We start from the raw sequence: 87358 nt of genomic DNA on the forward strand, positions 1-87358 counted from the left end.
TCTTCGCCTGGCACCACCGGAGCGCCGGCGGCCATCGGGGCTGCCATCTTGCCGCGATGCAGCGGCACGGGCGCGCCTTCCTCGGAAATGTTGATGGGCTCGCCAAGCGTCACCCCGGCCGCCTTGGCATAAATCTCGGCCTTGCGGCGGGCGTCCGCGATCGCCTTCTCGCGGGCCTCGTCGAGGTGTTTCGACGACTGCGTCACGGTGAAGTTGATGTTGCCGATATCGTTGGCGCCGGCGCCGACCATAACATCGATCACGCTGGCCACCTTGGTCACGTCGCGGATCTTGACCGTGACGCGGTTGCTGGCGCGGAAGCTGACGATGCCTGGTGTGCGCTCCGCTGGCTTCGATGACGTGGCGAATTGCGGCTGCAGCATCAGCCGCGAGGTCTGGTAGTCCTTCTCCTCGATGCCGGCGCCCTTGAGCGCCAGCAGCACCTTGCCCATTGCCGCGTTGTTGGTGTCGGAGGCCTCGCGCGCGGTCTTGGCGTCCGAGGTCACGCCGGCATCGATCTGCGCCTGATCGGGTGCCACCGATACGTTTGCTTCGCCGGTCACGGAGATCGCTGGCGGCGGCACTGGCTGCGCCAGCGCGGGCGCCGTCAGCAACGCGGCGGCAACGGCAAGGCCGAACGGGCGTTTCATGCCGATCACCTCAGCGGCACGTATACGTTGATCACCAGCTTGTCTTCCGCCGTCTTCAGGGGATCGGTGATGTATTCCTCGATGAAAGTGTCCTTTGCTTCCAATTTCTTGTCGTCGAGGTGGTTGGTGATCGCCTCATAGGTGTTGTCCATGTTGTCGTAGGAGCCGCGATGGACGAACTTCAGCGCCTTACCCTCAGGCGACTTGCCCATGCTCATGTCCTTGGTCAGGTTCTTGACGTCCTGATCGACGGGGATTTGCGCCAGGAACGTGAAGCCGGTGTCGTCGGTCGAGGTGTAGACGATCATCGAATTGCCTGCCGCCTTGATGCCCTGCTTGTCGATCAGGGCGGTCAGCGCCTTGAACGCATCGATCAGGGTGTCGAATGCCGCATCCCAATTGGCGGTGCCCTTCATGACCAGCACCTTTTTGGCCTCCAGCGTGAACTCCTCGCCGAAGGGGTCGGCGGTCTGGACATTGGGAGCGGGGGGAGGCGGCGCGGGCGGCGGAGCTTTTTCGGCCGTGGGGGCGTCCGCCGGGGACTTGGTTTCGGCGGGCGGCGGGACCGGAGCGGGACTTGGTGCCGCTGACGGGCTCGCTGCGGGAGAGGGGGGCGCCGGCTGTTGCGCCATCACGGTGTTGCCCAGTGCGAACACAACCATGAGGAGCGCGACCACGGCCGCACGGAAAGTGCTGATACGGTCCATTTGAGGTATTCTCCATCCCACCCTGGCGGCCGCGGTATGTCCCGTTCCACGCCCGCCAGGACCGCCGCTGTTTCTAACACGCGAGGCTCGCTTTCGTCCCATGACAGATGCGTCATAGGCCCCTGCTGCCGCGTCGCACTGCCGGTCCGATCATGCTCTAGGCAATCGGCCATCATTCGCCATATAAGGCAGGCATAAATTGGGAAATTCCATGAGCGCACTGGCCAACCACACGTTTGCCAAGATGAACGGCATCGGCAACGAGATTGTCGTGGTGGACCTGCGCGACTCCAAGGCTGCCGTCACGCCGGAAGACGCGCGCGCCGTGGCCTCGCCCGCGGGCGTTCCTTATGACCAATTGATGGTATTGCAGCCGCCGCGGCTCTCGGGCACCGAGGCCTTCATCCGCATTTACAACAATGACGGCTCTGAAGCTGGCGCCTGCGGCAACGGCATGCGCTGTGTGGTGCGCCGCCTGTTCGAGCAGACCGGCCAGACCTCGGTGACCTTCGAGACCCGCGCGGGTCTACTGAATTGCTGGCAGGGCCCGGCGCCCGATCTCTACACGGTCGACATGGGCGCACCCAAGTTCGGCTGGCAGGATATTCCGCTGGCGGAGGAGTTTCGCGATACCCGCTATATCGAATTGCAGGTCGGGCCGATCGATGCGCCGGTCCTGCATTCCCCGTCCGTGGTCTCGATGGGCAATCCGCACGCGATCTTCTGGGTCGAGGACGTCAACGCCTACGATCTCGAGCGCTTTGGGCCGCTCCTGGAAAATCACCCGATCTTCCCCGAGCGCGCCAACATCACGCTCGCCCATATCGTCGATCGCGACCACATCACGATCCGCACCTGGGAGCGGGGCGTCGGATTGACCAAGGCGTGCGGCTCGGCGGCCTGCGCGACCGCGGTCGCTGCCGCCCGGTTGAAGCGCGCCAATCGCCGCGTCGAGATCACGCTGCCCGGCGGCAAGCTTATGATCGAGTGGCGCGAGCGCGACGATCACGTGCTGATGACCGGCACCGCCGACTTCGAATATGAGGGCCGCTTCGATCCCGCGCTGTTTGCCAGCGTCGCCTAGGATGAGCGTCGACGTCATCACGTTCGGCTGCCGCCTCAACGCGTTCGAATCAGAAGTGATCGCGCGCGAAGCGGAGCGCGCCGGGCTTTCCGATACCGTCGTCATCAATAGCTGCGCCGTCACCAATGAGGCGGTGGCGCAGGCGCGGCAATCGATCCGGCGGCTCAAGCGCGAGCGGCCGGACCTGCGCATCGTCGTCACCGGCTGCGCGGCGCAGACCGAGCCAAATATGTTTGCTGAAATGGCCGAGGTCGATCGCGTCGTCGGCAACGACGACAAGATGCGCGGCGACGCCTGGCGGCAGGCACGTGCTGCGTTCGATTCGGGCTTTGGCATCGGGACGAGCGAGAAGATAGCGGTCGCCGACATCATGGCGGTGAAGGAGATGGCGCCGCATCTGCTCGACGGCTTCAAGACAGGCCTGCCGCGGGTTTTCGTGCAGGTGCAGAACGGCTGTGACCATCGCTGCACTTTCTGCATTATTCCTTACGGCCGCGGCAATTCGCGCTCGGTGCCGATGGGGGCCGTCGTCGATCAGGTGCGCGCGCTGGTGGAACGCGGGCATGCCGAGATCGTGCTGACCGGCGTAGATCTGACGAGCTATGGCGCCGATCTGCCGGGCGCGCCAAAGCTGGGGCAATTGACCCGGCAGATCTTGCGGCATGTGCCGGAATTGAAGCGCCTGCGGATTTCCTCGATCGATTCCATCGAGGCTGACCGCGATCTACTCGACGTCATCGCCAGTGACGAACGGCTGATGCCGCATCTGCACCTGTCGCTGCAGTCCGGCGACGACCTAATCTTGAAGCGGATGAAGCGGCGGCATTCGCGGCAGGATGCGATCGAATTCTGCGCCCAAGTACGGCGGCTGCGGCCCGACGTCACCTTTGGCGCCGATATCATCGCCGGGTTTCCGACCGAGACGGAAGAAATGTTCGCGCGTTCGCAGGATTTGGTTGACGAGTGCGATCTCACCTTCCTGCACGTGTTTCCCTATTCGAAGCGCCCCGGCACGCCGGCCGCGCGAATGCCGCAGGTGGCGGGCGAAGCGATCAAGGCCCGCGCGAAGCGGCTGCGTGTGGTAGGTGAGGCCGCTTTGCAGCGGCGGCTGATATCGGAGGTCGGCTCAACACGTCAGGTGTTAATCGAGAGCGCGACGCAAGGACGCACCGAACATTTCTTGCCAGTCGCGATATCAGGCGAAGTGCCGGGCGCGGTGATGGCGCTGGCCATCAAGGGCCATGATGGCGCACGGCTGACGGTGTGAGCCACAAACTCCGCCATCGTCGCCCGGCTTGACCGGGCGATCCAGTACGCCGCGGCCTTTCGGCTAGTTACAGACGTCTCTGGGATACTGGATCATCCGCTTTCGCGGATGATGACAGTGGTCTTGGATGTAGGTCTCGGCCACGAACCCTACTCCCCATTCCACCCGCACTTCCTCAGCCGCTCCCGCATGTGCGCGGGTGCCGGTGCTACCACGCGCACCGGCTCCTTGTTCTTTGAGATCGGCACCACGATCTCGCGGGAATGCAGGTGCAGGATCGGTTCGCCGAAGCGCGGGCCGTTGCCGTAGATATTGTCGCCGACGATCGGCCAGCCCATCGCCGACATATGCACGCGCAGTTGGTGGGTGCGGCCCGTGACCGGTTCCAGCGCCAGCCAGGTAAGGCCGTCGCCACGGCCGCATACTTTCCAGGTGGTGACGGCTTTCTGGCCCTCCGGGTCCGGTTTCTGCCACCAGCCGCGCTCGACATTGAGCCGCCCCAGCGGCATGTCGATGGTGCCTTCGTCTTCGGCAGGTCCGCCCTCGACCACAGCCCAATAGGTCTTTCCGACCTTGCCGTGCTTGAACAACAGGCCGAGCGAGGCGGTCGCCTTGCGATGGCGTCCCAGCACGAGACAGCCAGAGGTGTCCTTGTCGAGCCGGTGGGCAAGCACCGGCGGCCGCGGCAGGCCGAACCGCAGGGCGTCGAAGGAGGCTTCCAGATTTGGCCCACCCTTGGGGCCGCGATGCACTGGCAACCCGGCCGGTTTGTCGATCACCAGCATCAGCCCGTCGCGGTGAAGCACGCGGGCCAGAATTTCATCCGCCGTTAATCCCGGAACATCAAAGGCTGTTCCGGGAACAGGGATGGGGCTGTTGTGACTTCCGCTCATGGCGCGAAACCGCTAACACGTCCCCGACATGAGCGATACTACTCCCGGAACTCCAAAGCAGAGCTGGTGGCGGCGGCTTTCAGGCGGCCTGAAGCGCACATCCAGCGCGCTCGGCACGGCCGTTGCCGATCTCGTCATCAAGCGCAAGCTCGACCGAGCCATGCTCGACGATATCGAGGATGTGCTGCTGCGCGCCGATCTCGGCACGACGGTCGCTGTCAGGATCGCTGATGCGGTCGGCGCCGGCCGTTACGACAAGGCGATCTCGGCCGACGAGGTGAAGACGGTGGTTGCCAGCGAAGTCGAGAAGGTGCTGGCGCCGGTGGCGCAGCCGCTGGAGATCGATGCAGCGCAAAAGCCGTTCGTCATTCTCGTGGTCGGCGTCAACGGCTCCGGCAAGACCACCACGATCGGTAAGCTCGCCGCGAAATTCAGCGCCGAAGGGCGCAAGGTGATGCTGGCGGCCGGCGACACGTTCCGTGCCGCCGCGATCGAGCAGCTCAAGGTGTGGGGCGAGCGCACCAAATCGCCGGTCGTTGCGGGCGCGCAGGGCTCGGATTCGGCGAGCCTTGCCTTCAAGGCGCTGAGCGCGGCGAAGGAGCAGAAGCTCGACGTGCTGCTGGTCGATACCGCCGGCCGCCTGCAGAACAAGGCCGAGCTGATGAACGAACTGGAGAAAATCGTTCGCGTCATCAAGAAGGTCGATGCGTCGGCGCCGCACGCGGTGCTGCTCGTGCTCGATGCGACGGTGGGACAAAATGCGCTGTCGCAGGTCGAGGCGTTTCATCGTACCGCGGGCGTCACGGGCCTCGTAATGACGAAGCTCGACGGCACGGCGCGCGGCGGCATCCTGGTGGCGCTGGCGGAGAAGTTCAAACTGCCGGTGCACTTCATTGGCGTCGGCGAAGGCGTCGATGATCTCGCGCCGTTCACCGCCCGGGATTTCGCCAAGGCGATCGCAGGAATCGAAAGTTGAGCATGGACAAGAACCAGCCGCATCCGCTGTTCAAGCTCGCGACCGAGCTCGGCCCGCTCATCGTGTTCTTCGTCGCCAACGCCAAGTTCAACCTGTTTGTCGCGACCGGCGCCTTCATGGTGGCGATCGTCGCTGCGATGGTCGCCTCCTACATGGTAGTGCGGCATGTACCCATGATGGCGATCGTCACCGCCGTGATCGTGCTGGTGTTCGGCACGCTGACGCTGGTGCTGCACGATGAGACCTTCATCAAGGTCAAGCCCACCATCGTCTACGGCCTGTTCGCCGTGATCCTCGGCGGTGGCCTCCTGTTCGGTCGCTCCTTCATCGCGATCCTGTTCGATCAGATGTTCAACCTGACGCCGAAGGGCTGGCGCATCCTGACCACGCGCTGGACGCTGTTCTTTCTGGGAATGGCGCTCCTGAACGAGATCATCTGGCGCACGCAGTCGACCGACTTCTGGGTCGCCTTCAAGGCGTTCGGCGCGATCCCGATCACGATGGTTTTTGCGATCGCCCAGATGCCGCTGATCAAGCGCTATCATCTGGAGCCCGCCACGCTCGAAGCCAGCGAGGCGGAAGCAGGCGATGTGAGCAAGGGGTAATGTTTTCTCCCTCTCCCGCTTGCGGGGGAGGGCCGGGTGGGGGTGTCTCCACACGGCGAACTCGTCGAATGGATAGATTTCCCCCACCCGCCGCGCTCTGACGAGCGCGTCGACCTAAGAGCGAGCTTCGCTCGTCTCGACCCCGCAAGCGGGAGAGGTCAGCAAGGCCGGCCTCAGCTCTTCTGCTTTGCGATGATCTTGTCCTTGATCTTGTCGTACGTCGCCTGCGGGACGATGTTCTTCTGCACCAGCTCGTCCTTGCCCTTGTACGGGCGGCCCTTGATGATCTTTTCCGAATAGGCTTTGCCGACGCCGGGCAGCGCATCGAGCTGCTCGGCGGTCGCCGAGTTGATGTCCAGCAGCTCCACCTTCGGCGCAGGCGCCATCTTCGACTCCGAGGGAGCCATCTTGCTTTCGGATTTGGCCGCGGGCTGCGCGGTCTGGGCCATCGACGGTGTCGCCGACAGCAGCCCCAGGGTCAGCGCGGTAGCGAGAAGAGAAGCGAGCGTGAAATGACGCATTGGGTGTCCCTCCAAGGACGGTTCAAGTAGCCTTGCAAAGCTAGCTGCGGATTCGTGGCGGCGCCATGGCTGTAAAATGAACGACAGATAAAAGCAGAAGAATATTTGATTATTGCTTTGTCATTCCGGACGCGCGCCGCGCGCGTCCCGGAATGACAAGTAGAGTTCAATTCCCCGCGCGTAACGCCTTCTCGATCTCGACCTTGAGTACGCTGTCCAGATTGGCCGGCGTCACCGGCCCGACCAGCTTGTAACGGATGGTGCCGTCGCGGCCGACCACGAAGGTTTCGGGCACGCCGTAGACGCCCCATTCGATCGAGGCGCGGCCGTTGCTGTCGGCGCCGACGGCCGTAAACGGATTGCCGTAGCGGCCGAGGAAGCGACGGGCGTTGTCGGGCGAATCCTTGTAGTTGATGCCGATGATTTGCAGCCGCGTGTCCTTGGCCAGCGCGGTCAACAGCGGCGCCTCGTCGTGGCACGGCACGCACCAGGACGCCCAGACGTTGACGACGGAAACCTTGCCCTTGAACACGGACGGGTCGAGCCCGGGCACGGGCGCGCCATTGTGGACCAGACCCTCCAGCGCCGGCAGCGTGGTTTGCGGCGCCGGGCGGCCGATCAGGGCCGACGGAATCTTAGAGGGATCGCCGCCGTAGAGCCGCAGCAGGAACAGCGCGGCGATGGCGAGAAAACCGAATAGCGGCAGCGCCACCAGCCAGCGCCGGCTGCGTGGCTGCCCATCCGGTGTTGCGGGCGCGCTCATCAGATGTCCGTCGCCTGACGGCCGGAGCGCCGGGTCACGCCGGAGGCCTCGAGCTCCCTCAGCCGCTCCTTCTGATGGCGATAATCGATGGCGATCCAGACGATGAGAATCAGCACGATCGCCGCCACCAGCGAGTAGGACGTCACGATATAGGAGGCGTAAGGTCCGAGCGACATCGTCACGCCGCCTGCTGGCTGGCTTGCATCATCTGCAAGCTGCGCACCCGCCGGCGCAGAATCTCGTTGCGCATCGCCGCGATATGCAGCGTCACGAACAACAGCGAGAAGCCGACCGCCATTACGAGCAATGGAATCAGAAACGCCTTGTCGAGCGATGGTCCGCCCATGCGCAACACTGACGCCGGCTGGTGCAGCGTATTCCACCAATCGACGGAGAATTTGATGATCGGCAGATTGAGCGCGCCGACCAGCGTCAGCACCGCGGCGGCGCGAGCGGCCCGTGACGGGTCTTCCACCGCGCGCCACAGCGCCATCAGGCCGAGATACATCAGGAACAGAATCAGCACCGAGGTCAGCCGCGCATCCCATTCCCAATAGGTGCCCCACATCGGCCGGCCCCACAACGAACCGGTGACCAGCGCAAGAAACGTGAAGGCTGCGCCGATCGGCGCAGCGGCCTTGGCCGCGACATCGGCGAGCGGATGTCGCCACACCAGCGTGCCCAGCGCGGCCATGCTCATCACCCCCCAGACGAACATCGCAAGCCACGCATTCGGCACGTGCACGAACATGATCTTGACGGTCGCGCCCTGCTGATAGTCATCGGGCGCCATAGCCGCCTGATACAAACCGATCAGCAGCAGGATCGCGGTCGCGCCCGCCAGCCACGGCAGCACGCGCGCCGTGAGGGTGAGAAATTTCGAGGGATTGGCGAGGTCGATCAGCGTCATGGCATCCTGATAGTCGTCAGCGGCGGGGCAGGCAATGCGACTTGTTTTGTTTCGTATTGCCTCCGCGAGAGTTGATCGGGGTCAAATCAGTGTCAGTCCAGGCCGTGCCGCAGGCTGGCAGCCGCGGCGAACGGCCCCACGACCAAGCTGACCAGCGAAAGCGCGCACAGGATCGAAAACGGTGTTCCAAACGACAAAGGGCCGGAGATCGCGGCCTGCGAGGCCGCAACCCCGAAGATCAGCACCGGGATCGACAGCGGCAGCACCAGCACTGCGAGCAGGAGCCCGCCGCGGTGCAGTGTCACCGCGAGCGCCGCGCCGATCATCCCCGTAAACGTCAGCGCCGGTGTTCCCACCAGCAGTGTCAGCGCCACGGCTGATGTTGCGGAGGCGTCGAGATTGAGCAGAAGCCCGAGCGCGGGCGTTGCCACGATCAGCGGCACGCCGGCGGCCAGCCAGTGCGCCAAAGCTTTCGCCGCGCAGGCGAGTTCCAACGGCGTCTGCCCCATCGCAATCAGGTCGAGCGAGCCGTCCTCGTGGTCGGCGGTGAACAGCCGGTCCAGCGTGAGCAGGCTGGCGAGAAGTGCGCCGAGCCACAGGATCGCAGGTCCCAGCCGCGCCAGCAGCGGCAGGTCGGGACCAATGGCGAACGGCATCAGTACTGTCACTGTGAGGAAAAACAGCACGCCGATCAGCGCCCCGCCGCCGACGCGCAGCGCGATCTTGATGTCCCGACGAATCAGCGCGGCGAGGGCGGTCATACGGGACACTCTTCCGAACGGTAGTTTGAAGCGCACATACGTTCGCGCGCAGACGGTGCGCTCCCTCCCCCCTTGCGGGGGAGGGCAGGGGAGAGGGGTGGCCCAGGAAAAAGTGTTTGAGGGAGGCGCTTGTCGCTAGAGGCCCAACCGAGAGAGCACGTCGTGTGGCACCCCTCTCCCTGACCCTCCCCCGCAAGGGGGGAGGGAACGGAGAAAGTCATGGCGTGGCGCAACCCAACTCGCTCGAAGACGGACTCGACCATCACTTCCCACCCCCCATCCGCAGTTCCCTCGCTTCAATCCCGAGCGGGGTGTGGGTGGCCGCCACGATGATCCCACCTCCGGCGAGGTGCTCACGCATGACGCCGACGAACAGGTCCTGTCCCGCGGTATCGAGCGCCGAGGTCGGCTCGTCCAGTAGCCAGACCGATCGGCGCACGACGAGCAGGCGCGCGATCGAAAGCCGCCGCCGCTGGCCGGCCGAGAGAAAGGCTGCCGGCAGGTGTATGGCGTGGCCAAGCCCCACAGCGCTGAGGGATTCGCTGACATCACCGGCCTTGCCGCCGAGAAAATCCCGCCAAAAGGAGAGGTTTTCGCGGACGCTCAGGGCGGGCTTCAGCGCATCGCGATGGCCAAGATAGTGGGCTTGTTCAGGTAAGGTCAGCTCGGCCTCACCACCTTCCAACTCGATCGAGCCGCCCGCCGGTGCGAGGAGGCCCGCGAGCAGGCGCAACAGCGAAGTCTTGCCCGAGCCGTTCGGGCCGACTACCGCCAGCACCTCGCCGGAGGAGGCTTCGAAATCGAGGCCGGAGAATACGCCGCGGCCGCCCCTGATACAGCTGATTTGGCGTCCCGAGAGCCGCATTTTATGTTGTCACAGCCCTCTGAAATTGATGGGTACCGCGTCAGAATTTGTGGGTACCGCATTGCTGCAGCACGCTTGTCGGTGTGGCGGCGCTTCTAGAAAGATTCTATAAGCCCGGAACTTGATGCAGCACACAATCGGCGGCTGCAAGCCATCAGGCCAAGCCTCACGCTGAAGGTGTTCAAATACCCTAATCGGGTATAACTAGAATTTGGGATTCCTGACAATGACCTCGCTCGACAGCTTCAAATGCCGCAAGACCCTTAAGGTCGGCAGCAAGACCTACGTGTATTACAGCCTGCCCGCCGCCGAGAAGAACGGTCTGAAAGGGATTTCCAAGCTGCCCTATTCGATGAAGGTGCTCCTGGAAAACCTGCTGCGCAACGAGGACGGCCGCACGGTCAAGAAGGAGGACATCGTCGCCGTTTCGAAGTGGCTTCGGAAGCGCAAGCTCGAGCATGAGATCGCATTCCGCCCGGCGCGCGTCTTGATGCAGGATTTTACCGGCGTGCCGGCGGTGGTCGATCTCGCCGCGATGCGCAACGCGATGCAGGCGCTCGGCGGCGATGCCGAGAAGATCAACCCGCTGGTGCCGGTCGATCTCGTCATCGACCACTCCGTCATCGTCAACTTCTTCGGTGACAACAAGGCGTTCGGCAAGAACGTCGTCGAGGAATACAAGCAGAACCAGGAACGCTACGAATTCCTGAAGTGGGGCCAGAAGGCATTCTCGAACTTCTCCGTGGTGCCGCCCGGCACCGGCATCTGCCACCAGGTCAATCTCGAATATCTCGCGCAGACGGTGTGGACCAAGAAAGAGAAGATGACGGTCGGCAAGAAGACCGGCACGTTCGAGGTCGCCTATCCGGATTCGCTCGTCGGCACCGATTCCCATACCACCATGGTCAACGGCCTCGCCGTGCTCGGCTGGGGCGTCGGCGGCATCGAGGCGGAAGCCTGCATGCTCGGCCAGCCGCTGTCGATGCTGCTGCCGGAAGTGGTCGGCTTCAAGCTGAAGGGCCAGCTCAAGGAAGGCGTCACTGCGACCGACCTCGTGCTGACCGTGACGCAGATGCTGCGCAAGCAGGGCGTGGTCGGCAAGTTCGTCGAATTCTTCGGCCCCGGCCTCGATAATCTCTCGGTTGCGGACAAGGCGACCATCGGCAACATGGCGCCGGAATATGGCGCGACCTGCGGCTTCTTCCCGGTCGATGCCGCGACCATCGATTACCTCAAGACCTCGGGCCGCAAATCTGATCGTGTCGCGCTGGTCGCGGCCTACGCCAAGGCGCAGGGTCTGTTCCGCACGGCGAAATCGGCCGACCCCGTATTCACGGAAACGCTGACGCTCGATCTCAAGGACGTCGTGCCGTCGATGGCGGGCCCGAAGCGTCCCGAAGGCCGCATCGCGCTGCCTGCGGTTGCCCCCGGCTTCGCGACCGCGCTGGCCAGCGAGTACAAGAAGCCCGATGCCGCCGCGAACCGCTATCCGGTCGAGGGCCGCGATTTCGATCTCGGCCATGGCGACGTCGTGATCGCCGCGATCACCTCCTGCACCAACACTTCGAACCCGAGCGTCCTGATCGGCGCTGGCCTTCTCGCGCGGAACGCTGCAGCCAAGGGCCTGACCGCCAAGCCGTGGGTGAAGACCTCGCTCGCGCCCGGAAGTCAGGTGGTCGCCGAATATCTCGCCAATTCCGGTCTGCAGAAGGATCTCGACAAGGTCGGCTTCAACCTCGTTGGCTTCGGCTGCACCACCTGCATCGGCAATTCGGGCCCGCTGCCGGAGGAGATTTCGAAATCGATCAACGACAACGGCATCGTTGCCGCGGCCGTGCTGTCCGGCAACCGCAACTTCGAAGGGCGCGTCTCGCCTGATGTGCAGGCGAACTATCTGGCTTCTCCGCCGCTGGTTGTCGCCTACGCGCTGGCCGGCACCGTGACCAAGGATCTCGCGGTCGAGCCGATCGGCACCGGCAAGGACGGCAAGCCGGTCTACCTGAAGGACATCTGGCCGACCACCAAGGAGATCAATGCCTTCATGAAGAAATACGTCACCGCGACGATCTTCAAGAAGCGCTATGCCGACGTGTTCAAGGGCGACACCAACTGGCGCAAGATCAAGACGGTCGGAAGCGAGACCTATCGCTGGAACATGAGTTCGACCTATGTGCAGAACCCGCCTTATTTCGAGGGCATGAAGAAGCAGCCCGATCCGATCAGCGACGTCGTCGATGCACGGATTCTGGCGCTGTTCGGCGACAAGATCACCACCGACCACATCTCGCCGGCCGGCTCGATCAAGCTGACTTCTCCGGCCGGAAAATTCCTCAGCGAGCACCAGGTGCGTCCCGCCGACTTCAACCAGTACGGCACGCGGCGCGGCAATCATGAGATCATGATGCGTGGCACCTTCGCCAACATCCGCATCAAGAACTTCATGCTGAAGGGCGCCGATGGCAACATTCCGGAAGGCGGCCTCACCAAGCACTGGCCCGACGGCGAAGAGATGTCGATCTACGATGCCGCGATGAAGTACCAGGCCGAGGGCGTGCCGCTCGTCGTGTTTGCGGGCGCCGAATACGGCAACGGCTCGTCGCGCGACTGGGCTGCGAAGGGCACCCGCCTGCTCGGCGTTCGCGCCGTGATCTGCCAGAGCTTCGAGCGTATCCACCGCTCCAACCTGGTCGGCATGGGTGTATTGCCACTCACCTTCGAGGACGGCACATCGTGGACGTCACTGGGTCTAAAGGGCGACGAGAAGGTGACGATCCGGGGCTTGCAGGGCGATCTGAAGCCGCGTCAAACCCTGACGGCCGAGATCGTCTCGAACGACGGCTCGCTGCAGCGCGTGCCATTGCTGTGCCGCATCGACACCCTCGATGAACTCGACTACTACCGCAACGGCGGCATCCTGCATTATGTGCTGCGCAAACTGGCGGCCTAACGCGGATTTGTGATCAGTGCCTCACTTCGAAGTGAGTGGCGAGCAAGGAGAAGGCGGCCTATGAAAAGGCCGCTTTCGCGTGTCTGGGGCACGCTTGTGAGGAAATCAAACATGCCCCGTACAAGTACGGATGGACTCTACCACCGGTACACACGATGACAGCGATGATGGCCTACAATTGCATATCGCGATGGTCCGGTGCGCTTGGAGTCTGCGCGATCATCGCCATCATCCGCCCCGCTCATGCTGATCCCCGCGCTGTGGTTGAACTGTTCACTTCTCAGGGATGTTCGTCGTGTCCGCCGGCCGACAAGCTCGTTGGTGAACTCGCCAAGGATCCGTCAGTGATCGCGCTGAGCATGCCGGTCGACTACTGGGACTATCTTGGCTGGAAGGATACGCTGGCGGACTCGCGTTTCAGCGCGCGCCAGAAAGCCTATTCGCATGTGCGCGGCGACCGCAACCTCTATACGCCGCAGATGATCGTCAATGGCTCGGCGCAGGTGATCGGCAGCGATCGCGCCGCCGTCGAAGGCGCGATCAAGAGCACGAGCAAGACTGATGGCGTGATGTCGCTGCCGGTGACGATGACGTTGTCGGGCAAGCTTCTCAACGTCTCGGTGGACGCGAGCAAGGTGTCGACGACGACCCGCCGCGGCGAGGTGTGGCTCTGCTCGGTTTCGCGGGCGGTGCCGATTTCGATCGGGCGTGGCGAGAACCGCGGCCGCGAAATCACCTACTACAATGTGGTGCGCAATCTCGTGAAGGTCGGCGACTGGAACGGCAGCTCCGGAAGCTGGACCATTCCGCTCGACAGTATTTCGCGCGAGGGCGTCGACGCCGCAGTTGTCTATGTTCAGGACGGCAGTCGCGAGAAGCCGGGCCCGATGCTCGGCGCCGCCTATACCGAGCTGCGCTAGCTCTTCCCGAAATTTATCTGAACGGACGTCGGTTACGGCATGCGGGGCTTGGCCGCACTGAATGCCGCCCTCGTCCAAGTGGCCCACAAACGAAAAAGGACCAACTTTCGTTGGCCCAGTATCGGGATTAACTCCCTCTGCGAACAGGCCCGATCCCGACGGCCCCGGGGGGCTGGGGGCTGAGGAATCCGGAACCGAAAGGACCGGGCCAACGCAGGGTTTTCTTTTCGCAATCCAGCGGGGCGGGCGGTTGGCCAAAGTGGGGCAGCAATAAGATTCCGCTAACGATCCCGTGAATCGATATTTTGGGATCTGAGGGGCATCCGCGCCGGTTTCCTTCGTATTTACACCCCCTTGCAGCGTCCTGCGGTTAGCGCGATCATGTAAGTTGGATGACAGGAGGCGCTCCATGAATCTGATATCGGAGGACACCGATCCGAGCGAAAGCCGCGCAGTGGCGGCGCGCGCCACTGCAGTTCCACCGCCGAATCGGGTCACCTTCAATCGTCTCGAACTCAACCGCATCCTCAATCTGTATGGACGCATGGTCGCCGACGGCGAATGGCGCGACTACGCCATCGACTTCATGAAGGAGCGTGCGGTGTTTTCGGTGTTCCGCCGCGCTTCTGAAGTTCCGATCTACCGCATCGAGAAGGATCCGCGGCTTGCGCGCAAGCAAGGCATGTACAGCGTGATCTCGGCAACCGGACTGATCCTGCGCCGCGGCCACGAGCTTGAACGCGTGCTGCTGGTGATCGACCGCAAGCTGGCGGTGGTTTAATCGGCCCGGCTACTGGGAGCCGGGGCTATCCTACTTTGCATGGGGTTGTTTTCTCGATTTTGAGTCTGGGCCCCCGGTGTACCGCCAAAGGGGCGGCGCTACGCTTTATCCAGACTACGAAGCGGGGACCGTCGTGCTGCCTTCGCCGAGCGCACGCTGCATCATGACCGTGTCCAGCCAGCGGCCGAATTTGAGCCCGACATTCTGGAAGGTCCCGATCATCTGGAAGCCGCATTTGGTATGAACGCCGATCGAGCCGGCATTGGCGGAATCGCCGATGACGGCGATCATCTGCCGGAAGCCCCGCGCCTCGCACTCGGCGATCAGCCGCTGCATCAGTTGCAGGCCAATGCCGCGCCGGTGAGTGGCGGGCTGCAGGTAGACCGAGTTCTCCACCGTGAAACGGTAGGCTGGCCGCGGGCGGTAGGGACCGGCATAGGCATAGCCGATCACCCGGCCTTCGATGGCGGCGACGAAATAGGGAAAACCGCCATCCGACAGCGCCCTGAACCGCCGCGTCATCTCGGCGAGATCGGGCGGAATCAGCTCGAACGTCGCGGTGCCATAGCGCACCGCATGCTCATAGATATCGGTGATGGCGGGAAGGTCGGCCTCGTTAGCGGGCCGGATTTCAGGCGTCGACATCGGGGTAGAATATTTTTGCTGCGCGCAAAAGAAAAGCCCCGGCGCAAGGCCGGGGCTTCAACTCTTGAACCTGGTCGGCGCGCTATTCGCGCTGGCCGAGGAGCTGCAGGAGCAGCGTGAACAGGTTGATGAAGTTCAGATAGAGCGACAGCGCACCGGTGATGGCCGCCTTCTCCGCTATCTCGCCACCCTCGGAGGCGTAGCCGTAGATGTAGTCGTTCTTCAGCCGCTGGGTATCCCAGGCGGTGAGGCCCGCGAACACCAGCACGCCGACCACCGAGACGATGAACTGCAGCATCGAACTCGCCAGGAACAGGTTGACCAGGCTCGCGATGATGACGCCGATCAGACCCATGAACAGGAACGACCCCATGCCGCTCATGTCACGCTTGGTGGTGTAGCCGTAGAGGCTCAGCGCGCCGAAGGTCGCCGCGGTGATGAAAAACACCCGGACGATCGAGGTGTGCGTGTACACCAGGAAGATCGACGACAGCGAAATGCCCATCAGCGCCGAGAACACCCAGAAAAGCATCTGGGCGGTCGCAGGCCGCAGCCGGTTGATGCCGAAAGAGATCGCGAACACCATGACCAGCGGCGCGAGGATGAACAGCCACTTCAGCGGGCTGACATACATCGCGTAGCCGAACGGCGTCAGGAAGGCGTTGCCGAACCTGGCGGCGGCGCCAGCCTGGTCGGTCGTCACCGCGGCCATATAGACGCCGAGCGCCGCAAAGCCGGTGATGGCCAAGCCGATGCTCATGTAGTTGTAGATGCGCAGCATGTAGGCGCGCAGACCGGCATCGACGGCCGCAGCGTCAACGCGTCCGGCGGCCCGGCCGAAAGGAGATACGTAGTTACGGTCTAGGTCCGACATGGTCGAATTCCCGTTGGTTGCCCGGCGGAGCGCAAGGGGTTTGCGGCGCCGGTTAGATTTCTTAGCTCAGATGTCCCGATCTGCGACGTAGTCTTACGTCATGAACCCGGCCAACTGATCTTGGCTGGTATGTGGGAAACTAACACATTCGCCGCAAGCTTCCACGCGCGGCTGAATGTCGCTTCTGGCAGCTATTTCCGCGGTAAAAGCGGTGTTAACCCCGTCTTCCGCCGCTACAAATTGTCACAAATTCCGCAACACGCTCGCCGGCTTCTGGTTTAGCGCCAGCAACGTGCCGGCGAGCCCGAGCCCGACCGTGACAATCAGGGCGGCGGCGACCACGCCCGCCGCGCTGCCGGCCTGCCAGATGAAACTGAGCGTCATCAGCCGGGTGACGATCAGCCACGCCGCGATCGAGCCCGCGATCACACCGAACACGGCGGTAGCGAGGCCGATCAACAGGTATTCCAGCGCGTAGGCGCCGAGCAATCGCGCCCGGGTTGCGCCCAGCGTCTTCAGGATCACCGCGTCATAGACCCGATGGCGATGGCCCGCCGCCAGCGCGCCGCCGAGCACCAGCATCGCCGAGATCAGGGTGACCGCGCTGGCGCCGCGGATGGCGAGCACGAGGTTGGTGACGACGGTGCCGACGGTTTCCAGCGCCTCGCGGACCCGGACGCTGGTCACCATCGGAAAGGCGTCGGCCACTTGCTTGATGATTCGGGCATCGCCGGCCGGATCCGGGTGGGCCTCGGACAAGGTCGCGACATGGCTGTGCGGGGCACCCTTGAAGGCGTTGGGCGAGAACACCAGCACGAAGTTGATGCCGAGCCCCTGCCAGTCGACGTTACGCAGATTGCTGATCCGGGCGGGGATATCGCGGCCGAGCACATTGACGACGATTTCGTCACCGATCTTGAGTTTCAGCCCGTCGGCGATCTTCTTCTCCAGCGAAACCAGCGGCGGGCCCTTATAGTCCGCGCTCCACCATTCGCCCTCGACCACCTTCGAGCCCTTTGGAACTTCGTTGGTGTAGGTCAGGCCGCGGTCGCTCTGCAGCACCCATTCGGAATCCTGCGCCGGTTTGAGCTCGTCGGCCTTGACGCCGCGCGCCGCGACGATGCGCCCGCGCAGCATCGGCACGTCGTCCACGGTCGATTGCGGCGCCACTTTCTTCAGGAATTCGCCGAACCGGTCGGCGTCTGCGGTTGGAATGTCGATAAAGTAGAACGAAGGCGCGCGCTCCGGCAGCGCAGCCAGGAACTGCCGGCGCAGATTGCCGTCGATCTGGGTAATGGTGACGAGCACCGCCAGCCCAAGCCCGAGCGACATCACGACCGAGGGCGTCAGAGCGCCTGGCCGGTAGATATTGGCGATCGCCAGGCGCAGCATGGTGATGCGGCTGCGTGGCATGCGGCGGGCCAGCGCCATCAGGCCGGCGGCGACGCCGCGCAGTAGCGCGAATACCGCGACCGAAGAAACGACGAACACGGCGGCGACCCGCTTGTCGTAGGCAAGCCCGATGGCGACGGCAACCAAGAGTGCGATCACGATCGCCATCAGCGCGAGGTAGCTCCACCGCGGGCGGTGCCACTCGCGGGCAACTTCCTCGCGAAACAGCGCCGCGACCGGCACGTCATGCACCCGGCCGAGCGGCCATAGTCCAAAGGCGAGCGCAGTGAGCAGGCCATAGACGAAGGATAGCGCCAGCTCGTCCAAATGCAGGGCAGGGATCACCGGCAGCGGCAGCAGCTTGCCGAACACGCCGACAATGAGGAACGGCAGAGCCGCGCCGGCGGCAAGCCCGATCACCGAACCGACGGCGGCAAGCAGGATCACCTGCGTCAGGTAGATCGTGAAAACCTCGCGGCCCGTGGCGCCCAGCGCCTTGAACGAGGCGATGACGTCGCGGCGGTGATCGATATGGCTCTTGATGGCGTTGGCGACACCGACGCCGCCGACCAGAAGGGCGGCGAGGCCGACCAGCGTCAGGAACTGGGTGAATCGATTGATCGTGCGCTCGAGTTGCGGAGAGGCATTGCTGCTGCTGCGAATCCACCAGCCGGCCTCCGGCAGCGCGCTCCGCGCGCTGTCGATCAATTGGGTGGCGGCGCGGTCGTCGGCCGCATTGGCGGGCAGCTTCACGCGGTACATCCAGCGCACCAGGCTGCCGGGCTGCAGCAAACCGGTGGCGCGCAGGCTGGCTTCGCTGACCAGGACACGCGGGCCGAGGCCGACATTGCCGGCGAGCTTGTCCGGCTCGGCGCCGACCACGCTGCGGATCTGAAACGTGGCATTGCCGATTGTAATGCGATCGCCGAGCTGGAGATCGAGCCGCGCCAGCAGCGTCGAATCAACCGCCGCGCCAAACGCGCCATCGCGCTCGGTGAGCAGATCCGCCATCGGCACCGGGGGATCGAGCGTGACCTGTCCGAGCATCGGATAGTTGCCGTCCACCGCCTTGAGCTCGACCAGCGCCAGCTTGCCGTCAGCGCCGCGGGCCATGACGCGCAAGGCGGCTGCGACCGAGACCTGGCCGCGCGAGCGCAGGAAGGCGAGTTCCTCCGGCTTGGCCTCGCGCTGGATGAGCGAGAACGCGACGTCACCGCCGAGCAACGTGCGGCCCTCACGCGTCAAACCTTCGCTAAGGCTTGCGGCGACCGAGCCGACGCCGGCAATTGCCATCACGCCGAGCGCAATGCAGGCAATGAAGACGTAAAAGCCGCGGAGGCCGCCGCGCAATTCGCGCAGCGCATAGCGGAGAGCAAGCGACGACGCGCGGCTGCGGTAAACGGGTTCGGAAACGGTGGTCATGAATGTCCGTCGATGCGGCCCGAGCGCAGCCGCACCACGCGGTCACAGCGCTGTGCGAGCGAACTGTCATGCGTCACCAGCACCAGCGTCATGCCGCGCTCGGCGTGCTTGGTGAACAAGAGATCGACGATCTGCTTGCCGGTGGTCTCGTCGAGATTGCCGGTCGGCTCGTCCGCGACGAGGATGGCGGGATCAGGCGCCAGCGCGCGGGCGAGCGCCACGCGCTGCTGCTCACCGCCGGACAATTGTGTCGGGTAATGATGCAGGCGCTCGCCAAGCCCGACGGATGCCAGCTCCTTCGCCGCGCGCTCCGCCGCGTCGGGATTGCCGGCAAGCTCGAGCGGCACCGCGACGTTTTCCAGCGCCGTCATGGTCGGGATCAGGTGAAACGATTGGAACACGATGCCGACCTGGCGGCCGCGAAAGCGCGCCAGCGCGTCCTCGTCGAGGGCATTGAACGGCGTGCCGTCCACCACCACCTCTCCGCTGTCAGGACGTTCCAACCCCGCCATCACCATCAGCAAGGTCGATTTGCCGGAGCCCGATGGCCCGATCAGGCCGATCGCCTCGCCCGATGCCACGCGAAGGCTGATATCTTTCAGGATATGAACGCGGGCGGCGCCGGTGCCGAGCGAGAGGTTGACGTTGGAGATGGAAATGGTGTCCGGCCCGAGGCCGGTCAGGGAAGAGGGTTCGATGCGACTGTCCATGGCTCGGTCATATGGCACTTCCGCCGCTCGGGTCGAGGGCCTGAAGCGGATGTTTGCGCACATACGCGTGTTGATTATGGCTTTGATGACGCTCGTGCCGGCTTTGGCCCAGGCTCAGACCCAAAGCCCAACCAACGTGCCGGCCAAACCGGTGAAAATGGTCGTCCTTGGCGATTCCTTGAGCGCCGGTTTCGGTCTTTCAGCCCAGGCCGCGTTCCCCGCCCGCCTGCAAAAAGCGTTAGCCGACAAGGGGATAAAGGTTGACATGATCAATGCCGGGGTGTCCGGCGATACCACCTCGGGCGGACGCGACCGGCTGGACTGGTCGGTCCCCGATGGAACCGAGGCGGTGATTGTCGAACTCGGCGCCAACGACGCTCTGCGCGGAATCGATCCCGCTGTCACCCGCGCCGCGTTGACCGATATTCTGACGCGGCTAAAGGCGCGGAATATCGCAGTTCTCCTATGCGGCATGCTGGCGCCGCCGAACTACGGCAGCGAATACGCCGCGCGCTTCAACGCGATCTATCCGGAGCTTTCAAAATCCTTCGGCGTGCCGCTCTATCCGTTCTTTTTGGAGGGGGTCGCCGCCGAGGCCAAGCTTAACCAGGCGGACGGAATTCATCCGACCCCTGAGGGCGTCGATCTTATCGTGAAGAACATTCTGCCCACGGTGGAGGCATTTATTGGCACGATCTCGGGGCAACGGAGTTAAAAAAGTGGCGGCGGATAAGGTTTTCCGATGTTTTCCCCGAAGGTTTCCAATCCGTAAACGCCCCATGCTTCGCAGAGTCACATAAGTCGAGTAGAAATGACTATCGGTGATTCGTCACCGGGCGCTGTTACAGGACATGGTCCTTTTTAAGATCATGCCCAAGCATCGGGAGTCATGCGATGCCGCGTTTGTTTGCTGGACTAGAAATCCCGGCCGATATCGGCCAGAGCCTTTCTAGTTTGCGTGGCGGCCTTCCTGGCGCGCGCTGGATCGATCCAGAAAATTACCACGTCACCTTGCGCTTCATCGGCGACATCGATGGCGCCTCGGCGAATGAAATCGCCTCGATGCTGTTTCGGGTCAATCGCAAGCCGTTCGAAGTCAAGGTGCAGGGCCTGCAGAGTTTTGGCGGCAAAAAACCGCGCGCGGTGGTCGCTTCCGTCGAGCCAAGCCGGCCGCTCATCGAACTGCAGGCCGAACTCGAACGGCTGATGCAGCGGCTCGGGCTTGATCCGGAGGGGCGAAAATTCATCCCTCATGTGACGCTGGCGCGGCTGCACGACGCTTCAAGCCAGGACGTTGCCGATTATCTATCGGTGCGGGGCTATTTTCCGAGCCGCACGTTCTGGGCTTCGCGGTTCGTCCTGTTCTCCTCCCGCGCCTCCACCGGCGGCGGGCCTTACGTGGTCGAGGATTCCTACGCGCTGAGCGCGTGAGGGCAAGGGCCGGATGGGTCACGTATCAGTGGTGTACTGAATACCTCGTCTGCGCGTCTCCAGGTCGAGCCACTTGCATACCCCCAACACCAATTCACGGGTTGCAATTTTCGTGCGCTTAAGGCCGAAAGAGGGCCATGCTGTCGACCGACCCTACCTCGTTCCGCGCACAGTATCAGGCGCTGGTTTCCTCCGGAGCGATCGAAGCTGATCCCGCGCAAGCGGACGCCGCCGAGGCGTTTGCCGCGCTTGAGGAGCGGCTGTCGAGCTACAAGCCCGCGCGCAAGCTCAGCCTGCTCGGCCGACTGTTCGGCGACAAAAGCGAGGCGCCGCCGCGCGGTCTTTACGTTTATGGCGAGGTCGGCCGCGGCAAGACCATGCTGATGGATCTGTTCTTTCAGCACTCACCGGTCCAGCACAAGCGCCGCGCCCATTTCCACGAGTTCATGGCCGAGGCGCATGAGAAGATCTACGCCTATCGCCAGAACATCGCGCGCGGTGAAATCCCGGACGGCGACGTGATCGAACTGACTGCGAACGCCATCTTCGACGAGGCGTGGCTGCTGTGCTTCGACGAATTTCACGTCACCGACATTGCCGACGCCATGATCCTCGGTCGGCTTTTCTCAAAGCTGTTCGAACTCGGCACCGTGGTTGTGGCGACCTCGAACGTTGCGCCCGAAGACCTTTACAAGGGCGGTCTCAACCGCGCGCTGTTCCTGCCCTTCATCAGCCAGATCGAAAGTCGCATGGACGTGCTGCGGCTCGACGCACGCACCGATTTCCGGCTGGAAAAACTCACCGGCGTGAAGATGTGGCTGGTGCCGCCGGATGATGAAGCCGGCGCGGCGCTCGACGGCGCCTGGCGCAAGATGACCGGCAACGCGCCCTGCAAGCCGCGCGATATCTCGATCAAGGGCCGCATTCTGCGCGTGCCCTGTTCGGCGCACGGGGTGGCGCGGTTTTCCTTTGCCGATATCTGCGAAAAACCGCTCGCGGCCTCGGACTATCTGCGGCTGGCGCATGATTATCACACCATCCTGATCGACCGCATTCCGGTGATGGGCTATCCCGAGCGCAACGCCGCCAAGCGGTTCATTTCGCTGATCGACACCCTCTACGACAATGCCGTGAAGCTGATGGCGTCGGCCGAAGCCGATCCGGTGTCGCTGTACCTGGCGACCGATGGTGTCGAGGCCATGGAGTTCAAGCGGACCGCATCGCGCCTGATCGAGATGAGTTCCGAGTCTTACCTGGCCCTGCCACATGGCCGGAAGGATTCCGCGGCCAGCGGGTCGAGCACGGGGCTGGTGGAGACGTAGTCCCGTCGCGGGCTCTCAGCCTGTCATTGCGAGCGCAGCGAAGCAATCCATGCTTCAGCTCCGCTTCATCGCAATGACGGTGGGGGAGGAGTCCTGGCATACCTGACCGAATTCGAGGCAGGGCCTTAGAATAGGGCGCGCCCCGGCTTGAACCGGTCAATCGAAAGCGATAACCAGCCATCCGGCTGATTAACCCACCCTCTCACTCTTCGTCTCAGAAGGACAAATTTCCCATGGCGCGCGACAAGATTGCTTTGATTGGCTCCGGTCAGATCGGCGGAACGCTGGCTCACCTCATCGGCCTGAAGGAGCTCGGCGACGTCGTGATGTTCGATATTGCGGAGGGCGTGCCGCAGGGTAAGGCGCTCGATATCGCGCAGTCCTCCCCTGTCGACGGTTTCGACGCCAATCTCACCGGCGCCAATTCCTATGAGGCGCTCGACGGCGCCAAGGTCTGCATCGTCACCGCCGGTGTGCCGCGCAAGCCCGGCATGAGCCGCGACGACCTTCTGAGCATCAATCTAAAAGTGATGGAGCAGGTCGGCGCCGGCATCAAGAAGTATGCCCCGGATTCCTTCGTCATCTGCATCACTAACCCGCTGGATGCGATGGTTTGGGCGCTGCAGAAGGCTTCGGGCCTGCCGCACAAGAAGGTGGTCGGCATGGCCGGCGTGCTCGACTCCGCGCGCTTCCGCTACTTCCTGGCCGATGAGTTCAACGTCTCGGTCGAAGACGTTACCGCCTTCGTGCTCGGCGGCCACGGCGACACCATGGTGCCCTTGGTGCGCTACTCCACGGTTGCCGGCATTCCGCTCCCCGACCTCGTCAAGATGGGCTGGACCTCGCAAGCCCGCATCGACGAGATCGTCGACCGCACCCGCAACGGCGGCGCCGAGATCGTCAACCTGCTGAAGACCGGCTCGGCCTTCTACGCGCCGGCCGCCTCCGCCATCGCGATGGCCGAGAGCTACCTGAAGGACAAGAAGCGCGTGCTGCCCTGCGCTGCCTATCTCAATGGCGAATATAGCGTGAAGGACATGTATGTCGGCGTTCCCGTCGTGATCGGGTCCAAGGGGGTCGAGCGCGTCGTCGAGATCGAGCTGGCCGGCAAGGATCGCGAAGCCTTCGACAAGTCGGTCGGTGCAGTCCAGGGCTTGGTCGACGCCTGCAAGAAGATCGCGCCCGATCTGCTCGGTCGTTGATTTTGCTCAGCTTTCGCCCCTTCGTGGGGCGAAAACGTTTTCAGGGTTGCAGTTCTATTGGTATATGGTATGCCAACTACCAATGCCGGTGAAGCTGTAGAATTCGCCGCTACGGGTTTTGGGGAGCGTCCAGATGAATATCCATGAATACCAGGCCAAGGCTCTGCTGCATGAATTCGGCGTGCCGATTTCGCGCGGCGTGCCTGTGTTGAAGGCCTCGGATTCTGAGGCGGCCGCCAAGCAACTCCCCGGCCCGATCTGGGTGGTGAAGAGCCAGATCCACGCCGGCGGCCGCGGCAAGGGCAAGTTCAAGGAAGCTTCCGCCGGCGAGAAGGGCGGTGTCCGCATCGCCAAGTCCGTCGCCGAGGTCAGCGAATTCGCCAAGCAGATGCTCGGTGCAACGTTGGTCACTGTGCAGACCGGCGCGCAAGGTAAGCAGGTCAATCGGCTCTACATCGAGGAAGGCTCCGACATCGACAAGGAGTTCTACCTCTCGATCCTGGTCAACCGCGAAACCAGCCAAGTCTCGTTCGTTGTCTCGACCGAAGGCGGCGTCAATATCGAAGAGGTTGCGCACAACACGCCCGAGAAGATCGTCACCTTCTCGGTCGATCCGGCCACCGGCATCATGGCTCATCACGGCCGCACCGTCGCCAAGGCGCTGAATCTCTCCGGCGATCTCGCCAAGCAGGCGGAAAAGCTGGTGGTGCAGCTTTACAACGCCTTCACCGCCAAGGACATGGCGATGCTGGAGATCAACCCGCTCGTTGTCACCAAGCAGGGCCAGCTCCGCGTGCTCGATGCCAAGGTGTCGTTCGACGACAACGCGCTGTTCCGCCACCCCGAAGTCGCCGCGCTGCGCGACGAGACCGAAGAAGACGCCAAGGAAATCGAGGCGTCGAAATACGATCTCAACTACGTCGCGCTCGACGGCACCATCGGCTGCATGGTCAACGGCGCCGGCCTTGCCATGGCGACGATGGACATCATCAAGCTCTACGGCATGGAGCCCGCCAACTTCCTCGACGTCGGCGGCGGCGCCAGCAAGGAGAAGGTCGCAGCGGCGTTCAAGATCATCACCGCCGACCCCAATGTGAAGGGTATCCTGGTCAACATCTTCGGCGGCATCATGAAGTGCGATATCATCGCCGACGGCGTGGTCGCGGCAGTGAAGGAGGTCGGCCTCAAGGTGCCGCTGGTGGTTCGGCTCGAAGGCACCAATGTCGATGCCGGCAAGAAGATCATCCGCGAAAGCGGCCTCAACGTGGTGCCGGCCGACAATCTCGACGACGCCGCACAGAAGATCGTGAAAGCCGTCAAGGGAGGCTAGCAATGCCCGACCATCTCGACGCACCGACGCCGCTGGAAGAACACCGCAAGCTCGCGGTTTTCGCGGGTGAGTGGGCCGGCGAGGAAATGGTCTATCCGTCGCGCTGGAACGCGGGCGGTCCCGCAACCTCCCAGGTGGTCGCGCGCATGGATCTCAACGGCTTCTATCTGATCCAGGACAGTCGCCAGATGCGCGACGGCAAGGAAACTTTCGCGGCCCACGGCGTGTTCACCTACGACCGCGACGACCGGACCTACAAATTGTTCTGGCACGACTCGCTCGGCTACTACCCGCCGTCGCCGGCGTCCGGCGCCTGGGTCGGCAACAAGCTCACCCTGGTGCGCGGCTCGCTGCGCGGCAACGCGCGCCACGTCTACGAAGTCGTCGACGACGACCACTACACCATGAAGATCCAGTTCTCGCCTGACGCCGAAGGATGGGCCGACGTGCTCACCGGCGTCTACCGGCGGATTCACTAACCCCATCGTTCCCGGTCACCCACGAAAGCGTGCTCAATCATGTCCGTTCTGATCGACAACAATACCAAAGTCATCTGCCAGGGTTTCACCGGTAAGAACGGCACATTCCATTCGGAAGCTGCAATCGCTTACGGCACCAAGATGGTCGGCGGCACCTCGCCGGGTAAGGGCGGCTCGATGCATCTCGGTCTGCCGGTGTTCGACACGGTCCGCGAGGCGCGCGAGAAGACCGGCGCGGATGCTTCCGTGATCTACGTGCCGCCGCCGGGCGCGGCGGACGCGATCTGCGAAGCGATTGATGCCGAGATTCCGCTGATCGTCTGCATCACCGAGGGTATTCCGGTGCTCGACATGGTACGCGTGAAGCGTTCGCTGTCAGGCTCCAAGTCGCGGCTGATCGGGCCGAACTGCCCGGGCGTGATGACCGCGGGCGAATGCAAGATCGGCATCATGCCTGCCAACATCTTCAAGCCGGGCAGCGTCGGGATCGTTTCGCGCTCGGGCACGTTGACCTATGAGGCGGTGTTCCAGACCACGCAGGAAGGTCTCGGCCAGACCACCGCGGTCGGCATCGGCGGCGACCCGGTGAAGGGCACCGAATTTATCGACGTGCTCGAGATGTTCCTCAGGGATGAGAAGACGACCTCGATCATCATGATCGGTGAAATCGGCGGCACGGCCGAGGAGGATGCCGCCCAGTTCATTAAGGATGAGGCCAAGCGTGGCCGCAAAAAGCCGATGGTCGGCTTCATCGCCGGCGTCACCGCCCCTCCCGGCCGCCGCATGGGCCATGCCGGTGCGATCATTTCCGGCGGCAAAGGTGATGCCGGGTCAAAGACGGCGGCCATGGAAGCTGCCGGAATTACTGTCTCGCCGTCCCCGGCAAGGCTCGGGCACACCCTTGCCAAAAAATTGAAATCCTGATTCAGTCCTTAGTTCTTTTAGGCGGGAATATCCGTCCTAAATAGGGTAAAGCATCTTTACCGAGCTGGTTCGGGCCTCCCGGACCGGCTAAAGCGCCGTTTCCACGCGCAAAGCGACAATTACCAGGACTCCGACATGTCTCGCCAGGACGCGAACGCAGCTTTTGCCCTCTCCTCCTTTTTGCAGGGCACCAACGCCACCTATATCGACGAGCTCTACGCCCGCTACGACCAGGACCCCGGCTCGGTCGACGGCGAATGGCAGGAATTCTTCAAGAGCCTGAAAGACACCCCGGCCGACGTCCGGAAAAACGCCGAAGGCCCCTCCTGGGGTCGTAACAACTGGCCGCTCACGCCGCAGGATGATCTGACCTCGGCGTTGGACGGCAACTGGGCGCAGGTCGAGAAGGCGGTCGGCGCCAAGCTCGCCGCCAAGGCCCAGGTCAAGGGTGCCGAACTGTCGCCCGCCGACGTCAACCAGGCAACGCGCGATTCCGTCCGCGCTTTGATGCTGATCCGCGCCTACCGCATGCGCGGTCATTTCCACGCCAAGCTTGATCCGCTCGGCATCGAGGCGCCGCGCGATCGCGAGGAGCTCGATCCGCGCACCTACGGCTTCACCGAGGCCGACTTCGATCGCAAGATCTTCCTCGACCACGTGCTCGGCCTCGAATACGGCACGTTGCGCGAGATCGTCGCGATCTGCGAGCGCACCTATTGCCAGACGCTCGGCGTCGAGTTCATGCATATCTCCAACGCGGCGCAGAAGGCCTGGATTCAGGAGCGCATCGAGGGTCCGGACAAGGAGATCAGTTTTACGCCGGAAGGGCGCCGCGCGATTCTCAACAAGCTGATCGAGGCCGAAGGCTTCGAGAAGTTCTGTGATCTCAAATTTACCGGCACCAAGCGTTTCGGCCTCGACGGCGGCGAATCGCTGATCCCGGCGCTCGAGCAGATCATCAAGCGCGGCGGCAATCTCGGCGTGAAGGAAATCGTGCTCGGCATGCCGCATCGCGGCCGCCTGAACGTGCTGACCCAGGTGATGGGCAAGTCGCACCGCGCGCTGTTCCACGAGTTCAAGGGCGGCTCCGCCAACCCCGAGGACGTCGAAGGCTCCGGCGACGTCAAGTATCACCTGGGCGCGTCCTCCGACCGCGAGTTCGACGGCAACAAGATCCATTTGTCGCTGACAGCCAATCCGTCGCATCTGGAAATCGTCGATCCGGTTGTGCTCGGCAAGGTGCGCGCCAAGCAGGACCAGCACGGTGATCCGCCCGACATGCGCATCTCCGTCCTGCCGTTGCTGTTGCACGGCGACGCCGCGTTCGCCGGCCAGGGCGTAGTGGCGGAATGCTTCAGCCTGTCGGACCTGAAGGGTTACCGCACTGGCGGTTCGCTGCACTTCATCGTCAATAACCAGATCGGCTTCACGACCTATCCGCGCTACTCGCGCTCCTCGCCGTATCCGTCTGACGTCGCGAAGATGATCGATGCGCCGATCTTCCACGTGAACGGCGACGATCCGGAAGCGGTGGTGTTCGCGGCCAAGGTCGCAATCGAGTTCCGGCAGAAATTCCACAAGCCTGTTGTGATCGACATGTTCTGCTATCGCAGGCACGGCCACAACGAGGGCGACGAGCCGGCGTTCACCCAGCCGGTGATGTACAAGCGCATCGCCTCGCATCCCTCGACGCTTGAGCTCTACGCCAAGCGCCTTGTCGCCGAGGGCGTGCTGACCGAGGGTGAGGTCGAGAAGGCCAAGGCCGACTGGCGGGCGCGGCTCGATGCCGAACTCGAGGCGGGCTCCGGCTACAAGCCCAACAAGGCCGACTGGCTCGACGGCAAATGGGCCGGCTTCAAGGTCGCCGACCAGGAAGAGGATGCACGACGCGGCGTCACCGGCGTCGATGTCAGTGTCCTTAAGGACATCGGACGCAAGATCACGAAGGTGCCGGATGGCTTCCGGGTTCACCGCACCATCCAGCGTTTCCTGGAGAACCGCGCCAAGGCGATCGATAATGGCGTCGGCATCGACTGGGCGACCGGCGAGGCGCTGGCGTTCTGCACACTGCTGCAGGAAGGTCATCACGTCCGCCTGTCCGGACAGGATTCCGAGCGCGGCACCTTCTCGCAGCGCCATTCGGTGCTGATCGACCAGGAAGACGAGAGCCGCTATACGCCCTTCAACCATCTCGGCCACGATCAGGGCCATTACGAGGTGATCAATTCGCTATTGTCGGAAGAGGCAGTGCTCGGCTTCGAGTACGGCTATTCGCTGGCCGAACCCAACGCGCTGGCGATGTGGGAAGCGCAGTTCGGCGATTTCGCCAACGGCGCACAAGTCGTGTTCGACCAGTTCATCTCGTCGGGCGAACGCAAATGGTTGCGCATGTCGGGCCTCGTCTGCCTGTTGCCGCACGGCTATGAAGGGCAGGGACCGGAACACTCCTCGGCGCGCCTGGAGCGTTACTTGCAGATGTGTGCCGAGGACAACATGCAGGTTGTCTATCCGACCACGCCGGCAAATTACTTTCACGTGCTGCGCCGGCAGCTCCATCGCGAGATCCGCAAGCCGCTGATCATGATGACGCCGAAGTCGCTGTTGCGCCACAAGCGCGCGGTGTCGCGCCTCGATGAGCTCGGCAAGGATACGACGTTCCACCGCATCCTGTACGATGACGCGCAGATGCTGTCCGACGAGAAAATCAAGCTCGCGCCAGACGCCAAGATTCGCCGTGTCATCCTGTGCTCCGGCAAGGTCTATTATGATCTCTACGAGGAGCGCGAGAAGCGCGGCATCGACGACGTCTATATCCTGCGCATCGAGCAGCTCTATCCGGTGCCGCTCAAAGCGCTGGTGCAGGAGCTGGGTCGTTTCAAGAACGCCGAAGTGGTCTGGTGCCAGGAAGAGCCGCGCAACATGGGTGCATGGCACTTCATCGAGCCCTATCTCGAATGGGTGCTGAACCAGATCCATGCGCCGAACCGCCGTCCGCGTTACGCGGGCCGCGCGGCGTCGGCGGCAACCGCCACCGGTTTGATGTCGAAGCATCAGGCGCAGCTCAAAGCGATGCTGGATGAGGCGCTGAACTGATTGTCACTCGGCATGCCCTGCCTTGTGCGCAAGTGCGCACTGGAGCGGGGCATCCAGTACGCCGCGCGCCGATTTTAACGCGATCGTTCCGGAGTACTGGACCGTCTGCCGGTCGCGCAGTCGCGTACAAGGCGGGCGATGACGGCCAAAGCACTTGAGGAAAACATACCATGACTGAAATTCGTGTTCCGACGCTCGGCGAGTCCGTGACGGAAGCCACCATCGGCCGCTGGTTCAAGAAAACCGGTGACGCAGTAGCAGTGGACGAACCGTTGGTGGAGCTCGAGACCGACAAGGTCACCATCGAAGTGCCGGCGCCGTCGGCCGGCGTGCTCGGCGAAATCTCGGCCAAGGATGGCGAGACGGTCGCCGTCGGCGCGCTGCTCGGCCAGATCAATGACGGCGCTGCCGCGGCTGCCAAGCCGGCCGCTGCCGCTCCCGCCAAGGCCGCCGCTGCTCCGGCTGCTGCGCCCGCCGCCGCGCCTGCTGCCCCGAAGGCTGTCGCGGCGGATGCGCCGCTGGCGCCGTCGGTTCGCAAGCTCTCCGCCGAAAGCGGCATCGATGCCTCCACCGTTCCCGGCTCCGGCAAGGATGGCCGCATCACCAAGGGCGACATGCTGGCCGCGATCGAGAAGGCGGCGTCTGCGCCGACCCCGGTCAATCAGCCGGCCGCCTCCGTGCAGGTGCGCGCGCCGTCGCCAGCTGATGACGCTGCGCGCGAGGAGCGCGTGAAAATGACGCGGCTGCGCCAGACTATCGCGCGGCGGCTCAAGGACGTGCAGAACACGGCCGCGATGCTGACGACCTTCAACGAGGTCGACATGACCAACGTCATGGCGCTGCGTTCGCAATACAAGGACGTGTTCGAGAAGAAGCACGGCACCAAGCTCGGCTTCATGGGCTTCTTCACCAAGGCCTGCGTGCAGGCGCTAAAGGACATTCCCGCCGTCAACGCCGAGATCGACGGCTCTGACCTGATCTACAAGAACTACTACCACATCGGCATTGCCGTGGGCACCGACAAGGGCCTGGTCGTGCCCGTGGTGCGCGACTGCGACCACAAGTCGATCTCCGACATCGAAAAGTCGATCGCCGATTTCGGCCGCCGCGCCCGCGACGGTCATCTCAAGATCGACGAGATGCAGGGCGGCACCTTCACCATCACCAATGGAGGCATCTACGGCTCGTTGATGTCGACGCCGATCCTGAACGCGCCGCAATCCGGTATCCTCGGCATGCACAAGATCCAGGAGCGGCCGATGGTGGTCGGCGGCAAGATCGAGGTGCGCCCGATGATGTATCTGGCACTGTCCTATGATCACCGCGTGATCGACGGCAAGGAAGCGGTGACCTTCCTGGTCCGCGTCAAGGAGAGCCTGGAAGACCCGGCGCGGCTGGTGCTGGATCTCTGAGGGAGGCGACAATGGAGGAGCCGTCGCTTTCGCATGCGCTGATTTCTATGGTGCCATTCCTGCTGGTCACCTTCATTTTCTTTCTCGTTGCGATCCCGATCAGTCGCAGGAAGGGTAAGGGCACCGGCTTTGCTATGTGGTGCCTAATCCCGTTCGCTACTCCGTTCATAATGTTCTACTTGGCGAGTCTAACCGACAAGTCTGTGCTGGACCGATTGGCGGCACTCGAGGGAAAGACCGGGTAGCGGTGAAGGAAAAAGCTGATCCGGCCTCAAGATCGAAATCGGGATATCTCTATCGGCGCGAGGACTCACTTTGGGAGCTGATGTGACGGACAAGGTTGTTGTGATCACCGGCGGCAGCCGCGGCATCGGCCGCGCCACCGCACTCGCCGCCGCCGCACGCGGCTATCGTGTCGTGGTCGGCTACGCCAGCAACAAGGCGGCGGCCGACGAGGTTGTCTCGCTGATCGAAGGCAAGAACGGCAAGGCGATCGCGGTGAAATGCGACATAGCCCATGAGAGCGACATCCTGGCGCTGTTCAAGGCAGCCGACGAGTTCGGCACGCTCGGAGCGCTCGTCAACAATGCCGGCATTGTCGGCAAGAGTAGCGTGCGTGTCGACGAGATGTCGGCCGAGCGGATCCAGCAGGTGATGGCGGTCAACGTCACCGGCAGCATTTTATGCGCGCGCGAGGCGGTGAAGCGCATGTCGACGAAGCACGGCGGCAAAGGCGGCGTCATCGTCAATCTCTCTTCGGTGGCCGCGCGGCTCGGCGCGCCCAATACCTATGTCGACTATGCCGCCTCCAAGGGCGCGATCGATTCCTTCACGGTCGGTCTTGGCTATGAAGTCGCCGGGGAAGGCATCCGCGTCGCCGGCATCCGGCCCGGACTGATCGACACCGAAATCCACGCGGCCGGCGGCGAGCCGGATCGAGCGCATCGGCTCGCGCATATGGTGCCGATGAAGCGGGTCGGCACCGCGGAAGAAATCGCGAGCGCCATCGTCTGGCTGATCTCGGACGAGGCCTCCTACGTCACCAGCGCCATCCTCGATGTCTCGGGTGGGCGGTAATTCCTGACACCTTATCTCAGTTACAGGACTGCATCATGGCTACCTACGATCTCGTCGTCATCGGCACCGGCCCGGGCGGATATGTCTGCGCGGTGCGCGCGGCGCAACTCGGCATGAAGGTCGCCGTGGTCGAGAAGAATCCGACGCTGGGCGGCACCTGTCTCAATGTCGGCTGCATGCCGTCGAAGGCGCTGCTGCATGCGTCCGAAATGTTCGAGGAGGCCGCGCACTCCTTTGCCAAGATGGGCGTCAGCATTTCCGCGCCGAAACTCGATCTGCCGGCGATGATGAATTTCAAGCAGCAGGGCATCGACGGCAACGTCAAGGGCGTCGACTTCCTGATGAAGAAGAACAAGATCGACGTGCTGAAGGGGACCGGCAAGATCCTTGGTGCTGGCAAGGTAGAAGTCAGCGGTGACGGCAAGGTCCAGACGGTTGACACCAAGAACATCGTTATTGCGACCGGCTCGGATATCGCGCGGCTGAAAGGCATCGAGATTGATGAGAAGCGCATCGTGTCGTCGACCGGCGCGCTTTCGTTGGAAAAAGTGCCGGAAAGAATGCTGATCATCGGCGCCGGCGTGATCGGCCTCGAACTCGGCTCGGTGTGGCGCCGGCTGGGGGCAGAGGTCATGGTTGTCGAATTCCTCGACCGCATCCTGCCGGGTATGGATGGCGAAGTGGCGAAACAATTCCAGCGCATGCTTGAGAAGCAGGGCTTTGCGTTCAAGCTGGGCGCCAAGGTCACCAGCGTCGATACGTCGGGCAAGGCGTTGAAGGTTAGCGTCGAGCCCGCGGCAGGCGGAACGGCGCAGACGCTGGAAGCCGATGTGGTTCTGGTTTGCGTCGGCCGCGTGCCTTATACCGAAGGGCTCGGCCTCAAGGAGGCCGGCATCGCACTCGACAGTCGCGGGCGCGTGCAGATCGATTCGCATTTCTCGACCACTGTGAAGGGCGTCTACGCGATCGGCGACGTGGTGGCCGGACCGATGCTGGCGCACAAGGCCGAAGACGAAGGTGTCGCCTGCGCCGAGATCATTGCGGGCCAGGCCGGCCACGTGAATTACGATGTTATCCCGGGCGTCGTATATACCACGCCGGAAGTGTCATCGGTCGGCAAGACCGAGGAAGAACTGAAGCAGGCCGGCGTTGCCTATACGTCTGGCAAATTCCCGTTCACCGCCAACGGCCGCTCCAAGGTCAACCAGACCACTGATGGTTTCGTGAAAATTCTCGCAGACGCGAAGACCGACCGCGTGCTCGGCGTGCACATCATCGGCCGCGAAGCCGGCGAAATGATCCATGAAGCCTGCGTTCTGATGGAGTTTGGCGGCTCGGCCGAAGATCTGGCGCGCACGTGTCATGCCCACCCAACCCGCTCGGAGGCCATCAAGGAAGCCGCACTTGCGGCCGGTAAACGCGCCATCCATATGTGACCGGAATCCGGCACATGCTTTGAACGAAGAAATGGAGCGGAGCGACCAATCAGTGGACGTCATTCCGCTCTAGAGATTACGACCGATGGTGCGCCGCCTACTTCGTCCGTTCTGGGTCCTGCTGGCGGTCATCTTCCTGATCGAAGCCTGGCTGTGGGATCATCTCGAGCCGATCGTCGAGCGCATCGTCGCGGCGATCCCGCTTCGCGCCTTCAAGCAATGGCTGTCCGAGCGCATCGATGCGCTATCGCCGGCGATGACGCTGATCGTGTTTGCGGTACCGGTGATCCTGCTGTTTCCGCTTAAGCTGGTTGGCCTCTGGCTATTGGCGAACGAATATTGGGGCAGCGCCGCCATCGTCATCGTGCTAGGCAAATTCCTCGGCGTCGGCGTCACCGCTTTCATCTTCGACGTGACGCGCGCGAAGCTTCTGCAGATGGCATGGTTCAAGGGGGGCTATGAGTTCATCATGGCGATGCGCGCCAAGGCGGCAGAGCTGGTCAAGCCGATCAAGCAGCGCATCCGTGAGATCCTGCGCGGCGACGGCGACGGCTGGTCATCGCGCATGCTGCGGACGATCGCACGCTTCCGCAAGAGCGTGCACGAAGCGCGGTAGAGTGCCTTACCTCTCCCGCTTGCGGGGGAGGTCGTATCGCATCGAAGATGCGATACGGGTGGGGGCTCTCTCCACACGAAGAGTGTGGCTCGCGGCGACACCCCCACCCCAGCCCTCCCCCGCAAGCGGGAGAGGGAGTTCCAGTGCTTCGCGGGGCATGACAGTAAAAAATTATTCGACGAAACGGCCGCTCAATGCAAATGCAGCACGTGCAGCAGATGCGGCCAGAACAAGCCGAATCCAGTCATCGCGAGTCCCCCCAGCATCAGCAGTCCCGACGCCCAGGCAAGCCAAATCATGCTGGTGATGATGGTTGCCGATGCCAGCACGATCGCGATCTGGAACATTGCAGATGCGTATTCGTAGTGATGGTATTTGTCGGTCGCCACATCGCGCGCCGCTTCTGCTTCCTTGGCGCGTTTGGCGAGCTGCTCTGTTCCTTCGCCGGTTTCCGGCTCGGAACGGTAGCGCGCGGCAGTCTTTTCCCAGGTCTCGATCTGCTTGGTCAACGCAGCCTTGGCGGCATCATCGGTGGTGACGCCGAGCGTGAGCTTGCCCTGTTCGGCCGCAGTCTGGATCTGGGTACGGCGGATGCTTTTCGCCTGGAAGAACGACCAGAGGTTCGCAGCCTCGACGTTCTTGCTGATCGATTCGGTCTGCGCGCCCTTGCCGAGCATCTCCGACAGGGCGAGGAACAGCGCAATCACGGCAATCAACAATGCGATGTTCTTGTTCGAGCCGGAAGCGTGTTCAGCGTGCTCCGCATGCTCCATGCTCTCATGTGCGCCCATGATTCCCCTCCTGGCAATGGCTGGCGCACGATTGCCGGAAGCGCAATGCGAGCGCAAGAGGCTAGCTAAGGAAGCCATCGATGTGACGGGAGTATGTCGGCGGCAAGCGCCGTTCAGCCGCGCGGATGCGCGCTGCGATAGACTTCCAAGAGCCGCTCGCTGTCGATGCCAGTATAAACTTGTGTCGTCGAGAGCGAGGCGTGGCCGAGCAGCTCCTGGATCGCGCGCAGATCGCCGCCGCGGCTGAGCAGATGGGTGGCGAAAGAATGCCGCAGCGCGTGCGGGGTGGCGCTGTCGGGCAGGCCGAGCGCGCCGCGCAGCCGCTCCATGGCGAGCTGGATGATTCGCGGGGAAAGCGGCCCGCCGCGCGCGCCGACGAAGATCGGGCCGGCCGGCGGCAGCGAGTGTGGGCACATCTCGACGTAATCGGCGATGAGGGCGAGAACGTTTTGCAGCACCGGCACCATGCGGGTTTTGTTGCCCTTACCGGTGACGATAAGGACGTCGCCCTCGCCGGGTCTCGGCACATCGCGCCGTTTCAGGCCCAGCGCCTCGGAGATGCGCAGTCCCGAACCATAAAGCAGCGCCATCACGGCGGCGTCGCGCGCCAGGATCCAGGGCTCGCGTTCCTCGCCGGCGCGCTCGTCGGCATCGGCAAAACGCTTGGCAGCCGCCATCTGGATCGGCTTCGGCAGGCTCTTTGCCACCTTGGGCGCGCGGATCGCGGAGAGCGCGCCGACCTTGCCCTTGCCTTCACGTTCGAGATATCGGCCGAATGATCTGAGGCCCGCCAGTGCCCGCATCAGCGAGCGCCCGGCGATGTCATCGGCGCGGCGCATCGCCATGAAGGCCCTGACATCGGTGGCTTCCAGCGCCGCAAACCGCCTCAAGGTGACCTTCTCGCCCCAATGTTCGGCGAGGAAAGTGAGGCACTGGCGAAGATCGCGGGCATAGGCCTCGAGCGTCTTCGGCGAGAGCCGCCGCTCGGCGCGCAGCTGCATAAGCCAGCGCGCCATCTCCTGCGCGAGGCCGTCATCGGCGCAGTCGAGCTCGATCATTAGCGGAACTTGTTTGCCCATAGCCTCTGTCTTGCCCGGTCTTGGACGCGGTGATCCCGTCGAGTATATCGCACCTCTTTCGTTTACCGTTCGCTAACTTGCGCGGCTGGCGCTAGCCTTGCCCTGGACACCTCGAGCCTGATTCCCCTGATGGACCACTCCACCCGCCAAACCAGCTCATCGGCCTCGACGCGCGTCGTCGATGTGCTGGTGCCGGTTGCGCTCAATCAGACCTATTCCTACCGCGTGTCGCGCGACATGGAATTGAAGCCGGGCGATGTCGTCTGCGTGCCGCTTGGTCCGCGCGAGGTGGTGGCGGTGGTTTGGGCGGAAAACGCCAATCCCGATCCGCGGCTGCACAACCGCCTGAAGGATGTCGGCGAAAAGCTCGACGTGCCGCCGCTGAAGCAGGAACTGCGCAGCCTCGTCGACTGGGTCGCCAACTACACGCTGTCCGCGCGCGGCATGGTGCTGCGCATGACCTTGCGCATGGGCGAAAATCTCGGGCCCGAGCGGATGCGCCTCGGCGTGCGGCTGGTAGGCGAGCCGCCGCGGCGCCTGACGCCTGCGCGGCGACGATTGATAGAGGTGCTGTCGGATGGCCTCTTGCACGGCAAGTCGGAAGCCGCGCGCGAGGCCGGCGTCAGCTCAGGCGTGGTCGACGGGCTGGTCGATGAGGGGACGCTCGCCATCGAGGCGATGCCGCCGCCGCTCGCGCCGCCGGCCCCCGATCCCGCCTTCGCGCAGCCGGAATTTTCCAGCCAGCAACGCGCGGCAGTCGACGCGATGCGCGCGCTCGCCGCTAATGGCACCTTCCACGTCGCGCTGCTCGACGGTGTAACCGGCTCAGGCAAGACCGAAGTCTATTTCGAGGCGATTGCCGAAGTTATTCGACGCGGCAAGCAGTCGCTGATCCTGATGCCGGAGATCGCGCTGACCGGACAATTCCTCGACCGCTTCGCTCAGCGTTTCGGCGTGCGCCCGCTCGAATGGCATTCCGAATTGACACCGCGCACGCGGCAACGCAATTGGGCCGCGATATCGGCCGGCGAAGCGCCGGTCGTGGTCGGCGCGCGCTCGGCGCTGTTCTTGCCCTACGCGGACCTGGGACTGATCATCGTCGACGAAGAGCATGACCAGGCCTACAAGCAGGATGATGGTGCGCATTACCATGCCCGCGACATGGCGGTCGTCCGCGCGCATATCGCGAAAATTCCGATCGTGCTGGCGTCGGCGACGCCCTCTGTCGAGTCCGAGGTCAACGCGCGCAAGGGGCGCTATCAGCGCGTGGCGCTGCCGTCGCGCTTCGGCGGCCAGCATATGCCGCATATCGAGGCCATCGATCTGCGGCGTGCGCCGCCGCCGCGCGGCCGCTTCATCTCGCCGCCGCTTGCCGAGCAGGTGCAATTCGCGATCGAGAAGCGTGAACAGGCGCTGCTATTTCTCAACCGCCGCGGTTATGCGCCGCTCACCTTGTGTCGAGCCTGCGGACATCGCTTCGCCTGCACGATCTGCGACGCCTGGCTAGTCGATCATCGCTTTCGCCAGCGGCTGGTCTGCCACCATTGCGGCTTCTCGATGCCGCGCCCCAACATCTGCCCGCATTGCCAGGCCGAGGAATCACTGGTGGCCGTCGGTCCGGGCGTCGAGCGCCTGCAGGAAGAGGCGGCCTCGCTGTTTCCGAGCGCGCGCACCATGGTGCTGTCGAGCGATTTGATCACCTCGATCGAAACCATGCGCAGCGAGCTCAACGAAATCGCCGAAGGCCGCGTCGATATCATCATCGGCACCCAACTGGTGGCGAAGGGGCATAACTTTCCGCGGCTCAATCTGGTCGGCGTGGTCGATGCCGATCTCGGTCTTGGCAATGGCGATCCGCGCGCCGCGGAGCGGACCTTCCAATTGCTCAATCAGGTGATCGGCCGCGCGGGGCGCGAGCAGGGCCGCGGTGTCGGCTTTCTGCAAACCCACCAACCCGAACATCCCGTGATGAAGGCGCTGGTCGCGAATGACCGCGAGGCATTTTACGCCAGCGAGATCGAGTCCCGCGAGCGCACCGGCTATCCGCCATTCGGCAGGCTCGCCAGCCTGATCATTTCCGCTGGCGACCGGCCGAGCGCGGAAGGTTTTGCACGCCGCCTCACCGCCGTGGCCCCTCTCGACGAGCGTATCCAGGTGCTGGGTCCCGCCGAGGCGCCGCTCGCCGTCATCAAGGGCCGCTACCGGTTCCGGATCCTGGTCAAGTCGCTGCGCAACGTCGACCTGTCGGAATATTTGCGCGAATGGCTCGCGGCCGGGCCGAAGCCCAAAGGCAATCTCAAGCTCGAAGTCGACGTCGATCCGCAGAGCTTTTTGTGAGCGCGGGCCCCTATCAATCGGGGAACCGTCCCTCAGCCATTCGACCACAAATTGGTCGTGTATCCCTTCTCGACAAAGGCATCGATTTTCGCCGCTTGATCCGCATCGCCGCCGGTCTGGGCCGCAAATACCTTTCCGAATGAGATACGCTTGGCTTCCGGCCAGTGTTCCGGCTGCCAAAGCCGCGAGCGGAGCACCGCTCGCGCGCAGTGGAAATAGCATCGCTCGATATGGATCCGGATGGCGAGCAGTGCCGGGCGGCCCGGCGTGCCAAGCGTGGCTAGCAGTTCGGCATCGTCGAAGATCTCGGCCCGGCCGGACAGCCGTAGCGTCTCGCCGGTTCGGGGGCGCAGGAAGATCATGCCCACACGGCCGGTCTCGAGGATGTTCTGCAGGCCGAACGCGAGATTATTGCCTGCCCTTTCGGGAAGCAGCACCGTTCTTTCGTCCTCGATACGGACAAAGCCGGGCTCGTCGCCCTTGGGGGACACCTCGATAGGTCCGTCGCGACCGGCCGTGGCCATCAGCCCAAATGGACACGTCTTCAGGAAGTCGATCGCCTGCTCGTCGAGGAAGGGAAGTATCTTGGCCTTGGTGGTCTCGCGGGGCTCGGGAAGGACGGCTCGCAGTTCTTCGACGGTTTTGATCTGGCTCATGATTGTGATCTCGTCAGTGAGGAGTTCCCGCGGAACCTAACACGCTCCTCCTGCCACCGTCGTGGCCAGAACGACACCAAAATAAGGCTGCGACGAAAACAAAAAGCCTGCCGTCATTGCGACGGCAGGCCCTTGTGGCCACGAAAGGTCCGCGGCCGTTTACGCAACGCAACGCTTACTCGATCTGATGGACCGGAAAACAGCGCGCGAGGTGCGCGCTGTTAGGAAACAACTTCCGCGGTGACGTGGCCGACGCCGGCGCCGGTCAAGCCGATGGCACGGGCTGCACCCTTGGAGAGGTCGAGCACGCGACCGCGGATGAAGGGACCACGGTCGTTGATGGTGACGATGACGCTCTGGCCACGATGGGTGACGCGGAGCTTGGTGCCGAACGGCAGCGAGCGATGGGCCGCGGTCATGGCGTTCTGGTTAAAGCGCTGGCCAGAGGCGGTCTTGCTGCCGGACTCGTTGCCGTAGAAGGAGGCCTTGCCCGAGAAGCTGCGCCCGCCCGTGGGGGCGATCGCGGCATTGGCATCCAGCCAATTGCTGCTCTTGGCCTTGTGGGCGTGGCTGGCGTGGTGGGAATGGTGGCGGTGATGCCTGGATTTCGCGGAGGCCTCAGAAACGGTGCCACCGACCAGGAGAGTTGCGGCGACCAAAGCGAACGCCGTGCGCGACCGGGTTAGAGTTCCCGGCACAACCTTTTTGATATGCAACATTAAACTAGTCCCTCAGACAGTATTGCCACATACGTGACAAATGGAACCCCCCGTCCCAGCTCAGGGGTGCCGTTTGGTCAGGCAATGAGGCATGAATTGGGCAGTAAATCCTGATTGTCGGCGGCTGACATATCTTGATACCGCGATCAACTAATCAGACGATGTTCCGTAATCTTTGAAGTTAACCAAGCTTTAACCAATTCAATACTGTCTATTACTTGCGAATACAGTCATTCTCAGGAATGGATAGATTTAGGCAAGTAATAGGCAAATGGAGCGCGTCGGGCGGTTTCGTTCCGAACGTCATCGGTCATAGCGGCCATGCAAAAGCGGGTGGAACAAAATCAGTTGATCGAGGACGGCGCAGACCGGCCGGCCGGCGAAGCCAAAATTCGGGCGCACTGATCGCCGATGAAACAGCGTCCTACGGTCCTGAACATGACGTGCGACAAGGCATCGCCCGATCGCGCGGTCATGTTGCACCTGCGCGTTCGCTATGTTAGCAAAGCCGCGATTTTAACGATCCCGGCATCTCTCGTGCCGGTCGAAAATCGAAGTCCCGCTTGAATTCCAAGGGCTTGGATCGCTAGGCGCCGCTACCCGTGGCGACGGTTTTTCCCTTGCGAGTTTGACAGCAATAAAGAGCGACTCTGTGGCTGCTGAAGATCCGTCCGTTTCGGGAGTGTCCGGCCGTTATGCTACGGCCTTATTCGAACTGGCCCGCGAGGAGAAATCCATCGACGCGGTAAAGGCCGATCTCGATAAATTCGAGGCCATGCTGAACGAAAGCGCTGATCTCAAGCGCCTCGTCCGCAGCCCGGTCTTCTCGGCAGATGCCCAGGCCAAGGCGCTCAACGCCGTGCTCGACAAGGCCGGAATTACCGGCACCTCGGCCAAATTCCTCAAGGTCCTGACCGCTAATCGCCGACTGTTCGCAGTCGCCGATGTGATCCGCGCCTTCCGCGCGCTGGTGGCGAAGTTTAAGGGCGAGGTGACCGCCGATGTCACCGTCGCCGAACAGCTCAGTGACAAGAATCTCGACGCGCTGAAGACCGCACTGACGTCGGTGACGGGCAAGGACGTCGCGCTCAACGTGAAAGTCGATCCCTCCATCATTGGCGGTCTTGTGGTCAAGCTCGGCAGCCGCATGGTGGATAGTTCGCTTCGCACCAAACTCAATTCGATCAAGCACGCGATGAAAGAGGCAGGCTGATGGACATCCGCGCCGCGGAAATTTCCGCGATCCTCAAGGACCAGATCAAGAATTTTGGCCAGGAGGCCGAGGTCACCGAAGTCGGGCAGGTGCTGTCCGTCGGCGACGGTATCGCCCGCGTTTACGGTCTGGACAATGTCCAGGCCGGTGAAATGGTCGAGTTCGAGAACGGCACCCGCGGCATGGCGCTGAACCTCGAAACCGACAACGTCGGTATCGTGATCTTCGGCGCCGACCGTGAAATTAAGGAAGGCCAGACCGTCAAGCGTACCCGGGCCATCGTGGACACCCCGGTCGGCAAGGGCCTGCTTGGCCGCGTCGTCGACGCGCTGGGTAACCCGATCGACGGCAAGGGTCCGATCCAGGGCGCTGAGCGCCGCCGCGTTGACGTCAAGGCACCCGGCATCATTCCGCGCAAGTCGGTGCATGAGCCGATGGCGACCGGCCTGAAGGCGATCGACGCGCTGATCCCGATCGGTCGCGGCCAGCGCGAATTGATCATCGGCGACCGCCAGACCGGCAAGACCGCGATCGCGCTCGACACTATTCTGAATCAGAAGCCGCTCAACGCGCAGAACGACGAGAAGATCAAGCTGTACTGCGTCTATGTCGCGGTCGGCCAGAAGCGCTCCACCGTCGCGCAGTTCGTCAAGGTGCTCGAAGAGCAGGGCGCGCTGGAATATTCGATCGTCGTCGCCGCCACCGCTTCGGATCCGGCGCCGATGCAGTACATCGCTCCCTTCACCGGCTGCACCATGGGCGAGTACTTCCGCGATAACGGCATGCATGCCGTGATCATCTATGACGACCTTTCCAAGCAGGCCGTCGCCTACCGCCAGATGTCGCTCCTGCTGCGCCGCCCGCCGGGCCGCGAAGCCTATCCGGGCGACGTGTTCTACCTGCACTCCCGCCTGCTCGAGCGCGCTGCGAAGCTCAACGACAGCCAGGGCGCGGGCTCGTTGACGGCGCTGCCGGTCATCGAAACCCAGGCCAACGACGTGTCGGCCTACATTCCGACCAACGTGATTTCGATTACCGACGGCCAGATCTTCCTGGAAACCGACCTGTTCTTCCAGGGCATCCGTCCCGCGGTGAACGTCGGTCTGTCGGTGTCGCGCGTGGGTTCGTCGGCGCAGACCAAGGCGATGAAGAAGGTCGCCGGCAAGATCAAGGGCGAGCTGGCGCAGTACCGCGAAATGGCGGCCTTCGCGCAGTTCGGCTCCGACCTCGACGCCTCGACCCAGCGCCTGCTCAACCGCGGCTCGCGTCTCACCGAGCTCCTGAAGCAGCCGCAGTTCTCGCCGCTGAAGATGGAAGAGCAGGTTTGCGTGATCTGGGCCGGCACCAACGGCTATCTCGATGCGCTGCCGCTCAATAAGGTGCGCGCGTTCGAGGACGGTCTCCTGTCGCTGCTGCGCGGCAAGAACGCCGACATTCTCAACGGCATCCGCGAGAGCCGCGATCTCTCCGACGATCTTGCGGCCAAGCTGAAGACCGCGGTCGAAGGTTACGCCAAGACGTTTTCTTGATGATTGCCGCCAAGGCCCGGCATTGGCCGGGCCCGGCGAAACAGTGGCTTGCGGTCGGGCCTGAGGGGCGGATCGCCGGGGTGAACTAAGAATGGCTTCACTTAAAGACATGCGGGTCCGCATCGCCTCGACCAAGGCGACGCAGAAGATTACCAAGGCGATGCAGATGGTCGCGGCTTCCAAGCTGCGCCGCGCGCAGACCGCCGCCGAAGCGGCGCGGCCCTACGCCGAGAAGATGGATGCGGTGATCTCCAATATTGCCGCCGCCACGGCGGGTTCGCCCGGCGCGCCGGCGCTGCTCGCCGGCACCGGCAGGGATCAGGTGCATCTGCTGCTGGTCTGCACTGGCGAACGCGGCCTGTGCGGCGCGTTCAATTCGGCGATCGTGCGGCTCGCTCGCGAGCGCGCGCTGTCGCTGATGAACCAGGGCAAGGAAGTCAAAATTTTCTGTGTCGGCCGCAAAGGCTACGACCAGCTCCGCCGTACCTTCGAGAAGCAGATCGTCGAGCATGTCGATCTGCGCGGCGTGCGCCAGCTCGGCTTTGTCAATGCTGAAGACATTGCCAAGAAGGTGCTGGTCCGCTTCGAGGCCGGCGAGTTCGACGTCTGCACGCTGTTCTATTCGCGCTTCAAGTCCGTCGTCACGCAGATCCCGACCGCCCAGCAGGTCATTCCGCTGGTGGTCGAAGAGCCGGCCGCCAATGCCGGTCCGTCGACCGCTTACGAATACGAGCCGGAAGAAGACGAGATTCTGACGCGGCTGCTGCCGCGCAATCTAGCGGTGCAGATCTTCCGCGCGCTCCTGGAAAACAACGCCTCTTTCTACGGCGCGCAGATGAGCGCGATGGACAACGCCACCCGCAACGCCGGCGAAATGATCCGCAAGCAAACCCTGGTCTACAACCGAACCCGTCAAGCCCAGATCACCAAGGAGTTGATCGAGATCATCTCCGGCGCCGAGGCGGTCTAGCGCACCAACCAACCGACGGTTGTTCAAGTACAGAATTTCGAAGGAGAGCAATTCATGGCCACAGCAGCTAATCAGATCGGTCGCGTCACCCAAGTCATGGGCGCCGTTGTCGACGTGCAGTTCGAAGGTCATCTGCCGGCCATTCTCAATTCGCTGGAGACCAAGAACGGCAACAACCGTCTGGTGCTTGAAGTTGCGCAGCACCTCGGTGAGTCCACCGTGCGCACGATTGCGATGGACGCTACCGAAGGTCTGGTTCGCGGCCAGGAAGTGACCGACACCGGCCAGCCTATTGCAATTCCGGTGGGAGACGGCACGCTCGGCCGCATCATGAACGTGATCGGCGAGCCAATCGACGAAGCTGGTCCGATCAAGGCCGAAGGCAAGCGCGCGATCCACCAGGAAGCGCCGACCTACACCGACCAGTCGACCGAGGCCGAAATTCTCGTCACCGGCATCAAGGTCGTCGACCTGCTCGCGCCCTACGCCAAGGGCGGCAAGATCGGCCTGTTCGGCGGCGCCGGCGTCGGCAAGACCGTGCTGATTCAGGAGCTGATCAACAACGTCGCCAAAGCCCACGGCGGTTACTCGGTGTTCGCCGGCGTCGGCGAGCGCACCCGTGAAGGCAACGACCTCTATCACGAGTTCATCGAGTCCAAGGTCAACGCCGATCCGCACAATCCCGATCCGAGCGTGAAGTCGAAGTGCGCGCTGGTGTTCGGCCAGATGAACGAACCGCCGGGCGCCCGCGCTCGCGTCGGCCTGACCGGTCTGACCGTCGCCGAGCACTTCCGCGACCAGGGCCAGGACGTGCTGTTCTTCGTCGACAACATCTTCCGCTTCACGCAGGCCGGCTCCGAAGTGTCGGCGCTGCTCGGCCGTATTCCTTCGGCGGTGGGTTATCAGCCGACGCTCGCCACCGATATGGGCGCGCTGCAGGAGCGCATCACCACCACGCAGAAAGGTTCGATCACCTCGGTGCAGGCGATCTACGTGCCGGCCGACGACTTGACCGACCCGGCGCCCGCCACCTCGTTCGCCCACTTGGACGCGACCACGGTGCTGAGCCGCGCGATCTCGGAAAAGGGCATCTATCCGGCGGTGGACCCGCTCGATTCGACCTCGCGCATGCTCTCCCCGCTCGTCGTCGGTGAAGAGCACTATCAGACCGCGCGCATGGTCCAGCAGGTGCTGCAGCGCTACAAGTCGCTGCAGGATATCATCGCCATTCTCGGCATGGACGAATTGTCGGAAGAGGACAAGCTGACGGTGGCTCGCGCCCGCAAGGTCGAGCGCTTCCTGTCGCAGCCGTTCCACGTCGCCGAAGTCTTCACCGGCTCGCCGGGCAAGTTCGTCGACCTCGCCGACACCATCAAGGGTTTCCGCGATCTCTGCGAAGGCAAGTACGATCACCTGCCCGAAGCAGCCTTCTACATGGTCGGCACCATCGAAGAAGCCGTCGAGAAGGGCAAGAGGCTGGCTGCTGAAGCGGCGTAAGGCGAATGGCGAACAAGGGAGTAGCTAATAGTGCTGCTCCCGTCCTTCCCCACTCGCTATTCGCTACTCGCTATTCGCAAGGTTAAAAATGGCTACTTTCCACTTCGATCTCGTCTCGCCCGAGAAGCTCGCCTTCTCCGGCGAAGTCGATCAGGTTGATGTTCCCGGTCTGGAAGGCGATTTCGGCGTACTGGCTGGCCATGCGCCGGTCGTGGCTGCGGTCCGTCCGGGCATCCTGACCATCTTCGCCGGCGGCACCCGTGAAAAGGTGATCGTGCTCGGTGGCCTAGCCGAGATGTCGGGGACCGGCCTCACCGTGCTCGCCGACGTCGCCACCTCGATCGCCGATGTCGATCGCGCGCAGTTCGCCGAGACCATCGCCGAGATGGAAGCCAAGCTCGCCGAGAAGGAAGGGTCCGAGCTCGATCACGCCATCGAGCGGCTGGATCACTTCAAGAGCATCCAGATCGAGCTCAACGCCACGGCTATGCATTAAGCCCCGGGGCACCGCTCCGGGGCCGAAGCGAAGGCCTCTCCTGCATCAGCGCTCGTCACACCGTGACGGGCGCTTGATTTTTGGGCGCTGTCCGAGGAGCCGGCCCGAACTTGGATTGAAGGCAGCAACGGAGCAGGGCGCAGTCAACGATGAGCTCGCCGATTGCGCCAGGCCCGACAGTAATCGTCAGATGATTACCATCTCCCCGTTCTCGGTCGGACCGAATTACGCTGCATCCAAGCGTTCGGTAGTTGCTAACGCCGCTGAACCGAGCGCTCGCTGTGATCAGCGTTCACTTCCGACGGCGGACCGACCGCGACGATAAAGTTCTGAGGCGTCCCGGAACGCTCAACGGTCAAGCGCACCTGTTCGCCGATCCGGGCGAGGCCAATCCGGTTACGCAGTTGCGCGGCGGAATGGATTGGACGGTCATCCGCCCTGAGCACGATGTCACCTTTGCGCAGGCCGGCCATTTCTGCAGGCGAGCCGGGACTTACTTCAGCAATCCGGGCTCCCTCGCTGCGTCCGCCATCGGTGGAAGGATTGAGTTCGCGCAAGGAGATGCCGATCCGGCCGCGCTCGACGCGCCCCTTCTCGACGATTTGCTCCATCACGCGCCTGGCCATGTTGACGGGAATGGCAAAGCCGATGCCGACATTGCCGCCGGCTGGGGAAATGATCGCTGAATTGATGCCGATCAGTTCTCCCCTGAGATTGACCAGTGCGCCGCCCGAATTGCCGGGGTTGATGGCCGCATCGGTCTGGATGAAGTCCTCATAACCCTGCTTTCCAAGCCCGGTCCGGCCAAGCGCGCTGACGAGACCGGAGGTTACTGTCTGACCAAGCCCGAAGGGATTGCCGATGGCGAGGACGAAATCGCCGACCTCAAGGGCGTCGCTGTCGCCAAACGCGATCGCCTTCAGTCCGCTCGGCGATTGTATCCGCAGCACCGCAATGTCGGTAGCGGGATCGCGCCCGATGACCTTGGCCGAAAACGGTCGACCCTCCTTGGTCTTGATCTGAACCGAAGCGACCTGCTCGACAACGTGATTGTTGGTCAGAACATAGCCATTCTGCGCATCGACGATCACGCCGGAGCCGGTGGCGTTGATCTCCTTCTCCAGCTGCTTCGGGACATCGAAAAATTCGCGAAACAGCGGATCGCGATAGAGCGGGTTCTCCTGGCGGATCTTGCCGTGGACGGCGATGTTGACCACCGCCGGCGTAACCTCGCGAACCAGCGGCGCCAGCGTCGGCACCGCGCCGCCGGTTCGCAAGTTCGGAATTTGTCCGGCGGCTGGCGTAACAGCGATCGCGGCGCCAACTAGGCTCGCTAGTACAGTCGCAAAAAACCGGTTCACGTTGGTTCTCGTGTGCGGATGACGAACAGGCCGGATCAGGGACTAGCTTGCGGGGATGTACTCTGCTGCAAGACGAACCATGAGGCAGCCCACAAAGCAGATGCGTGATTCATCCATGCGATGGCCAGAATGGCTGGTGTCAGCATGACGGCTGCCCCCGTATTGCGGCCTTCCAGCGCGGTGAGCCGCTGATCTCGGCGGGCTGCCCGAGCTCCTCCTCGCCGTCAAGTTGACGCAACGCTCCAAGTATGTCGGCGAGCCGGACGGGATGATCCATGCCCGGGATGTCACGCAGATCGGGACAGGATTCGATCGCGAACATGTCGGAAGCCCACGAAGACAAGATCACGCGCTTCTCCGCGTCGGAAAGCTGAAAGTCGTTCAAAACGTCATCGGGGGAATCGTAGTGTGCGGCAGGATGGAATAATGCAAAGTCGGTGGTGCTCAGATCGGCCGTGCTCATTGACAGGGTCTCCTTACTCTCCTTTCCTTGAGACGCTGGTGGTGAGTGGCGGCGACGCGCTGCGCCGCCGCCACTAGCATTATTGGTTGCTGATCGGGATGCGCTTGACAGCCGAGCGCGCCTGTTCGGATCTCGGCAGCGTGATCGTCAAGACGCCGTCATGGAATTTGGCTTCGGCCTTGTCTTCCTCGACGCCGTCGAGCGGGATCTGCCGCTCGAACGAACCATAATAACGCTCGGTGAAGTACCTGCCGCCATTATCGGTGCGTTCGGACTTCTTCTCGCCGCGCAGCGTCAGAACGCCGTTGGCGATCTCGAGCTGAACGTCTTTTTCCGTCAGCCCGGGCAGTTCAGCCGTCACCTTCAGCTCCTTGTCGGTCTCGTTGAGCTCGATGCGTGGCCATCCGAAGCGACCTTCCATCAGCGGGCTGCCAAAACGGGCAGGCATCCCAAAGCCGCGGAAGACGTCGTCGAACAGCCGGTTCATTTCCCGGTGCAAAGTGAAGAACGGATCGAAGCCCTCGCGCGAAGACGTGAGCTCTTGGTTTCTCGACCACGGGATCAGATCACGAATAGCCATTTGTGTTCCTCCTTAGAGAGATTTCTGCTGTTGCCTGCATAGGCCCGCGCGCGGCGGGATATCCGCGCGCCGAGCCTGCACTTCCGAAGGCGCCTTAAGCCGCCTTCTGCTCGATCTGGTGGGAAGTGCTGGCGTTGCCAATCGGGATGCGCCGCGGCTTCATCGCATCAGGAACTTCGCGAACCAGATCGACGATCAAGAGACCGTCCTTGAACGAGGCCTGCTTGACCTGCACATAATCGGCGAGATTGAAAACCCTCCGGAACGGCCGGGCCGCGATGCCGTGATACAGATATTCGCGTTGCTCGGCGTCGGGCTTCTTGCCCTCGATAATCAGCGTGTCCCGCTCTGCAGTTACGGCGATATCGTCCATGCCGAAGCCGGCGACGGCCAGCGAAATCCGGTAAGCGTCTTCGCCGCAGCGTTCGACATTGTAAGGCGGGTAGTTGTCGTCGGCCGGATGCCGCAAGCTGCTGTCGAGCAGGTCGGCCAAATGATCGAAGCCGATCGTGGAGCGCCACAAAGGCGAGAAGTCAAAGGTCCTCATAGCCAAGTCCTCCTAGGAGCAAGATGGATACGAAGGAGCGTCGGACACCGTCCGGCGCCCTCTCAACTCGCCGGACCCAAGCTGGCATCCGGCACCGCTGTCAGCGGCAAAAATCGAATTAGAAAAAAACCCAGAAGTTTCAAGAGGCGGCATTCAAAATTTTTCGGCGCCGCCGCGCCGCTGCAGGGTTAATCCAGCGTAAACGGGCGGGCGGGACGCTGAAGGTGCGCCAGATCGGGCGCCGTTTTGCGGGTGCTTTGCTGCTCGGGGCGAACCTTAGGCCTCCGCGGCTCGATCGGTCTGGGAGGGCCCACGGCCAGCATCATGAAGAGGGCCCGATAACCCTGGTAGCGGGCGGCCGGGCGCGTACGCTCCCGCCCACGCATGAGCAGCGCGCCATCCTGGTCGCGCACTTGCCACTCATAATTCCGGCGGCGCTTGATCACGATCACGTCCTTCATGGCGAGCAATACATCATGCGGTGCCACTTACATCAGTGCGAGCTGCCGATCGAACGGCGTGCCGGATTGTTCTATGCCGCCGAGGAAATCGGCGGCTGGATTGTTGGCGCCCGAAAGGTGAGCGGGAAAGTGGAAGCAGCTAGTTTCTCCAGCGCTGATTGCTCTTCGGACAAGCGTGTTTCGATGTACTGACGCTCTAGCTCTGTCAGCCTGGTCTTCAGAAGTCGGCGATAACGGTCGATGTTGTTGCGATGCGTTCGCAAGCGGGCGAGTTTCTCATCGATCATCTTCGTCATCCTTTTGACGGTCGCTGTATGGGTCCTTTGAGTTGGGAAGTGGTTCAGCCCTCCGGCGAAAAAATATTCAGCGGCAGATCGCTGTCAAGCGCACGGAGCGGGTGCCGCCAGCCCTAGCGGGCGAACTCCGCAAAAGCCCGCGCCACCATCCGGTATACGTCGCGCCGGAAGGGCACCACGAAGTCGGCGACGCGATCGAGCCGCTCCCAGCGCCAGGAATCGAATTCGGCCGGCTGGCCGTTGCGGGGCGTCAGCGGGTCGATTTCGTCATCCCGGCCGGTGAAGCGAAGCGCGAACCATTTCTGCCGCTGGCCACGGAATTGCGCGAGGCGATGCGTGGCCGGTCCGTCATAGGGCGGAAAGTCATATTTTATCCAATCGGTTTCGCCGAGATATTCGGCGCTTACCGCCCCGGTCTCCTCCCAGAGCTCGCGCATCACGGCATCGCGCGGATTCTCGTCGGCGTCGATGCCGCCCTGCGGCATTTGCCACTCCAGCCCAGGGAGAATGATTTCAGGTCCGTCATCGCGGAAGCGCCGGCCGATCAACACCTCGCCGGAGCCGTTGAACAGCGCGATACCCACATTGGGTCGATAAGATTTGTCGGACATCGTTCGGTCGTCGTCAGTTCAGGGCGCGTTCGCGCGAACTATGGTGCGCAATGGCGTACCTAAGAATCTTTCGTGCGCCGTATGCTCCGGAATAGCGGAACATTGCGTGAAAGATGCGCCATGTTAACTGCCCGCGAGGCTGGCGAATTCCTTGACCACGCGTTCATAGACGGGCCGCTTGAACGGCACGATCAGGTTGGGGAGGTTCTTCATCGGCTCCCAGCGCCAGCTCACGAATTCGGCCTTGTGGCCGCCGCCGCCGGGGCTGGCGACATTGATCTCAGCGTCTTTGCCGGTGAAGCGCACGGCGTACCATTTCTGCCGTTGCCCGCGATAGCGGCCCTTCCAGGCGCGGCCAGCGACGGTGCGCGGAATGTCGTAGATCAGCCAATCCGTTATCTCGCCGAGCTTCTCGACCGAGCGGACGCTGGTCTCCTCGTAAAGCTCGCGCTTGGCCGCCTCCCAGGTGTCCTCGCCGGGATCGACACCGCCCTGCGGCATCTGCCAGACGTGGGTTTCATCGACATGCTCGATTCCGCCGGCCCGGCGGCCAATGAAGACCAGCCCGGCCGCGTTGATCAGCATCATGCCGACACAGGTCCGGTAAGGCAGGTCCTCGTACCGCGCCATGTCCGTCAGGGTTCCTTTACTTGCATCAAGTTCATCGGCAATCGGCTGGTCCGGCGCAGTCGGGAAAAGCCCGGATCGCTGCCATCAGCTTGATCTCTAGCCTGATCTTGATTTCAGCATCGCCGTTGTCAATGGCACAAGCATGATGCCGCGGCTATCCAGGGTCTTGGTCCAGGCGGCAAGCCGCTCGATCGAGATTGGCAGCGCCGAGGCGACGCCCACCGCCAGCCCGCGCTCCTTGGCGAGCGTCTCCAGCTTGACCAGCATCCGGTCGATTTCGGCCGAGGTCGGCACGGCATCGATGGTGAAATCGGCCTTGGCGAAGGGCATGGACTGGGCTGCCGTCAGTGACGGCGCGGTGCTGCGCGGCGAGGAGCCATCATCGAGATAGCCTAGCCCGCGCTTGGCCGCCTCGCGGATGATTGGCTGCATCACGCTATCGGTCGCGGTGAAGCGCGCGCCCATGAAATTGGCAATGCCGGCATAGCCCTGAAATCGGCTAAGGTGCCAGTACAGCCGGTCGAGGTTCTGTTCAGGCGTCAGCGTCGTGAGCAGGGTCTGCGGGCCGGGATCATTGTCGGGATAGTCGAACGGCTCCATCGGAACCTGCAGCAGGATCTCGTGGCGCTGCGCGCGCGCCCGCTCGGCCAGCTTGGCCGGATCTGCCCCATACGGCGTGAAGGCCAGGGTCACGGCCGGCGGCAGCTTCATGATGGCATCGGCTGTCTTGTCGGCCCCAACCCCGAGGCCGCCGACGACGATAGCAATCGCCGGCATCTTCGCGGCCCTGATTCGGTCGGCATCGGCCGCATAGACCGTGAACGGCTTTAGGCCGTCGGCAACCACCGGGATCATGCCGTAGCGCGATTTTTCCAGAAGGCGCGGATCGATGCCGGTCATGGCCGCTGCCGGGGCCGGCTCGCCGCTCGCCTTTTCGCCGGCATCGCTGCCGATCACGACGTCCTGCCGCTTGCCGCTGGAGCCGTCGATGATGGTAACGGTCTTGCTATCGCCGACGGGGGCCTGGTGGGAGCCGGGCTTCGCAGCCTGTTCGGTGGGGCCGGAGGCCGCCGCGGGCTGCTTTTCGTCGGATGGTATGCGCAGGGCGACTCGGGCGATCGGTTCGCCGCCGAGTGGATTATCGGTAAAGAGCGCGACAGTCAGGAAGGCGACCAGGACGAGGCCAAGCAGCACGGCCAGCGCCTGCATCGCGGTGAACGGCAGCCGAAGCCGCCGCTTCCGGCGCTCCGTCTTCTGTCCGAGCGGCGTGCTCAGTTCGTCAGCCGTTTCCGTCATGAACCTTCCCGAATCACCCGGCCCGACGATACCACGACGGCCCGGATTCGAGCGCCTGCGCCGCTCCGTGAAAGCCGCGTTGCGAGACGTCAGGCCCGAGCCGGCCATGAAAAAGGGCGGCTCGGGGGCCGCCCTTGTTCACGGATATCTGGATCGCGGGATCAGTTCGCGGCTTTGCTCGCAGGCTTCTCGACCGCGGCCTTGTCACCGGTCGTCGGGCCGCTCGCGGTCGACTTGATGCCGTGCAGCAGGTCGGCTGCGGTCTTCAGCGCCTTGTCGTCCTTGGCATCCGGCGGCACGTAGGACTGCGAGCCGGTCTTCTCATCGCCATCGTTTTTCAGGTGGCCGCGGAGCGACGCTTCGCCCTTGGTGTCGGTACGCGCCTTCAGCTCTTCTGGCACATCCTGCAGCACCTCGATGTCGGGCACGATGCCCTTGGCCTGAATCGATTTGCCCGAGGGGGTGTAGTAGCGCGCAGTGGTGAGGCGCAGCGCGCCGTTGCCGCTGCCGAGCGGGATGATGGTCTGTACCGAGCCCTTGCCGAACGAGCGCGTGCCGACCAGCGTGGCGCGCTTGTGGTCCTGCAGCGCGCCGGCGACAATTTCGGAGGCCGACGCCGAGCCGCCATTGATCAGCACGATGATCGGCCTGCCCTTGGTCAAGTCGCCTGCATGCGCTGCGCGGCGCTGGGTTTCCTCGGCATTGCGGCCGCGGGTCGAGACGATCTCGCCGCGCTCGAGGAAGGTATCGGAAACAGTGACCGCTTCCTCCAGCAAGCCGCCGGGATTGTTGCGCAAGTCGATGATGTAGCCCTTCAGCTTGTCGCCGATCTGGTTCGAGAGATTGCCGATCTCGCGCTTCAGGCCTTCGGTGGTCTGCTCGTTGAACGTGGTGACGCGGATATAGGCGATGTCGTCTTGCTCGACGCGGGCGCGGACCGAGCGGACACGAATGTTGTCGCGCACCAGCGTGACTTCAATCGGATTGTCCTGGCCCTTGCGGATGATCTTGAGGCGGATCTTGGTGTTGACAGGCCCGCGCATCTTCTCGACCGCCTGGTTGAGGGTGAGACCCTGCACGGCTTCGTCGTCGAGATTGGTGATGATGTCGTTGGCCATGATGCCGGCCTTCGAAGCCGGGGTATCATCGATCGGTGAGACGACCTTGATCAGACCGTCTTCCATCGTGACCTCGATGCCGAGGCCGCCGAACTCACCGCGGGTCTGCACCTGCATGTCGCGGAAGCTCTTGGCGTCCATGTAGCTGGAGTGCGGATCGAGACCGGTCAGCATGCCCGAGATCGCTGACTCGACCAGCTTGGAGTCGTCGGGTTTCTCGACATAGTCGCTGCGCACGCGCTCGAACACGTCGCCGAACAGATTGAGCTGGCGGTAGGTGTCTGATGTCGCGGCACGCGCCACTGATCCTATCAGCACCGAGCGCGGCTGCGTCACGAAGAGCGTCAAAGCCGCACCGGTGGCGGCGCTGAGAAGAATTACAGAAGTCTTGCGCATCATCCGCGAACCTTTTCGCCTTCACTTGTTGCCCACCATGGGCCTGAATCGATTGGAGTGCCGTCCTTACGGAACTCGACATAGAGCACCGGCTGGCTCGCGGTCGTCGCGAGAATGGATGCAACCTGGGACGTTGTCCCCATAGTCGCGACCGGCTCTCCCGTAAGTACAAACTGGCCGATGTTTACCGAAATGCGCTCCATCCCGGCGATCAGGACATGATACCCGCCCCCGGCATTGAGGATCAAGAGTTGTCCGTAGCTGCGGAAGGGTCCGGCGTAAACAACCCAGCCGTCACACGGTGTTGTGACCTGCGCCCCGGGCCGGGTTGCCAAAGAAATGCCTTTTTCCACGCCCCCGGCGCCGTCGGAACCGCCAAAATCGCGAATCTTGCGGCCATTGACCGGAAAGGCGAACAGCCCCTTGGCGGATGCGAAGGCGATCGCGGGGCTCAGCCGGGCAGGGTCCTTGAGCGCCCCGAGATTGGGCTTGCCGCCTGGGGCCGCTGGTGCGCCCTGCAAACTGGCGGTCGCGGCCGCCTTGGCAGCGCTCTTCAAATCCTGCTCCATTTTCGCGATCAGGCCCTGCAGGCTGTCGACCTGCCGGGACAGGTTGACGGCGCGTGCGCCCTCGGCTTCCATGTCCTTTTCGATCGCGCTCTGCTTGCGCTGCCGCTCGTCCACCAGCGCGGCGAGCCTGATCTGATCGTCCTTCAGCCTGTCGCGGTCGCGCGCCAGTATGTCGCGCTCGGTGGCAATGGTCTTGCGCAGGTTCACAAGTTCAGTGAGGTCGGCCGTGAGTTTTTCCGCGCGGCCCCGCAGCTCGGGGACGACCGATCCAAGCAGCATGGCAGTGCGCAGCGATTGCAGCGCGTCCTCAGGCCGGACCAGCAATGCCGGAGGCGTGCGCCGCCCGGCGCGTTGCAGGGCCGCGAGCACCTCGACGATTTCGGAACGGCGTGAATCGAGCGAAGCGCGGACCTGCTGCTCGCGGGCGTCGAGCGGGCGCAGCCGCCCCTCGGTCTCGCCGATGCGCGTTTCGATGCTGCGCACCTGGGTGGCGATGTCGATCAGTTGCTGATTGAGCTTGGAGCGGTCCTGTCCGATCGCTGCGATGTCGGCCTTCAGCTTCTGTTGCAGCTCGGCCGCCTTGCGCTGCTCCTCGCGCGCGGCCTCCAGCTCCTGCTCGCGCTGCTTGATCGCATCGGGCGAAACGGCGGTCGCCTGCTGTGCTGACGGCACAGATTGCGCCAGCGCCCCCGGCGAAGGCGATGTCACGGCAAGGCTCGCGGACAACAGTACCAGCGGAAGCGAGATGGCCGACGTCAGCGGCAAACCGCGGTCTGCGGTGCCTCGGCGTGAACGAATGTCCGATGTCGAATGCATCCAGCCTATTTAACGGTCTCTGTATTCACCTCACCGTGCCTAGGCGCGATGGTAGGGATGGCCGGCCAGAATTGTCGCGGCCCGGTATATCTGTTCAAGAAGCATGACGCGAACCATTTGATGCGGCCAGGTCGCCGAGCCGAACGCAATGCGTAATTTAGCCTTGCGCTGCAAATCGGGCGAAAGTCCGTCCGCGCCGCCGATGGCGAAAATTGTATTGGCGATTCCCTCGTCCCGCCACTGGCCGAGTTGCCGGGCGAAGGTTGCGCTGTCGATGCTCTTGCCATGCTCGTCGAGCGCCACCAGCACGGATTTCTCCGGTATCGCTGCCGCAATCGCCGCAGCTTCCTCCGAGATCCGCGTCGCGGCATCACGCGCGCGGCTCTCAGGAATTTCATGGATCGCGAGGCCGCGAAAGCCGAGCTTGCGGCCGATGTCCTCGAAGCGCTCGCGATAGCGCTCGGCCAGTTCCTGCTCCGGGCCCTGCTTCAGCCGGCCGATCGAGACCACGACGAGGCGCATGAATATTTTTTCCGGCGTGCACTTTCCGGCACGCGCGCTTTACGCACGAGCGAACAGACTACATGCGCCTCAGCCGATTCGCACCGGCCGGGAGTTCAGATCGCTGCCGCCGCCGGATTCTGCGCCCACAACCTTTCCAGGTTGTAGAATTCGCGCACCTCGGGCCTGAATACGTGCAGGATCACATCGCCGGAATCGATCAGCACCCAGTCGCAATTGGGCAAGCCTTCGACATGGAGGTTCTTGATGCCGGTTTCCTTCAGGGCTTTCGTGACGTTCTCCGCGATCGCGCCGACGTGCCGGTTTGCCCGGCCGGTGGTGACGATCATGTAGTCGGAGAATGCCGATTTGCCACGAAGATCGATGGTGACCGTTTCTTCCGCCTTCATATCGTCGAGGCGGGAGAGGATCATATTCAGCGTCTTGTCGGCGTCGGGTTGCGCCTTCAAGGCCGCAGCTTGTGTCGATGTTTTACGCGTGTTCTTGGCAGACTTGCTGGGAACCTTGGGTAAAACAGACTTGGACAATACAGATGTGGCCAGGGACCATTCCTTTCACTGTATCGCGAACGCCGAATCCCGGCGTCGCGGACCATATTAGGCATGTGGGGTTAATGGTTTCAATATTCCAGTGGGCCCCGCCTGCCGGTTCGAACAAACCTGTCACTTCCTTGCCTTCCAACTTCCGTCGGCGTTCCTCAGTCCGGTAGACGACAGGTTCAACTTCATGCCGCTGAGGAAAGTCCAGGCGGGCGCCTGCTGATCGGCCAGCCGGGCCGCCTGATTCTCGGGCACGCGGTAGCGCGCCAGCGCTTGGGCGGCGGGAGCAGCGAGGGCCCGGAAACTCTGTGGCGGACGGTCGATCACGGCGATCGGCACTGCGGAAGCGATGCGCCGCCAGTCCTTCCAGCGATGGAACTGCGCGAGGTTGTCGGCGCCCATGATCCATACGAAACGCACGCCGGAAACGCGGCGCCGCAAATGAATAATCGTATCGACAGTGTATCTGGTGCCAATGACAGCTTCGAGACAGCTGATATCGATGCGTGGATCGCCGGCGAGATCCCGCGCCGCCTGCGCGCGTTCGGCGAGGCCGTGCAGGGCGCCGGTATCCTTGAGCGGATTGCCCGGCGTCAGCAGCCACCAGACGCGATCGAGCTTGAGGCGCTTGAGCGCAAACAGGCTGATGGCGCGATGCGCGGCATGCGGCGGATTGAACGAGCCGCCGAGCAGGCCGATGCGCATGCCGTCGGTGTGGAAGGGAATCGTCTGCGCGGCCGATTGCAATATCATCGGCCGGGTCACCGCATGCGCAGGCAGGCGTTCACGGTCGCGTCTGCCCGGTGCCGTGAACGCGGTATTTGAAGCTCGTCAGTTGCTCGGCGCCGACCGGGCCGCGGGCGTGGAACTTGCCGGTAGCAATGCCGATTTCCGCGCCGAAGCCGAACTCGCCGCCGTCGGCGAACTGCGTCGATGCGTTGTGCAGCACGATCGCCGAATCCACTTCACTAAGGAATTTCTCGGCTGCCTTGGCGTCCTCCGCCACGATCGCATCGGTGTGACGCGAGCCATGGCTCTGGATGTGCGCGATCGCGGCGTCCACGCCGTCGACGACCCGCGCGGCGATGACAGCATCGAGATATTCGGTATCCCAATCCTCGTCGGTTGCCGGCTTCACGCGCGCGTCGACCTTCTGTACGGCGTCGTCGCCGCGTACCTCGCAGCCGGATTCAATCAGCATCTCGACTAGCGGCTTCAGATTGGTCGCAGCGCCTGCTCGATCGACCAGCAGCGTCTCGGCCGCCCCGCAGACGCCGGTGCGGCGCATCTTCGCGTTCAGCACAATCGACTTGGCCATGTCGAGCTTGGCGCTGGCGTCGACATAGACATGGTTGATGCCTTCGAGATGCGCAAATACCGGCACGCGTGCTTCGGCCTCAACGCGTGCGACGAGGCTCTTGCCACCGCGCGGCACGATCACATCGATGCCGCCGTTCAGGCCCGAGAGCATCAACCCGACGGCCGCGCGGTCGCGCGTCGGCACCAGCGTGATCGCGGCCTCGGGAAGGCCCGCCTCGCGCAGGCCCTGCACCAGGCAGTCATGGATCGCGCGGCAGGAGCGGAAGCTGTCGGAGCCGCCGCGCAGGATCACGGCATTGCCGGATTTCAAGCACAGCACACCGGCATCAGCAGCGACATTGGGGCGGCTCTCGAAGATCACGCCGATCACGCCGAGCGGTACGCGCACGCGCTCGATGGTCATGCCATTCGGCCGCTGCCAGCTTCCGGTAACCGTGCCGACCGGATCGGGAATGCCGCGAACGGTGGCGACGCCGTCAGCCATGGAATCGATCCGCCCTTGCGCCAGCGTCAGGCGGTCGATGAAGGCCGAGGTCGCGCCGCCCGCGCGCACCTCCGCGACGTCCTCGGCATTGGCAGCGAGAATCTTTGCCGCGTTGGCGCGGATCGCCCGCTCGATCGCCTCCAGCGCCCGGTTCTTCTGCTCCGGCGGCGCCAGCGCCAGCACCCGCGCGGCGGCGCGCGCTTGAGCGGCGAGGTCGGTCATCAGAGCGGGCAGATCAGCGTTGCCGTCGATTGCCTTAAGAGGGGCGGTCATCGGAAGTCCCGGAGCTTGAGTTAAGGCCATGGCCTAGCACGAAAATCCCGCTCTTGCGAGGTCCGGCGCCGGCATGGCTGGCTGGCGGTATTGGCAAACGGTAGCTCGGCCAATGGCCTAGCTGCGCACCCTACTTGACCGGGACCGTCCCGGCTGGCCCTACCACCAGATCGTCGCGATGAATCATCTCGGCCCGGCCGCTGATACCCAAAATCGCCATCACATCCGGCGAGGAGCGGCCCTTGATCTTCTCGGCGTCCTCGGCGTCGTAGGCGACAAGGCCACGGCCGATCTCGTGGGTGTCGGGGCCACGCACAACGACTGCGTCGCCGCGCGCGAACTGGCCGTCGATCCTGATAACACCGGCCGGCAGCAGGCTCTTGCCGGCGCGCAGCGCCGCGACCGCGCCGGCATCGATGGTCAGTGTGCCCTTCGGCTCCAGCGAACCTGCGATCCAGCGCTTTCGCGCGGTGACGGGGTTGGCCGGCGTCAGAAACCAGGTGCAGCGCCCGCCATCGGCGATCGCCTGCAGCGGATGCTCGATCTTGCCGGAGGCGATTAGCATATGCGTGCCCGACGTCGTCGCGATCTTCGCCGCCTCGATCTTGGTGAACATGCCGCCGCGCGACAATTCGGATTCGGCCGCGCCCGCCATGCCTTCGATCTCTGAGGTAACGGACTCGACAATCGGAATCAGCTTCGCGTCGGGATTGGCGCCGGGCGGTGCGTCATAGAGGCCGTCGATATCGGACAGCAAAATCAAGAGATCGGCGCTTGTCATCGTGGCAACGCGCGCCGCGAGCCGGTCATTGTCGCCATAGCGGATTTCGTTGGTGGCAACCGTGTCGTTCTCGTTGATGACGGGTACCGCGCGCCACTCCAGGAGCTTAGCGATGGTCGAGCGGGCGTTGAGGTAGCGGCGGCGCTCCTCGGTATCCTGCAGCGTCACCAGGATCTGTCCGGAGCCGATGCCGTGCGCCCCCAGCACCTCCGACCAGATTCGCGCCAGCGCAATCTGTCCGACGGCGGCCGCGCCCTGACTCTCCTCGAGCTTGAGCGGTCCGCGCGGCAATTTTAGCCGGCTGCGCCCGAGCGCGATCGATCCTGACGAGACCACCAGAACGTCGCGACCCTCGCCGTGGAGCTTGGCGATATCGGCCGCCAGCGCTGCGAGCCATGCCGAACGCACCTCGCCCGCATTGGAATCGATCAGCAGTGAGGAGCCGACCTTGACGACGATGCGGCGGAAGTTTTTGAGCGTGGGGCGTTTCATGGTGCAGTCGAATGATGCGGATGAAGGCAAGCAATACGCGCCGGTTCCTGGATTTGGAAGGGGCGCGGCAGGGATAGCTTTAAGTTTGCATCAGCCCTGCGGCGGCGGCACCGGGGCCCACGGGTCCTGACCGCACTTTGCCTTCTGCGAAACCGGGGCTTCGCCGATCACCTCGACCAGCGCCTTGAGTGCTTCCTGCACCCCTTCGCCAGTGACGCCGGAGAGCAGAAGCGGCGTCTTCTTCGCAGCGCGCTTCAGCCGCTCTTTCTGCTTCTTCAATTCATCCGGCGCGACTGCATCGATCTTGTTCAGCGCGACGATCTCGACCTTGTCGGCGAGATGCCCTTCATAGGCTTCGAGCTCGGTGCGCACCGTCTTGTAGGCCTTGCCGGCATGTTCGCAGGTCGCATCGATCAGGTGCAGCAGCACGCGGCAGCGCTCGACATGTCCAAGAAAGCGGTCGCCGAGGCCGGCGCCTTCATGCGCGCCCTCTATCAGTCCGGGAATGTCGGCGAGCACGAATTCGCGGCCCTGCGCGCTTACGACGCCGAGCTGCGGATGCAGCGTGGTGAAGGGGTAATCCGCGATCTTCGGCTTGGCCGCGCTGACGACGGAGAGGAAGGTCGACTTGCCGGCATTGGGCAGACCGACGAGACCGGCGTCCGCGATCAGCTTCAGCCGCAGCCAGATCCAGCGTTCCTCGCCTTCCTGCCCGGGATTGGCGTTGCGTGGTGCGCGGTTGGTGGAGGATTTGAAATGCGCATTGCCGAAGCCGCCATTGCCACCCTCGGCGAGCACGAATTTTTCCCCGAGCTCGGTGAAGTCATGGATCAGCGTCTCGCGATCCTCATCGAAGATCTGCGTACCGACAGGCACTTTGAGCACAATCGATTTGCCGTTGGCGCCATGGCGGTCCTTGCCCATGCCATTGCCGCCCTTCTGCGCCTTGAAATGCTGCTGATAGCGATAGTCGATAAGCGTGTTCAGCCCATCCACCACCTCGACGATGACGTCGCCGCCGCGGCCGCCATTGCCGCCGGAAGGTCCACCGAACTCGATGAACTTCTCCCGGCGGAACGCCACGCAGCCGTTGCCGCCGTCGCCGGAGCGGATATAGACCTTTGCCTCGTCAAGGAATTTCATGATCGCCACTAGGTAGGGCAGTGGGCGCCTGACGGCAACCCTCAAGCGGTACCACACTGGCGAAAAGCCTTAATTTTCGGCCGTTTTTGCGTTTCCGGGCCAGACGCGGACGGTCGCTATGATGACGGCCGCCGCCGCACCAGAAATTTCTGTGTTCCTTCCAACACCAGTTCCTTTCGCTGGTTGAACACGGTCGAGCGCAGCGTCACCACGCCGGTCGTGCGGCCGGGGACGAGTTCGATCACTTCGAGCGCCGGGTAGATGGTATCGCCGGCATAGACCGGCTTTAAGAACCGGCTCGACTGTTCGAGGAAGCCGACCAGCGATTCCTCGACGAGATAGGGAAACAGCCCGGCGCCCGGCGCGGTGTGGACCAGGGTCTGAAAGCCGTGCGCGAGCAGGTCGGGCATGCCGCGGGCGTGGCAATATTCGACGTCATAGTGGATCGGATGGGTGTCGCCGCTCGCGGTCTGGAAGGCGGCAAACACCGCGGAGGTCTGGGTTCGGCTCGGGATCACGAAGCGTTCGCCAAGCACGAAGTCTTCGAACCAGCGCTGTTCGCTCACCATGCGATGCGTTGTCGGGTCGAAGTCGGCCATATCGAGCTTCCTGACGTTTCCTCAAGAGATACCGGTATCGCGGCGCCGCGGCTGCGGCAATCGATACGCCTCAATCGGCACTTACGGGCTTGTCCCAGCCATCCACGCCGTTACAAGAGCTGCGCAAAGATACGATGGCCGGAACATGCTGGCCATGACGAAGAGCAAGAAGCAGGAAACGTCATGAGCCTGTTCGGCAAAATCTCCAGCTATGACGAGCGTTCCGCGCGCCTGGCCGGCATCGGCTTGATGCTGCTGTCGATCTTCATGTTCTCATTCGGCGATGCGCTCGGAAAATTCATGGTGGCGACCTATTCGGTCGGGCAGTTGCTCTGGCTGCGCGCCTGCGCGGCGCTGCTGGTGTTGTTGCCGGTGATCTGGAAGCAGCGCTCGGAGTTTAAGCGCTTCGAACGCCCTTGGCTGCAGCTGCTTCGGGTGACGCTCTCGACGCTCGAGGTCGCGGCCTTCTTCCTCGCCACGGTCTATCTGCCGCTCGCTGATGTCATCACCTATTATCTGGCCTCGCCGATCTTCGTCACCGCGCTCTCCGGCATCGTGCTCGGCGAGCGGGTCGGCTGGCGGCGCTGGACCGCGATCCTGATCGGGTTTTGCGGCGTGCTGATTGCGCTCCGCCCATCCACGCAGACCGTGAGCTGGCCCGCGATGATCGCGCTGGGCGGCAGCCTGTCATTTGCGTTCCTGATGCTGATCACGCGGTCGCTGCGGGACACGCCGGACATCGTGCTGACGACCTCGCAGTTCGGCGGCACGTTCCTGCTCGGCGCGCTGATGTCGCCGATTGGCTGGGTGACGCCGACGTTTGGCAGCCTGGGTCTGTTCGCGGTGGCAGGAATTACGTCGGTCGTCGCGCTGCTGTGCATCAACCGGTCGCTGAAATTGGCGCCGGCCAGTGTCGTGGTGCCCTATCAATATTCGATGATCGTGTGGGCGGTGATCTTCGGCTTCGTCGTATTCGGCGACGTGCCGTCGATCTCGACCCTGATCGGCGCCGCCATCATCATCGGCGCGGGGTTCTATATCTTCCTGCGCGAGCAGAAGCTAGGGCGCGAGGAGCCGGTGGTCAATCCGCCGGCGTGATTGGCGCTCTTGCCGTCGTTGCGAGGAGCGAAAGCGACGAAGCAGTCCATCTATCCGTTATGCCGCGACATGGATTGCTTCGCTTTGCTCGCAATGACGAAGACTACCGCTCTCTCCTCGTCGACGCCCCCCAGTTCTTCAGCGACCACCACACGCTGCGCGTCAGGCGGAAGCGATCGACCGGGGTTGAGGAGCCCAGCGCCTCGAAGCGGTGCAGCTCGACGCCGCACCACTGGAAGCCGCATTTCTCCAGGATATTGCGCGAGGCCGGATTGGCGACGCGGGCGCCTGAAATCAGATGCTCGCCATCGAATTCCTCGAAAAAGAAATCGATCACCGCGCGCGCGGCTTCGGTGCCGAAACCCTGGCCCCAATGGGCGACGCCGAGCCAGTAGCCGAGTTCCGGCGCGTCCGGCTCGCTGCGATCGATGCCGACCATGCCGATCGGCGAAAAATTGTGTTCGATCAGAAACGCCGTCTCGCTGGTGTCGGCGGCCTTTGCGCGCACGAACTCGACCGCATGGTCCTGCAGGTAGGGATGCGGCAGGCGGCGGGTGTTTTCCGCAATGCGGCGATCATTGGCGAGATGCGCAATCGCTTTTACGTCCGCGAGCGTCGGCCGGCGCAACGTCAGCCGTTCGGTCTCGAGGACGCAGCTACTCGTCCCACGCAAGCTCGGGGTTTGGATCGGGATGTCCTGCAACATGTCGGCTCCTGATTGCGAAAATGCGCAAAATGAAAAAGGGGAGGCCGGTTTCCCGCCTCCCCTGGAGCCCATTTCGACTCCGCCGGTTCAACAGGATCCGGCGGACTCGATTGTGTCCACCGTCTATTCGGCCGCCTCCGTCATCGGAACTACCGATACGAAAGTGCGACCATTGGCTTTTGCACGAAACTCGACATGACCTTCGACCTTGGCAAAGAGAGTATGGTCGGTGCCCATGCCGACATTAAGGCCGGGATGCCAGGTGGTGCCGCGCTGACGCGCGATAATGTTGCCGGGAATCACGTGTTCGCCGCCAAAGGCCTTGATGCCAAGGCGCTTGCCTTTCGAATCGCGCCCGTTTCGCGATGAACCGCCTGCTTTTTTGTGAGCCATAGCTCGTCTCCGACTTCGCAGATATCTCTAGATCAATTCCTTGACGGAATCATTTCACTTTTTGTCGTGCCTCAAATCTTGATCGAGGCTTATCACTTCTCGTCGCCTTCGGCGGCGGATGCGGCGACCTTTTCCTTCTTCGGCCGCGGGCCGATCGAAGGCTGCTTGTTATCGGTCAGGATCTCGGTGACGCGAAGCACCGTGATCTCGTCGCGATAGCCGCGCTTGCGGCGCGAATTCTTGCGGCGACGCTTCTTGAAAGCGATCACCTTGGGGCCGCGCTTGTGGTCCAGCACCTCGGCTGCAACGGAAGCACCTGCCACCGTCGGCGTGCCCAGCACCGGCGTGTCACCGCCGACCACCAGAACCTCGCCAAGCTGCACGATCGTGCCGACTTCGCCGGCGATCTTGCCTATCTCGAGCACATCATCCGGGACGACGCGGTACTGCCGGCCGCCGGTCTTGATGACTGCGAACATCGTTTTTTTCCTTCGTGTTCAATCCCGGCCTCGGACATCTGCCCATGAGGGCTATCCGGGTCGGCTTTTTGGTCAGTCGTTATGGGTACGATTTTCGCGCGGCCGGGGAGCGACCCCTTGAGAATTCGCGCAAAAACAAGCGGCGCGAGAGCTCCCCGCGCCGGATGCGGGGACTTATAGCGGCAGAAAGCCGCGAGTCAAGGCGAAACGGCCGGAAAAGCCGCCAAAAATGAGCAATTTGGGCCGAAAAGAGCGAATGATGGGGTGGCCAATAGCGAGAGGGCACCTCTATTCGCCACGCCCATTCGCAATTCGCTACTCCCCATTCGCCTTCCTTGAAACCAATGGGTTCCCCGCCCGTTGTCGCCAAACGATCCGGCAGGGCTGGCAACCATGGCAGAAGACATCGTTACGTCCACGGGCATCGCCCACCACGGGGCTACGCGCCTGCCATCGGTCGAGGTCGATAGCTTCAACGTCGAATTGAAGGACGAGGAGGGCTTCCTCGGAGATCGCGCCAGCAAGAAGGCGTTCCGCAAAATCCTGGACGACCTGCGCAAGCCGCTGAAGAAAAACGGCGACGATCCGCTGGGCAAGAAGGCGAGCGGCGACATTGCCAAGAGCGAGCTGGACGAGGCGTTGTTCGGCGACGACATCGCCGCCGCCGCGCTGGTGCACAGCGCGATCGAGGAATTCGCGCAGGAACTGGCCTATGTGACGCGGCGCTTGCTCAAGTCCAAGGCGTGGGCGGATACAGAGCGCATCGTGGTGGGCGGTGGTTTCAGGCAGAGCCGGGTCGGCGAGCTTGCTATCGCACGCACCGATATCCTCATCAAGGCGGAAGAGTTCGAGGTCGATCTGGTGCCGATCCGCTTTCATCCCGATGATGCGGGCCTGATCGGCACGCTGCATCTGGCGCCGTCATGGATCTTCGAGGCCCACGACAGCATCCTTGCGGTCGATATTGGTGGCACCAATATCCGCTGCGGCGTCGTAGAATCGCGATGGAAGAAGGCGCCCGACCTTTCCAAGGCCGCGGTCTGGAGGTCCGAGCTGTGGCGGCACGCCGACGATGAGCCGACGCGCGAAGGCGCGGTGAAGCGGCTGGTCAGGATGCTGAAGGATTTGATCGGCGAGGCCGAAACCGAAGGACTGAAGCTTGCTCCCTTCATCGGCATCGCCTGTCCCGGCGTGATCGATGCGGATGGCTCGATCGAAAAGGGCGCGCAGAACCTGCCCGGTAATTGGGAGAGCTCCAAGTTCAATCTGCCGGCAAGCCTGGTGGAAGCGATCCCGCAGATCGGCGACCACGACACCGCCGTGTTGATGCATAATGACGGCGTGGTACAGGGTCTTTCCGAGGTTCCCTTCATGCAGGATGTCGACCGCTGGGGCGTCCTGACCATCGGCACCGGCCTCGGCAATGCCCGCTTCACCAACCGCCGCAAGGACGATGGCAAGGACGAGAAAAAGGCGAAGAGGGCCAAGGCTTAGCGCTCGGATTAACGTTTGGCGCGGGTAGTAAGGTTGACTGGTTAGGTTAAAACCCAGTTCGCGTTGCCGTTTCGCGCCGCCTTGCTACCGTCGCCCGTGTCGCTCCGCTGACCGGCGAAGCCGCACTTCCCGGCCAGAATTTCAAAGCAGCGGCACGGGACCGTCAGTTTTTTGTCGCGTCTGACGGTCCCACCCATTTTCCTCCGATAGCTGTCCGGTCCGCCATTCGGGGCGAATTTCTCGCACCTTGCGCCTTGTCTGCCCCGGCTTCCTCGCCTAGAACACGCCCCGACCGCAGGGCCGATTCCGGCCTGTCTTGGCGCCTGGAGAGGTGGCAGAGTGGTTGAATGCACCGCACTCGAAATGCGGCATAGGTGCAAGCCTATCGGGGGTTCGAATCCCTCCCTCTCCGCCAGCTTCTCGAAAACATCCGATAGACTAGCCTCTTGTTTTGCTCATTGCGCCGCGTGTTCCACGAGCTTGAAGCGCTTACTGACCGGGGTCGAGGTTCATTCGACGATTTGAGCCGACGACACGGCGTTTGTGGTCGCCTTGCTGACTCGAAATGAGCCTTGCGGAATCGCCGGTCAGGAACACGACGTCCATATCGTGTCTGGACAACTGATCGCGTGCGAAGCCGACGAAGCGCAAGGCTGGCGCAATCGATCATCAATTGTCAGCGCAAAATGAGTCGGTGAATGTGAAGTAGCTCACCAGAAGTTGCCAACGCCAGGTCTATTCTGCAGGGGCGGTGGTGTCGGTGGTTCGAGTGAGGAGTTCGAATGTCCACCAGGAAGCCACTACCTGGCAGGAAGCCACTGCCTGGCTTCGAAGACCGGGCGCCGAGAGATCGCTATTGCGATCTGATTCTGACCGGGGGCGTCACGAGTTCGATTGCCTATCCGGCAGCCATATTCACGCTGGCCTCCGTCTATCGTTTCAACAGCATCGGCGGAGCGTCGTCAGGTGCCGGCGCAGCAGCGTTGGCCGCCGCCGCCGAATACCGGCGTCGGCACGGTTCGTCGGACGGTTTCCGGATCATGCTGGAGCGCACCGCGGCCGTCGCCGACGAATTGGAAGGCGGCAAGACTCGACTCGAATGGCTTTTCCAGCCCGAGAAGGAGAACAGGCATCTGTTCGATGCGCTGTTACCCGGCTTCGCCAGGCCAGACCGCAAACTGGCTACATTGGCAGTCGGGGTGGTGTGCGCCTATACGAGGTCGTGGATCGTCCTCATCTGGATCGCCCTCGCGATCATCTGGTTCATCGCGCTCGCGGACGCCGTGCAAGGCGACATTGACTGGTTGTTCGCCTTCCTGATCGGCATCAGCGCGACGATGCTCTCCCTTATTTTGATTGCGGTTGCGGTGTTCGCGTTGGTTGTACGCGACCTCCGCCGCATGGTGCGGCACGACTATGGCTTGTGTAGCGGCTCGGGGCAGTCGCCACATCCGCCGCTAACAGACTGGCTGCACGGTCTGATCCAGGTGATTGCCGGCCGCGAGACGGATGACGACCCGTTGACCTTCGCGGACTTGGCGAACGCGCCGGGCTCGCCGCAGGAAACGCTGAACGACCCCTGCCCGGGGGCCAGTTCGATCAACCTGCAAATGTTCACAGCCAACGTGACTCACGGGCGGCCATACGTCTTTCCGCTGAAAGAGGACGGCGGAGCGGACGACCCCCTGCTCTACTTCCGCGCGAGCGAGATGCGCAAACTGTTTCCCAAGAAAGTCGTCGAATACATGATGGCAGACCCCGTTACGGGGGAAGAGAACTTGTACAGGGGGGCGGCCAAGCCGGCGCGGGTCGAAGTCGCTCCAGGCGGCCTGCTTCGTCGTGCGGTTCGCTGGTTCGTGTCGCTCGTTCGGCCGCCGCTCGCGGAGAGCGCGGAGGAGCCATTGTATCTGCTGCCGAGGGAGCACCTCCCGATCCTGGTGGCCGCCCGCATGAGCATCAGCTTTCCAGTTCTATTCCAGGCGGTGCCGCTTTGGAGTCTCGACGAACGGGGCGAGCAATCCGTGTTCAGACGCTGCCTCTTTTGCGACGGCGGCATCTGTTCGACCTTCCCGATTCATCTCTTCGACAGCCCTATCCCTTCCTGGCCCACCTTCGGCATCGCACTGCATGAGCTTCCCAGACGCGCGAAAACGAAGGAAGGCGCAGCAGGCGCCTGGTTCGCTCCGTTGGAAGATGAGGAACGAAGATCCGGTGCTGTGTGGCTGCCGGAAGACCATCTCCAAGGCGGGCAGGATCAATGGAACGAGTTCGAGACTGAGCGCAAGGTGTTCGAAAGGTTGGCCGGCTTCTTCAGCGCGATTGTCTCGACGGCGACGAACTGGAACGACGCGACGCTGGCCCGCCTGCCGGGGGTACGCGAACGGGTCGCGCGGGTGGGGCTGCCTCCTGGCATCGGTGGCCTGAACATCCGGATGACCGGCGACCAGATCAGGGATTTGGCCGAGCTGGGGCGCGCGGCGGCGCTCAAGCTGCTCAAGCGGTATGCTCTCCCGGCGGCGCGGCCTTGTGGCGAGCCGTCCGACGGCTGGAACGAGCATCGATGGGTGCGGCTCAATGTGCTGCGGGACAGCCTTTCGCGGAGCCTTGCCGGGCTGACCTGGGCGGCGTCGCAAGGACAGCATGGCAAGCCGCTTCGCGATTTGATCCGCCAGGCAATCGACGAACCGGTGCTGAAGAGCGAAAATAATGAACCGGCGCTGAAGAAGGAAGATGAGAAGAAGGAAGATGATGAGCCGGTGCGGAAGCACAACAATTTGCAACTGCTTGCGGCCCAAGCGGCCGCATTGGAGGGAGCGCTAGATGCGCTGATGCAGGCGGAGCGCGCGTTGAACATGCTCACAGTCGGGCAGCCTTATAGGCCCTCGCCAAGGCCGGTCATGCGGGTGCGCCCGCCACTCTAGCGAACTCAATTGCAAGGTCAGGGAATGAGGGGAACCGCCATGCCGATTGATGTACAGAGCAAATCGAAGAGCCTCTTGGGCGTCAGCGACCTCACCCTAGCTGCAACCATCAGGCCCGGGCTGATCCCAGCACTGGACTCGCGCAGCTACGAAAGCCGGCTGCGGCTGCTGTTGAAGACGCTGAATGCCCTGCGCGTTTCATCGCTGGAGGCGGAGCCGACCCCACTGATCGCTGATGCGGTCGACCGGATACGGGCGATCCACTCCTTTCGCCTTGCGATTGTCGGAGAGGAGCCACCAAAGCGGCTGCTGCTTGCGGTCGCATTCGACGGCGGGTGGGAGCCCTACATGCGCCGCATTTGGCGCGATCTCGGGCCGCTTCTGGACGTGATCTTCTGCAACTGCGAAGGCTATCTGGACTCCTACAATCACAGCTTCCCCGCCTACGCGAACTGGGTCCGCTCGGCGCAGGTCGAGACCGGGTTCTTCTACAACGCCAGTTCGCTGACCGTGAACGATCTGCACTATCTTCGGAGCAAGGTCGCGACCGACCTCAATCAACCGAACAATGAGCAACAGCACATCGGTGCGGCCCCGCGAAAGGAAGCTGACCGGGAAGAAATTTTCAAGCAGGCGCTACCGGCCCTGACCGCGCTCTATCGGCTGACCGACATGTATCCGCCGCCTCCGGGTGCGAACGACGACGACTTCCTGCTGCGCGCCGCAAGGCATTTGTTGGGCAATCGCGCCGAGTGTCTCATCAGCACAGATCCGGATAAAGGGCGCAACCCGACTGAGCGAGCAGCGCTGCGTTGGTTCTCCAAACCCAAGGCGCGCCCTGTCCAAAACCCCGCGAGAGTGGAATGGGACCCCTGCAAGAATCCCCTGAGGATCCAAGGCGGCATTGTCAAACCTTACGAGGATGCCACGCATGCATGCCTCCTGCTGGTCAAGCTCAAGGATTCCGCGGCAGCGCGCGACATGCTCGAATACCTTGAGCCGAAAATAAAGGACACCAGCACCGCCGCAGCCCGCAAGGCGGCGACAGCGACGCCGTTCGTTAACCTCGGATTCACCGCCCAGGGACTCACGCGCGCGGGGATGCAGAAGGGCACCTTCGACCTGCTGCCATACGAGTTTCGCGAGGGTATGGCAGCGCGGGCCAGCATTCTCGGCGATGTGCGCGACAACCATCCTGGCAACTGGTCCCTCCCGGAGCGCAACTGGCCGGAGCCGCCACAGGGCGAGCCCGAGCGCGTGGAGTTGTCGTCGGTCCATGCGATCATCCAGTACACGTGCAAGGGTCCGTCGGACGAATGGCAGGAGTTCACCCGCGACAGCCATCCTTTGTGGGGCGCGGTCAGTCAATTCGACCGCAAGCTTTCCGGCAAAGGCGTGCAGATCCTTTCGGTCCAGTGCATGCGGCGCCTGGCCGGCTCGGGAAGCGGGCCTTCGCGGGACCACTTTGGCTTTGTGGACGGCATCAGCCAGCCCACCCTCGAAGCGGCTTCGCAAGCGTCATTCTACTCAGACGAAGCCGTGCCTGGGGATCTGCTGCTCGGTTACAGGAACTCACTCGGCGATCCGCCGCTCAACGGCGAGCTGTGGGATGACAGCACCTTTCTGGTGGTGCGCAAGCTCAAGCAGGAGGTGGGGGTCCTGCGTGACGTGCTGAAAAAGAGCGAATTAAAGCCGGAGGACGCGATAGCGAAGTTCATGGGTCGCGGGGTCGACGGAAAAGCTTTGATTCAAGGCGAGGTCGAGGGCAACGACTTCAGCTATGCGAGTGATCCCAATGGAAAGGCATGCCCGTTCCAAGCCCATATTCGACGCGCCAATCCTCGCGACCTTCGGGACGATGACAAGCGTTCCGTACCCCGCATCGTGCGACGCGGCATGTCCTATGGCCCACGATTCGAAGAGAAATCGGACGCCGAGCGCGGGCTGTTCTTCATGGCGTACAACGCCTCGATCGCGGAGCAGTTCGAGGTCATCCAGGGGTGGCTGAGCGGCAGCAACAGCAGCAATCCCGACAGCTACTCGGCTCTGCGCGATCCGTTTCTCGGCGTGCCGCAGGACGGCGATCCGCACCGCTTCGTTTTTTACGATGACAGTGGCAAGGAGAAGGTGGTGGAGCTGCCGCCGGACAAGCCGATCGTCAAGCTGGAATGGGGTCTCTACGCCTTCGTACCTTCGATCAAGGCGATCGCCGAACTCAAGGAGATCGCAGACGTGGCAGCAAAGACCGAGAAGGGCACGGACGACCATCATCGCAAGAAGAAGGAGGACCAGCGCGCCTTGCGGCTCGCCATGCAGGCGCGCAAAGGCGAGGAGATCATCACCAAACTCCAGCTCGTCGAACAGCACAAGGGGTTCGATTCGGCCGCGGAGCAATGGAAGATTGCGCTCGAGGACATAAGCGCACGCATGTCGGGCGCCAGCCAGGCGGTGTGGGCGGCAATACGGGAGTTGCACGGCGGGGTGCTGCGGACACCATATGGGGTGTTGGTGTGCAGCAAAAAGTTAGTGAACGACGTCTTCCGTAACAAGAGATCGTACTACACGGTGACGGGGTATGCTGAGCGCATGCGCGCGTCCTTCGGCGAGATCTATCTCGGTAAGGACGATGATGAACTGCCCACCTCGAAGTACCGCGCCGAGGCTTGCCCGGCCAACAAAGCGATCATGAAAGTCACCGTTCGGGACGCCTTCGAAAGCGCCCTTAAACATACCCAGGATACCCTGGAGCGCATCGTCCCGCCCAACACCGAGGTAAAATTGGAGGTGAAGGATATCGTCGACGACATTCTGGCGCATATCAGCAACGAATGGTTTGGCGTGCCCGACGGCAAGTATGTGGCCTTTGGCGGCTGGCATTGGCGACGCGATTTTCCGACCTGCCCAGGCCACTTCCACTCGCCGTCACGATATATGTTCCAGCCCAACCCTGGCCCTCAGGCGACCTTGGTGGGCCAGCAGCACGGCAAGGAATTGTTCAATGCAGTCCGCCAGCTCCTCGACGCGCAACGCAATTTCTTGTTCGAGATGATGTATGGCGGGAGAGGGATACTCGGAAAAGCGTTGTTCGACGCGTTCTCCAAGGATCAGGCGCAGCTGACGAGCACGCTGATCGGCGTGATGATGGGATTTCTTCCCACTGTCGACGGCAATATCCGTGGAGCGCTCTACGAGTGGGTCAACGACCGCTCGCTTTGGGACTATCAGCTCGACTATCTGACCGATAAGACCGAAGACCCGTTGAAGAAAGCCTGTCGGGTCCTGAGGTGGCCGTTGGAACGAACCCTCCTGTTGCGACCGGTTCCGGAGCTTGTGTGGCGCACCGCGCTTGAGCGGCATTCTCTGGGGCAAGTCGAAGTCCGTCCAGGGGACAGGATAGTCGTGAGCATCGTCTCAGCCACACACGAATGCCTGATCAAAGACCATCGCGGCCGCTACCTGATCTTTGGCGGCAAGCGCAGCAAAAAAGACCACCCCACCCACGCCTGCCCGGGCTACAAGATGGCCATCGGCGTTATGCTCGGCATGTTGGCCGGATTGCTGGAATTCACGCAGCTGCGGCCGACCATGTCGCCACTGCAACTGGCCGTGAGCCTACGTAAGGGCGACCGGCGCAGGGAGGGACCGCGCGATTGCCGCCCCAATACCTCCCGTTTTCTCCGCCAAACTTCTACGCTCGCACGCATGGGCAAAAAGATATAAAGTTCGTGTCACTCAACTTTTCGACGAGCCGGCTGAAAAGACCGGTGACGCCCTGCCTGCTCTTACTGCCGAGGTGATGAGTTCGGAACTGCCGTCCCAAAAGGAAGCCCTTTACGTGGCACGGTGAGCGACATGACTAATCGAAGACAGGAAGAAGCAAGATCACAGCGCAGATATCTTGCAATCCTCTTTTCGGATTTGTCAGATTCTGCCCGCCTCGCTGCCAGTATGGAAGCCGAAGAATTTTCGGATTTGCTGAGTCACCTCTGGCGCGCCTACGAAGACATCATCCCAAGGCATGGCGGAACAATTGTTCAGATCCGGGGAGATGGCTTGCTGGCAAGCTTCGGCTATCCGGAAACACATGAGGACGATGGACGTCGAGCGACCGAGGCAGCACTTGATCTTCACGAATTCGTTCGAAGAATTCCGCTTGACCTCTCGCCCCGCGCTTTGCCGCCTCTGCACCTGCATACAGGAATTCACTCAGGCCTGGTACTTCTTGCCGGCGGCGATGATCTTCACGGAAGACTTGATCTGCTAGGCAACACCGTAAATGTTGCAGCGCGCCTTTCCGATGTTGCGCAAAGCGACGAGATCTTAGTCAGCGAAGAAACGCTAGGCGCTGAAAGCCATTTCTACGAGACTACGCCCAGGCGATCCCTTAGCCTCCAAGGGATAATCCAGCCGATCGCGGTCTACGGAATCCTCGGTCGCACTGGCGTCGGCACACGATTCCAAGCCAGATCGATGCGGGGGCTAACATCCTTTATAGGCCGCCAAACCGAACTACAGGCTTTGAAGGGGAGCCTCTACGACATAATAAAAGGGAAGCCGCAGTATGTTGCGATCGTCGCACCTGCGGGTATGGGAAAGACCCGGCTCGTCGAGGAATTTCTCCGCGGTCCGGCAAATTCCGATTGCCAGATACTGCGAGGCTACTGCGAAAGTTATCTAAGCGCCGAGCCCTTGCAGCCATTTCTCCAGATTCTCCGGTCGTTGTTGGGCCTGGACCATGCAATGACGACTGCGCGCGCCGCTGAGGTACTTGAGAAAGCGCTCGCAGAGATCGATCCAGATCTTCTCAAGTATCGGCTTGAGTTCCTGCGCGCTCTTTCGCTGGATTCCGTGAACAGTCAATTGGAATCGCGCAACGTCGCTCCGGAAAACACAATTGCCGCAATATGCAAGCTTTTCGATGTCTTGGTCGCCTCGAAACCCGTGGTGCTGTTCATCGACGATTGGCAGTGGGCAGATATCGCGTCGCGTCAGGTGCTCGAAGCAATAAGACGCGGTGATAATCGAACATTGTTCGTGCTCGTCGCAAGCCGCGAACTTGGGGATGGCAATGTGGCAGTCGCTGGCGCGACCATCTTGACTCTTGCGCCTTTCAGCGCCGACGAAGCAGAGGAAATCATTCGTCAATTGCTTCCTGGAAGCAATCCTTTCACCGTTACAAGGATCAGGGAGCTCTCGGGTGGCAATCCGTTATTTATCGAGGAGCTATGCCACTCCGTCGCTCACGACAGTCCGGATCACCACCGCATTGGCCGCATTCACAGCGGCGAGGCATGGTTGGACAAGCTGATAGAATCCCGTGTCGAACGATTGAAGCCCGAGCAGATTGATCTGGTTCGCACGGCAGCCGTTATTGGCAATGTCATTCCCACTTGGCTGCTCGAAAAGCTCACTGGCTGTGGCGAAAGTCATCCACTTGTCGCGACGCTCGCTGCACAAGATCTCATTTTTCCTGGCGAGCAACCGGGAACCCTTCGATTCAAGCACGGCATTGCGCGGGACGTGATCTACGACTCAGTCGGTCTGCGTCAGCGCAATGCGTTGCACAAAAGGATTGCTGACACGCTGAGAGAATACGGACCGTCGGGTATGCAAGAAGAAGCCTGGGAGCTGCTTGCTTATCACTACGGCGCATGCGGGCAGGTGGTCGAGGCCGCTCAGTACGCCGAGGCCGCGGGAGATAAAGCCGCCGCAGCCTCAGCTTTAGACCGTGCCCAAATCCAATACGCCGCTGCTCTTACCGCTCTGGATCCGGATGCATCCCAGGAAAACTACGAACGCTGGATTTCTATAGTGCAACGCTTGGCTTTAGCGTGCGTGTTTGACCCGTCGAGGGACCAACTTGAGTTTCTGCGACGTGCGGTTGTCCTTGCGACGGCTCATAATGATCAGCGCGCGCTTGCGCGGGCCGAGTATTGGGTGGGATATGTCAACTACGCGCTAGGGGAACTGGCTCGTGCCACACGCCATCTTGAAGCCGCGCTCGCACACGCCTCGGTCGTCGGCGACGAGCCACTTGCTGTGCAAATTCGAGCAGTACTGGGGCAGGCCTGCGCGGCAGCCGGGGAGTACGACAAGTCCCTCGTGTTGCTTGACGAGGCAATCTCGATAAAGCGCCAGTTCCGCAAAAGCGGCCGGCTCCCCGTTGCACTCGCTTTTTCGTTGGCTTGCAAAGCATCGGTGCTTGGTGACCGCGGGCTGTTCGAACAGGCGCATGCGTGTTTCGAGGAAGCCCTGGCCGCAGTTCAAAACTCAGGCCATGAGGTTGAGGGTTCGATTTTATGTTTGGAAAGCGCCGTCAACTTGTGGCAGGGCCGCTGGGAGGACGCGCGAGCATCTGCGATTAAGGGCCAATATGTCGCGGAGCGGGTGAAGAGCCTCTATTTGTATGCGCAGAGCCTTTCATTGTGCGGATATGCGAGTTGGATGACGCAACGATCCCAAAAATCATTGCAGGCGATCGTAGATGCCACGTCATGGCTGGAGAACCGCAATCGAGGACTGTTTGTCTCACTGAATCATGGTTGGTTGGCAGATTGTTTGGTTGAAAACGAACGATGGCAGCAGGCGAGGCGCCACGCGGCGCGTGCGCTGTTGCGTAGTCGGCGGCATGACCCGTTGGGCGAAGCCATGGCTTACCGCGCGATGGCTCGCGCCTCGGCTGCTGGACATGGCCGGGCTTCGCCGGAAAAATATCTCGCTCTGGCGATGAAGAACGCTCTTGCCAGAGGAGCGCGCCATGAGATTGCGGTCACGCAGCTCTGCGACGCCGAGATACGCGTTGCTCGCGGAGAACACGAGCACATAGCCGAACTGCTGGACCAGGCAGAGAGCCTGTTTGAGGCAATGGGGATGTCCTGGCACATCGAAGCAGCCCGTAATTTGCGTCGACGATCAAAGTGAGCGGCAACTTCATGTGCTGGATGACATGCCTTCAACGCGAACGATGGCTCGCACTCTTTTCGAAATTGATTGATCAGAATCAAACTCCGGATTTCACATCTGGTTCGATGTGGTGGTATCGGCGATCGGGATAGATGCTCTTGACCGAGGTCAAATCGGCGCTCTCTCAATGGCAGCCAATGAACTTCGCCAGATCACAGCGCTGCGCGCTTGGGTGTAGCGTCCACTGTCGTCGGCCGCGGTATGATTAATTCGCCATCTCACAGACCCGCCTGCCTTCATCCCGCCCCGTTATTTCTGCGACCTTGCCGTCGACGATGTGGATGCGGCGGTCGGCGCGCGCGGCCAGGGCGGGATCGTGGGTCACCACGATGACGGTCTGGCCATTGTCGGCGATGTCGCGAAGGATCGAAAACACCTGCTCCGTCGATTTTGTATCGAGCGCGCCCGTCGGCTCGTCGGCGACGATGATCTCCGGGCGGTTGGCGAGCGCGCGGGCGATGGCGACGCGCTGGCGCTGGCCGCCGGAGAGCTGGTTGGGGCGCTTGTTGGCGTGCTCGGCTAGCCCAAGCGAACCGAGTAGGGCAAGGCCGCGTTCGTGCATCTCGGCCTCGCCCATCTTGCCGGCGGCGCGCATCGGCAGCAGCACATTGTCGAGCGAGGTGAATTCCGGCAGCAGGAAATGAAACTGGAACACGAAGCCGCATTTGGTCAGGCGGACATCGGCCCGTTCCGATTCCGACAGTTTCGAGGTCGGTTGCCCGCAGATCATGACTTCGCCTTCGCTGGGCGCATCGAGCAGGCCGAGGAGGTAGAGCAGGGACGACTTGCCCGATCCGGACGGTCCGGTGATAGCGACGAATTCGCCCCTGTTCACCGCAAGGTCGATGCCGTTGACGAGCGTGTGCGCTACATCGCCCTCGATCCGGCGAACCAGCTCCACCGCTTGCAAAGCGACTTCGGTCATGATGCTCCCCTGATGATTTCGACGGGATGCACGCAAGTTGCCTTGCGCGCCGGGAAATAGGCCGCGCCTGCGCAGCAGAGAAGGGATATGCCGCCGACGACCACATAGTGCATTGCCGAGTAGTAGATCGACAGCGGAACAGTGGTGCCCGTCAGCGGATTGAAGATCGTGATCATCGACCAGCCGTAGCAGAGCAGGTAGCCGAGGACCCACCCGAACAGGATGCCGACCAGGCCGATGATGGCGGCTTCGATGATGAAAATCCGTCGCACCGCATACTCGCGCATCCCCAGCGACTTCATGATGGCGATGTCCTGGCGCTTCTCGTGCGTGATCGTCGAGATGATGTTGTAGGTGGCAAAGGACGATGTCAGCAGCATCGCACCCATCACCGTGAGCACGATGAAATCGCGCACGGTAAAGGATGACAGCAGGTCGGCATTGGCTTCCTGCCAGGACACCGACTTGTAGCCGGTCTGTGCTTCGACCTGGGCGGCGACCTTCTGCGCCAACATGGGATCGTTCAACCGCAGCCGGAGCTGATTGACGACTCCGTTTTGTCCCATCATGACCTGCGCCGGCCCCATTAACGAATAGATATGGCTCTCATCGACGCGCTTCAGGCCGGAGCGATACAGCCCTGACACCGTAGAGTTCAATTGAATGCCCTGGCCGCCGATCAAGAGCACGGTGTCGCCGGATTTTACGCCGATTTTTTCGGCCAAAGCCTCGCCCATGATGATGCCGTTCGGCGCACGTGAAAGGTCATCGATCTTTCCCTCACGCATTTGCGAGGCGAGTTTCGAGACCTGAACCTCGCGGCGGGGGTCGATGCCGGTCAAGGTGATGCCAATGCGCGCGCCGCCGTGATTGACGATCGCGGTAGTCTTCGCCGAGGGAGCGACGTCTCCTGGTATCCAGGAGCGCAGCGAACTCATCACGGTCTCAGGATATTTGATGCCGGGGCGCTTGCCGACATTGGCGATGTCGGACATCTGGACCGCGCCATATTCCTGCTCGGCCGGCTGCGTCGGCACCGAGCGCCGCTCATCCTCGATCGTAATATGCGGCATGGTGTCGACGAGCTGCCGCAGGAAGTCGAGCTGAGAGCCCTGCATCAGGCCCGCCATCATGATGGTGAAACCGACGCCCATGGCCACGCCCGCCATGCCGACGAGGGTCTGCCGCACCCGGGTGCTGACATGCGTCCATGCGATGTTGAACAGGAGCTTCACGGGCGGCTACCGGCTGTTGCTGATGAGGTTGCGGCGCGCGTCGTTGACGACGGAATCGATGTGGGCGGTCATCGCCGCCGAAATCACCGCGTCATCCGGGTCTGAACGAACTGGGCTGGCCGATGCGACCATGGTGGCCTCAGGCGTTGCGATAGGCTGATCGACCGGTTCGCTCGCGGGCGCCGGCTCCGCTGCCCGGGTCACGCTGCTGTCGATGCGAATTCTCGCGCCGTCCGCGAGATCAATTCGCGCGGGCGAAAGCACTGACGTGCCCTTGGAAACCTCGCCGATGATCTCGACGTTGCGATTGCCGCGGATACCGACTTTTACCGGCACACGCCTGATCCGGCCGTCGTCGATCGTCTGAACCGCATCGCCTGTGATAGCCTCGGCCGGCACGACGACCGCCGCCTGCTTTTCGCGGAAGATGATGTTAGCTTCGACCGACATGCCGATGCGCAGCGGCGTATCCTGCGGCAGCCGCAGATAGACGCGGAAAGTCTTGCGGGTCGGGTCGCCCTTAGGCGTAATCTGGGAGACGTTGGCGCGCAGCGCCTTGCCGGGAAAGGCCTCGCTGCGCAGAAAGGCCTTCTGTCCGGCGGCGATGCGGTTGATCTCCTCCTCGTTGATTTCGGCAACGACCTGCATCGGGGCAGGCGGTCCCACCCAGAACAGGACGTCGGTGGGACCGGCGATCTCGCCGACTTCACCGTCGCGCCGCAGCACCATGCCGTCGAGCGGCGCTCGCAGCACCAGCGAGTCGAGCCGCACCTTCTGCGCTGCGATCCGCGATTTTGCATCTTCGAGCTTGGTCCAGCGCTGCTCGTATTCGGTGCGTGCGGCGTCGTTCTTGTCGCGATCCTTTTCGGCGCGCGCCAGATCACGTTCGAGCTGGCCGCGATTGATTTCCATCTGCTCGAGCGCGCTGCGCTCCTCGGCGTCGTCCTGGCGGCCGAGGATCTGGCCGGCCTTGACCACCTGTCCCTCGCATCGGCACAGCTCGACCAGCCGGCGGCGCTGCAACGGTACTACCTTAGCCCAGCGCTCGGGCTCGACGGTGCCCGTTCCGTAAACGGCTTCGGAAACCGGCGCGAGGCTCGCGATGCTGGTGGTCACCAGCGGTGGATGAATGAAGCGGGAATAAGCGTAATAGCCGGCGCCTGCGGCCGCGATGGCCAGAATGCCGGTTGCGACGAAATGCTTCAGTTTCATGGCGTGCCCCGTTGCTCAGAAGCCAAACCGCTTGCGCAAGCCTGATGGAACCTGGTCCATCAGATCGCGCACGTCGTCTCTTTTCGCGCTCTTCGCCGGCGGCGCCGACGCGACCTTGGGAGAAGCAGGCAATACCGTGACGTTGGACGGCGCCTGTTGCGCCACCACGGGCGCTGACGTTGCGGCGGGCGCCGGCTGCACGACGGCAGGGGCAGGCGGGGGCGCGGCCGGCGCGGGTTGATCCGACTCGCTGTCCGCAGCCCTTTCAATATTCGATGCCTTGATTGCGCCGGAGATCCGAGCGGCACGCCAGGCCCTTGCAGCGACGACGGCATGGCCGATCTCATCGCTCGTCATCTTCTTCATCAGCAGCGACATCAGTTGCCGCGCGCCGTCGCGATACTCCTCAACCTTGCTCGCCGACGCGACGATGTGGGCCCAGCTATAGGCCTTCACATTGTCCTTCGTTGTGCCGCGCCCAGTGGCGTAAAGGCCGGCAACGATCAGCATCGCGTGCGGATGTCCCTGATTAGCGGCGCTCAGGAACCAGCGAAATGCCTCTCCGTCGCTGCGCGGCCGGCCGACGCCTGCAGAATGGAGAGCACCGAGATAGAACTGGGCATCATCATCGCCGGCTTGCGCTGACTGCTCGTAGCGATTGGCCATTTCCCGATCGGAGGTCGGACTGGCAAGCGCGGTGCGGAAGTCGATCAACACAGCGAGGCAGGCAAGCACGACAGCGGCTTGCTTCATGGCCTGCCGAATCGCGTAACGAAATTCCGGCCGCAAAGATCGGTTTGAGATCGGGTTGATCGATCGGTAATTTGGGATGCGCCGCATGGTCCACGCTTTCAGCTTTGTTTGTTCATGCCGGAAAGGCGTCGAGCGGCGGGTGCGGGAAGTCTCTCCACAGCGCCTCTCGCGAACAGGACCTTAGCCCAGCCCGGCGCCGAAAAATGTGCGACCCATCACATTCCGGCTCGCTGCGGCTGAACCCATCAAGACAATGTGTCGACGCTGCGCTGATTACGATTTGAGACCGCTCGGATCGTCGACATTGGCAAGGTCGCCAAGATCTATATCTTCCCAAGCCATCGCTTGTCCGAACTCCTGATCGATATGGAATGCCTCGCGCTGGTCATTCGCAGGGCCTCGCGCAACTGCGGATCGGCCACGTTGCCGCCGATGCAGGCAGCCATGAAGGTGACGAGGTCGCGCGGGTGGAGAACATCTGTCCGGTGCCCGGAAAAGCGAAATAGCTCTGCTGGTTTCCGGGAGGGCCGATCGGCGTGCCCTGATCGGAGTAACCCTGGACGGTTTTCCGCAGTAGCTCGGGCGGCATGATCGCGCGGTTGTCCCGCCCGCGTTCGGGGATCAGCGTCGAATGCATGCCGAGCGGCGTCAGGATACGGCTTTCGACAAGTTGTCCGATCGGAACTCTATAGCGACGCTCGAGGGCGAGCTGGGAGCAGGGTGTAGCCTGCATGAGTATAGATAAAATTCGCCCGAGCCTTGCGCCCGGGCGAATTCTCTCCATGGCGAGATCAGTAGCGGTAGCAGACGTTGACCATGCCGTAGGGGGTCCATTTCCAGCAGCTGTTGTACACGAAGAGATGGCGATGGTGGTGATGATGGCCGTGCCAGAAATGACCATGGCCATGTCCGTGATGACCGTGGTGTCCATGATGGCCATGGTGACCATGTCCGTGATGGCCGTGTCCGTGGCCGCGACCGCCTGCGAAAGCCTGGCTTGGGATCATCAGAGATGTCGCGGCCAGCGCCAGAGCGCCGATCGCGGCCGGAATGATCTTCTTGATGCTAGTCATCGAATATCTCCTGGGTGTGCAGCGCGGGGATCGCCCTGCCTTGCCGCAACCCTAGAGGCGCCCCTTGCGATACGATGTGATCAATGTCACCCAGGCGATGTGAACCGATTCTCATGCGCGGTCCGATAGTTTGTTGAATGGCCACGCTTGAGCGCACGATATTGAGGCGATCACCATGCCCATCGGCGAACTCTTCATCCTCGGCTTCTTCGGCAAGATCATCCCGGATTGGTTGAAGGCGTTCGCGGCGAGCTATGGTCTCGGCGGCGTGATTCTGTTCGACTATTCCTGCCGGACGCAGGCCTACGACAACAACATCGAATCGCCGGAACAGGTACAGCGCCTTTGCGCGGAGATATCAGCGCTGCCTTCCGCGCCGATGGTATTCATCGACCAGGAAGGCGGGCTGGTGCGGCGGCTGAAAGACAGCCGCGGCTTTGCGCCCTTGCCGAGCGCAAAGGAATTCAATCTTCTTGCGCCTGATCAGAAGCGCTCGATCCTCGCCGCGAGTTTTGCCGAGATGCGGCAACTCGGCATCCACTATGATTTCGCGCCTGTCATCGATGTCGACTACAATCCCGACAATCCGAACATCGGCAAGATCAAGCGCTCCTACTCGGCCGATATCGCCGAAGTGGAAGCCAATGCGGTGCTCGCAAGCGAGGTGGCGCGGGCGCAACGCATCGGCCTTTGCCTGAAACATTTCCCCGGCATCGGTGGCGCGGTTGTGGATTCGCATCAGGAATTCATGGATATTTCCGGTGTGCTACCGCCTGAGCAGGAAGAACTCTTCTACTCACTCGCACCAAAGATGTTCGGCAATGCGGCACTCGTCAGCCATGCCATTGTCAGGCAATGGGACGAACGTCCGATGACGTTGTCTGCGGTGGGGCTAAGCCGTTTGCGCAGCCGCCTTCCGGATACGCTCCTGATCACCGACGACATGCAGATGCGGGGCTTGCAGAAGGCGCTCGGCACGCGCGAGGCCAGCCTGCAATCGCTGCAAGCGGGCATGGACATGCTTTGCATCGGCAACAACCTGTTCGATCAGGAACAGGAGATGGCCGGAACGGCTGAATACATCCTGGAAAACCTGCGCGACGGAATCCTGTCCGGTTCGGCAATCGAGCAATCCATCGCGCGGGTAGGGGAGCGGAAGGCGCTCCTTGCGGCCTGACGTCTACTGCTGCTGAGACTTCTCGTGCGCGGCGACGCCGATCGGGTCGCCGTCGGGGCAAAAGAGAACGCGGGCTGGTTGAGACATATTAACAAACCAAATGGTGCTACCGTGAAAGTACGGTAGTAACTCGCTACTGAATTTACCTTTGGATCGTGCAATTCGCTCAGAAAGAGTCAGCTCCGAGCCCCGATTTACCGGGATTTATGGCCCATTTTGACAACAAGCAGACCAGCCTCTCCGTATTCTTACCGGTGGGGAAATTAACCATGAAAGAGCGGGGGCCAGATAAAATAGTTATATGTCAAAAAACGACCAAAGCGCCGCTGATTCGCACTTCACGAAGTGGATGGAAAGCATCACGCCTCTGGAAGAGAATCCTGAGATCGTCCAGCTGTCCGCTGCGCGCTCGCGTGCCGCGGAAGAGGCGGGCGCCGCAATTGCCCGGCAGTTGAACGGCCCGCTGACGGCGCTCCTGCTCTACATGAACGAGATCAAGCAGCACAGCCACCAGTTTTCGCAGGCGCCCGGCAACCGGCTCTACCTGCAACAGGTGGTCGAGAACGCGCTTCAGCAAACCGAACGGATTTGCGCTTTGGTGAAGCAGATGTCGGACGGCTATCCGGCATCGGGCTCGGACGTTTGCAAGCAAGCAGGAGAAGGCCATGTCAGCCGCATTGCGGACGGCGCCCGCAGGTCGGGCCTGACGCTCACCCCCGAATCCGGACGGAAGCCGCTCACCAAACGCGAGCGCGAGGTGTTGAGCCTGATCAGCGAGGGTTGCTCGAACAAGCAGGGCGCGTTGCGGATGAATATCAGCCCGAGGACATTCGAGAGCCACCGCGCCGAGGCTATGCGCAAGCTCGGCGCCCGAAATACCGCGGATCTGGTGCGCAAGGCGCTGCTGCAGCCTGCCTGATTTTTCTGAAGCAATCGCCTGCGAAGCATGGCCGGGCGCGCAGCCTCAAATCGTCGATGTGCCTGATACAGAAAGGGCGGACGAATCCGCTGGATCGTTCGTCCCGCGCTTCAGCAGAAATCTTCCGCGAAGGAACGAGCGCGCGATGCGGGCCGCATCGAAAGCGCCGGCCTGGGCTGTTCCGGAATGATCGTGATGGTCCAGGCGGTCGGGATGCTCGATTTGTTTTCGACGATCGATCGAACATGGCCGGTGACCACTGATCCGGCGGAACGCACGGTTGCGGTCCTGCCGTTGAACTGGGCGATACGGAAACGCCGCACTTCCTTCTGATCGCTCGTTTCAAACGTGAACATGAGGGCACTCCCTTGGTCCACGCAATTATCCGTCAGTCAACGTTATCCGGAAGTGAAAATCTCAAACCGTAGAAGTACGGCTAAGTCGCATCTGCAGCGCGAATCGAAGCGCCCGCTGAGCGGAGTCCTCGGGAGGTTTGCCGAGATGTCCGTAGTGACGAGGGCGAGCGGACGCGCCCGATCTGGACGATGACCGGCGCAGTGTCAGCCGGCTGCGTCCGGAAACACCGCTTCCATCTTGGTCCTCAGGGTCGCGGCGTTGAACGGCTTGACGATGTAATTGTTGACGCCGGCTTTCTTCGCGGCGATTACGTTTTCAGTCTTGGATTCCGCCGTGATCATGATGAAAGGCGTCTTGGAGAATTCCGGGCTCGCCCGGACTTCCTTGAGCAGATCGTAGCCGGTCATCGGCTCCATGTTCCAGTCTGAGATCACGAGGCCGTATCGCTTGGTTTGCATCTTGGCGAGCGCGGCCGATCCGTCACTGGCCTCGTCGACATTCTCGAAACCGAGCTGCTTGAGAAGATTGCGGATGATGCGGATCATGGTGCTGTAGTCATCGACCACCAGGATCGGCATCGACAGATCAAAAGCCATGTTCGTACTCCGCGCAAACAGCAAGCCGCCGAACACAGGTGAATGCGCGTGGTACGCGAAAGAGCCTCGATTGCTTCTTCTCGAGCCTGCACCCGTCAGCATCGTGACAACTATCAGGGCTCGTTGAACAGCGCGTTAACTCGATGCAATCCGAAACGTCATTTGGCCGTAGTATTACGGTGAGCGTTGGGGGTGTGGCGCAATCCTGGCGCGCAACGATCATGCGACGTGTACCACAGATTCGGACCCACGATCGCTGTCGGGTCGGAGGCGATCAGGCGGCCGCGGAGTGGATGCGCGGATGCAGCAGCCGCGTGTACTGCGCCTTGACCGTCGCGTAGCACTCGCAGGACGTCTTGATCAGGCCGTCCACGTTGGTGATTTCGATATGTCCGCGGCTGTAGTGGATGAAGTTCGCCTGCTGTAGCGTGTTGGCCACCAGCGAAACGCTGTTGCGGCGAGCGCCGATCATCTGGGCCATCGCTTCCTGGGTCAGGACGATCTTGTCGCTGCCGGAAAGGTCGCGCGTATGCAGCAGGCAGCGCGCCAGCCGTGACTCCACCGTGTGCGAGGCATTGCAGCCGGCCGTCTGCTGGATCTGCGCATAGACGGCGAGGCCGTGCCGCACCAGTGCAGTACGCAACGTCGCACTCTGGTCGGCGGCACTGCGAAGCTGTTCGAGATCGATCGTCGAGGCGGCGCCGGGCACCAGCACCTCGGCGGTATTCAGCGCAACGGCGTCGCCGAGCGCGGCGAATGCACCAAAGATGCTGTCGCGGCCGATCATCGCGATCTGGACATGCTCGCCGCGCGCGAGCTTGACGACCAGCGAGATCACACCCTTGTGCGGGAGATACGCACGTTTGAGCGTTTCGTCGACCTCGACCAGCACCATGTCCTGGTTGAGATCGGCAGCGCGCAGATGCGGACGAACCAGTTCGAAGTCGTCCGCGGTCAGCGAGGACAAGAATCCATTGGGAGAACGAGGGGCTGAATCCAAGGCAGCCTCCTGCCTTACAGGCCAAACCGGTCTCTGGCGCCTAACGCGCACGATCCGAGATGCAGGATGACCCTTGCATACTTTATTGGCAAGAAAAATTGGCAAAATGGACGCACACGATCAACGCGGCATCGGAGCTTTGCGGGACTAGACCCCGCTTGGCGCCGCAGGCCGGACCCTTGTCCCAGGACGCCGGGCAGGCAGCTCTTGGCCGGGCAATTCGGGCTTCGCTCGCGCCGGCGGAGTTTGAACCGCGCGGAACCCGGGCCATATGGGCCTATCCCGTATAGCCCATATAGATAAAGAGAGTGCGTCCGACGCCGCGGCGCGGCGTTCTCATCGTCGATGACGTTCCCATGGTCTGGGCGGCTTCGAATTGATCAGGACATGCCACGAGCGCGCACCGACGATCCCAGTGGTCGCGATGTCGGGATAGCCTTTGCCAATCTCGACGCCGGTGCCGGACTTCCTGCACGTGGCCCTCGAGCCACCGCGATCGCCCGCATGCTCGGAGAGCTTCGATCTGAGCCCTCGTCTCGTCCGTTCAGACGGACTGCAGCTTATCCATTCGTTAAGCAAGCCGCGATACCGTTACCGTACCAGTACGGGTCTCACCCCGTTCCATCGAATGTGAGCCTGCGCGTTGAGGCCTTGTTAAATTCTGGCGGGTATCGATGCGAAGGTCAAAGAATTGACCTCAAACCCAGAAGGAAATAGACATGTCAGGCATTGTCCTCTCCGCGTCGGTTCGCCAGAACCTCCTCTCCCTCCAGTCGACCGCTGATCTTCTCGCGACTACGCAGTCCCGCCTCTCGACCGGCAAGAAGGTCAACACGGCTCTCGACAATCCCACCAACTATTTCACCGCCGCCTCGCTCGACAGCCGCGCCAGCGACATCAACAACCTTCTCGACAGCATCGGCAACGGCGTGCAGGTCCTGCAGGCCGCCAATACCGGCATCACCTCGCTGCAGAAGCTCGTCGACTCCGCCAAGTCTGTCGCTAATCAGGCGTTGCAGACGACGGTCGGTTACTCGACCAAGTCGTCGTTCACGTCCGTCGTGATCGACGGCGCAACGGCCGACAATCTCGTCGCCGATCAGGCGCCGACCAACGCCGCATTCACCGGTACTGTCGCTCCGCAGCGCGCTGCGTATACCAGCACTGCGGCGACTGCAGGCGCCCAGCTCTATTCGGGCGCGGCCACCAACGCGAGTGGTTCGACGCTGCTGTCGGCCCTGACCGACAACGCCGGCGCCGGCGGCGCCGCCAACGCGATCCAGGCTAACGACTCGCTGACTGTCAACGGGAAGACGATCACGTTCCAGGCGGGCGCGAATGGCCTCGTCAATACAGGCACCAACGCCTATACGCTGGGTATCGGCACCACGCTGAGCGATTTGGTCGCGGCGATCGACACCCTGTCGGGCAACGCGACCCCAGCCAACGCATCGACGGTAGCGGGCGGCATCATCACTCTGAGGTCCGGTACGGCCGCCGACCTCGTCGTGACCGGCTCCGCAAACGTGCTCGACAAGCTCGGCATCGACGGCGCCGGTGCCAGCACCGCCACTCGTGGCGGTGGCGCCGTGACGGCCGGTGCCCTGGCCGGCACCACCAAGCTGAGCGCCGGCGACGGCACGGCTGCTTCGCTTGCGAACGGCTTCTCGGTGGGTGACACCATCACCGTCAACGGCAAGACGCTGACCTTCGTGGCCGCGAACACGATCGGCAACGATCCGAACCAAATCAAGATTGACAGCGACGTCACCGGCTTGCTGGCGAAGATCGACGGTCTGACCGGCTCGTCAACGGCGTCGACCATCTCGGGCGGCAGGATCACGCTGAACACCGGCGCGCTGAGCGATCTGTCGCTGACCAGCAGCAACGCTGCAGCTCTCAGCTCGCTCGGTCTGGCAGGCGGCGTGACCCAGGCCCGCACGACTGTCCCGGGTGTGCTGGAAGGCAAGACCCTGAAGATCGGTGCGACTGGCGGCGGCGTTGCCACCGATATCGTGTTCGGCTCGGCTCCCGGCCGCGTCTCCTCGCTCAACGAGCTGAACGAGGCCCTCGCCGCCAACAACCTGCAGGCCACTTTCGTGTCTGGCAAGCTGACGATCACCACGACGAACGAAGCGGCTTCGGCCACGATCGGTGCGATCACCGGTTCCGCGGTCGGCGCCAGCCAGGCGTTCGCTGCCGGCACCACGGCTCCGGCTCCGGTTGTTGACGCAGATGCTAAGCTGACCCGTGATAACCTGGTCACCCAGTACAACAACATCATCAATCAGATCACCACCACCTCGCAGGACGCGTCCTTCAACGGCGTCAACCTGCTCGGCGGCGATACTCTGAAGCTGACCTTCAACGAAACCGGCAAGTCGACGCTGAGCATTCAGGGCGTCAACTTCAACCCGGCCGGCCTCGGCCTCGATGTCCTGAGCACGGGCGCCTTCAAGGACAACGCTGCGATCAATGAGATCGTGACGGCGCTTAACGGCGCGTCGTCCACGCTGCGCTCGCAGGCTTCGGCCTTCGGTTCGAACCTGTCGATCGTGCAGATCCGTCAGGATTTCAACAAGAACCTGATCAACGTGCTGCAGACCGGCTCGTCGAACCTGACGCTGGCCGACACTAACGAGGAAGCGGCGAACAGCCAGGCGCTGTCGACCCGCCAGTCGATCGCGGTGTCCGCGCTGGCGCTGGCCAACCAGTCGCAGCAGAGCGTGCTGCAGCTGCTCCGCTAATAAGCAGCCAGATACAAGATCAAAACGGCGGGGGTCTCCCCGCCGTTTTTATGTGAATTCGTTGACCAAGCTCGTTGTTGCCGGAACGCGCCAAAAGGCGCTCAGGTAAATACGGAAGCTGATGAAACGCGAAGACGAACTGCCCGCGGCCTGGTCGCGTCGACCTGCGCTGCGCGCCCTTCCATAACAGCACCATTTGGTATCGACGGCCGTTTGCCGTCGCGAGTCTCACGTTGGCTGCAAACGTCAACGCTGCGGCTCATCGCGACATCACCTTATCCGTATTAGCACGGACGGTGAAATTAACGCGGCCGTGAAACTGGAATCTTACCATGATCGGCGACTGATACCTGAATTTGTAAAAGGCTACTCATATGGATGACCTGTTGCGGGAGTTCCTGACGGAGACCAATGAGAGCCTGGATACGGTCGACAATCAGTTGGTGCGGTTCGAGCAGGACCCGAGCGACGCGAAGATCCTGGATAACATCTTCCGCTTGGTCCACACCATCAAGGGCACCTGCGGCTTTCTCGGCCTGCCGCGGCTGGAGGCGCTCGCCCATGCCGGCGAGACCTTGATGGGCAAGTTCCGCGACGGCATGCCGGTCAAGGCCGAGGCCGTCACGCTGATCCTGTCCTCGATCGACCGCATCAAGGAGATCCTCGCTGGCCTCGAGGCCACCGAGACCGAGCCGGAAGGCACCGACGAAG

The 87358-nt window shown here is 62.5% G+C and carries 82 protein-coding genes and 1 tRNA gene (1 of these 83 only partly in view); 36 read left to right on the top strand and 47 right to left on the bottom strand.

The window, feature by feature from the left end; genetic code table 11:
* On the bottom strand, window positions 1-650 hold the 5' portion of the coding sequence (locus J6524_RS28555) for an SIMPL domain-containing protein (protein ID WP_225676833.1). The gene continues 52 nt to the left of window position 1, outside the view; only the first 650 of its 702 coding nucleotides appear in the window; its start codon is at window positions 648-650; the stop codon falls past the left edge of the window.
* A 5-nt stretch (window positions 651-655) separates the two neighbouring features.
* Window positions 656-1357, bottom strand: coding sequence for a GyrI-like domain-containing protein (locus tag J6524_RS28560; RefSeq protein WP_225676834.1), 702 nt, complete (start codon window positions 1355-1357; stop codon window positions 656-658).
* 211 nt (window positions 1358-1568) lie between these two features.
* On the opposite strand from J6524_RS28560, the gene dapF reads away from it, so the two are divergent.
* Together dapF and mtaB are read left to right on the top strand one after the other, a co-directional pair.
* Complete coding sequence (gene dapF, locus J6524_RS28565; protein ID WP_225676836.1) at window positions 1569-2441, top strand: diaminopimelate epimerase; 873 nt, start codon at window positions 1569-1571, stop codon at window positions 2439-2441.
* Window position 2442: 1 nt separating this feature from the next.
* Entirely contained in the window at window positions 2443-3708 is a 1266-nt protein-coding gene (gene mtaB, locus J6524_RS28570) for a tRNA (N(6)-L-threonylcarbamoyladenosine(37)-C(2))-methylthiotransferase MtaB (protein ID WP_225676838.1), read from the top strand.
* 149 nt (window positions 3709-3857) lie between these two features.
* On the opposite strand, the gene J6524_RS28575 is transcribed toward mtaB, so the two are convergent.
* A complete protein-coding gene (locus J6524_RS28575; RefSeq protein ID WP_225676840.1) occupies window positions 3858-4601 on the bottom strand; it encodes an RluA family pseudouridine synthase in 744 nt (247 codons plus the stop codon).
* 28 nt (window positions 4602-4629) lie between these two features.
* Between J6524_RS28575 and ftsY the strand changes: the two genes are divergently transcribed.
* Both ftsY and J6524_RS28585 read left to right on the top strand, forming a co-directional pair.
* Window positions 4630-5577: a signal recognition particle-docking protein FtsY gene (gene ftsY / locus J6524_RS28580; RefSeq protein WP_225676842.1), complete on the top strand. Its 948-nt coding sequence runs from the start codon at window positions 4630-4632 to the stop codon at window positions 5575-5577.
* A 2-nt stretch (window positions 5578-5579) separates the two neighbouring features.
* Entirely contained in the window at window positions 5580-6182 is a 603-nt protein-coding gene (locus J6524_RS28585) for a septation protein A (protein WP_225676844.1), read from the top strand.
* 173 nt (window positions 6183-6355) lie between these two features.
* Here the strand turns inward: J6524_RS28585 and J6524_RS28590 are convergent, their stop codons facing one another.
* From J6524_RS28590 to ccmA, 6 genes are all read right to left on the bottom strand, one after another.
* Entirely contained in the window at window positions 6356-6703 is a 348-nt protein-coding gene (locus J6524_RS28590; RefSeq protein WP_225676846.1) for a ComEA family DNA-binding protein, read from the bottom strand.
* Between the two features lie 166 nt (window positions 6704-6869).
* Window positions 6870-7466, bottom strand: a complete 597-nt coding sequence (locus J6524_RS28595) for a DsbE family thiol:disulfide interchange protein (RefSeq protein WP_225676848.1) — start codon at window positions 7464-7466, stop codon at window positions 6870-6872.
* The gene (gene ccmD / locus J6524_RS28600) at window positions 7466-7648 is read right to left on the bottom strand and encodes a heme exporter protein CcmD (RefSeq protein ID WP_376712089.1); all 183 of its coding nucleotides are present in this window, start codon (window positions 7646-7648) and stop codon (window positions 7466-7468) included. The genes J6524_RS28595 and ccmD overlap by 1 nt, the downstream gene beginning before the upstream one ends.
* A complete protein-coding gene (locus tag J6524_RS28605; protein WP_225676852.1) occupies window positions 7645-8376 on the bottom strand; it encodes a heme ABC transporter permease in 732 nt (243 codons plus the stop codon). The genes ccmD and J6524_RS28605 overlap by 4 nt, the downstream gene beginning before the upstream one ends.
* A gap of 92 nt (window positions 8377-8468) precedes the next feature.
* Window positions 8469-9137 carry a heme exporter protein CcmB gene (ccmB, locus tag J6524_RS28610; protein WP_225676853.1) on the bottom strand — a complete coding sequence of 223 codons (669 nt, stop codon included), beginning with the start codon at window positions 9135-9137 and terminating at the stop codon, window positions 8469-8471.
* A 262-nt stretch (window positions 9138-9399) separates the two neighbouring features.
* Window positions 9400-10002 (bottom strand): heme ABC exporter ATP-binding protein CcmA, encoded by a 603-nt coding sequence (gene ccmA / locus J6524_RS28615; RefSeq protein WP_225676855.1) that lies wholly within the window; start codon window positions 10000-10002, stop codon window positions 9400-9402.
* A 226-nt stretch (window positions 10003-10228) separates the two neighbouring features.
* Here ccmA and acnA point away from each other — a divergent pair, with 226 nt between their 5' ends.
* From acnA to J6524_RS28630, 3 genes are all read left to right on the top strand, one after another.
* Window positions 10229-12949, top strand: a complete 2721-nt coding sequence (acnA, locus tag J6524_RS28620) for an aconitate hydratase AcnA (protein ID WP_225676857.1) — start codon at window positions 10229-10231, stop codon at window positions 12947-12949.
* A 155-nt stretch (window positions 12950-13104) separates the two neighbouring features.
* The gene (locus J6524_RS28625) at window positions 13105-13869 is read left to right on the top strand and encodes a DUF1223 domain-containing protein (protein ID WP_225676859.1); all 765 of its coding nucleotides are present in this window, start codon (window positions 13105-13107) and stop codon (window positions 13867-13869) included.
* A 409-nt stretch (window positions 13870-14278) separates the two neighbouring features.
* On the top strand, window positions 14279-14650 hold the full coding sequence (locus J6524_RS28630) for a DUF2794 domain-containing protein (protein WP_225676860.1): 372 nt from the start codon (window positions 14279-14281) through the stop codon (window positions 14648-14650).
* 114 nt (window positions 14651-14764) lie between these two features.
* Here J6524_RS28630 and J6524_RS28635 read toward each other — a convergent pair whose 3' ends face one another.
* From J6524_RS28635 to J6524_RS28650, 4 genes are all read right to left on the bottom strand, one after another.
* Window positions 14765-15295, bottom strand: a complete 531-nt coding sequence (locus J6524_RS28635; protein ID WP_225676861.1) for a GNAT family N-acetyltransferase — start codon at window positions 15293-15295, stop codon at window positions 14765-14767.
* 82 nt (window positions 15296-15377) lie between these two features.
* Entirely contained in the window at window positions 15378-16169 is a 792-nt protein-coding gene (locus J6524_RS28640; protein WP_225676863.1) for a Bax inhibitor-1/YccA family protein, read from the bottom strand.
* Window positions 16170-16412: 243 nt separating this feature from the next.
* Entirely contained in the window at window positions 16413-18983 is a 2571-nt protein-coding gene (locus J6524_RS28645; protein WP_225676865.1) for an ABC transporter permease, read from the bottom strand.
* Window positions 18980-19693 (bottom strand): ABC transporter ATP-binding protein, encoded by a 714-nt coding sequence (locus tag J6524_RS28650; RefSeq protein ID WP_225676867.1) that lies wholly within the window; start codon window positions 19691-19693, stop codon window positions 18980-18982. Before J6524_RS28650 ends, J6524_RS28645 begins: the two co-directional genes overlap by 4 nt.
* Between J6524_RS28650 and J6524_RS28655 the strand changes: the two genes are divergently transcribed.
* The 13 genes from J6524_RS28655 (at window position 19692) to J6524_RS28715 (ending at window position 34015) form a co-directional block, all read left to right on the top strand.
* On the top strand, window positions 19692-20408 hold the full coding sequence (locus J6524_RS28655) for an arylesterase (protein ID WP_225677005.1): 717 nt from the start codon (window positions 19692-19694) through the stop codon (window positions 20406-20408). The two genes, J6524_RS28650 and J6524_RS28655, sit on opposite strands and share 2 nt — an antisense overlap.
* A gap of 179 nt (window positions 20409-20587) precedes the next feature.
* Window positions 20588-21124, top strand: coding sequence for an RNA 2',3'-cyclic phosphodiesterase (gene thpR, locus J6524_RS28660; RefSeq protein WP_225676869.1), 537 nt, complete (start codon window positions 20588-20590; stop codon window positions 21122-21124).
* Between the two features lie 137 nt (window positions 21125-21261).
* Window positions 21262-22446 carry a cell division protein ZapE gene (gene zapE, locus J6524_RS28665; protein ID WP_225676870.1) on the top strand — a complete coding sequence of 395 codons (1185 nt, stop codon included), beginning with the start codon at window positions 21262-21264 and terminating at the stop codon, window positions 22444-22446.
* A 233-nt stretch (window positions 22447-22679) separates the two neighbouring features.
* Window positions 22680-23648, top strand: a complete 969-nt coding sequence (gene mdh / locus J6524_RS28670; RefSeq protein WP_225676873.1) for a malate dehydrogenase — start codon at window positions 22680-22682, stop codon at window positions 23646-23648.
* 133 nt (window positions 23649-23781) lie between these two features.
* Window positions 23782-24978, top strand: a complete 1197-nt coding sequence (gene sucC, locus J6524_RS28675; protein WP_225676876.1) for an ADP-forming succinate--CoA ligase subunit beta — start codon at window positions 23782-23784, stop codon at window positions 24976-24978.
* 2 nt (window positions 24979-24980) lie between these two features.
* Complete coding sequence (locus J6524_RS28680) at window positions 24981-25457, top strand: DUF1579 family protein (RefSeq protein WP_225676877.1); 477 nt, start codon at window positions 24981-24983, stop codon at window positions 25455-25457.
* 39 nt (window positions 25458-25496) lie between these two features.
* Window positions 25497-26381 carry a succinate--CoA ligase subunit alpha gene (sucD, locus tag J6524_RS28685; protein ID WP_225676879.1) on the top strand — a complete coding sequence of 295 codons (885 nt, stop codon included), beginning with the start codon at window positions 25497-25499 and terminating at the stop codon, window positions 26379-26381.
* A gap of 135 nt (window positions 26382-26516) precedes the next feature.
* Window positions 26517-29474 (top strand): 2-oxoglutarate dehydrogenase E1 component, encoded by a 2958-nt coding sequence (locus J6524_RS28690; protein ID WP_225676881.1) that lies wholly within the window; start codon window positions 26517-26519, stop codon window positions 29472-29474.
* A 170-nt stretch (window positions 29475-29644) separates the two neighbouring features.
* A complete protein-coding gene (gene odhB / locus J6524_RS28695) occupies window positions 29645-30886 on the top strand; it encodes a 2-oxoglutarate dehydrogenase complex dihydrolipoyllysine-residue succinyltransferase (protein ID WP_225676883.1) in 1242 nt (413 codons plus the stop codon).
* 11 nt (window positions 30887-30897) lie between these two features.
* Window positions 30898-31131: a hypothetical protein gene (locus J6524_RS28700; protein ID WP_225676885.1), complete on the top strand. Its 234-nt coding sequence runs from the start codon at window positions 30898-30900 to the stop codon at window positions 31129-31131.
* Window positions 31132-31213: 82 nt separating this feature from the next.
* Window positions 31214-31963, top strand: coding sequence for an SDR family oxidoreductase (locus tag J6524_RS28705; RefSeq protein WP_225676887.1), 750 nt, complete (start codon window positions 31214-31216; stop codon window positions 31961-31963).
* A gap of 35 nt (window positions 31964-31998) precedes the next feature.
* Window positions 31999-33399 (top strand): dihydrolipoyl dehydrogenase, encoded by a 1401-nt coding sequence (gene lpdA / locus J6524_RS28710; protein ID WP_225676889.1) that lies wholly within the window; start codon window positions 31999-32001, stop codon window positions 33397-33399.
* 85 nt (window positions 33400-33484) lie between these two features.
* Window positions 33485-34015, top strand: coding sequence for a hypothetical protein (locus J6524_RS28715; protein WP_225676891.1), 531 nt, complete (start codon window positions 33485-33487; stop codon window positions 34013-34015).
* Between the two features lie 191 nt (window positions 34016-34206).
* Here J6524_RS28715 and J6524_RS28720 read toward each other — a convergent pair whose 3' ends face one another.
* Window positions 34207-34806 (bottom strand): DUF4337 domain-containing protein, encoded by a 600-nt coding sequence (locus J6524_RS28720; RefSeq protein WP_225676893.1) that lies wholly within the window; start codon window positions 34804-34806, stop codon window positions 34207-34209.
* Window positions 34807-34919: 113 nt separating this feature from the next.
* Window positions 34920-35885 (bottom strand): tyrosine recombinase XerC, encoded by a 966-nt coding sequence (locus tag J6524_RS28725; protein ID WP_225676895.1) that lies wholly within the window; start codon window positions 35883-35885, stop codon window positions 34920-34922.
* A gap of 129 nt (window positions 35886-36014) precedes the next feature.
* On the opposite strand from J6524_RS28725, the gene J6524_RS28730 reads away from it, so the two are divergent.
* Window positions 36015-38222, top strand: coding sequence for a primosomal protein N' (locus J6524_RS28730; protein WP_225676897.1), 2208 nt, complete (start codon window positions 36015-36017; stop codon window positions 38220-38222).
* Between the two features lie 32 nt (window positions 38223-38254).
* Here the strand turns inward: J6524_RS28730 and J6524_RS28735 are convergent, their stop codons facing one another.
* Together J6524_RS28735 and J6524_RS28740 are read right to left on the bottom strand one after the other, a co-directional pair.
* On the bottom strand, window positions 38255-38878 hold the full coding sequence (locus J6524_RS28735; RefSeq protein WP_225676899.1) for an MSMEG_1061 family FMN-dependent PPOX-type flavoprotein: 624 nt from the start codon (window positions 38876-38878) through the stop codon (window positions 38255-38257).
* Between the two features lie 221 nt (window positions 38879-39099).
* Window positions 39100-39597 carry a septal ring lytic transglycosylase RlpA family protein gene (locus J6524_RS28740; RefSeq protein WP_225676901.1) on the bottom strand — a complete coding sequence of 166 codons (498 nt, stop codon included), beginning with the start codon at window positions 39595-39597 and terminating at the stop codon, window positions 39100-39102.
* A gap of 652 nt (window positions 39598-40249) precedes the next feature.
* Here J6524_RS28740 and J6524_RS28745 point away from each other — a divergent pair.
* The 5 genes from J6524_RS28745 to J6524_RS28765 all read left to right on the top strand — a co-directional run bounded on the left by J6524_RS28745 (window position 40250) and on the right by J6524_RS28765 (window position 45302).
* The gene (locus J6524_RS28745; protein WP_225676903.1) at window positions 40250-40810 is read left to right on the top strand and encodes a F0F1 ATP synthase subunit delta; all 561 of its coding nucleotides are present in this window, start codon (window positions 40250-40252) and stop codon (window positions 40808-40810) included.
* The gene (gene atpA / locus J6524_RS28750; protein ID WP_225676905.1) at window positions 40810-42339 is read left to right on the top strand and encodes a F0F1 ATP synthase subunit alpha; all 1530 of its coding nucleotides are present in this window, start codon (window positions 40810-40812) and stop codon (window positions 42337-42339) included. The genes J6524_RS28745 and atpA overlap by 1 nt, the downstream gene beginning before the upstream one ends.
* Before the next feature lie 91 nt (window positions 42340-42430).
* Window positions 42431-43309 (top strand): F0F1 ATP synthase subunit gamma, encoded by an 879-nt coding sequence (locus tag J6524_RS28755; protein ID WP_225676908.1) that lies wholly within the window; start codon window positions 42431-42433, stop codon window positions 43307-43309.
* Between the two features lie 54 nt (window positions 43310-43363).
* A complete protein-coding gene (atpD, locus tag J6524_RS28760) occupies window positions 43364-44806 on the top strand; it encodes a F0F1 ATP synthase subunit beta (RefSeq protein ID WP_225676910.1) in 1443 nt (480 codons plus the stop codon).
* 88 nt (window positions 44807-44894) lie between these two features.
* On the top strand, window positions 44895-45302 hold the full coding sequence (locus J6524_RS28765; RefSeq protein ID WP_225676912.1) for a F0F1 ATP synthase subunit epsilon: 408 nt from the start codon (window positions 44895-44897) through the stop codon (window positions 45300-45302).
* 254 nt (window positions 45303-45556) lie between these two features.
* On the opposite strand, the gene J6524_RS28770 is transcribed toward J6524_RS28765, so the two are convergent.
* The 18 genes from J6524_RS28770 to J6524_RS28855 all read right to left on the bottom strand — a co-directional run bounded on the left by J6524_RS28770 (window position 45557) and on the right by J6524_RS28855 (window position 60599).
* On the bottom strand, window positions 45557-46663 hold the full coding sequence (locus J6524_RS28770) for a trypsin-like peptidase domain-containing protein (RefSeq protein WP_376712090.1): 1107 nt from the start codon (window positions 46661-46663) through the stop codon (window positions 45557-45559).
* 139 nt (window positions 46664-46802) lie between these two features.
* Window positions 46803-47126 (bottom strand): hypothetical protein, encoded by a 324-nt coding sequence (locus J6524_RS28775; protein ID WP_225676914.1) that lies wholly within the window; start codon window positions 47124-47126, stop codon window positions 46803-46805.
* A 79-nt stretch (window positions 47127-47205) separates the two neighbouring features.
* Window positions 47206-47706 carry an Hsp20/alpha crystallin family protein gene (locus J6524_RS28780; RefSeq protein ID WP_225676916.1) on the bottom strand — a complete coding sequence of 167 codons (501 nt, stop codon included), beginning with the start codon at window positions 47704-47706 and terminating at the stop codon, window positions 47206-47208.
* A 94-nt stretch (window positions 47707-47800) separates the two neighbouring features.
* Window positions 47801-48253: an Hsp20 family protein gene (locus J6524_RS28785; RefSeq protein ID WP_225676918.1), complete on the bottom strand. Its 453-nt coding sequence runs from the start codon at window positions 48251-48253 to the stop codon at window positions 47801-47803.
* Between the two features lie 188 nt (window positions 48254-48441).
* Window positions 48442-48714 (bottom strand): hypothetical protein, encoded by a 273-nt coding sequence (locus J6524_RS28790; protein ID WP_225676920.1) that lies wholly within the window; start codon window positions 48712-48714, stop codon window positions 48442-48444.
* 71 nt (window positions 48715-48785) lie between these two features.
* Window positions 48786-49001, bottom strand: a complete 216-nt coding sequence (locus J6524_RS28795) for a hypothetical protein (protein WP_225676922.1) — start codon at window positions 48999-49001, stop codon at window positions 48786-48788.
* 122 nt (window positions 49002-49123) lie between these two features.
* A complete protein-coding gene (locus J6524_RS28800) occupies window positions 49124-49621 on the bottom strand; it encodes an RNA pyrophosphohydrolase (RefSeq protein WP_225676924.1) in 498 nt (165 codons plus the stop codon).
* Between the two features lie 123 nt (window positions 49622-49744).
* A complete protein-coding gene (locus J6524_RS28805) occupies window positions 49745-50251 on the bottom strand; it encodes an RNA pyrophosphohydrolase (protein ID WP_225676926.1) in 507 nt (168 codons plus the stop codon).
* Between the two features lie 96 nt (window positions 50252-50347).
* Window positions 50348-51547 carry a divergent polysaccharide deacetylase family protein gene (locus tag J6524_RS28810; RefSeq protein ID WP_225676928.1) on the bottom strand — a complete coding sequence of 400 codons (1200 nt, stop codon included), beginning with the start codon at window positions 51545-51547 and terminating at the stop codon, window positions 50348-50350.
* A 161-nt stretch (window positions 51548-51708) separates the two neighbouring features.
* Window positions 51709-53064 (bottom strand): S41 family peptidase, encoded by a 1356-nt coding sequence (locus J6524_RS28815; protein ID WP_225676930.1) that lies wholly within the window; start codon window positions 53062-53064, stop codon window positions 51709-51711.
* Window positions 53061-54338: a murein hydrolase activator EnvC family protein gene (locus J6524_RS28820; RefSeq protein ID WP_312002504.1), complete on the bottom strand. Its 1278-nt coding sequence runs from the start codon at window positions 54336-54338 to the stop codon at window positions 53061-53063. Before J6524_RS28820 ends, J6524_RS28815 begins: the two co-directional genes overlap by 4 nt.
* 147 nt (window positions 54339-54485) lie before the next feature.
* On the bottom strand, window positions 54486-54968 hold the full coding sequence (gene rlmH, locus J6524_RS28825) for a 23S rRNA (pseudouridine(1915)-N(3))-methyltransferase RlmH (protein WP_225676934.1): 483 nt from the start codon (window positions 54966-54968) through the stop codon (window positions 54486-54488).
* Window positions 54969-55063: 95 nt separating this feature from the next.
* Entirely contained in the window at window positions 55064-55417 is a 354-nt protein-coding gene (rsfS, locus tag J6524_RS28830) for a ribosome silencing factor (RefSeq protein ID WP_225676936.1), read from the bottom strand.
* Between the two features lie 213 nt (window positions 55418-55630).
* Entirely contained in the window at window positions 55631-56260 is a 630-nt protein-coding gene (locus tag J6524_RS28835) for a nicotinate-nucleotide adenylyltransferase (RefSeq protein WP_225676939.1), read from the bottom strand.
* Window positions 56261-56291: 31 nt separating this feature from the next.
* Entirely contained in the window at window positions 56292-57584 is a 1293-nt protein-coding gene (locus J6524_RS28840) for a glutamate-5-semialdehyde dehydrogenase (protein ID WP_225676941.1), read from the bottom strand.
* A gap of 130 nt (window positions 57585-57714) precedes the next feature.
* A complete protein-coding gene (gene proB / locus J6524_RS28845; RefSeq protein ID WP_225676943.1) occupies window positions 57715-58857 on the bottom strand; it encodes a glutamate 5-kinase in 1143 nt (380 codons plus the stop codon).
* A gap of 90 nt (window positions 58858-58947) precedes the next feature.
* Window positions 58948-60000, bottom strand: a complete 1053-nt coding sequence (gene obgE, locus J6524_RS28850; RefSeq protein ID WP_225676945.1) for a GTPase ObgE — start codon at window positions 59998-60000, stop codon at window positions 58948-58950.
* Window positions 60001-60116: 116 nt separating this feature from the next.
* The gene (locus tag J6524_RS28855; RefSeq protein WP_225676947.1) at window positions 60117-60599 is read right to left on the bottom strand and encodes a MaoC family dehydratase; all 483 of its coding nucleotides are present in this window, start codon (window positions 60597-60599) and stop codon (window positions 60117-60119) included.
* Window positions 60600-60782: 183 nt separating this feature from the next.
* Between J6524_RS28855 and J6524_RS28860 the strand changes: the two genes are divergently transcribed.
* The gene (locus tag J6524_RS28860; RefSeq protein WP_225676949.1) at window positions 60783-61697 is read left to right on the top strand and encodes a DMT family transporter; all 915 of its coding nucleotides are present in this window, start codon (window positions 60783-60785) and stop codon (window positions 61695-61697) included.
* Window positions 61698-61800: 103 nt separating this feature from the next.
* On the opposite strand, the gene J6524_RS28865 is transcribed toward J6524_RS28860, so the two are convergent.
* The 3 genes from J6524_RS28865 to rplU form a co-directional block, all read right to left on the bottom strand.
* Entirely contained in the window at window positions 61801-62403 is a 603-nt protein-coding gene (locus J6524_RS28865; RefSeq protein ID WP_225676951.1) for a GNAT family N-acetyltransferase, read from the bottom strand.
* Between the two features lie 123 nt (window positions 62404-62526).
* Window positions 62527-62796, bottom strand: coding sequence for a 50S ribosomal protein L27 (gene rpmA / locus J6524_RS28870; protein ID WP_225676953.1), 270 nt, complete (start codon window positions 62794-62796; stop codon window positions 62527-62529).
* Between the two features lie 92 nt (window positions 62797-62888).
* Window positions 62889-63275: a 50S ribosomal protein L21 gene (gene rplU, locus J6524_RS28875; RefSeq protein WP_225676955.1), complete on the bottom strand. Its 387-nt coding sequence runs from the start codon at window positions 63273-63275 to the stop codon at window positions 62889-62891.
* A gap of 393 nt (window positions 63276-63668) precedes the next feature.
* Between rplU and J6524_RS28880 the strand changes: the two genes are divergently transcribed.
* The 5 genes from J6524_RS28880 to J6524_RS28900 all read left to right on the top strand — a co-directional run bounded on the left by J6524_RS28880 (window position 63669) and on the right by J6524_RS28900 (window position 74611).
* Window positions 63669-64769 (top strand): ROK family protein, encoded by a 1101-nt coding sequence (locus J6524_RS28880; RefSeq protein WP_225676957.1) that lies wholly within the window; start codon window positions 63669-63671, stop codon window positions 64767-64769.
* Window positions 64770-65094: 325 nt separating this feature from the next.
* Window positions 65095-65184, top strand: a tRNA-Ser gene (locus tag J6524_RS28885).
* Window positions 65185-65551: 367 nt separating this feature from the next.
* Window positions 65552-67690, top strand: a complete 2139-nt coding sequence (locus J6524_RS28890) for a patatin-like phospholipase domain-containing protein (protein WP_225676959.1) — start codon at window positions 65552-65554, stop codon at window positions 67688-67690.
* A 39-nt stretch (window positions 67691-67729) separates the two neighbouring features.
* The gene (locus J6524_RS28895) at window positions 67730-71410 is read left to right on the top strand and encodes a Dyp-type peroxidase domain-containing protein (protein ID WP_225676961.1); all 3681 of its coding nucleotides are present in this window, start codon (window positions 67730-67732) and stop codon (window positions 71408-71410) included.
* Window positions 71411-71542: 132 nt separating this feature from the next.
* Window positions 71543-74611, top strand: coding sequence for an ATP-binding protein (locus J6524_RS28900; RefSeq protein ID WP_225676963.1), 3069 nt, complete (start codon window positions 71543-71545; stop codon window positions 74609-74611).
* A gap of 247 nt (window positions 74612-74858) precedes the next feature.
* Here the strand turns inward: J6524_RS28900 and J6524_RS28905 are convergent, their stop codons facing one another.
* The 6 genes from J6524_RS28905 to J6524_RS28930 all read right to left on the bottom strand — a co-directional run bounded on the left by J6524_RS28905 (window position 74859) and on the right by J6524_RS28930 (window position 79851).
* Window positions 74859-75578, bottom strand: coding sequence for an ABC transporter ATP-binding protein (locus J6524_RS28905; RefSeq protein ID WP_225676965.1), 720 nt, complete (start codon window positions 75576-75578; stop codon window positions 74859-74861).
* The gene (locus J6524_RS28910; protein WP_225676967.1) at window positions 75575-76813 is read right to left on the bottom strand and encodes an ABC transporter permease; all 1239 of its coding nucleotides are present in this window, start codon (window positions 76811-76813) and stop codon (window positions 75575-75577) included. Before J6524_RS28910 ends, J6524_RS28905 begins: the two co-directional genes overlap by 4 nt.
* Before the next feature lie 6 nt (window positions 76814-76819).
* On the bottom strand, window positions 76820-78025 hold the full coding sequence (locus J6524_RS28915) for an efflux RND transporter periplasmic adaptor subunit (protein WP_225676969.1): 1206 nt from the start codon (window positions 78023-78025) through the stop codon (window positions 76820-76822).
* 15 nt (window positions 78026-78040) lie between these two features.
* Window positions 78041-78778: a tetratricopeptide repeat protein gene (locus tag J6524_RS28920; RefSeq protein ID WP_225676971.1), complete on the bottom strand. Its 738-nt coding sequence runs from the start codon at window positions 78776-78778 to the stop codon at window positions 78041-78043.
* A 385-nt stretch (window positions 78779-79163) separates the two neighbouring features.
* Window positions 79164-79511 (bottom strand): hypothetical protein, encoded by a 348-nt coding sequence (locus J6524_RS28925; RefSeq protein WP_225676973.1) that lies wholly within the window; start codon window positions 79509-79511, stop codon window positions 79164-79166.
* Between the two features lie 58 nt (window positions 79512-79569).
* Entirely contained in the window at window positions 79570-79851 is a 282-nt protein-coding gene (locus J6524_RS28930; RefSeq protein ID WP_225676975.1) for a hypothetical protein, read from the bottom strand.
* A 175-nt stretch (window positions 79852-80026) separates the two neighbouring features.
* Between J6524_RS28930 and J6524_RS28935 the strand changes: the two genes are divergently transcribed.
* Both J6524_RS28935 and J6524_RS28940 read left to right on the top strand, forming a co-directional pair.
* Window positions 80027-81028, top strand: coding sequence for a glycoside hydrolase family 3 N-terminal domain-containing protein (locus J6524_RS28935; protein WP_225676977.1), 1002 nt, complete (start codon window positions 80027-80029; stop codon window positions 81026-81028).
* A gap of 349 nt (window positions 81029-81377) precedes the next feature.
* On the top strand, window positions 81378-81947 hold the full coding sequence (locus J6524_RS28940; RefSeq protein ID WP_376712091.1) for a LuxR C-terminal-related transcriptional regulator: 570 nt from the start codon (window positions 81378-81380) through the stop codon (window positions 81945-81947).
* Window positions 81948-82057: 110 nt separating this feature from the next.
* Here the strand turns inward: J6524_RS28940 and J6524_RS28945 are convergent, their stop codons facing one another.
* The 3 genes from J6524_RS28945 to J6524_RS28955 all read right to left on the bottom strand — a co-directional run bounded on the left by J6524_RS28945 (window position 82058) and on the right by J6524_RS28955 (window position 83900).
* Entirely contained in the window at window positions 82058-82303 is a 246-nt protein-coding gene (locus J6524_RS28945; protein ID WP_225676981.1) for a hypothetical protein, read from the bottom strand.
* A 204-nt stretch (window positions 82304-82507) separates the two neighbouring features.
* Window positions 82508-82900 carry a response regulator gene (locus tag J6524_RS28950; protein WP_225676983.1) on the bottom strand — a complete coding sequence of 131 codons (393 nt, stop codon included), beginning with the start codon at window positions 82898-82900 and terminating at the stop codon, window positions 82508-82510.
* Window positions 82901-83174: 274 nt separating this feature from the next.
* Window positions 83175-83900 (bottom strand): Crp/Fnr family transcriptional regulator, encoded by a 726-nt coding sequence (locus J6524_RS28955; RefSeq protein ID WP_225676985.1) that lies wholly within the window; start codon window positions 83898-83900, stop codon window positions 83175-83177.
* A gap of 719 nt (window positions 83901-84619) precedes the next feature.
* Here J6524_RS28955 and J6524_RS28960 point away from each other — a divergent pair.
* The gene (locus tag J6524_RS28960) at window positions 84620-86647 is read left to right on the top strand and encodes a flagellin N-terminal helical domain-containing protein (RefSeq protein ID WP_225676987.1); all 2028 of its coding nucleotides are present in this window, start codon (window positions 84620-84622) and stop codon (window positions 86645-86647) included.
* A gap of 374 nt (window positions 86648-87021) precedes the next feature.
* On the top strand, window positions 87022-87358 hold a 337-nt coding region (locus J6524_RS28965), incomplete at its 3' end, for an Hpt domain-containing protein (RefSeq protein WP_225676989.1).

The sequence above is a fragment of the Bradyrhizobium hereditatis genome (assembly GCF_020329435.1).
Classification (GTDB): Bacteria; Pseudomonadota; Alphaproteobacteria; order Rhizobiales; family Xanthobacteraceae; genus Bradyrhizobium; species Bradyrhizobium hereditatis.

What these genes read in the sequence shown, in the direction of transcription:
- J6524_RS28810 (WP_225676928.1), bottom strand. Translation starts at nt 51,547, where the DNA reads ATGACGGAAACGGCTGACGAACTGAGCACGCCGCTCGGACAGAAGACG.
- J6524_RS28720 (WP_225676893.1), bottom strand. Translation starts at nt 34,806, where the DNA reads ATGGGCGCACATGAGAGCATGGAGCATGCGGAGCACGCTGAACACGCT.
- J6524_RS28890 (WP_225676959.1), top strand. Translation starts at nt 65,552, where the DNA reads ATGTCCACCAGGAAGCCACTACCTGGCAGGAAGCCACTGCCTGGCTTC.
- J6524_RS28585 (WP_225676844.1), top strand. Translation starts at nt 5,580, where the DNA reads ATGGACAAGAACCAGCCGCATCCGCTGTTCAAGCTCGCGACCGAGCTC.
- J6524_RS28605 (WP_225676852.1), bottom strand. Translation starts at nt 8,376, where the DNA reads ATGACGCTGATCGACCTCGCCAATCCCTCGAAATTTCTCACCCTCACG.
- J6524_RS28630 (WP_225676860.1), top strand. Translation starts at nt 14,279, where the DNA reads ATGAATCTGATATCGGAGGACACCGATCCGAGCGAAAGCCGCGCAGTG.
- J6524_RS28640 (WP_225676863.1), bottom strand. Translation starts at nt 16,169, where the DNA reads ATGTCGGACCTAGACCGTAACTACGTATCTCCTTTCGGCCGGGCCGCC.
- mdh (WP_225676873.1), top strand. Translation starts at nt 22,680, where the DNA reads ATGGCGCGCGACAAGATTGCTTTGATTGGCTCCGGTCAGATCGGCGGA.
- ccmA (WP_225676855.1), bottom strand. Translation starts at nt 10,002, where the DNA reads ATGCGGCTCTCGGGACGCCAAATCAGCTGTATCAGGGGCGGCCGCGGC.
- sucD (WP_225676879.1), top strand. Translation starts at nt 25,497, where the DNA reads ATGTCCGTTCTGATCGACAACAATACCAAAGTCATCTGCCAGGGTTTC.
- J6524_RS28785 (WP_225676918.1), bottom strand. Translation starts at nt 48,253, where the DNA reads ATGAGGACCTTTGACTTCTCGCCTTTGTGGCGCTCCACGATCGGCTTC.
- J6524_RS28920 (WP_225676971.1), bottom strand. Translation starts at nt 78,778, where the DNA reads ATGAAGCAAGCCGCTGTCGTGCTTGCCTGCCTCGCTGTGTTGATCGAC.
- J6524_RS28790 (WP_225676920.1), bottom strand. Translation starts at nt 48,714, where the DNA reads ATGAAGGACGTGATCGTGATCAAGCGCCGCCGGAATTATGAGTGGCAA.
- J6524_RS28925 (WP_225676973.1), bottom strand. Translation starts at nt 79,511, where the DNA reads ATGCAGGCTACACCCTGCTCCCAGCTCGCCCTCGAGCGTCGCTATAGA.
- J6524_RS28575 (WP_225676840.1), bottom strand. Translation starts at nt 4,601, where the DNA reads ATGAGCGGAAGTCACAACAGCCCCATCCCTGTTCCCGGAACAGCCTTT.
- J6524_RS28755 (WP_225676908.1), top strand. Translation starts at nt 42,431, where the DNA reads ATGGCTTCACTTAAAGACATGCGGGTCCGCATCGCCTCGACCAAGGCG.
- J6524_RS28865 (WP_225676951.1), bottom strand. Translation starts at nt 62,403, where the DNA reads ATGTTGCAGGACATCCCGATCCAAACCCCGAGCTTGCGTGGGACGAGT.
- J6524_RS28650 (WP_225676867.1), bottom strand. Translation starts at nt 19,693, where the DNA reads ATGGACAGTCGCATCGAACCCTCTTCCCTGACCGGCCTCGGGCCGGAC.
- J6524_RS28880 (WP_225676957.1), top strand. Translation starts at nt 63,669, where the DNA reads ATGGCAGAAGACATCGTTACGTCCACGGGCATCGCCCACCACGGGGCT.
- atpD (WP_225676910.1), top strand. Translation starts at nt 43,364, where the DNA reads ATGGCCACAGCAGCTAATCAGATCGGTCGCGTCACCCAAGTCATGGGC.
- J6524_RS28835 (WP_225676939.1), bottom strand. Translation starts at nt 56,260, where the DNA reads ATGATATTGCAATCGGCCGCGCAGACGATTCCCTTCCACACCGACGGC.
- sucC (WP_225676876.1), top strand. Translation starts at nt 23,782, where the DNA reads ATGAATATCCATGAATACCAGGCCAAGGCTCTGCTGCATGAATTCGGC.
- mtaB (WP_225676838.1), top strand. Translation starts at nt 2,443, where the DNA reads ATGAGCGTCGACGTCATCACGTTCGGCTGCCGCCTCAACGCGTTCGAA.
- J6524_RS28680 (WP_225676877.1), top strand. Translation starts at nt 24,981, where the DNA reads ATGCCCGACCATCTCGACGCACCGACGCCGCTGGAAGAACACCGCAAG.
- proB (WP_225676943.1), bottom strand. Translation starts at nt 58,857, where the DNA reads ATGAAACGCCCCACGCTCAAAAACTTCCGCCGCATCGTCGTCAAGGTC.
- J6524_RS28645 (WP_225676865.1), bottom strand. Translation starts at nt 18,983, where the DNA reads ATGACCACCGTTTCCGAACCCGTTTACCGCAGCCGCGCGTCGTCGCTT.
- J6524_RS28780 (WP_225676916.1), bottom strand. Translation starts at nt 47,706, where the DNA reads ATGGCTATTCGTGATCTGATCCCGTGGTCGAGAAACCAAGAGCTCACG.
- J6524_RS28700 (WP_225676885.1), top strand. Translation starts at nt 30,898, where the DNA reads ATGGAGGAGCCGTCGCTTTCGCATGCGCTGATTTCTATGGTGCCATTC.
- rlmH (WP_225676934.1), bottom strand. Translation starts at nt 54,968, where the DNA reads ATGCGCCTCGTCGTGGTCTCGATCGGCCGGCTGAAGCAGGGCCCGGAG.
- J6524_RS28895 (WP_225676961.1), top strand. Translation starts at nt 67,730, where the DNA reads ATGCCGATTGATGTACAGAGCAAATCGAAGAGCCTCTTGGGCGTCAGC.
- J6524_RS28815 (WP_225676930.1), bottom strand. Translation starts at nt 53,064, where the DNA reads ATGATGCGCAAGACTTCTGTAATTCTTCTCAGCGCCGCCACCGGTGCG.
- obgE (WP_225676945.1), bottom strand. Translation starts at nt 60,000, where the DNA reads ATGAAATTCCTTGACGAGGCAAAGGTCTATATCCGCTCCGGCGACGGC.
- J6524_RS28905 (WP_225676965.1), bottom strand. Translation starts at nt 75,578, where the DNA reads ATGACCGAAGTCGCTTTGCAAGCGGTGGAGCTGGTTCGCCGGATCGAG.
- J6524_RS28725 (WP_225676895.1), bottom strand. Translation starts at nt 35,885, where the DNA reads ATGGGCAAACAAGTTCCGCTAATGATCGAGCTCGACTGCGCCGATGAC.
- J6524_RS28765 (WP_225676912.1), top strand. Translation starts at nt 44,895, where the DNA reads ATGGCTACTTTCCACTTCGATCTCGTCTCGCCCGAGAAGCTCGCCTTC.
- J6524_RS28560 (WP_225676834.1), bottom strand. Translation starts at nt 1,357, where the DNA reads ATGGACCGTATCAGCACTTTCCGTGCGGCCGTGGTCGCGCTCCTCATG.
- J6524_RS28730 (WP_225676897.1), top strand. Translation starts at nt 36,015, where the DNA reads ATGGACCACTCCACCCGCCAAACCAGCTCATCGGCCTCGACGCGCGTC.
- atpA (WP_225676905.1), top strand. Translation starts at nt 40,810, where the DNA reads ATGGACATCCGCGCCGCGGAAATTTCCGCGATCCTCAAGGACCAGATC.
- thpR (WP_225676869.1), top strand. Translation starts at nt 20,588, where the DNA reads ATGCCGCGTTTGTTTGCTGGACTAGAAATCCCGGCCGATATCGGCCAG.
- J6524_RS28800 (WP_225676924.1), bottom strand. Translation starts at nt 49,621, where the DNA reads ATGTCCGACAAATCTTATCGACCCAATGTGGGTATCGCGCTGTTCAAC.
- J6524_RS28945 (WP_225676981.1), bottom strand. Translation starts at nt 82,303, where the DNA reads ATGTTCACGTTTGAAACGAGCGATCAGAAGGAAGTGCGGCGTTTCCGT.
- J6524_RS28775 (WP_225676914.1), bottom strand. Translation starts at nt 47,126, where the DNA reads ATGAGCACGGCCGATCTGAGCACCACCGACTTTGCATTATTCCATCCT.
- acnA (WP_225676857.1), top strand. Translation starts at nt 10,229, where the DNA reads ATGACCTCGCTCGACAGCTTCAAATGCCGCAAGACCCTTAAGGTCGGC.
- J6524_RS28635 (WP_225676861.1), bottom strand. Translation starts at nt 15,295, where the DNA reads ATGTCGACGCCTGAAATCCGGCCCGCTAACGAGGCCGACCTTCCCGCC.
- rplU (WP_225676955.1), bottom strand. Translation starts at nt 63,275, where the DNA reads ATGTTCGCAGTCATCAAGACCGGCGGCCGGCAGTACCGCGTCGTCCCG.
- J6524_RS28795 (WP_225676922.1), bottom strand. Translation starts at nt 49,001, where the DNA reads ATGATCGATGAGAAACTCGCCCGCTTGCGAACGCATCGCAACAACATC.
- rpmA (WP_225676953.1), bottom strand. Translation starts at nt 62,796, where the DNA reads ATGGCTCACAAAAAAGCAGGCGGTTCATCGCGAAACGGGCGCGATTCG.
- J6524_RS28860 (WP_225676949.1), top strand. Translation starts at nt 60,783, where the DNA reads ATGAGCCTGTTCGGCAAAATCTCCAGCTATGACGAGCGTTCCGCGCGC.
- J6524_RS28930 (WP_225676975.1), bottom strand. Translation starts at nt 79,851, where the DNA reads ATGACTAGCATCAAGAAGATCATTCCGGCCGCGATCGGCGCTCTGGCG.
- J6524_RS28940 (WP_376712091.1), top strand. Translation starts at nt 81,378, where the DNA reads ATGGAAAGCATCACGCCTCTGGAAGAGAATCCTGAGATCGTCCAGCTG.
- J6524_RS28715 (WP_225676891.1), top strand. Translation starts at nt 33,485, where the DNA reads ATGGTGCGCCGCCTACTTCGTCCGTTCTGGGTCCTGCTGGCGGTCATC.
- J6524_RS28900 (WP_225676963.1), top strand. Translation starts at nt 71,543, where the DNA reads ATGACTAATCGAAGACAGGAAGAAGCAAGATCACAGCGCAGATATCTT.
- J6524_RS28625 (WP_225676859.1), top strand. Translation starts at nt 13,105, where the DNA reads ATGACAGCGATGATGGCCTACAATTGCATATCGCGATGGTCCGGTGCG.
- J6524_RS28960 (WP_225676987.1), top strand. Translation starts at nt 84,620, where the DNA reads ATGTCAGGCATTGTCCTCTCCGCGTCGGTTCGCCAGAACCTCCTCTCC.
- J6524_RS28950 (WP_225676983.1), bottom strand. Translation starts at nt 82,900, where the DNA reads ATGGCTTTTGATCTGTCGATGCCGATCCTGGTGGTCGATGACTACAGC.
- zapE (WP_225676870.1), top strand. Translation starts at nt 21,262, where the DNA reads ATGCTGTCGACCGACCCTACCTCGTTCCGCGCACAGTATCAGGCGCTG.
- lpdA (WP_225676889.1), top strand. Translation starts at nt 31,999, where the DNA reads ATGGCTACCTACGATCTCGTCGTCATCGGCACCGGCCCGGGCGGATAT.
- J6524_RS28590 (WP_225676846.1), bottom strand. Translation starts at nt 6,703, where the DNA reads ATGCGTCATTTCACGCTCGCTTCTCTTCTCGCTACCGCGCTGACCCTG.
- J6524_RS28935 (WP_225676977.1), top strand. Translation starts at nt 80,027, where the DNA reads ATGCCCATCGGCGAACTCTTCATCCTCGGCTTCTTCGGCAAGATCATC.
- J6524_RS28595 (WP_225676848.1), bottom strand. Translation starts at nt 7,466, where the DNA reads ATGAGCGCGCCCGCAACACCGGATGGGCAGCCACGCAGCCGGCGCTGG.
- J6524_RS28735 (WP_225676899.1), bottom strand. Translation starts at nt 38,878, where the DNA reads ATGAGCCAGATCAAAACCGTCGAAGAACTGCGAGCCGTCCTTCCCGAG.
- J6524_RS28655 (WP_225677005.1), top strand. Translation starts at nt 19,692, where the DNA reads ATGGCTCGGTCATATGGCACTTCCGCCGCTCGGGTCGAGGGCCTGAAG.
- dapF (WP_225676836.1), top strand. Translation starts at nt 1,569, where the DNA reads ATGAGCGCACTGGCCAACCACACGTTTGCCAAGATGAACGGCATCGGC.
- J6524_RS28805 (WP_225676926.1), bottom strand. Translation starts at nt 50,251, where the DNA reads ATGGCGCGGTACGAGGACCTGCCTTACCGGACCTGTGTCGGCATGATG.
- ftsY (WP_225676842.1), top strand. Translation starts at nt 4,630, where the DNA reads ATGAGCGATACTACTCCCGGAACTCCAAAGCAGAGCTGGTGGCGGCGG.
- odhB (WP_225676883.1), top strand. Translation starts at nt 29,645, where the DNA reads ATGACTGAAATTCGTGTTCCGACGCTCGGCGAGTCCGTGACGGAAGCC.
- J6524_RS28840 (WP_225676941.1), bottom strand. Translation starts at nt 57,584, where the DNA reads ATGACCGCCCCTCTTAAGGCAATCGACGGCAACGCTGATCTGCCCGCT.
- J6524_RS28855 (WP_225676947.1), bottom strand. Translation starts at nt 60,599, where the DNA reads ATGGCCGACTTCGACCCGACAACGCATCGCATGGTGAGCGAACAGCGC.
- J6524_RS28915 (WP_225676969.1), bottom strand. Translation starts at nt 78,025, where the DNA reads ATGAAACTGAAGCATTTCGTCGCAACCGGCATTCTGGCCATCGCGGCC.
- J6524_RS28690 (WP_225676881.1), top strand. Translation starts at nt 26,517, where the DNA reads ATGTCTCGCCAGGACGCGAACGCAGCTTTTGCCCTCTCCTCCTTTTTG.
- J6524_RS28740 (WP_225676901.1), bottom strand. Translation starts at nt 39,597, where the DNA reads ATGTTGCATATCAAAAAGGTTGTGCCGGGAACTCTAACCCGGTCGCGC.
- ccmB (WP_225676853.1), bottom strand. Translation starts at nt 9,137, where the DNA reads ATGACCGCCCTCGCCGCGCTGATTCGTCGGGACATCAAGATCGCGCTG.